We start from the raw sequence: 115343 nt of genomic DNA on the forward strand, positions 1-115343 counted from the left end.
TGAGTGTAATTAATAATATTTGATGTTACCCCCTCTTTTTTAATACCGCTCTTACCGGGCTTCCATCAGCTTCTGCAAGCGGAAGCGGAAGGGCTATCAGTTCATAGTCGCCTGGGGCAACATGATCAAGGACAATACCTTCTAAAATATGGATGCCATGACGAGTCAATTCATGATGGGCAGGTAACTCTTTGCTGTCCAAAGGATCGACGGACGGCAGATCCACGCCAATGAGCCGAATGCCGCGTTCGGAAAGATATGACGCTAATTCTGGTTCGATATGGGGAATGGCTTCTGGGAAGACCGTACGGTTTTTCCAGAAGCCTGTATAAATTAATAGGCGTGTTACTCCTTCTAAATTTACACTTTGCAATTCGTCTACTCCAATCTTTGTCTTGTTTGGCAGATAGATGACCCGGGCTGGGCCAATGTATATATCCAAATCCAGATCAAGCACTCGCTTTCCTTCATTATCAAAATGAAAAGGGGCATCAATATGTGTGCCTGTGTGGGTGCTCATCGTGATTTGACCTACATTGACGGACCCGCTTTCCTCTTTGCTCCAATTTACACGGTAGGAAAAAGGAGTATCCCCTGGCCATACAGCAACTTTTTCATCCAGCCGTTGAGATATATCAATCCATGCGTTCATCATTTTTCCTCCCTCTATAAATGTTGATATATCAAGGTTTCTTGGCATCTTAGGGGTGCCAAAAAAATATTTTTCGACAAAACTCATCACATACTTTTGAATTTTTGTCGATATCTAACAGTCCATGGGTGCGCTTCGCGGCCACTGGGTATTTTTGTATTTTTCACTCCAGTGGTGGATGTGTATGTGATGCACATTGGATCTCTGCACAACTGATGAGGACGAACCCTCCTATGTCTCTGGGCATCCTTGTGCCAACATTCCTTCGTTCAGTCTCTTCACCAGACAGAGGCCGGCTAAGCTCCTTAAGGGACTCTAGGTCGAATGGATGAAATTGTGCCAGCTTCTCCGTGTCATCTGGTTGTTCAGACAGTTCTTTTTGCGAAAGAAGGCGACTCTAGGCTGCCTGTGCTTGGGATTGGGAAAAGATATCTTGAATCATTCGTTCCCCATCAAATGCTTGCTGTTTCACACAAACCGCGTATAGTACTTTCAATAGCTTGCCACATAACACGACGATCGATTGCTTCTTACGCAACAGGTTGATTGGGCGTGTCGTATAGTACTCGTGCAACTGACGGAAAGCCTCATTATGGCGAATCAATGGCATCATCACCCGAAATAGAAGGGCGCGTAGCCGTTTTCGTCCTCGCTTCGAGATTCGTTTTTGCCCCTTGTGTTGCCCTGACGAGTTCCCCTTCAGTGTCAAGCCCGCCAATTTGATTAGTTGCCTCGAATCTTGATACTGGGCAAAGCTTCCGATTTCCGATAACAGTTCAATGATCGTCGCATCTCCTAGCCCTGGGATCGTTTGGAGCCATTCGTATTCGGCGGTTGTTTGAGCGAGTGCCGTCAACTCTTCTGTGAGGGCTGCGATCTCTTGTTCCAATTGGCGATATCGGCGGACAAGCGTGGCGATTTCGATACGGGCCATCTGTTGTCCTTCCGTTATCCCAATCGAATGGCGGGCCACCTCTAACAGCTTTTGCACTTTCGGCTTCTGTGGGCATTTTAGCCTCTCGCTTTGCCGATAACGCTCCATTAGCCCCTCTACCGTCTGATTCGCAATGTCCATCGGAAATGGCGTTTTCTCTAACACCACCAATGCCATTTTGCCAAACGACGGAAACACCTGCACAAACTCAGGAAAATAACGATCGAGCCAACGAATCATTTGATTTCGGACGGCATTCAACTCTTTTGTCAACGACTCTCGAAACGTACTTCCTGCCCGCAATTCCGCCTCCACCTCATGGAGAATACGTGGATAGCTAAAGCGTCCGTCTTTGACCAGTTTCGCAATGACAAGAGCATCTTTGGCATCATGCTTCGTTGGCAAGTTGTCGTCGAGCTCTTTTGACCGTTTGACATGCATCGGGTTGACCATCACCAACGGGATCCCCTTTTTCCTCGAGGAAGTAGGCGAGGTTCAAACAGTAATGTCCGGTCGGCTCGATTCCGACGATGACTTCGGTTTTGCCAAATTCCTTCATCGCTTCTTGTATCGATGCATAGAACTGTTCAAATCCGGATCTCGATTGAATCACAGGAAACGGCTTCTTCAGCACCCGACCTCGTGCGTCAACCATTGATGCATAATGTTTTTGTTTGGCAATGTCCATTCCAATCACTAACGTTTGGTCGGTGACTTGTTCAATTTTGCGATTTTGTGTACAATTCATTGTATAGTCCTCCTTGGTCTGATGTTAGGTGTTTGTTGACACCCCTGCATCATACCAAGAGGGCTTTTTTCTTTCAAGTCCCCGAAAACCTTTCTAACAGGAATGCTCCTTATTCATTTACTCAACATGAAAGGAGGCCTTTTCCCAGCCCCCTGCCATGCATACAATTATTAAAGCTTCGTTCTTAAAGTCCATAATTCAGGGAAGAAATGCTGATCAAGCGTTCTTTTTAAATAAGTAACGCCTGATGAACCGCCCGTTCCTTTTTTATGGCCAATAATTCGTTCAACCGTACTCATATGGTTATAACGCCATAATTGTTGTTGGCTGCCAATGTCCACCAACTTCTCGGCCAGCTCATATAAATCCCAATATTGATCCACGTTCCGGTAAACAGTCAGCCATGCTTCCTCTACACTGGCATTTGGCTGATAGGTTTGAGACCAGTCTCTGTCAAGAACTTCTTGGTCAATTGGCAATCCTCGGGCTGCAAGCGCTTTAATCGCCGCGTCATAGATGCTTGGCTCATGAAGCGCTCTTTTCAGCTTTTCATAAATCTCAGGATCATGTTGGAAGACTAATAAAGTATGAGCATTTTTATTTCCAAACGCAAATTCGATTAAACGGTTTTGGTAGGACTGGAATCCGGATGCATGCCCCAATTTATCGCGAAATTCCATGTATTCAGCAGGAGTCAGCGTGGAAAGGACGCTCCAAGATTGGATTAACTGCTGCTGAATTCTGGATACACGTGAAAGCATTTTAAAAGACGGTTCCAAATCGTTGCGGAGAATACATTGAATCGCTGCGTTCACTTCGTGCAAAATGAGCTTCATCCAAAGTTCGCTTGCCTGATGAATAATAATAAACAGCATTTCATCATGATGATCGGACAATCGTTGTTGGCTGGATAAAATTTTGTCGAGTTGAAGGTAACTTGCGTACGACATTTCTTTTTGGAAATCTGTATGAATCTCTTCCTCTAATCCATACTTGGAATTTGTTTCATTATTATTGACGTTCACCATTGCTGTCATCCTCCTTTTTTTCATTCCCATCCATAGCTGCCTTCTATTAAATTTGCTATGACGCTATTTATCTATGTTAACGTCACTTCCAGAAAGTTGGAGGGCGTCGTTTGTTGTATGATGCATTGCATTTGTTTTTTTCCAAATAAAATAAGCAACCGAAAGAAAGATTAGCCACGGAATTCCAAATTGAAGCATGATTTTAAATTGCGTAAACCATGTCGTAATCATCAAGCTGAGCAATAGAACGCCCCCTAAAATCGTCAAATAAGGAAAACAGATCATTCTTACTGGTAATTTGCGTCCCCCCATTTGCTTCCACTTGCGGCGGAAAAATAAATGAGAAACGAAAACCATCAGCCATGTGAAAATGGCACCGAACATGGAAATCCCCATCATGACCGCATAAGATGTCCCAGGAACCAGCGCCGAAACGACGGCAGCGACGACAATCCCAAGTGTAGAAACCGTAAGAGCGTTTGTCGGAACCCCTTTTTTACTTACCTTTCCAAAGAAAGCAGGCGCATATTTTCCTCGTGATAATGAATATATCATCCGCGTTGATGCATATAACTGGCTATTCATAGCTGATAATGCAGCCGTTAAGACAATAAAGTTTACAATTCCCGAAGCACCAGGGATATTCAAGATTTCCATTACTTTGACAAATGGACTTTTATCGACTCCAGCCGATTTCCAAGGAACGATCATTAACATGATGGCCATTGTCAAAACATAGAAAGTCGACAAACGGAATACGGTTGCTTTTAATGCTTTCGGTACCGCTACATCCGGATCTTTCGCTTCACCTGCTGTAACCGCTATCAATTCTGTCCCTAAAAAGCTGAATAGAGAGATAAAGATGGCTACCCACATTCCCCACCAGCCAAACGGCAGAAAACCGCCATCGTTTACAAGATTTTCGCTTCCTATTCCCGGCTGATCAGATGCTCCAAATAGAACATATGCACCAAGGAGAATGAAAAGCACAATCGCACTAACCTTTATCATGGAGAACCAATACTCAAAAGTAGCAAACGTATTGACACTCGTAGCGTTGACATATATCAGCACACCGCCAAACAACAGGATCCATACGATTCCCGGAACGTTTGGAAACCAGTATTTCATATAGACGGCAATTGCACTTACTTCTACTCCAACAGCAAGTACATTCGCTATCCAGTACGAATAGCGAACAATAAAACCTGCATAAGGATGGATATATTTTTCAGCAATCGTCCCAAAAGATCCTGAAGTAGGATGGGCAACCGTCATTTCCGCTAAACATCCCATTAGAAGCAATACGATCAACGCGCCTATCATATAACTAATCAACACGCTTGGCCCGGCAGTTCCAACAGCAAGCCCGCTTCCAAGGAACAATCCGGTGCCGATTGCACACCCCATCGCAATCATGGTAAGCTGACTGGATTTTAAATCGCGATTTAATCCTCTCTCCCGCTCATGAAGATCATGGAAATGATTATTTTGGTTTTTCACGGTTTCCTCCCCCTTTCTTCTCGTAAAACACGACATCTTTATGCCACTACTTCGCGTTCATTTGTAAACTTTTCATATTGTTTTTCCTTCATAATTTTTTTAAGGATTTGGACGACTTTCCACACTTCTTCATAAGAAGTGTATAATGCGATCGGTGCCAAACGAATGATGTTAGGTGCACGAAAATCCGGAATCACTCCGTTTTCTTTCAATGATTTACAAATCCGAGCAGCTTCATCATGTTCGAGGCTTACATGCCCCCCTCGGCGTGCATCGTCTCTAGGATTGCCAATGGCAAAACCAAAATCTTTCAGCTCATGTTCAATTAAGTACATTAAATATCGAGTGATTTGCAGCGACTTTTGGCGAATATTTTCAATGCCGGCTTCGACAAAAATTTCTAAGGATCCGATTAAAGGCGCAAGGCTTAGCACATGAGGCGTTCCGATTTGATAAGCCCCTGCCGTTTCAGCCGGTGTAAATGTATGCTCCATGTCAAACTGTTTATCTTTTTTGGAACCGAACCATCCGGCCAGTCCAGGAAGCTTCCCGAAATGTTTGCGATTCACATATAGCCCCGCGACACATCCAGGCCCCCCATTTAAATACTTGTAGTTGCACCAAAACGCAAAATCAACCTCCCACTCACTGAATGAATGAGGGATGGCACCGATAGAATGACATGCATCAAATCCAATGAAAATGCCACGAGCGTGCGCTTCCTCTGTTAAACGCTTCATATCCAATATTTGACCGCTTCGATAAAGAACTGTTGGTAAAATAATTAACGCAATATCGTCAGTCATGGCAGCGATAATGTCATCCTCTTCTAAAAAGCGGCCATCGCGGCTTTTTACACAGATAAGATGCGTATCTGGATCATAGCCGCGGATACGGAGCTGGCTTTGCAGTGCGTAAATATCAGAAGGGAATGTCAACTCATCAGCCAAGATTTTTGTACGTGTTCCCTCAGGTTTGTAAAAGGTCGCAACAAGTTGATGCAAGTTCACTGTCGTGGAACCAGTTACAATGACTTCTTCAGGCGAAGCTCCCACTAATGGAGCCATCATTTCCCCAAGCCTCTCCGACATGTAAAACCACGGATGTCTCCCTTGCGTCCACCCGTCAATCCCTAATTCTTTCCAATCATCCAAAGATTCTAATAGCGTTTTTTCAGCTCTCTTAGAAAGAAGCCCTAATGAGTTACCGTCCATATAAATAGAGCCAGGCTTTAAGTAAAACTCATGGCGGAAATGCCATAGTTTATCTTCCCGATCGAGCTTCCTGGCAAATTCTAGTGTGGGTTCAAAAGAATAAGAAAGCATCCTATCCTATTCCTCCTTCACATTGTTTTTTGGGAAAATTGTATCAATGAAGTTGACATGATGTCAATTAAAAATAAAAAATTTTCTAAACTTTGAGTTAAGTATTAAAATTATCATAAATCATCCTTTTGTTTTCATCAGATTCCATTTATGCTATTAAAAAGGAAACGAATGGAGGGAATGTCGTGGATAGTAGCAAAGTGGCCGATAAACGTCATATGCGTTCCATCATGACACGCCAAAAACTATTGCAAGCGGCAAAAGAAGTATTCATTGAGGAAGGGTTTCAAAAAGCAACGATTACTCAAATTATCAAAAAGGCAAATGTGGGATACGGTACAGCCTACGTACATTTTGGAGGAAAAGACGAAATTTTGATTGTGCTAATGGAAGATGTGATGGAACAATTTTATCAAATTGCAGAAATGCCCTTCTTTCCAACGTCAAAAGAAGAAGCCCAACAAATCATCAAAAAACAGGCATATTCATTTTTAAAGATGGCAGAAGCAGAGCGAAGCATGATGCAAGTGTTTGAACAGGCTATCGGAGTTTCACCGGTTGTGTCCGCTAAATGGAAAGAAATCAGGGAAAAATTCATCCAGCGAATTTCACAAGATATCGCCTATTCACAAAAAAAAGGACTAGCCAAAACGCAGTTAAATCCCGAACTTGTTGCCCGCGGCTGGTTTTTCACCAACGAAATGTATCTTTGGGAAATTGTCCGCAATGAACATAAGGCATCCGTAGAAGACATTGCCCAAACCATTACAGCCGTTTACACAACGGGACTTTACCTGTAACGATATGTTTTTGTAAAAGCTCTTTTTTCCATAGGCTCTTTTTTAATAATTTGACTTATGATAATTTTTTATAATAGATGTTTTATATCTTACAAGAAGATAAGAGGTGTTTGTTAAAATGATAGAAGCTTTGGGTGGCTTCTTTAGTGCAATCGCAACGGCCTATTAGGCAAAAAAAGTAGGAAAAATAAAGATGACTTTTCTTTATACACATCTTTCTACATACTTGAACGCCTCCTAAAACGCATATATCAACTATTAATGTAGTCAAGAAAGCAACAATCTATAAAAACCCCCTTGCAGTAGACAGTACTGTCTACTGCAAGGGGGATAATATCAAATTCAAGAACTAGGCGTACTTATAGTGTGCTTTTAGTGTTCTTTTCTTGCAAAAGCGCTCCATTTTGAAGACGAAGAAATTCCGAAGCCTTATTGTTGCCACGCTTGATTGCAAGAGATAATGCGGTTTCCTCACCTTCAATCCTAGCTCCATGTTCGATCAATAAATGATGAAAGGGAGCGTACGTTTGTCTTATTTCAAATTTCAAAATACACTGGATTGATAGAAAAAAATGGGTTTCAGACGAATGTCTGTTATAGTAGAGAGGGAAAATTCCCCCTCTCTACGAACATCTTGAAAAAGAAAGCATGTTTAGTGCGTATTCCTTAATACCGTAATAAACCCATCCAGTATTTGATGACTGATTTTAAACCCTTTTCGGAGATAAAATTTTAACGCATCATCATTTCCGTTTGATACAAAAATAAATATGTCCTTGATTGAAATGAACTTAACCATTCCATCGATTTTTCGAATAAAACGCTGCCAATTCCACGGTTGCGATATTTTTCTTTTATATAAAACTGCGAAAGGCAGCCAACATCATCGGTTGGAACAGAATCAAAATCAAAAAATGCGTCACACGGCAAAGTCGCGAAATTATTGGAATAGATTGTTTTTGGAGAAATATTGCTATATGCATACCCAACAATTTCATCGTCATCTTTCGCTACGATGATGTAGTTCACTTTCGCCTTTTCGATCGATGGAATCATTCTCGTTTCAAAACACATCCCGTCAAACCACTCGGGATGGATCGTTGCTTTAGATTTTTGATAGGCCATTAATTCATTGCATAAATCTTTAATACAAATAATCTCGTCTTCGGAAATCACTTCATAACGAATCCCCATGTTCCAACTTCCTTTCGAAGGGATCAAGTAAAAAATAAGGAGAAGGGCATCATCATCTTTAACAAACAGTCTTGTCTAAGCGACAGCCTCATCTTTGTTCTCCGGAATATCCCCCTAAAGGAATGTTGTCTTTCCGCGCCACGCCGGTGCGATATGCCGCTTCAATAACGGCTTGTCTTACTCGTTCCACCACTTTGTTATTAAACACGCTCGGAATGATATACGTTTCGTTTAACTCGTCGTCGGTTACGACGGAAGCGATCGCTTTCGCTGCGGCGAGTTTCATTTCTTCGTTAATTTCTTTTGCACGGCAATCGAGCGCGCCGCGGAAAATGCCAGGGAAGCAAAGAACGTTGTTAATTTGGTTCGGATAATCGGAACGTCCTGTCGCCATCACGCGGACGTACGGCTCCGCGATTTCCGGATCGATTTCCGGCACTGGGTTGGCCATCGCAAAGACGATTGGATCGCGCGCCATTTTTTTCACACCATCGACTTTTAAAATGCCTGGAGCGGAAACGCCGATAAATACGTCTGCGCCCGCGATAACGTCGGATAGGCTTCCTTTTTCGTTATCTGGATTGGTGATTTGCGCATATTCTTGCCAATAAGGATTATCGTACTTCTCATCGCGATGAATCGCGCCCTGGCGGTCGACACCGATAATATTGCGCACACCGGCCGCCAGCAAAATTTTCGTGCAGGCAATTCCAGCGGCGCCGATTCCCGTTAACACGACTTTAATGTCCTCGAGTTTTTTGTCGACAATTTTTAACGCGTTTAATAGACCTGCAAGCAATACTACCGCCGTTCCGTGCTGGTCATCGTGAAATACAGGGATGTCTAATTCTTCTTTGAGCCGTTTTTCAATTTCAAAGCAACGCGGCGCCGAAATATCTTCCAAGTTAATGCCGCCAAACGCCGGCGCAATCGCTTTCACAATTTGAATAATTTCTTCTGTATCTTTTGTATCCAAGCAAATTGGGAAGGCGTCGACGCCAGCGAACTGCTTGAACAACATCGCTTTCCCTTCCATCACCGGCATCGCGGCGTACGGTCCGATATCGCCAAGCCCAAGCACCGCCGTGCCATCGGAAACAACCGCCACCGTATTGCGTTTAATCGTTAAGGAATACGCTTTTCTCGGATCTTCCGCAATGGCCGTGCATACACGCGCTACCCCTGGCGTATAAACCCGCGATAAGTCATCGCGCGTTTTTACCGGGATTTTTGATTTCGTTTCAATTTTTCCACCGATATGCATTAAAAACGTACGGTCTGATACGTTAATAATTTTAACACCCTGAATTTTTTTCAGTGCTCCAATAATTAAATCGCATTGTTTTGTATCTAACGCACTGACAGTGATATCACGCACAGTATGTACTTTGCTCGACGAAATCACGTCAATCCCGACGATATCTCCCCCTGCTTTGCCAATCGCAGCGGCGATATCGCTGAATGAGACACGATCTTTTTCAAATTGAAGACGAATCGTAATGTTCATCGTTGCGCCACTTGGTAATGCCATTACACTCTACCTTTCTTTTACATTTTTATCCATATAAAAAACTCCCACGGTTCACATGTTATATCAATATAGGGAAAAAGACAACCCTTATCTTATCGAAAAAAAACGATACACATCCATCATTGACATTAACATCCGTCTATTCCACAAGCCATTCCTTCCCCAAAATCACGAAATGATTGTTTTTTCATTTCTTCTTCAATAATCTTTTCTAACGTTTCTTTCGAACGGACACCGGTAAGAACTGTATCTCCAATCACAAATGTCGGAACAGCGGTGATGTTCGCTTCTTCATACGCATGCTTGAGAGCGCGCTGGTGCGCTTCTTTATATTTGCGGGTCACAAGCGCCTCGCGAAACTCTTTCTCGTCGAGTCCTACTTCCCCTGCCAGCTTTGTTAACACATCGATATCGCCAATGTCCTGCTCTTCTTGGAAAAAGGCAGTAAACATACGGTGATTGTATTCATTTCCTTTTCCTTTTTCTTTTTCTTTTGCATACTGATATCCTTCAAAAGCAAGGTGAGTGTACGGCTGCGGAGAAACTCTCGGCAGTACGATCGGAATTCCCATCTGTTTCGCCATAGGATATACATACTGTTCCCATGTTTTTTGTAGATAGTCTCCTTCCGGACGAAGCGTTTCATTTGGGTATGGACGCAATTCGAACGGCATCCACTCAATTTGCACGTCTTTTCCCGCAGCTGCTTCTTGTAGCGGTTTTTCCGCTAAAAAACAGAATGGACATACATAATCTGAATATACTTTTATCGTTAATGTCACCGTTATCACTTCCTTTACTAATACTAAGGTGCTAATGGTATTTATCATATTATCACAATTCATAAAAAATCTCATATTACACACATCATACCGAGAAAACTCCCATTCACTAAATGCAGAAAAGATAAAACAACATTCAAAAAAGAAGCAACATGCAGGATATCAAACACGTCATGAAGTAAATGTAGTAAAATAAGGAATATCAAAAGACGAGACAGGAGAGAAATGAATGAGAGAGAAAATCTTTTTAGTGTTAGCCAACTTATTTTGGGCAGGTAATTATCTATTTGGAAAATATGTCATCGCAGAAATTAGCCCTCTATGGCTTACATTCATCCGCTGGAGCGTTGCGTTTTTATTTCTTCTTCCCATCTCCTATTTTTTGGAACGGCCGCGCTACGGAGAAATCATGAAGCAATTTTGGCTGCCATTAAGCATTACCGGTATTCTTGGCATTATTGGCTATAACCTGCTTCTTTACGGAGCATTGGAATATACATCACCGATGAACGCGGCGATTGTGAACGCGTTGAACCCGGCCGTTATCGTGATCTTGTCGTATTTTCTGTTAAAAGAACGCATGACGTTTGTCAATGTGATCGGTTTTATCCTTTCGCTCGTCGGCGTATTGTTTATTTTAACCAACGGACATCTGCAGTGGATTTTCCAAACGAGCTATAACCGCGGCGATTTGATGATGTTAATCGCCGGTGTAGTGTGGGCGCTTTATTCGATTATCGGGAAAAAATTAGCCGTTCCTCCGATTACTGCGACTACTTGTTCCGTGTTTTTCAGCATTATTTTGCTGCTTCCGTTTCTTTTATTGCAGCCGTTTCCGCTCGCCGGGTTAAGCGGAAAAGAGTGGATTGGCATCAGCTACATTTGTCTGTTTCCGTCCGTTTTTTCGTTTTTGTTTTGGAATCTGTCTGTAAAAAAGGTTGGACCGAGCTACGCAGGCATTTATTTAAACTTAATCGCTGTATTTACCGCGATAATCACGTTTTTGTTAGGAGGAAAAATTTCCGCGCCACAACTGATTGGCGGTGCATTCGTGTTGATTGGGGTTTATTTGGCAACCAATGTTCGAAAAACGGAAGCATCGCCGGCAAAAGATGCGAGCATGTAAATAAAAATCCCCTCAAGTTGCCTTGAGGGGATTTGATCATTATTTTTGAAGCAAGCGAATGAATTCGCGCATGAAACCAGGCAAGTCCGGCCAAGCATGTGCAGAAACGAGGTTTTGGTCGACATGTACTGTGCTGTCAGACACATACGTTGCCCCTAGTGCTTCCACGCCTGGCTTGCAAGCGATGTAAGCAGTCAAGCTGCGGCCTTTCAACAAATCTGGCATCGTTTCGAAAATGAGGGACGCATGGCAAATCGCAGCGATCGGTTTATTCGCTTCAAAGAAATGTCTAACAATGCGTTGAAGATCGGCGTCAAGACGAATGTATTCTGGTGCGCGTCCACCTGGAATAACGATTCCGTCATATTGCGTTGGGTCGATATCGGCAAATGCCGCGTGCGCCTCAATCAGGTATGCTTGTTTTTCTTCATATGTATCCCAGCCAGTAAAGTCATGCACAACCGTCTGTAATTTCTTTTTCTTCGGCGCGGCAATCGTTACATCATATCCTTCTTCTAGTAAACGATAATATGGGTAATATACTTCTAGCGCTTCTACCGCATCTCCCGTTACAATCAATACTTTTTTGCTCATGATCATGCCTCCTTATCTATTTTTACTTACACTTTTATCATACCGAAAGATGGAAAAAATTAAAAGAAAAATGCTTGTCAAATTAGGATAATAGGGAAAATCGGCCTCATCATGTAAAATAGAAATAACGAGTTTTCTGTAAAGGAGAGGAATAACATGATTGCTTCATGGTTATCGTCATCCCGTTACGCCGTAGTCTTGACAGGAGCGGGCATGTCTACGGAAAGCGGACTCCCTGACTTCCGTTCGGCTAAGACGGGTTTATGGAATCGCTTTAATCCGCAACAATTAGCAAGCACCTACGCTCTTGAACATCATCGCGAAGCATTTATCGAATTTTATCAATACCGCATCCGCACCCTCCGATCGTGTAAACCGCACGAAGGGCACGCCATTTTAGCCGACTGGGAACGGAGTGGGCTGATTAAACAAATCATTACGCAAAATGTAGATGGCTTTCACCAGCAAGCAGGAAGCCAGCGCGTCATTGAACTGCACGGCTCGCTTCGGACGGTCCACTGTCAGCGATGTGGAAACACATTAGACAGCGAAGTATATTTGCATAACCAATTCGAGTGCGACTGCGGCGGTTTTTTGCGTCCTTCTGTTGTCCTATTTGGAGAAATGCTTCCAGAAGACGCCATTGAACAAGCATGGCAGGCAGCGCAAAAAGCCGATTTATTGATCGTCCTCGGTTCTTCACTTCAAGTATCGCCCGCTAATCAGCTACCGCTTGTTGCCAAACGAAACGGTGCGAAAGTCGTTATTGTAAACTGGGAGCCGACGGAATTCGATGATATTGCGGATATCGTCATTCATGAGCGGAAAATCGGCGACGTCCTTCGCGACATTGAGCGTGAGTGGAAAGTGGGGAATGATTCATGAAAACGGAAACGATCATCGCAGAAGCGCTTCAACACATCGGCGATTCATCGGCCATCTTGCAATACAAACGGGTATACGGCGGAGATATTAACGAGGCGTTTTTCGTCCAAAGCGAGCGGCAGCCGTACTTTGTGAAAATCCGCCATTCCCTTCCGCCTCGCTTTTTCCAATGCGAAGCGACGGGGCTTGAGACGCTTCGCAAGGCGAATGCCATCAACGTTCCTTCTGTTTATGGAGTCAAAGAAACAAATGACTATGGCTTTCTTATTCTTGAATGGGTTGAAGGAGAAGAAACAAGCAAGACCGCGGAACAACTCGGCTATGCCATCGCACGTCTTCATCAATGTTACGGTCCTTCGTTTGGGTTTGTGGAAGACAACTATATTGGACTATTGCCCCAAAAAAACGGATGGTATGAAAACTGGGTCGACTATTACCGGGAATGCCGCCTGCTTCCGCAAATCGAACTTGCCGAACAAAAGGGGCGAATGCCAGCGCGCAGAAGAAACAAGCTGGAGAAGCTCCTTGCTTCTCTTGAACGATGGCTTCCTGAAACGTGCTCCCCATCTTTACTGCACGGCGATCTTTGGGGCGGAAACTGGATCGTTGGCGCAAACGGCGTTCCGTATTTGATTGATCCCGCTGTATTTTACGGACACTATGAATTTGAAATCGCCTTTACCGAACTATTCGGCGGATTCCCTAGCCGCTTTTATGAGGCATATAACGAACTCATGCCGCTTTCTTCCGATTATCACGAACGAAAACAATTATATCAGCTTTTCTATTTGCTTGTGCATTTGAACTTATTCAGGGAAACATACGGGAGTGCGGTCGACCGCGTTTTGCGGCGGTATGTTGGCGACAACTAGCTGCTCTTTCTGGTAAACACAAACATCCTTTCCCTGTTCAATTGGGAAAGGATGTAAATACGAAATAGATCATTTCACTTCGATAACCACATAATCCAAAAACGCATCTCCCAGATAGACAAGCAATGCCCACTTGCCTGGTTCGCTCAGCCTCATATTGGATGGCAAATGGGCGTCCGCTCCGTTATTTGGACCTCCCGGAACGTTCGTTGTCCAAACGCTGATCCCATCTTGCATTAACGCAGGAGCGATGTCTTTACTTCCTTCTTTTACGGCAACTATTGTCAACTCTCCTTTTGGAATGGATTCTCCCCAGAAATGCCACATGTATTTATCGATTTTATTGGCGATAAACGGCGCATCGATAAAGCCGACTTTATTAGGCACTCCCCTCATTCGATAGCCCCCTGATCGAAAAACAGGGCTTACTTTCCAATCAATATTGTTTATGATCGTTTCCTTTACTTTCACTGGGGCTTCTTTCCACCTGCTTATCCCTTTTTCTTCCTCTTTTTTAGATTCATATCCTTGTATCTGTTCGTTTTCTTCTTTGCTGCATGCGGATAAAGAAAAAAGGATGGCTGCGATGATGAAATAGTGGATGAATCTCATTGAACCACTTCCTTTTAACTGGACCTTATTTTTTCGGTTTTAAAAGCAGCGTATCCCTGCTTTCCACTTTCCCTAACGTTGTCACATGATAGGTTCCATTCACCCAATCATCGATTTGGTCGTGGTACCAGCGGCTGCGAAAATGGCCAGCCTGGCCAGGACCGACAATATGATAACCATGTTCGATATCACTGATGTCGATGACAAACCGCCATGAAGCGCCATGGTTGACAATGCCATCATTCGTAAAGGATGCCGCTTGCACCGTTACTTGGCTTCCGTCGACAGGAATCGGCTTTTCCCGATTCAAGAAAAATTTCAATAGCGGGGATGAATTGGACATTGGATGCGCAAAGTAGAGTTGGTGATAATCCCCCCATTTCCACTTAGATGGATCGTCGCCGTATTGCTTCTGCAGCCGTTCGGTGACATGATGCAATGAGGTCGATAATACACGGGCAAACCCGCCGTTTTCCGTAAACCACGGTGAGTCGTCTCCGTTTGCCGCCTTGCGAATTAATTCATCGACAACCGCCTGTTTTCCTTCAAACAACTTCTCGATTTCGGAAGGAATATCTTTCTTGAATAACACATTAGGAATTTCTTTCATCCAAAGATGGAAAATAAGCGGCGCGGCATCGTCTTTACGGTCGACATAATCCCATTGCCGCAGCTGTTCAATCGCCTTTTTATCGATTCCTTTTAATGATTCATTGGCTAATGCCTGCAAGAAAACCGGCACAAACTCTTCCGCCCATAAATTTTTTTGATCCATTTGCAGCGCTTTCATATCTTCGATCGTGAGATCATTTTTGCTTTCCAGCACTTGTGCGATTCGCATGTAACGGTACGGCTGCGCCCAATGATGGCTGATATGGTGCGGATAGTCGTCACCAATCACTTTATTATTTGCCGTGGCGATAAACCCTTTCTCTGGATTCACAGCGCGTGGCAGCTCGTCAAAAGGAATAAACCCTTCCCATTCATATTCATCCGTCCAGCCTGGAACTGGAAGAAGGCCGTCTCCTTTTTTGCGAATCGGTATTTTCCCATTCGCTTTATAGGCGATCGTTCCGTCTTTCGCGGCAAACACAAAGTTTTGCGTCGGGGCGTGGAAATGTTCGAGCGCTTCTTCAAACTCGTTCCAATTTGTTGCTTTGTTTATTTCTAAAATTGCTTGAAGTTCGGTTGATGGGTCTAACGTGGTCCAACGGAGGGAGAAAACGGTGTTTTCTTTTGATTCATATGCAAAATCAGAAATAACTGGACCGTGGCGAGTGATCGTCACTTCATATGGAATCGTTTTGCCACCCTTTACTTTAATCGGTTCTTTGACAACCGTCGCGTCTTCCCACTTTCCGTTATACAAAAACTGATGTTTGTTGTTTGGATTTCTTTTTTCGATATACAAATCTTGCACATCCGGCCCTGTATTCGTCACTCCCCATGCTACGTGTTCGTTATGTCCTAAAATGATGCCGGGAATTCCTGCGAAAATAACGCCGCTAACGTTAACCGTCGGGGCTTGTAAGTGCATTTGATACCAGATCGATGGCGTGCTTAGCGATAAGTGCGGGTCATCCGCCAAAAGAGGTTTTCCGCTTTTTGTTTTCTTGCCGCTGATTACCCAGTTGTTGCTGCCGTTAAACGCCGGCGGGATGACAGCGGATGCAAACGCTTTTTCAACGGACAGTTGTACATCTTTATATGCTTGCAAAATCATTGGGGCATCTTTCGGGTAGGAAGGAAATAAGTCATACGCTTTTTCTTTCGGAAGGTTTGCAAGCGCCCAATAGCGAAACGCCTGCCCTTGCCAGTGGCCGCCTAAGTCAAAGGCCATATACTTTCCAATCGTTAGTGAATCAATCGGAGTCCATTTTTCCGGTTCATAGCCGAGCAGCCGAAATTCAATCGGCAGCTTTCCTTCTTTTTTCGCAAACGCTATATACGCGTTCACTCCGTCCGCAAACGCTCGCAGCACACTTTTCATCTCTTCGCTATACGCAGCATAAGACGCTTCTGCGGCGCGGCGCAGCCCGAGCGTACGGAAAAATTTATCGCGTTTGACCGTTGCCTCGCCAATGACTTCGCTCAATTGACCGGAGGCCTGCCGTCTGCTTAAATCCATTTGAAACAGACGGTCCTGCGCCTGAATAAAACCTTGCGCAAAATATAAGTCATGCTCATTTTTTGCGGAAATGTGCGGAACACCGTTTTCATCCCGAACGATTTTCACTTCTGCCATTAATCCCGGTGCAGAAAGCTCTCCCTTTGTTTGCGGAAGCGAGTGATTGATGTAACCGTTTGCAAACATCACGCCTCCTGCCGCAATCATGAAAATAGCGGCTAACGCACTCCATAATACCGTTTTCCACCGTTTCCGCTTCGCCTTCGTGCGGACGACCGTTTCCATCTAATTCCTCCTTTCCCTTGTACTAAAAATATATTACCGCACAAAATAAAAAAACCTCTTTTTGCCACGAAAAATATTTTTCAGAATAACAAGACATTCAACATGATAAACATAATTGCTAAAAGTTAATAAACAAATAAAGAACCTATAAAGTTTTTTCAATATTCTAACTTACGCACATTTTAACACAGGATGCACTAAAATTTTTACGAGAACGAGAGATTGTGCATTCTCAAAGATTTAGAGAGGCTTTGGTACTATCTAGTCCATTAATCACTGTTACGTCTTTTTATGTAAAATAAAAATCTTGATAGTAACGACAAATGTATAAGATTTATTTTTTAGTTAGCATAATTTACATTGTGTTGCACTTAAAACTATATAAGCTAATTTGAAAATTCTACTTCTTGTGATCCATTTTTCGACTACACTTATGCATGACGAGAACAAGTCCGTTGATTTGCCCTCGTTACATTATTTTATTCGCTGGTTTTGAAGTCTTCTCACATAAAAAAAGAGAGGGTCCCCCTCTCATTAGTAAAGCAAGTATTGCTTTCTGATCTTCATAAATGCTTCTACATCTTTCTCCCATTTTTGTTTCATTTCATCCACTGACATCCCGTCTTCTATTGCCTGACGCACCCACCCATTGCCAATGAGCTGATCGAAAAATGAAATGCCTTGGCTGTTCTCTTTGCTGAAAGCAAATTGATCTGGATATAAATCATGGATGGTTTTCACAATCGACAAACCTGTTTCTACCGGTTTAAACGCATCACGGTTTGTGACATGAATTTGGATGCCGTGTGTTAATTTTCCGCTATGTTTCGAAAAGGTCGGCGTGAAACTTGCTGGACGGAAAACAACCCCTGGCAGATGTAGAGCGTTTAGTTTCTCCGCTAATTCGATGCTGTCGATAAACGGAGCACCAATAAGTTCAAACGGCTTTGTCGTTCCTCTGCCTTCCGATACATTCGTTCCTTCGATCAAAGCCGCTCCCGGGTACACAAGCGCGGTATCTAATGTTGGCATATTTGGAGACGGCAATACCCATTGAAGCCGTGTATCGTCGTAATACATGGAACGCTTCCAGCCTTTCATTTTCACGACCGTTACATCGGCTCCGATGCCAAACTCTTCGTTAAATAATAAGGCTAATTCGCCAACTGTCATCCCATGGCGCAATGGAATCGGATACATGCCGACAAAAGAGGAATACTTCGGATCGAGTACAGGCCCCTCTACTTTCGTGCCGCCTAACGGATTTGGCCTATCTAACACGATAAATGGGATATTGTTTTCTTTTGCCGCTTGCATCGCGTACGCCATCGTATAAATGTACGTATAGAACCGTGTTCCGACATCCTGAATATCAAAAAGAAGCACATCGACTCCTTTCAACATCTCCGGCGTCGGTTTTTTCGTCGGTCCATATAAACTGTATACAGGAAGACCGGTTTTTTCATCGATATAAAACGGAACATATTCCCCAGCTTGAGCGCTGCCGCGCACGCCATGTTCCGGACCGTATAAAGCGACAAGCTCGACGTCAGGGTCATTGTACAGGAGATCCACCACACTGTTTAGGCGTTGGTCGACGCCAGTTGGATTGGTAATGAGCCCAACCCGTTTTCCTTTGATTAAATGCTTTTGCTCCTTTAGCAGCACTTCCACACCAAGCTCTAATTTTTTGTTCTTTTTCTCTTCTGATGGCCCTTTTGCCAATACGCCGCTAAACAGCGACAAACTCAAGATCACTGCCGAAACAACCATCCACCATCGCTTTCGCATAAAATCGCCCCCCTTTTTAGTAAGTGAGACCATGGCCGTATTCGTACAGCACGCCGCCATCGTAACTCGGAATGGTTACTGGAAGTTTGCCAGTCGGTGTATTTACTCCGAAAATCGTATCCACTGCCGCTTGGAAACTTGCCTGCTGAAAACCATACTGCGCAAGATAGGCATCCACATGCGGATAGGCCATCACATCATACGGATTGCGAATCCCGATTGCGATGACAGGAGCATCCGTATTTGCGAAAATTTGCTGCACCATTTTCATTTGCGGGCTAGAAGGCAATCTTCCTGATACGTTCGATGTATACGTGCCGACAATGACCGCATCTGCTTCTTTCACTTTTTGCAGCTGCGCCTCATTTAAAGGAGCAGACGCTTGGATCACAGCCGCGTTTGGAACATAGGTTCGCACTGCTTTCTCTAATGATGCAATCATCGTATTTCCTACAACGACGAGATTGTTCACTTTGCTTGTTTGAAGCGGCAATACATGGTCGTTTTTCACTAGTGTAATCGATTTAGCCGCTGCCTCGGCTTCCACTTGTTTATGCTCTTGCGAACCGACAACACGCAATGCTTGGTCGATGATTTGCTGCATATCAGGCGGTGTTTCTTGTTTAAAAATGCCGCGTTTCACTTTTAACGTTAAAATTCGCTTTACAGAGGCGTTGATGCGTTCTTGCGAAATGCCACCGTTTTGCACGGCTTTCTTTAATCCGTTTGCCACTTCTTCCAGCCCCACCGGCATGAGTACAATATCAGCACCAGCTTGAACCGCTCTTACCGCCGCATCCACCGGTCCAAAGTGGTCGCTAATCGCTTTCATATTCATCGCATCGGTAATAATGACACCGTCAAAGCCCATTTCTTCACGCATTAACTCGGTTAGCACTTTATACGACAAAGTAGCAGGAAGCGAAATTGCCGTGCCGTCTTTTTGCGAAATCACCTTTGTATCATCGACTTTCGGGAATGTGACATGAGCGGTCATAACCGCGTCAATTCCCGCTTCCATTGCTTTTTGAAACGGATACAGTTCGACTTTTTGAAGCCGGTCGCGATCGTGCGATACTTCCGGCAACCCAAGATGGGAATCGACAGCGGTATCTCCATGTCCTGGGAAATGTTTGGCTGTAGCGGCAACTCCGCTGTCTTGCAATCCTTTGATATAAGATACCCCTAGTTCCGCGACAAGCTCTGGATTTTCTCCAAACGAACGAACGCCGATCACCGGATTATCCGGATTATTGTTTACGTCCAATACAGGTGCCAAGTTCATGTTAATTCCCAGCGCATGTAATTCTTCTCCAATCGCATGCCCTACTTTCCAGGCAAGCTCTTTCGATCGTGTCGCCCCTAATGCCATATTTCCCGGCATATTTGTCCCTGACTGCAGCCGCGTCACAATGCCGCCTTCCTGGTCTATCGATATAAGCAAACCGAACTTTTCAGCTGCCTGCTGATAGTCCGCGACGAGCTTTGCCGTCTGCTCCGTTGTCACCACATTTTCACGGAATAAAATGATGCCGCCAAGATGATACTTCTGTATGAGTTCCTTAATTTCCGGAAGCATATCAGTGACAGGCTTCCCATTGAAATTGCGAAAATCCGGCATCAGCATTTGGCCGATTTTTTCTTCCAACGTTAAGCCATCTATCGCTTTTTGAATGATGTTATAGCGGCTTCCCTTTTCTTTGACAACGGTCACTTTCATGTTCTGTTTGCTGTTTTTTTGCGATGCAGGAGCGGTTTTGACCTTAAAAGCGATGCGGTCTTTCCGTTTTCCGTCTGTCACCGTAATAAACGTTCTTCCGTTTTTTCCGAAGAAAGTAACAACACCATGATCATCAACGGCAGCTACCGTTTTATTGGATGATTTCCATCTTATCCCTTCTGTTGCTTCGGTGAAATATCCTTCCTGATGAACATGAAGGGCCCGCAATGAAAGCTGATTTCCGTTTATCTTCACGTCTACTTCAGGAATGTTTTGGTAAATGATTAAATCGGCCGTTGTTTCCTCCGCGTTCGCTGATGGCGAAGCCCACGGGACAAAAAGCATCATCACCGCTATCACTGCTGCCGTTATTTTTTTGTAAAATGACAACATTTTTTCTCCTCCCCCTAAGTTAGTTAGAACGTTGTTCCCATTCGCTGCTTTCCCATGCTACCGGTATTTTTTTGCCACTGTCATCGGTAAGACGAATATTCGATACATACCAACCACGTCCGTTGACAGAAGCATCGGTATGATAGCGAAAACGAATGGAGGTGGTATGCGCCGGAATCGTAACAGTTTTAGTCACCCAATCTCCGCTGCTACCCGTCAACAACTCTCCGACTTGCGTCCAGTGAGTGCCGTCTGATGATACTTCCACCACTCCGAAATCAACGTTCGGTTCCATTCGATGCCACGTATCAAACGTTAATGTTGCTTGTTCGTTTAATGTTACATTTGTCGATAGTGCTGCGTTCAAGCCGTCACCGTACCCCGCGAACCAGGCTCGTTCTTTCCCCGGTATTGCAACCGGAATGGCATCGGCCGTTAAACGGGCGATTTTCCTGCGAAGCGGGTTCGTTGACACGGTATTCCGCGTAGGATGAACGCGATTCGTCAGTAAAATAGCAATCACGTTGTTATTCGGGCTTACGACCATCGATGTGCCGGTATATCCCGTATGCCCTAGCGTCGTACTTTCCGAAAGCGCATCCATGTACCATCCTTGGGCAAGTTCCCATCCCAATCCATGGTCATCGCCAGGAAATTGCGGAATTTGATTTTCCATTAATAAGCGGACGGTCTCTGGCTGTAGGATTCGCTTTCCACCGTATGTTCCGTTTTGCAAAAACATCGAAGCAAAAATTGCTAAATCATGAGCGGTGGAAAACACTCCCGCATGGCCAGCCACTCCATCCAACGCCCACGCGTTTTCATCGTGGACTTCTCCCCAGACAAGCCCTCGCCCAGTCCATGGCTGATATTCCGTAGCGGCAATTCGCGTCTTTAATGGTGGAGGAGGATTATACATCGTATCGTTCATACCGAGCGGTTTCGTAATGTATTTGTACACAAACTGATCAAGGCGCAAACCGGACAGCCGCTCCACCAGCGCACCTAGTGTAATCATGTTCAAATCGCTGTATGTATACGTGGTGCCTGGCGGATTTTTAAGCGGCTGCGCAAACACGATTTGCAAGCGGTCATTCCGATTGGTTCCCATTTGATACAACGGAATCCACGGAGCAAAACCTGAGGTATGGGTCATTAACTGACGAATGGTTACTTTTTCTTTCCCATTTTGCGCAAATTCCGGGATGTATTTAGCGACAGGATCATCTAAAGAAAACTTTCCTTGCTCATATAGTTTCATCGCTGCGGTAGTCGTAAACAGTTTACTGATGGAAGCTAAATCGAAAATAGTATCTTCCCTCATCGATATCGGCTGTTCCGGTTCGGTAAACGAATCGTCCTCATATCGCTTCGCGTATCCATACGCCTCATGTTTGACAATGATTCCTCTCCGAACGACATAAACAACCGCTCCCGGTATGACACGGTCACGCATCGCCTGTTCTATTACTTGATCGATTTCCCGCAAAGGTTCTTTCCTCATCCCAGCTGCTTTAGGCGATCCTGGGTGAATAACCGCAGAAATCGGGCCGGGATGGTCCCAGGAAAAAGGTGTTTGTATTTTTATTTTTGATTGAGCTGTTTTGTACACTTTCTTTTCCGTTTGCTCCATCGTGGGAGATGAATGTTTATAGGATGCTGCTAAAACGGGTGGAGATGCAGAAAATATAACCGAGCCTAATAATACGGACGACAAAATGTGCGAAACAGACTGTTTGTTCATCAGCAACCTCCTTTTCCTTGAAATAACTAGTAAACGAAAAAAGCGCATTTCTCCTGGTGCATTGTCTTGAGGCGAAAAAAGCAGGAGCCAATGTTGAAGCAGAGATGTTGGAAGGGTTTTCATTTTTTGATAATAGAATATCAGTTTATGGTATAGTTGTATATACCACCTTGCACCCAATTTTATATAGGAAAATTTTCATAATTTTCCTTTTAATCATTCATGATAAAAAAGAAAAAGACCGATCCCAAAGCAATTTATGCTTTTGAATCAGCCCATCAAAATACATAAAAAAACTTTGTGAAAAGGAGAATAATAATTCTGTTTGTGATTCCCCTATCACCTAAATTATTAGCCTATACAGAAAAAAAGATCTCTAACTATAAACTTTTTTGCCTACAAAAAACAGGAGCTGAATCACTCCTGTCTTATTGGCCGCGAACCTCCTCCAACAACGCATCACCTGTTTCGCTAACTCGCACGTACGCAAAGCGCGTCCGTTCTTGCAAATTCATTCCCTCACCCTCTGGTACAAAGTAAGATTCGATGCCGTAAACAATCGTATTGCCATAAAGCGTTCCGTTTACTAACACATCTCCTTCTTGCCGAACGTATCCTTCTTGTTTTTTCCCGTTCATCGAATATACGTGTACAAACCGATGCACGCCATCGTTATCCTTCCGCAAGACGACCTGCACTTTGCCGCGTCCGTCTATATGCGGAATCGTCGAAATATCATAGCGAAGACGGACATAGTCCCCTTGCAATAAGGAACGCGGATCAATTGGTTCTAGTTCGAGCTTTACCACTTCTCCATTGCGCAAATGTTGTTCCTTATCCCATACAACATAACCGGCAAATATCGTTTGCGCCGCGATGGCAACCAATAAAGGCGCCCATTTGCGATACAACTTGCGAGTGTCACTAGGACGAAGCAGCCCTTTTCGTTTTTCCTGCACCGCTGTTCCGATGAAAAACAAAAGTCCCGCAAGTAGCAGACTCATCGATTTATCCAACAAATCCCAAGCGAATTCATAATACTTGAAAAAAAGAAACAGCCAAAAATAACCCCAAACGATCAAATGCTCGTAACGTTCTTTTTGAATAGGCGGCGCAAAAAGGAGAGCGATGATCGTTACTGCAAAAAATGCATTGGCGATCACATACCAAACATCTGCTTCAAAGAAGTCTATGCTTGTTAATAGAAACGCTCCTAGTCCTAACGTGAGCGGCAATAGACGAGATTCTTTTTTTCGTTGGAGAAACAAATAAAGGCATACGTTCAATACAACGACAACAAGCAAGGCAAGACGTGCTTCATCCGTCCAATGATCCATGATCATCGCTGTATATAATGATAAAGCCATATTCGTAAGCGATCGAATTCCCGCTTCAGCGGATAATAGATAGCATACAAGAAGAACGATGCTGTAGGCGGTAAGCAAAACCGTCGATATTTCCGATGCCGTTATCGCCCCTAAACCGTAACCGGTCGCAAGCAACGTATATCGTACTGCCGGATTCCAGTCCCGCCCCCACATCGCAGGCATAACAAACCCGATGACCGATGCCGCAAATAACAAATTCATCGAAGGCGATTCCGTCCATATCGCGAGAAGCCCCATAATGCTTGCAATCGCAATCAATGAAGCAACAAACGTGACAATGACTTGAAAGACAATAAGAAAAATACGGCCTTTTTCCCCTTCACTGGAAATGTTTTTCACTCGTCTCAACAAATATACGCTTGCGTACACAATCGCTGCTGAAAGAACTAACCCGCCAAGCAAAAATCCCGTTTCAAAATGCTCACCAACAAAACGAAAATATTCTACAACAAGAAATGCCCCCGCAAATAAACTCGTTAACAATACATAAATGCGCCTTTTCGCCACCGCGAAAAAGTAGTAAAAGAAACCGATCAATAAAAGCACATAAACATACGGCCACCATTCAACATAATGATAAGCAAGCTTATGAAAGTAAATGACAAACAGCCAGCCATGCATCGCAGCGTACGCAAGATACGATACGATGGCAGATCGATGAAAGACGAACACGACTCCATTTACAATCGCAAACAGCAGCAGTATCAAAAAAGATTCCCATTCTCCTCTTACAATTCCATAAGAAGACGGAAAATAATAAAACCAGAACGTCAGCTCCATCAGTACAACACTAAGGACAGAAAGCAATTCGTACTTTGTCAGCCACGCCAATACGACGGTTGGAACGAGCCAAATGAAAAATAACCAGTAGCTGTCCGCGTGCGAATTATAAATTTGCCCGATGAGCGCCATCGTAATTCCAAACGCCACCGCCCCAGCGACAAAGAACCACCTTCCCAAAAAATCATGACGCTTCATGCCATACGCGAAAATCGCGCTTGTTCCGTAAAACAGCCACATGAGCCCGATGCTTAACCCTACCTTTTCTAAACGATCCATTCCTTGCCAATTGGAAGCAAAAAAATAAATAACAGCGGATAGGATCAATGCCACACCTAATAAGTATCCCGTCTTTACAACCCGTTCCGTCACGACTTTCCCCCCAAATCTTTTTCGAAAGCGTTTATCATAATCATTTTATGAGAACGCATCGATATGTTGTGTTCATAAACAGCCTAAATCTCTATACGGAATAATCTAAATAGCCAAGCATCCGTAAAGTCAGATTTGCATAATCTCCATCATAAAGCAACTATCCAGCTCATTCAGTCAGAAATAATAAGAATAGTCTGTTTTTTCATTCTACCATACCGAAACGACAAGAAACATAAAAAACAGAAGCAAACGCTTCTGTTTTTTCCTGAGGACCACAGCCTTTTCTCGCTTTTACTCGGTCATGAGTCATGTTTCGGTTTCATTCCAACCATTGAAACACGAGGAAAATTCCTTTTCAAACGTTGATAAACAGCAACACAAATCGAAAGATACGCACAAGCCAACAAAAACCCTGCCAAAACGTCAGACGGATAGTGAACTTGAAGGCTTAGACGGCTAAGCCCTGTCAATAGCGCAAGAAGGCCGAAAATGAAAAAAATCACCCACCGTTGGGATGCTTTCTTTACTTCTTTGCTTAGAAAGTACGCGATCAACAATAAATAAATGCTGCCGACCATCGCGTGGCCGCTTGGAAAGCTAAACCCGTGCACCCCTTGCGCAAATGGCGGCCGCGCCCGCCCGACAAGATCCTTAATGAACGTGTTCAGCCCGTAACCGCCGCCGACAGCGACCAACACAAGCACCATGCCGTAATAATCGCGCTTGCGAAGCCATAAAAACAACACTAGCAGGATGCTCGCAATGCCGATGAAATAGCCATAGCCTAATATCGTAAAGCCATCCAACCAGTCCCATGAATCAAACATTTGCAGCAGCCGCTCATCCATCGCATTGGTTGCTTCCGATTCCACCGCGGCCCATATGGCAAGAAACAGAAGAAAACTAAGTGCAGATACAGATAGAAGACATTTGTTCATATTCGTGCTCCTTGCTTTTATTTTTTATCTAAATTATAACCCAACTTTAGTCATTTGTTAGATAAAATCTTGTAATCATATAAGACAGCTTAAAAACCTTTTATGATACAACATTAGCAATTGTCCTTAGGATGCTCCTGGCCGTCTCACACCACCGTACGTATCGTTTAGTATACGTCTGCTTGATTTACTCGGCATCACCTTCGATAAAAAGAGCTTTGTTTTGTTGAATAATACCTGGCCTCCTATGAAGTTCATATTCCTCAGTTTCCTCAGTCCGAAAGTTTGCCGCCCGCTCCCTTCCGATTCCGCGTTGCCACGGACACCCTTGCGCTAGATTAGCAGCTGATTCTGCCTTCACGGCTCGGGACCATCCTCCTATAGAATATCTCCCCCGTACCGGACACACAAAATCTCCCCACCCAAGCGCGTTTCTTTTATAAATACAGGCTGATTGAACAGATTTTTCAAAATTCAAATAAGTATTTTTTATCATATTTTTACGAATAAAATGATTCCAAATCCTTAATTTTCCTGTTTCATATTTCTTGGAAAACAAACGCTGTGTAAAATATATAATGAATTCCATATTTTCTATAAACAGTAGTTATTTTGAAGGAAGATGAATGAATATGGAGATTCCACTTTTGTGGGCGCCGTCGCTGACTGGCTGGATTCCCTTGGCAAATTCAACGGCGGGCTTACTGTTGCAAAAGGATTACTTGCAGTTCACGTTCTCGGTACCGGTTTATTAACTTTAGCGAAAGATGCGAAAGGAAATTTTATTATCAAAACATCGCCAGCGTGGGTAAAAGGAGCAAATAAAAAATACGAATCAAAGCTTGCAGAAAGAATCTATCAATTATTGGAAAAAGGAGATAAAAACTCTAGCAATATCATTAAAAGAGCTTTAGCAAAATATCACAATACTCCAAGCGGTGTTTTACGTGAGCTTATCGGTTTGCATGGGAAAACAAATAGAATCAGTTTTGGGAAAATCGTAGAACAACATCATAAAATACTGGCCTTTGATAAAAATTTAATAAAGCAATATAAAGTTCAAATAGACGTTAGCAAAACAGCCACACAATTTAAAATTCCGTATATAGCTGTCTTTTTCTCAGTTATTACAAACAGTGGCGAATTTTTTAGTGACACGAATCAAAACAAGTCTATGTTCGAAAAGACTGAAAGGTTTATAGCAGGATTAGGGCTTGACGCAGGTGTCGCAGCATTAACGTCTACTGGGGCACTGATAGGATCAATGGTCGCTCCTGGTGTAGGAACTTTTATCGACGGTGCTATCGGCGCAACGGTCGGCTTTGTTGGCTCGTTGTTTGTTGAAGATACTGTAAAAGACTGGGGAGAAACAGCTGGTCGATGGGTTGAAGAGCGTGTTGAAGATACTGAAGAGTTTTGGGATAGTGCAAACGAAGCAATATCTAATTCATTTTCAAATGCAAAAAAATTTATTGTAGACTTTTTCAATTAAGGACAGAAAGCTAGTCATAACTGTCAAATAGATGATAATTGATAACAAAAAGGAGATATATACCATGAGAAATGGACTTCCACATTCTCAAGCCAAACAACAATCAAACTCACCAGTAAATAAAGAAACGGAAATATTTTCGTTGAAAAGAGGCATTCGCTTCTTTTTGCAAAGTCACCTTTTTCTCTTATTCATTATATTTCTATTTCTAATCAACAAAAATCAGTGGACAAATAATGCATTTGTAACCTTTTCCACGTTTTTCTCTGGTTTTGAACTTTTCTTTATTTTACTGTTTCTTCCCTCTTGCTTTGTCCCTAACCTACCAACACTGAGCATACATCGCATCATTCAGGCTATAACAAAAAAACGGGAAAGAAATGAATGGGTGGGGATGGCTATTGCATTTATCATTTTTACCCTAGTTTCTTTAATTTTCTCCCAGCCAACATTCCTTACCCTAGTACTTATGTACAATTTTGGCTAGCATCTAATATAATGTTCGCATTAATATCTGTCCTTTTCCAACGTCTTGTCTTTTTTTATTATGATGCAGCTGTCAAAGCTAAACCAAAAAGTGTATTAGATTATTTTTATAAGTATTATGGATTATTTATGCTTGGTTTTTGTTATTATATTCAACAAATTTTATCCCGTATGCCATTATTGCTGGACAAACTGTTTGCTATTTTATTTCTTCTCATCGTAGTATGGCAATTTTTTATGGTTGTTGGTATCTTTAACTGAAATATATCCAATTAGTTTTACCCCATAATCGTTGTATTTTGACAATGAGCCTCTTTAGGAAAGGAAAAACGAACACAAAAGAAACGATCCGCTTATCTACGAATGAATTTCATTTAGCGCTTTATTATAAAACTCGAGTTGTTCGCCGATTTTCATGCCTTGCAACGGTACCCGGCATCTTATTCCTTGACTTTCAAGCATTGGAATGAGATAATGCCGATATTTTTTGCCGGCGAAAAAATCGACTTCTGTTGGATGGATCGCTTTTAGTTGTTGAAATACTTTCTCTGACCACGCTATTATTTCTGGCGCTTTCATTTGATTGAGCGTCACATCATACGGATCAATGACCATGTCCTTTGGAAGCAATCCATATTTAGCGGAAAGAATAAACCAATCGTCATATCCTTTTTTCTCGACAAATGCTACCGCTTTGGTAAATAAAGAAGATGATTCATACATTTCCTTTGCCGCACAAGAATAACTTCTCTTTTTTTTCGTACAACTAATTAGTGCGATTTTCATCTTTACTTCATCCCCCTTCTCTTTTTAATACATGGATAACCGCATTACTGCGGACTTTCTTTCCATATTGCTCAAGCAATTTTTCCAGCTCTCTCATCAATTCTTGGCTGCGAATAGATTCTTTTGGAAGCTTCACAAACCATTGCTTCAACACTTTTTCCGTATCTATTCCTGTTTTTCCTTTTCCTCTTGCATATTTGACGGTATTCATATCTTTATATCCTATATATTTGCTTGGACCGAAAGCTTGCAAATCAGAAATGTAATACCAATGTTTGAATTGTGTTAGTTGTTGAACAATATCTGTTTCATTTTGCAAATCTTTATTAAACTGTTTTACATTTTCTAGTACCTCTTCTAATGATGAAACTAATACGGCTTCCATAGATTTCAATCCTTTCTTCATGTATTATTCTATCAGCATTTTCTATTTAAATATTGTCGAATCATGTCACAAAGAAGAAAAATTCCATATTTGGATTTCTTTCGGACTGTTAATCGCTTCATCAAATCCACGCTAAAGAACGCGCGAGTAGAACTAGCAATTCAATAAAAAACTATACTGGATCAGTCTCTCTACAGACCAATAAAAAAAGAGACATGAACCCGATCTCTTGGTTAGCCACCATACCATTCCACAAGGAGGTTCATGCCTCACGAATAGACTACCACTTCACCAAAAATTACAGTTGCGAAATGTAAGATTTATATAATTATTTTAGCTAATTTTGAAAGAAAATACTACCAAATAGCGTATGAAAAACAGTAGAAAAGAAAATACTTCTGCCTTGTTTTTCTCCACCTTTGTACAATGGCCGCGGCAAACTGATAACCAACCGATAACCCAGTATAACGGACTTTGGTTGGAAACAGCTCAGAGAATAATGTCCCTTGTGTGGAAAAAACAGCCGCCCAGATGATTCCGAGCATGACCGCCTGCATGAAATACAGCCAGCCTGTCCCTTTTCCGACCAGTGCAAAATAAAGAGAAGACTTGTTTTGCACTTGCGCTTGCAGTTTCGGCAATAGCGCCTTCAAACGGTCCAAACGATGCTCTTCCTCTTCGTAAATATGGTGCCAATAAAGACGTTCATGGGCATCTTTTGCTTGTTCAATAGTAGGTTCTAAAATGTTCTTAAACTTAATGAGCGCATCCTTTGATCGAAGTAAATTTCTAGAATCTCCTTTAAATTTTCAATCAACAAAATCCCTCCGAGCTTTCGTATTTAAAGGTAAACGTGAATATGGTATTTAGTTTTCATTAGGCGAAAACCATTTGCACCCAATAGAATAGTAAAAACAATGTGACAACGGTTGTGAATGGTATGACAATCAACGAGACGCTTAAATAATCTTTCCATGTTACTTTTATCTTATTTTGTTTTAGGATGTGCATCCAAATCAGGGAGGCAAGCGTTCCAATCGGCAATAACAACGATCCCATGTCACTGCCAATAATGTTGGCGAGATAGATCGTCTTTAATGTAATAGGATCCAATCCCATTTCCGTCAAGGTGATGGTTCCGATCATTAAAGCGGGGTGATTATTAAAGAAGTTGGATAGAACGGACACTAATCCCCCCATGATAAAGCTCGCGTAGAACAATCCCTGGTTTACAATCGGTTCACATATTTTCACCAGCATCGCTGTCAGCCCCGCGTTATGGAGCCCGTAAATAATGACATACATAGAGAAGGCAAAAATAAGAATGTGCCAAGGAGTCTTTTTCAAGATGTCAACGGAATTGGTGCGCAAATGATACCATCTCCACACCAGCAGGATGAATGATCCAAGCACCGCAACGATTTCAATGGGAATAGAGAAATAAGAAGCGACAAAGAGCAGGCAACGAACCACAAAGACAAACAGCAAGACCTTCAACATAAATTGGGTGCGTTTGCGTTTCGTTTCCACGGAAATGGTGTTCTTCAATGGATGAAAATGTTTAGTAAAAAAGATTCCCTCTATATCATCGGAGAAATTTGGCAATGTTTTTGGCAATTTATTCTTTACTACTACGTACATCAGACAAGACATAAACAACAACCCTAACGTTGCCGGCACAAACATCATGGCCGTGTGCATATAAAGCGTCATATCCACAATTTTCAATGCGATTAGATTAACGATATTGCTTACTCCAATCGGCGCGCTGGAAGCTGTTGCGATCAATGCTCCACTTAAGAGATAGGGAATCTGCTCGTGTGGTTTTAGCCGGAGGTTTTTTAGGAGTAAAATTAAAATCGGGGTCGTAATCAGGATGCTGCCATCGTTATTGAATAAAAGGGTCATCAAAAAACATAACAGCTGAATGTACCAATATAGACGATAGCCCGAACCCTTGGCCAAACTGGCAAGCCGTGCCGCTGCCCAGTGGAAAAAACCGAAACTTTCCAAGATGACGGCCATGACAATCGTTGCGATAATGGTAATCGAGGCGCCGGCGATTTTATGGATAATATCCAAAATATCACTGCGGGATACAATGCCTGTTAGTAGAATAATCCCCGCGCCAATCGACGCCGGCCATGCTTCGTTTAAGCCTCTTGGCCTCCAAAAGATGACGAGCATCGTCATGATGAACACGAAAATTGTCATTTTAATTTCAAAACTCATAATTCTTCCTCCCTGTTTTTTAAGGGTCTGAGCCATTTAACCCTATCAATCGGATTTACCACATTTATATTCATCCCTATCAGAAAGGGCTTGGATAATAGACCTAATTTCGCTAATATGTACTCTTGTCTCTCTAGTAAAAATGTACGGTAGAGATTAATGACTATAGATAAATGTATAGTAGAGACTAATGACTATAAATGATTTGTTATGTTTAGGAATTGGGATGGCAGAGGATCAGAAAACTTACTTGCTGGAGAATTGGCTAAACGTAGACGAATGCAACATAATAAGAATTATCTTTTGTTTTTTATGGAATTTCATAAAAAACAGAAGATAATTCGGAGCGTGGTAAGATTTTTCTCACTTACTTTTAAAGGAAAGAGAGCCTGATGAAAAAACATCCTTAAAGGAGCAGAACCAATGAAATACAAAGTTATTGAAAGAGATAGTTTTCAAGTAGTAGGAATCAAGCGAGAATTTTCATTAGTTAATGGGGAGAATCTTGTAGATATTCCAAAACTGTGGGATGAAGTTAATGAGGATGGAACAGTCGATTTATTATGGAAGTTGAACAATGGTCAAATTAAAGGTGTGCTGGGGGTATGTGTCACTAATAGCGGTACACAGTCGAAGCAAGTAATGGATTATTGGGTAGCCACAGAATATGATGGTGACACCCCCAACGGATTATTGAAATTTGAAGTGCCCGCATCTAAATGGGTTGTATTTGAAGTTCATGGGCCAATGCCAGATGCTATGCAGAAGGCATGGAACCAAATTTTTTCAGAATGGCTTCCATCCAGTAGTTATGAGCATGCAGGCACACCAGCATTAGAAGTATATACAGACGAAAATCCCTTGAGCCCTGATTTTTATTCCGAAATCTGGATACCAGTAAAATAAACAGGAACATATGAAAAGTTATAAGTCATCAGGATTCCATAATCTGTCAGCTAATCACTTGATACTTCGTATGCTCCACTTCATGCCGCGCCCTTCTACACGTCTTTTCATAAAAATTCCTTCCTTTTCAAACAAAGGAAGGAGTTTTAATAAGTTTTAATAAAATGAAAGAAGTTGTTTTCATCACTTTCATCTTACTTGCATCAGCTGTTATAAGGTTATAAAAACCGCATGACTCACCTTCCTTTTGCGAATTGGCGATCAATGATACGAAGATCTTCTTCTCAGTTTCACTTCTTTTTCTCCTTAAGGAACTGAACGGCGCGAAAATCAACATTTATTTTTAACAGGGTCATTAAAGAGTGACGAACTGAAACAGCCAAGATGGTGCGGATTTCAGTGATAATGTTGCATCCATATAATAACTTCGATTTTTTACACTAGTTTTGCAACATCATCATGGGTTACAATGTGAGTAACGTCGTAACATTATCTCTTATTTTCTATAGCAAACAGGAAAATGTCATAGTTTTGTTGAAAGAGATTTTTAACCGATTGAATTTTGGTTATCGAGGTTTCATGCGTCGATCATATTGCATTTTCCCTCAGCTTGACGAATTCGGCGCTACATTGATGTTTGCGGGAAATATTCCAGGAAAGACACAAACGATTTCGACAGCCATTATGTGTCAATAGAATTGAGAGAAATGAATTTAGCGCAGGCATGGGTGACCATGATGATGATGTCGTTGTTTTTCTTATATGTGCGAGAATCTTTAAGTCCAATTGAATGAAAGGAGGAGGCGGTATGGGAAAAGGTCAATCGGTGATTGCCGACCAGTGGAACCGTCCGCTTCGCGATTTGCGCATTTCAGTAATAGACCAGTGCAATTTCCGATGCGTATATTGCATGCCTGCAGAAATATTCGGACCGAATTTCCGTTTTTTGCGTGAAGACGAATTATTAACGATCGAGGAAATGGTGCTGCTTGCGGAAAGTTTTGCGGAACTTGGGGTGGAAAAAATTCGCATCACCGGGGGAGAACCGCTGTTAAGACGCGACTTAGACTTATTAGTAGAACGGCTGGCGCACATTTCCGGCATTCGCGATATCGCTCTTACTACGAATGGGATTCATTTAGTGAAATGGGCAAAACGTTTGAAAGAAGCGGGGCTCAAGCGCGTCAATGTCAGCCTGGACGCGTTAGATGACGAAGTATTTAAAAAGATGAACGGGGTTGGCGTCGGGGTCAAGCCGGTGTTAAAAGGGATTGAAGCAGCGCGGGAAGCGGGGCTTGGCGTCAAAGTGAACATGGTCGTCAAAAAGGGAATGAACGACTCGCAAATCATTCCGATGGCGAACTATTTTAAAGAACGAGGCATTGCCCTCCGCTTTATTGAATATATGGACGTCGGCACGACAAACGGCTGGGATTTTTCCCATGTGGTAACGAAAAAAGAAATGTATGAACGCCTGCAGCAAATGCATCCGCTTGAGCCGGTGGAAAAAGCCTACTTCGGCGAGGTGGCAAGCCGCTACCGCTATGTTGGCACGAACGTGGAAGTCGGTTTTATTGCCTCTGTGACAGAATCGTTTTGCCAAAGCTGCACCCGGGCGCGCATTTCCGCCGGTGGCACGCTATATACGTGCTTGTTTGCTGCAAGCGGCGTTTCGTTAAAAGAAAAACTGCGTTCCGGGGCCGATAAAGAAGAAATAAAGAAAATGATTGCATCGACATGGAACATGCGGACAGACCGCTACTCGGATGAACGGACGGAGCAAACAGCAAAAACGCGAAAAAAAATTGAAATGTCTTATATTGGCGGATAAACAAACTAGACTTTCTCGTTGGTGGAGCAGTCCGGTTGTTGTTTATTGGGATGCTTCTGTTTCATAAAGAACACGCGAAATAAAATATATTAGGAGAATTAGTTGAAAAATTGACAGAAAAATTTGATAATATCATATAGTTGGAACAAGCATGCAATAAACAAAAAAAACAGCAGCCAATATTAATATGAACTTTTGCCGCTTGATTTCGTGTTTGTCGAGGGCTGCAAACATGAATCATGCTGCGAAACTAAGACAGATTGGGGTTCGCTGGCACAGTTATCTCATATTATTACGTAGGAATCTTCTTTGCAGCTATCTTTTATTCCATATCCTTTTATTTTCATTAATGATGAAGAAAATGACTTACATTGGTTAATGAGGTGAGAAAAACAATGAATGAACGTCTTTTTATGATTACGGACAAGCCGATTTCCATTGAGAATGTGGTAAAAAAGTGATGCGTCCCGAAGCCGGAGCGGTGACAACGTTCATGGGAACGGTGCGCGAATGGACAAACGGAAAGCGGACCTTATTTTTACAATACGAAGCGTACGTATCGATGGCGGAAAAAATGCTAGAGCAAATTGGGGCAGAAATTCGCGAAAAATGGCCGGAAACGAAAGTGGCGATTACGCACCGAATCGGCAGGCTGGATATCGGCGATATCGCTGTCGCCATCGCCGTTTCATCGCCGCATCGCAACGACGCGTATGAGGCAAACCGATACGCGATTGAGCGCATTAAACAAATCGTTCCGATTTGGAAAAAAGAACATTGGGAAGATGGAACGGAATGGGTTGGCAATCAATTAGGGACGAAAGCGTATCCAACAGGAAAGCCGGAAGGAGAGGATTTACAATGATCACACTGCTCTTTTTTGCGCATTTACAGGAAGCAATTGGAGAGGAGCGCGTTGTGCTGCCTAACGTTCCTCAAACGGTAAATGCATTAAAGCAGGAAGTAGAAAAGCGTTATCACATTGATCTGAAACAAGTGATGGTCGCGGTGAATGAGGAATATGCCCGCGATGATCAAACACTTCAGCCTGGCGATATCGTTGCCTTTATCCCACCGGTAAGCGGAGGGTGAGAGATTGTTCCAAAATCCTTGGAAGCACTTTTTATGTAAAAACAATGGATAAGCGGTTATCATGGAATAATAATGATCGCGCTCGTTGCCATTGGATGCCCGATATTTGTTGTAACGAGCGGCGCTATTTAAATGAAGTTAAAACTACTTAAGAAAGGCAATCAGAAAAAAAGAAAGCAATCCGAATTGGATTGCTTTCTTTCCCGAACGCCGTGATAAAAACATTTCCAGCTAAATAATACATGCTACAATAACATTTTATATGGCTTTTCCAGATAATTTTTAATGGTAGTAAGAAATTGACTAGCCGGTGCACCGTCTATCACTTGATGATCAAACGTTAAACTCAATGGTAAAATCTTTCTCTTCTGAATAGCATCTCCTACAAAAACCGGAGTATCTGTGACTGTTCCTACCCCAAGAATTCCTACCTCCGGCGGATTTAATACTGGTGTAAAAAATTCAACACCATATGCACCGAGACTTGTAATCGTAAAAGTAGAACCTTTCATTTCCTCACTGCTTAATTTTCCTTCCCTTGCCCGTACGCTCAATTCCTTAATTTTTTTCGAAATTTCTTTTAAAGAAAGTTTCTCTGCATAAGGGATGACCGGAACGACTAGACCGTTCTCCAATGCGACTGCAATTCCTAAATGCACGGAATCATACGTATGAATATTCCCATTTTGATAAAGACTGTTCATTTGTTTATGGGCACATAATGCTAAAACTGTTGCCCGTGCGATAAAATCGGTGATTGTAAGTTTTATATCCGGTTCGTCTTGCAGCTCTTCCCTTAGTTTTTTCTGTAATTCAAGCAATTCTGTCACATCTACTTTCATATGAATCGTTAGCTGAGCCGTTTGCTGCAGGCTTGCAAACATTCTTGTGGCAATTACTTTTCGCATGCCGGTTACCGGTTTTACGGTGACGCCTTTTTGTTCCGTTGTGATCTGGCTTGTTTCTGCGATCGTTATCTGGCCTGTTTCTTCGATCATTTGCTTCTCGCTCACTGGCTGTAAGGATGCTTGTTTTAGTTGAATGGCTTTTTCTACATCTGCTTTTGTTATTCGTCCCTTTGGACCCGAACCTTTAATATTGCTTAAATCGATTCCCGCTTCGCGAGCTAATTTTCTAGCGGCAGGAGAAACGCGCAACATATGTCTAGATGTTTGTCTTAATATTGCTTTTGGTTCGATGGTTCCAACAGACACGGCTACTTCTTGCATTGCTTGTTGTGGTGTTTCTTGCGGTGCTTCATTGGACTGATCACCCGCTTCTTCTCCTTCCTGGCCAATGTAGCCAATTACTTTCCCTACTTCCACCGTTTCATCTTGTTCGACAAGGATCTCTAATAACACCCCATCTTGCGGTGCTTCAATATCTGTCTCAATCTTATCAGAGCTAATAACAACGACCGATTCCCCTTTTTTCACCTTATCTCCTTTTTTCTTTAACCACTCTACCACCGTGCCTTCTTTCATGCTCATTCCTAGCTTTGGCATGAAGATTTCAACCGCCATTCCTATCTCTCCCCTTTTTCGATTGATACAAGGAATGCGTGTTGCTCAAAATTGCTTTTAGCAACACGCTTGAATTTATTAAACTGCTACAATCGTTTCATCTCCTATCATTTCAGCTACTGCCTGAAGCACTTTTTCTGGAGTTGGCAAGTAAAGATCTTCTAATGTTGGTGAAAACGGAACAGGACAATGCGGAGCAGTAATCATCTTAATCGGAGCATCTAAATAATCAAACCCTTTATCTGCTACAAGAGCAGAAATATCTGTCGCTGCACTGCATCTCGGATTTGCTTCATCAATGATAATCAATCGTCCTGTCTTAGCTACAGAAGATAAAATTGTTTCCTCATCCAGCGGGGACAACGTTCTTGGATCAATGACTTCTGTTTCCAGTCCTCTTGTTTTCAACATATCCGCTGCCTTTAAGGCCGTATGCACTTGTTTTCCGATCGCCACAATGGTCAAATCACTGCCTTCTCTTTTAATATCTGCTTTTCCAAGAGGAATGGTATAAAATCCTTCTTCCACTTCTCCTTTCATGTTATAAAGTGTTTTATCTTCAAAAAAGATGACCGGATCATCATCAAAAATAGAGGCAAGTAAAAGGCCTTTTGCATCAGACGGGGTAGAAGGAACAACGACTTTTAACCCTGGTATATGGGTAAAAAGCGCATATAAGCTTTGTGAATGTTGTGCGGCCGCGCGAAATCCAGCACCGTGCATCGTTCGTATGGTTAAAGGCACTTTCGCTTTTCCGCCAAACATATAACGAAGTTTTGCTGCTTGGTTCATTACTTCATCTAAACAACTTCCGATAAAATCATTAAACATCAATTCTGCAATCGGTCTTAACCCCGTTGCCGCCGCTGTAACAGCTGCACCAATATACCCAGCTTCCGCAATCGGCGTATCTAATACTCTTTCTCTTCCAAACTCTTGAACGAGACCTTTTGTTACACCCATTACTCCTCCCCAAGCTTCATCATCTTGCAAGTGATCTACAGCCGCACCGCCAGCAACATCTTCTCCCATCAAAATAACATTTTCATCTTTGCGCATCGCAAGCTTCATCGCTTCATTAATTGCTTGTGAGAAAGAAATTGTTCTTGTCATAATGGTTTTTACCTCCTAACTTTTATGATTAATAGGATACATAGACATCTTTTAAAAGATCTTCTTCCGATGGGAATGGGCTTTTTTCCGCAAAATCTACCGCTCTCTCAATCGCTTCTGCTACATTCTGTTCTATTTCCAATAGTTCTTGTTCTGATAACAGCTGATTGGAAAGAATATAGTTGCGAAATCTTACGATGGCATCTAACTCTTTTAAATGTTTTTCTTTTTCTTCCGATGGTTTATACGTTTGTGCATCCCCTTCAAAATGGCCATAATTTCGATATGTTTTACATTCAATTAAAGTTGGTCCTTCCCCATTGCGAGCTCGTGTTATTGCTCTTTCTGCCGCTTCATATACGGCAATGACATCTTTGCCGTCAACAATCTCTCCCGGAATGTTATAAGCGGCCGCCCGGTCTGCAATGTTTTTGCAGCTCGATGCGTATTCAAAAGGAGTTGCTTCAGCATAACCATTGTTTTCCGCGACAAAAACAACCGGCAGTTTCCAAATAGCCGCAAGATTGATTCCTTCATGAAATGTGCCATGGTTATTCGCTCCATCGCCAAAGAAACAAATGGTCACAGCACCTGTTTTCTTCAATTTCGCCGTCAAACCAGCTCCGACCGCCAGAGGAAACCCGCCACCGACTATTCCGTTAGCACCAAGCATTCCTTTTTCCACATCGGCAATATGCATGGATCCCCCTTTTCCTTTGCATAATCCTGTTGCTTTTCCGTAAATCTCCGCCATCATTCCATTCAAGTCGCAACCTTTTGCAATACAGTGGCCGTGCCCGCGGTGTGTACTCGTAATATAGTCTTTTTCATTCAAATGAGCACAAACTCCTACAGCTACTGCTTCCTCGCCGGCATATAAATGAACAAATCCTGGCAAAATACCTTTGCTGAAGATTTCGTGAACTTTGTCCTCAAACTGACGAATTTCACACATTTTCTGATACATCCACTTTGCTCTTTCTTTCGTAATACTCTTGGATTCTGGCTTTGTCACTGTCATGCTTCCATCCTCCTTAATTAAAGTGAATTCTTCTCATTTTCTAACCATGCAAGTAATGTGCCAACAAAAAAAACGCTTACAACAATATTGTTGTAAGCGTTTTTAAAAAATTAAATTTTAACTAATCTCATTTTTTCTCATTCTTTCTCATTTTGTCTCATATCAAATGATACTTCTTTAATTTTCGGTAAAATGTACTGCGAGGAATATTCAACTCAGCTGCCGCTCTAGCAATATCGCCTTTTGTTTTTTGAAGCATATCCATAATATGATTTTTTTCAATCTGTTCCCGATAGGACAAAGTTTCTTGATCTGACTTCATATTTTCTCCCTGACTTTCCCATCCAATGAACATCGATTTGAGCTCCGGAATAGATGGAATATGATCTCCATATTCAATTCGAACTCGCTCTAACACGTTAAATAATTCTCGAATATTTCCTGGCCAATGATAGGTCATAAATAGTTGCATCACTTCATCAGGAAAGGAAACAGACCAATTGTTTTTTTGGCAATAGTACTGAATCAAAAACGGTATATCCTCTTTTCGTTCTCTTAACGCCGGAACTTTAATCGGATATACATAAATGCGATAAAATAAATCTTCCCTTAACTTTCCTTCTCTTACTAATTGATATAAATCGCAGTGTGTCGCTGTTATTACTCTCACGTCAATAGGAATTGGTTTCGTTCCGCCAATAGGAATGACTTCCCTTTCCTGCAAAACCCTTAAAAGCGCAATTTGCATTTCCAAAGGTATTTCGCCAATTTCATCGAGAAAAATGGTTCCACCGTTTGCTTGGACAAATTTTCCTTTATGTCCCGTACGTTTCGCTCCCGTAAATGCCCCCTCTACATAACCAAACAGTTCGCTGCCAATTAGTTCCTTTGGTATCGCACCGCAATTAATCGCAACAAACGGGCCGTTTTTTCTGGCACTGTTTTGGTGAATAGCGCGAGCAATCAATTCTTTCCCTGTTCCCGTTTCTCCGGTGATATAAACAGTGGCATCTGTTTTCGCTACCTTTTCACAACTTTTTATTACATTTGCAAATGATTTGCTCCTACCGGTTACTCCTTCAAAATGAAATGTCGTAGAAACAAATTTAAAATCATTATTTTTTGTCTTTTGAATCGTAACTTGATAACCAATAATATCATGATGAATAGAAGAATAAATGGGAGTTTGGGATTTGATAATCCAATGATCGCCACAAACATCTTCCAGCGATCGATCAAGCATGTTTGAAAAGGAAGAGCGCAAACAATGATTCACCCAGACAATACGCCCTTTATGATTGCATATCACCACAGGGGAATTTGTATTTTCCATATTACGACTATACTTAAACAACTCCAATTCATCTTCTTTTGCTTGAATGTGGAATCGTTGCTCGATGGTATATGCCGCGGCAACCACAGTGGCTAAAACATGGTCGTGAAACGGATAATGATTGATGGGGTAAGAAACATCGATAATTCCGACAAGTTCTCTCTTTTCGTCATAAATAGGTGTTGCGGAACAAACCCATTGATGGGAAGCAACGGAATAATGTTCTAAGCCAACAATCGCAATAGGCTCATGGATTCGCAAAGATGTGCCAATGGCATTTGTCCCGACTTCATCTTCTGTCCACTTTACACCTTCCACAAATTTTATTCCTTCAGCCATTTTCATTGTTTGTTTATGTCCCTTTGCATATAAAACATATCCTTCTCGATCGACAAGAAGAAAAATAGACTTGGTTTCTTGAAAATATTTTTGCAGCTTTTCTAAAATAGGTACGGCAATATGAAGCAATCGTTGATTCCGCTTTTTTCTTTCTGCCAGCAAATGCGGCTCTAAAATCATCTTTCCTTTTCCGTCATAGGGGTTCACATTTTTCTGGCGGCAGAGATGCCATGATTCTGCAATTCTTTTATTCATCCTTGCATGGTCCAAAATTCCTTCACGAACAAAGCGCTGCCAAATTTCGCGTCTAGATGGATCTATGATATTCATATCCATCCCCTCCAACACTGAATATCAGATAATGTTTACATTCGTTTTTTACATGAAAAAATCCTCTCGAAAACCAGTTGTTTTCAAGAGGATTTTCCACATCACGGCAAATTCGTTGTTCCCATTAAGAAACGATCGACTTCTCTTGCCGCTTCCCGGCCTTCGTGAATCGCCCAAACGATTAAGCTTTGGCCTCTGCGGGCGTCTCCGGCCGCAAATACTCCTTCGACATTGGTTGTGTATTTACCGTACGGCGCTTTAACTTTATTGTTGACAGTCTCGACGCCGAATTGCTGCAAAATCGGCTGCTCCGGACCTTCAAAGCCGATGGCGATAAATACTAAATCACATGGCCAAACTTGTTCGGTGCCCGGAATCTCTTTAAATATCGCTTTGCCGTTTTCATCGATGATTTTTTCCATTTGAATCGTATGAAGCTCTTTGACTCGCCCGTGCTCATCGCCAACAATTTTTTTCGTCTGAATGCAATATTGCCGCGGGTCAGCACCGAATTTCGCTTTCGCTTCTTCATAGGCGTAATCCAGTGTAAATACAAGCGGATATTGCGGCCATGGATTATTTTCCGATCGTTGTTCCGGCAATGCCGGGTGCTTGCCAAACTGCACAACGCTTTTGCACCCTTGCCTTAATGCAGTGGCAACACAGTCCGCGCCCGTATCGCCTCCGCCGATCACAATGACATGCTTGTCTTTCGCATCGATGAAGCCGCCGTCTGCAAAATTCGAGTCAAGCAAGCTTTTTGTCACACCTGTTAAATAATCCATGGCAAAATGAACACCCTCAAGCTCTCTTCCTTCAATCGCAAGGTCACGATGTTTTTGCGCGCCGATGCATAATACGACGGCGTCATATTGAGAACGCAGCTCTTCGGCGGTGATGTCTTTTCCAACTTCCGTATTGGTTATGAACGTAATCCCTTCTTGTTCTAAAAGCCGAACTCTCCGCTCAACAATTTCTTTTTCTAGTTTCATATTTGGAATGCCATACATTAATAACCCGCCGACTCGGTCAGCCCGCTCGTACACCGTTACCGAATGGCCCGCTTGATTGAGTTGGTCGGCGCAAGCAAGACCGGCAGGCCCAGAACCGACAATCGCCACTTTTTTTCCTGTTCGTTTTTGCGGAATCCGTGGCTGAATCCATCCTTCGGCAAACCCTTTATCAATAATCGCCCTCTCGATTCCTTTGATGGCGACAGCCGGGTCGGAAATCGCTACCGTACAGGAACCTTCACAAGGCGCCGGACAAACCCTTCCGGTAAATTCTGGGAAGTTGTTCGTTTTCAGCAACCGCTCGAGCGCCTCTTTCCATCTGCCTCGGTAGACTAAATCGTTCCACTCCGGGATCAAATTATGAATCGGGCAGCCCGATGTCAGCCCGTTCAATTCCAGTCCCATATGACAAAACGGAGTCCCGCAATCCATACAGCGGGCGCCTTGTCTTGCGAGCGTTTCATCGGAAAACGGAAACGCATATTCTTTCCAATCGTCGAGACGGGAAAGCGGGTCACGTTTTGTTTCTTCCTCGCGTGCATATTCCATAAAGCCGGTTGCTTTTCCCATGATCGTTTTCCCCTCCATTTCCGTACCATTCCATTGAACCTCTATACGATAGAAATCGGCAGATTCTAAAAAAGTTTTTTCTACACCTTCGCAACGCTTGTTCTGCTCGACTTCCTGGACGTTTTCACATCGTGTCGGATTGGTTCTCCCCGTAATTGAAATCACATGCTGTTGTGATCAGTAACGATGGCGAAGCGATCGCTTATTTAGCGACCGCTTGTAATGCGAGTGGTTCGTTTACCGCAACTTTTTTTTGTTTGGCCACCGCTTCAAAAGCAGCCATCATCGCCTCATCTTGAGAAAGCCCGGATTGTTCCATCGCTTTAATGGTTTCGATCATCAATTTGTAGTTTCTCGGAATGACTTTCACAAATTTTCCGACATACTCATTCCAATGCGCCAAAATGTGAGAAGCTTTTATGCTTCCGGTATATTGGTAATGTTTTTCAATCATTTGACGCACTTCATTGATCTCTTCTTCCTCTTCGAGACGTTCGAACAACACTAATTCTTTATTCGCGGTTCTTTGCCATTCGTTTTCATCATCGGATAGCACATAAGCGATTCCTCCGGACATTCCTGCCGCAAAGTTTTTCCCGACAGAACCAAGGATCACCACACGTCCTCCTGTCATATACTCACAGCCGTGATCGCCGACGCCTTCAACGACAGCGTTCACGCCGCTGTTTCGCACGCAGAACCGTTCGCCGGCGCGTCCGCGAATATATGCTTCTCCGCTCGTCGCCCCATAGAAAGCGACGTTGCCGATAATGACGTTATCCGCAGAAGCAAACGATGCTTCTTCTGGCGGACGGACGATCACTTTTCCGCCGGAAAGGCCTTTTCCGACATAGTCGTTCGCATCGCCAACAAGCGTCATCGTCATTCCTTTTGGAACGAAAGCCGCAAAGCTTTGTCCGGCAGAGCCTGTGAAATGCAGTCGAATCGTATCTTCCGGAAGCCCTTCTTCTCCATATCGTTTCGATATTTCGCTTCCCGTAATCGCTCCGACGGTGCGATGAACATTTCGAATAGGAAGATGAAGCTCGACTTGTTCTTTTTTCTCTAACGCAGGTACTGCCGCCGGCAAAATTTCGTTATAATCCATCGTTTGTTCGATTTTATGCTGCTGCGGACGAGCAAATGTCCGTGGACCGTCTACTTGATAAAGTAAACGCGACAAATCCAAATGCTTCGCTTTCCAATGTTTTTTCGCACGCTCGCTCACTTTTAAGACATCGACTCTTCCGACCATTTCGTCGATGGTGCGGAAACCGAGCTGTGCCATTATTTCACGCACTTCTTGGGCAACGAAATACATGAAGTTGATCACGTGTTCCGGTTTTCCCATAAACTTTTTGCGAAGCTCTGGATTTTGCGTTGCCACCCCAACCGGACATGTATCAAGATGGCATGCCCGCATCATCACACACCCTAAAACAACAAGCGGGGCTGTCGCAAAACCAAATTCTTCAGCGCCGAACAATGCGGCCATCACAACATCGCGTCCAGTCATTAATTTTCCGTCTGTTTCAAGCACAACACGGTCACGCAAGCCATTTAACATTAACGTTTGGTGCGTTTCCGCAAGACCGAGCTCCCACGGAAGCCCAGCATGCTTAATGCTCGTTTTTGGCGACGCTCCTGTACCGCCGTCGTAACCGCTGATGACAATAACATCCGCATTTCCTTTCGCAACGCCGGCCGCAATCGTACCGACGCCTGCTTTGGAAACAAGTTTCACGCTGATCCGCGCATCTCTATTGGCATTTTTCAAATCGTAAATAAGCTGCGCCAAATCTTCAATCGAATAAATATCATGGTGCGGAGGAGGAGAAATCAATTCTACTCCAGGCGTAGAGCCGCGCACTTTTCCGATCCACGGATACACTTTATTGGCAGGCAGCTGTCCGCCTTCGCCAGGTTTTGCCCCTTGCGCCATTTTGATTTGCAATTCATCGGCGTTGACTAAATAATGGCTTTTGACGCCAAAGCGGCCGGAAGCGATTTGCTTAATCGCGCTTCTGCGCAAATCCCCATTTTCATCTGGCACATAACGGCTCGGATCTTCTCCACCCTCGCCGCTATTGCTTTTTCCTCCGATGCGGTTCATTGCGATAGCGAGCGCTTCATGTGCTTCTTTGCTTAATGAACCATAAGACATCGCACCTGTTTTAAAGCGGCGCACGATCGATTCAACCGGCTCGACTTCCTCAATCGGAACCGGCGTTCTCGTTTCATCAAATTCAAACAAATTTCGCAAAAAGGTCATGCGCTCTTCATTTGCCAATTTGGAATACTCTTTATAAAGCTGATAATCATTTTTTCGGCACGCCCATTGAAGCAGATGAATCGTCTTTGGATTGAATGCGTGATGTTCTCCGTTTCGTCTCCATTGCAGCTCGCTGCCTGGGTCTAATGTATCGTCTTTGTATGTCGTTTGGAATGCGGCTTCATGGCGCATTTTCGCTTCTTTAGCAATTTCCGCTAAACCGATGCCGCCGATTTGGGATGCCGTGCCTGTGAAATATTGTTCGATCACTTCTTCACCGATGCCGACCGCTTCAAAAATTTGCGCACCGCGGTAGCTTTGCACCGTCGAAATTCCCATTTTCGACATGACTTTGACAACGCCATCGGTAACCGCCTTTTTATATTTGTTCACCGCTTCATGATAGGAAAGCGAAATGACTCCGTTTTCCACAGCGCTGCGAATCGTCTCCAGCGCCAAATACGGATTAACCGCATCCGCGCCGTATCCGATTAAAGCGGCAAAATGATGCACTTCCCGCGCTTCGCCGCATTCGACAATAATGCTTACATTCGTGCGCGTTCCTTTTCGTACAAGATATTGATGAAGCGCACTTGCGGCAAGAAGCGTCGGAATGGCGACATGACGTTCGTCAACGCCTCGGTCAGACAATACAAGAAGCACCGCGCCGTTTTCCATCGCCTTTTCCGCTTTTTCAAACATTTCATCAAGCGCTTTTTGCAAGTCGTCGGTAAATAATGTCGGAATCGTCACACATTTAAACTCAGGATACGGGTTTGACTTTAACGCAGCAAGTTCTTCGTTCGAAAGAATCGGTGTATCCAAGCGAATACGGCGGGCGGCCGATGCATCCGGATGAAGAATATTTCCTTCTTTTCCAAGAAGCGTCATCGTCGATGTCACAATATATTCGCGAATCGCATCAATCGGCGGGTTGGTGACTTGCGCAAACAGCTGTTTAAAATAGTTAAACAAGCTTTGCGGACGGTCTGACAACACCGCAAGCGGCGCATCCATTCCCATCGCGCCTGTCGGGTCTTTTCCTTCTTTCACCATCGCGATGATCGTTTTTTCTACATCTTCATACGTATAGCCGAACGCTTTTTGCAATGTGACAAGATTTTTGACCGGCTCCGTATATTCTGGAATATCGAGATCGTTTAACGTCATCATTTTTTCGTTCAACCATTTGCGGTACGGCTTTTCTTTAGCGATTTCTTCTTTAATTTCCTCATCAGAAATAATCCGGCCTTGCTCTAAATCGACTAAAAGCATTTTCCCTGGGCTTAAGCGATCTTTATATAGCACGTTATTTGGATCTACATCAATGACACCGACTTCCGATGAGAAAATAATATAGTCATCTTTTGTCACATAATAACGCGCTGGCCTTAAACCGTTACGGTCTAAAATCGCGCCGATTTGTCTGCCATCCGTAAACGAAATCGCCGTTGGGCCGTCCCACGGTTCCATTAAGCAGCTATGGTATTCGTAAAACGCCTTTTTGTCATCATCCATTTCGTTGTCCCAGAACCATGGTTCCGGAATGAGCATCATCGCCGCATGAGCCAATTTTTTCCCGGCTAAGACGAAAAATTCAAACGCATTATCTAAAATGGATGAGTCACTGCCGTTCATATCTAAAATCGGCGTAATTTTTTGCAAATCCTCACCGAAAAGTTCAGATACAAATTGCTTTTCCCGCGCCATCATCCAATTGACGTTTCCTCTTAGCGTATTGATTTCGCCGTTATGAATTAAATAGCGGTTTGGATGCGCTCTTTCCCAGCTAGGGAATGTGTTTGTACTAAAGCGGGAGTGAACGAGGGCAAACGCCGATTGAAACCGTTCGTCCTGCAAATCGACATAAAATTCATCCAATTGTTCCGGTGTAAGCAATCCTTTATATACAATCGTCCGGCTTGAGAGGCTGGCGAAATAACATTCATTATTTTGAACAAGCTTTTCCGCTTGTTTGCGGATGACATACAATTTTCGTTCAAATGCAAGCTCATCTTGAATATCGTCGCTTGCTGCGATGAAAACTTGACGGATAAACGGTTTGCTTTGTTTTGCGAGTTTTCCGAGTTTTTCGATATTTACAGGCACAGTGCGCCAGCCTAACAGCGTCTGTCCTTCTTTTTTGATGATTTTATTGATTTCTCTTTCATAATACAATCGTTTTTCCTCATCTTCCGGCAAAAAGACCATGCCGACGCCATAACGCCCTTTTGGCGGAAGCTTCATTTTTCCACACGCCACTTGGAAATATTCGTGCGGAATTTGTACCATAATACCCGCGCCATCGCCTGTTTCTGGATCGCTTCCTTGCCCGCCGCGATGTTCAAGCTGACGAAGCATATGAAGACCTTTTTTTATAATATCGTGGGACGGCTTTCCTTTTAAATGGGCGTAAAAGCCGATACCGCACGCATCATGCTCAAATTCAGGACGATAAAGCCCCTGCGCTTTCGGTAGCCCGTAATGTTTCATCTTGCTTCCCTCCCGTTCCATTTGCTCTGTGTATATAATTGTAGTTTTCAAAAATAATATAAACAATATATAATTTAGATTAAATTAATCTCATTTTGAGATTAATAGCAGGGAGGTGGGGAAAATGGAGCTAAGACAACTTCAATATTTTTTAGAAGTGGCCAAACGGGAGCACGTTTCCGAAGCGGCGGAAGCTCTTCATGTCGCACAATCCGCCATCAGCCGGCAAATTGCTAATTTAGAGGCCGAACTTGGCGTACAGTTATTTGAACGGGAAGGACGAAACGTGAAACTCACCCCAGTCGGCCGCCACTTTTTACCTCATGTGGAGACAGCGCTAAAGGCCATTGAATACGCCAAGCAGCAAATCGAAGAATATTTAGACCCGGAACGCGGGACGATCAAAATCGGCTTCCCAACGAGTTTAGCAAGCCATACGATGCCGATGGTCATCTCCGCTTTTAAAGAAGAGCATCCAAATGTGTCGTTTCATTTGCGGCAAGGAGCTTACAAATATTTAATCGAAGCGGTGAAAAAAAGAGAAATCGATTTGGCGTTTCTCGGGCCTGTTCCAACTGGTGAACCAGGCATTAAAGGGGAGATTTTGTTTTCGGAAATGTTTGCCGCCCTTCTTCCAAGCAACCATCCGCTTGCCAAACGAGACAGCTTAGTACTAAATGAACTGCGCAACGAACCGTTTGTGACATTTCCTGAAGGGTACATTTTGCATCAAATTGTTCTCGATGCCTGCCAGCAAGCAGGATTTTCCCCGATCATCTCATCGGAAGGCGAAGATTTAGACGCAATTAAAGGTCTCGTCTCCGCGGGGATTGGCGTCACTCTTCTTCCGGAAAGCGCCTTTTATGAAACGGTGCCCCGCTTCGCGGTAAAAGTGCCAATCGAAATACCGCAAGTCAAACGAAACGTTGGCATTATCATCTCTGACCATCACGAACTGGCGCCGTCGGTCAAAGTGTTTTATCGGTTTGTGAAAGACTTTTTCGCCCAGTTGGAGCGGTATCGGTAAAAAAGTCGGTACCCAAAACTATAATATTGGGTACCGACTCATTCATTGTTCGTTATTGTATTTCTGGATAGAACAGTACTTTCCCAAAAAATTCGTTTTTATTTGTTATTCTTTCAAAAATCTCTGGTCCCTGTGAAAGAGGAACACGGTGAGTTATTAATGGCTTTACATTAATTAGTCCCTTGCTCATGCATTCGATTGTTGTGCTCCACTCTCTTCCAGGGAATGGAGCTGAAATAGCATTCCAAGATCCTAGTACAGTTAATTCATTTCTTACAATTTTTTCAAAATAAAATCGTTCGATGTTTACATCCGAGTATGGGATACCTAAAAACAAAACTCCTCCTCCTTTTTTGGCTAACGCAAACACTTGGGCAGATGTAATAGGAGAACCGGCTGATTCAATAACTAAATCAACCCCATTTCCATCAGTTAATTCCATTAACTGTTCATAAGCTGTTTTTTCAACTGCATGAATAACAACATCCGCACCGACTTCTTTTGCAATATCTAATTTCTTACTATCAATATCGATGGCATAAACCTTACTAGCACCGAAAATTTTTGCCCACTGAACAGCTAATAACCCAATACTACCGCAACCCACTACTGCAACATCTGCACCGGGCTGGATTCTAGTTCGGTAAAATCCATGTGCCACTACAGCTGAAGGTTCTATAAATGTCGCCGTATCAAAGTCAATTGTTTCAGGTATAGAAAGTACATTTTCTCCAGGAAGCTTTACATATTCTGCAAATGCTCCAGGATGTCTAGCCCCAATCACTGTTAATTTTTTACATTGCGATAACAATCCTTTTTTACAGCTTTCACACTTTCCACAATAAAGTGTGGGGCATGCTGCCACACGGTCCCCGATTTTAACATGATGAACGTCAGATCCGATTGCAACTACTTCACCGCTAAACTCATGCCCCCATATCATCCCTTCAATATATGGACCTAGCTTAGCATATCTTGATAAGTCAGAGCCACAAATGCCTGCCGCCTTTACTTTTATAATGACCTCATCATTTTTTTCAATAAACGGTTCCTCGGCTTCCTCGTATCGCAAATCTCTTTTTCCATATAACTTTAATGCCCTCATTCATTTTTACTTCCTTCCTACTCTGCTTATCTTTCATTAAGTTCCGCAGCCTCAACAGAAAGATTTGATTGGGTAGATGGCTTTCTTTGTTTTAAATAAAATTTAGAGGCTAATGCTGTACCGACAACAATGGTGTTAATTAACAACTGATGCTCAATATAAAAATCTCCAACCATTCTCCCATATGGTCCAAGCACAAAATCAAGAATCTTTTCAATCATAAATCTCGATCACCTTTTATTTTTAATTTAGCTTCCGAGCATCCATAGAAAGCGTTTTCTTGTTTTTGTATAGCTCTTTGGATTTTATAAGTTATGATTATCTAGGGAAACTGCTTCTTTATTTAATCAATAGGTGTTAACAGTACTTTGATGGCTTCTCCATTTTTAATTACTCTGTACGCTTCGTCCCATTGATCAATCGTAAATTGATGCGTAACAAGTGCTTTGGCATTTACTTTCTTTTCATTCATCAAAGCTAATGCTGGCTCCCAATCAGCAGGTTTTTGACTTCTAGATCCAATCATCGTAATTTCTTTTTGAATAATCTTTTCTGAATTAATAGGAATCTCAGATTTTGCAAAAATCCCTACCTGTATAAACTGCCCCTTCTTTTTCAATAAGTCTAGCCCCATATTCACCGCTGAAACAGCTCCTGCACATTCAAAAACAACATCAGCACCGTATCCATCTGTTAAACTTTTTACGACATGGTTTATATCTTCTTGTTGAATATTAACAGCATAATCAATCCCCAATTCTTTGGCTTTTTCTAGACGAAGTTTATCAGTAGACAAACCAGTAACAATAACGGTCGCTCCATAAGTTTTTACTACTTGAGCAACAAGTAAACCAATTGGGCCAGGTCCTAAAACAACAACAACATCTCCTTCCTTAATTGTTGCTTTAGTCACCGCATGATGCGCACAAGCAAGCGGCTCAGTCATAGCAGCAGATACATAATCTACCTGTTCAGGAAGCTTATGAACGCTTTCTTTTCTAGCAATTACATACTTAGCAAAGCTGCCATTTTGCTGCGTTCCTAACCCTTTTCTACTGCTACATAAATTGTAGTCACCTGTTTGACAATAAATGCATTCTCCACAAATATAGAAAGTTGTTTCTGACGTTACTCTGTCCCCTGGTTTAAATTCTGTTACGTTTTCACCGACCTCTACTATTTCCCCTGAAAATTCATGCCCCAAAATAACAGGTGCCTTTACTTTATAATGACCTTCGTATGTGTGAATGTCGGTACCACATATCCCACTATATTTCACTAATATTTTAACTTGATCTTTACCTACTTCTGGTTCTTCAACATCTACAATTTCTAGGTTACCAAAACCTAATTCTTTTTTGACTAACGCTTTCATTTTTTTGTCCTCCTTATACTCTATAATAAGGAAACAGAAGGAGCCTAAAAATCTATTCAGTTTCATTAGTTTATGAGAGCAAAGAGTTTATAAATTATATAGTTAATTAAGTTACCACCTTGGTCGATACTAGATATTTTGCTTGCACCTTCAGGCATATGGAATTTAGCATCAATAGCCATTTGTGTATGAAGTGTTGCAAGATCTGTTGCCATGTAAAGTGATAAAGCAATCATAACAGTACCGACAATCACGGAATGAACAATATTCCCTCGCGAAGCACCAACGATAAATGCGACAATAAAAGGAATCGTTGCTAAGTCACCGAAAGGAAGCACATTATTGCCCGGCAAGATTACAGCTAATGCCACTGTTATTGGAACAAGAATTAACGCTGTTGAAATGACTGCCGGATGACCAATCGCGACAGCGGCATCTAGCCCAATATAAATATTTTGAGCACCAAATTTCTTTTGAAGTAATTCACGTGCTGATTCTGAAATAGGCATGAGACCTTCCATTAAAATTTTCACCATTCTAGGCATAAGCACCATAACCGCTGCCATCGACATACCAATTTTAATCGTTTCGCCAACAGAATAACCGGCAAGTAAACCTAAAGCTAAACCAAGAATTAGCCCCATGAAAATCGGTTCTCCAAATATTCCGAATTTTTTTTGGATTGTTTCAGGATCTGCATTCAATTTCTTAACACCAGGAATTTTTTGCATTAATTTCACCATCGGAATCCCTAATACTGCATAAGAAACTGTGCTTCCAGTAGCGACAGAAATTCCCGGTAGCCCAAAGTAATTTTCCAACATTGGTGCTGTCCAATCGGCAATTTTTAAACATACAATTTGGAATAAAAGTGCAGCGATTAGCGCTTGGATTATGCTGTCTGTTAAAGCATATACAATAGCTCCCATAAATGTATAATGCCAAAAGTTCCAAATATCCACGTTCATCGTTTTAGTTGTTTTGGTAATAAGCATTAAGACATTTAATAATAGACCAAGTGGTATAATAAATGCTGCAATCGGAGAAGCCCATGAAATAGAAGCTGCCGCTGGCCAACCGACATCAATAACATTCAATTTAATTCCAAATCTTTCAACCATTCCTTGGGCAGCTGGACCCAAATTACTTACAAGTAAATCTACTACTAAGAAAATTCCAACGAATGCCACTCCTATCGTTAGACCTGCTCTAAAAGCTTTTCCAGGTTTTTGACCAAATAACAAACCAAGCAGGAAAATAACAACTGGCAAGATAACAGTTGCGCCCAAATCTAAAAACGCCTTCAATGCATCAACAAATTCCTTCATAATTTAAGCCCCCATTTTAATACCTTTGAATATTCACTTTTGGATTCCATGCAGAAATCATGGAATCCAAATTTGTTATCAATTACTTTTTCAAATGTTCCAAAATTTCTTTTTTCACTTCTTCTAATCCAATCCCCGTTAAAAACGCTCGTGCATTGATTACAGGGAATGGGTATTCATTTTGAACAATAGTTGTAGTAACCAACAGATCAGCTGTATCGACATACGAACCTACTTCAGTAATCTTAATTTGAACAATGTCACATTCAATATTGTTTTCTTTGCAAAGATCTTCTATCGCTTTATTCACAATTGTAGATGTCGCAATTCCTGTTCCACATGCTACTAATACTTGTTTTTTCTTCATGTTAATCTCTCCTTTTATAGTATTTGTAAATTATTAGCTAAGCGATTTTTTATATTTGTCCTGTTTTCTTCTGACATTAGAAACTGCAATTCCTCTTCATTTTGAAATATTCCCATTAGTTTTTGAAGAAGAACGAGATGAGAATCTTCCTTATTCATTGCAAGCATAAATACTATTTGAACAGGAGTTTCTGCGCTTCTTTCTCCCATAACCCCAAATTTCACCGGTTCCTTTAATATCGCCACACTTATGGCATTTTTATTTACATGCTCTGAATCTGTATGAGGAATAGCAACAGAAACTCCATTGGTAGGAAGACCAGTAGCAGAGTTTCTTTCTCTCTCAATAACAGCTTCAATAAAGCTTTCTTTTACTAATCCTTTTTCAAACAGATTTATGGCCATGATCTTTAATAATTCTTCTCTATTATTCACATTTACATCCTTCAAGATTAATGACTCATCAAAATATATTTCACACACTTATTTATCACCTCGATATTTCTAAACATACATTATTGATCGACTGCATATTTTTTGATGATTTCGTGTACCTCATAAACAGATCTTGCATTTATGATTTGTTGGCGGTCGTGATCATTTCTCACTAGTTTCATCAACTGCATTAGCGCCCGAAGATGGCGGTCTTTGTCCAATGCTGCGATAACAATCACTAGCTGAATTGAATAGTCAGTTGCAAAGGTTACACCCTTTCTTAACCGAAGTAAACTCATAGAAAGTTCATTAACTCCTTCATCTGGCGCTGCATGTGGAATAGCTGTATTCGGACCAATTACAATATATGGATCAGAATGACAGCGCTGAATCATAGATTCTATATATTGCTGTGTAATGCTGTTACTTTTTAGCAAAGGTCGTGAGGCAATCTTAATTGCTTCCTCCCAAGTATTAACAGAATGTCGCAAAGTAATCGTTGATGGTGTTATTAATTCACATAAATCCGGGTTTTTCGTACTAAATCCATAATGTAACTCTGGCGAACGGTCCTGACTAATGTACTCTAGTAACTGTTTTGATAAATTTTTTCTATCCTTAATCACACAATGTTTTTCGATAATTTCCAATATACCATCTACATTTAATTCATTTGGCACATATCCGTATAATTCGTGCATCACTTGTTTGCGTAGTCTTTTTTTCTCTTCGTATCCGAGAAAGGAGTTAACTAGAAAAAATTTTTTTGGTGTTTCCAAAAACACCGGTGCAAATACAATATCGTAGTCTATTGGATATTGTTGGAATTCTCTAATTGATAATGAGTCTAAAAATATAAACTCCGGAAACAATTCTCTTAGCGTGCTGAACATCAATCGAGAAATGGAAACACCTTTAGGGCAGACGACAACTGCTTTCATTCTTTTGCTTATATTTTCTCCTTGGCGTGTAAGCCATCCCCCAATTAACATCGTTAAATAAACCGTTTCGCTTTCTGGAATGTCACATCCAATTAAATCAACTAACGGTTGAATAGACTTTTTCACTAAATGATGAAGCTCTTTAAAATCATGGTTAACAATTTTAACAATTTCATACATATCATTAACTTCTGTTAAATTATACTTTATTCGGTAATACGCTGGCTTCATATGAAGAAGCAACTTTTGAAGCAACTGATCCCTATCTTTTAAAAAAATGCATGTATTTTTTTCAAAAAGTATCAGCATCTCATCCAACGCTTGCACCAAATCAGGAATGGTTTCCTCAGTTAATCCTTCTGACCAATGTACATTGGTTGTGAGTAAATGAAGTGTGATAAAGAGACGCTCCTCTTCTGGAACTTCTTTGAAATCACGGAGAATTTCTTCTGTTGCTAAATATTCTTTTGTATCTGAGATTTCCTTGTAATTTATATAAGGTGAGTCAATTTTCATCCCTTGACTAATCCTTCTTAGAATAAGAAGCAAAATATAAGGCATTACCTCGATTTTCTCATCAGTAAATTTTAAGTTTAACGATTTTTCCACCTTTTCAATTCTATTTCTAAATTCTGCTATTTCTTCATCAGATAACTGAGCAATTTGTCTTACTCTTTCGATTCCACGATCCATTTTCAAAATCTTGTATATTGTGGATATCAATAATTTTCGAATGTTGAACTCTTTTCCTTCTATTAGATAGCCGTATCTTCGTGAATAACGAAGCTCGAGATCAAAGTCGTTAACAAGCTTCTTTACTTGTTTTAAGTCATCTATTACAGTATTTTTGCTTACTCTTAATTCACTAGTAAAATGAACTAATGAAAGTTCTTCCGTTTTGCTTAATAACATAAGCAAAATTATGTTTACTCGTTGCATTTTGGATAATTCGTTTAAATTCTCATAATCAAACTCTTTGTCTAGATTAAGTTCTAAATTAAGTTTAGATTTTAAGGTTTTATCGATAAGAAAGTAGCCGCTTTTCGTTCTTTCAATTTCATTCATATTTTTGCTTCTTAGCCACATATTTATTTTTTCAAAACTATACCCAATCTGCCTGCGGCTTAACCGGTACTTCTTTTCTAATTCTTTGCTGCTAATATTCGGATTCCTAATCACCTCTCTTAAGAGATGGATGCTTCTTCCATCTAGTATCATCATATCCTCCTTTCTCTACGCTTATTGTAGCGCTGGTAAACAAATTTATGGATACGCTTTCATTCCTTTTTTTGAATTTTTGTAATACAAAATTGTGATTTGCTATTAAAAAAGAAATATTCTAATAATTATCTTGTTAATCACTAATATCCTGCAAAATAAGGCGTTTCTGACAGAGATAGTTAATCAATTTATACCAATAATTTCTTCTAAAAGAAGGAACACCTCGTCAAACATTGCAATTCGATAACCAAATTGAAAATTATGATCGTATCCCTCGTAATTTGTATCGGTTAATTCAAGAAATCTGTGTAAAGAATCATTATCGTTACGGTCATCGTAAGGTAAGAGAAGTTCTACGGCTTCAATATGGAACCAAAATCGATTGAAAAACCGTACAAAAAATCATGCAAAAACGGAATCTTCAATGCCGTATGAAAAAAACGTCAAAACTGGATCAATGGAGAAAGTAAAATCATCGTACCGATTCGTTTAAACCGTGATTTTACCGCTTCTCAGCCAAATGAAAAGTGGGTAACAGATATCATGCCGTTTGACACTTCGATACTTTAGTTGTCAACTATCATTATGAATTTATATAAAACCCGTGGTGCTAGATAAACTTGATCAAGCATAAAAATAGCCCTTGCTGGCGGATCTCCAGTAGAATGAAAGTGTCACCCAACATTCGAAAGGAGAGATCCCCCATGCAAGAGCACTTTCATTTTACTACAGATCCAGCCAAACTTCAAAAACAATATGCCGCTATTTTCTGTTTTGTTTCTGCCCAACTGTCGTTGATTCAAATGTATCTTCATCGCCGCAACCGTCACTTGGTCAAGCAAGAAGACGAAGTGGTCATGGCGGTTCACCTTTTGGGGAAGCTGCTGGGCTTTTCTTCCGAACGAGCCTGGCATCGTTTTGTCACGGGAAATTTGTTCACAAACGGCTCGTTTCTTGAACGCTCCCGATACAACCGCCGCTGCCGGGCGCTTGGTTTCGCCATCAAATGGATCCGTCATGAGCTGGCGAAACGTGGCCAACACCATGCTTATGCGGTCGTCGACAGCTTGCCTCTTCCGTTGTGCCATCCCGCAAGAATGCAGCGCGTCAAGCGGTTTCGAGGGATCGCGGATATGGGGTATTGTGCTTCCAAAAAGCAATGGTACTACGGTTTCAAGCTGCATCTTCAAGTGACCAATCAAGGGCTGGCCATGGGCTATGTCGTGACGGAAGCGTCCTGCCACGACGTCAAAGCCGCTGAAACGGTGATGACTCAAATCCCTCATCCCTACAACTTTGGGGACAAAGGGTACATCAGCCACGCTCTTCGAGAAAAGCTGTACGAAGAACACCAAGCCGCGTTCTGGACACCGTCTCGACACAATCAAAAGCACGGCCCATCCAAGGCATGGGAAGAATGGATCAGGAAAAAACGCAAAGTCATCGAGACGGTGTTTTCGATTCTCGTAGACCAATACCGGATCACCGACATTCGAGCGAATTCCATGGCCGGGTTTGAAGTGGCACTCGATGGCATCTTGTTGGCTTATTCCTTGGTCACACTAGGGCTGGTTGAGCGCTGACACTCAACTAGCACCACGGGTTATATAAAAATAATGAGATTATTGCCGCTTAAATCAGTGACCGACAAGATGTTTAGTTAGTGTTAAAGACACTAGAAATGGCCGTAAAAGAGCGACAACCGAAACACGTGCTACTCCATAGCGATCAAGGGGGCGGTGTATACGTCTTATGGCTTTTCAACATTTAGCCAAAGAAAAAGGCATTACCACAAGCATGTCCCGCAAAGGAAACTGCCATGATAATGCCGCAATAGAATCGTTTCATTCCTCATTACTATTCACAAGAAAAACAAAATCTCACTAACTCTAGTGTAAAACAAATGGTCCAGAATTGCATCCAATATTATAATCAAATTCGAATTCAGACCAAATGAAACTACCTGTCTCCTGTTGAGTTCAGAAAACAGGCAGCATAGGTGTTTTTTCTTTGTCTCAAATAAGTGAGGCAGTCCATTCGATTCCGGTGCTTTTCTATCAATATTTCCTCATGTTTTCGCTTTCCATTATTGCCATAGTTTGCTCATTCCGCCTATGAACGCGCCACTTTCACCATCTGTTTCGCCTGTTCGCACGCCCGGACGATTTCATCGAGCGATTTTCCCAATCCCGCTTCCACCGCGGCGATATACGCTCCTTCCACCAACGGAGCATCAGCAATGGCGATATGATCTGTTTTCTCGAGCATCTCGATCGCCAATTCCGCGTTCATCAAAGCGCTGCCAAGGTCAAACAGAATGACAACCCCTTTTTCCGAATAGACGGATTCAATCGCTTCTTTGATGCGGAAAGCGTTCGTCCCGATCTCCCCATCGTTTCCACCGGCAACTGCGATGTTGACATCAGGCTGGACTTGATTTAATAGTTTCTTTAAACCGCTTACAATTTCCTCGCTGTGCGAAATTAATACAAGGCTGACATATTTCATGAATGATCTCTCCTTTATCCCTCGAGCACTTCCGCTAAAGCGGCAAACAATAAATACGAAGAAGCAGAACCTGGATCGATGTGGCCAACCGATCGCTTTCCTAAATAAGCGGCACGCCCTTTTTTCGCCTCAAGTTCTTTTGTATGTTCCATTTTTTCTTTCGCGAGAAGTGCTGCTTCTTTCGCTTGCATGCTTCCTTTCTCCCGCAAAAATTCCATGACCGGCTCCCATACGTCCACCATCGTTTTCTCTCCAACGTTTGCTTTTCCGCGCGCTTTGATCCCGTCTAACGCCACTTCTAACGCTACGATCAGCTCATTATCATCCGCTTCCTTTTTTCCCGCAAGCGCAAGCGACATTTTCAAAAAAGCAGTGCCGTATAGCGGTCCTGAAGCTCCGCCTACTTTCGCGATTAGCGTCATGCTTACGTCTTTGAAAAGCGAACCGAGGTCTTCGTAATTGACAGAAGCAATTTTTTCGACTACTTCTTGAAATCCCCGCGCCATATTTAACCCATGGTCGCCATCGCCGATCGCTTGATCGAGCTCCGTTAAATATTGTTTTTGTTGTTGAATTTTATCGTTTGCGATGTTCATCCATCGTTTCGCCTGTTCCACGCCAAACGCCATGATGATTTCTCCTCTCCCTTTATTTTTTCAACGCAATTGTATCGGCAGGCGCATCTAACAATTCGATCAAGGAATCATCCAATTTTAATAGTGATATCGAACAGCCGGCCATTTCCAGCGAGGTCATATATTCTCCGACAAATGTTTCATGGACGTGAATTTGTTTTTCCTTCAACATTTCTGATATTTTTTTATTCACAATATATAGCTCCATTAACGGTGTCGCACCAAGTCCGTTAATCATCACTGCGACGCGATCGCCTTTTTCTAGTTTCATGTCATCGAAAATTTTGTTCAGCAACGTTTCCGCAATTTCGTCCGCTGTTTTGATCGTTGTTTTTTCAATTCCCGGTTCGCCGTGAATGCCGATGCCAACTTCGATTTCATTTTCTCCAAGTTCAAAGCCAGGTTTTCCCGCTGCCGGCACGGTGCACGGAGTAAGTGCCATTCCCATGGATCGGACGTTTTGCACCACCTTCTTCGCCGCCGCCTCGACTTCTTCAAGCGGTGCGCCGCGTTCTGATAGTGCCCCTGCGATTTTATGAACGAACACCGTTCCCGCGATGCCGCGCCGTCCTGTTGTAAACGTGCTATCTTCCACCGCTACGTCGTCATTTACAATGACTTTCGCAACACGAATTCCTTCTGCTTCGGCCAACTCCGCGGCCATTTCAAAATTCATCACGTCCCCCGTATAATTTTTGATAATAAGCAATACGCCTTTTCCGCTATCGACCGCTTTGATGGCCTCTAGCACTTGGTCAGGCGTCGGAGAGGTAAACACTTCCCCGCATACTGCCGCATCTAACATTCCTTTTCCGACATAGCCCGCATGCGCCGGCTCATGTCCGCTGCCGCCGCCGCTTACGACACCAACTTTTCCTTCTACTGGAGCGTCATTTCTTACAATGACGTTCGTACCTGGCAGTCGTCTCACCCGATTTGGATAAGCCGCAACCATTCCTTCTAACATATCATTGACGACTTGGTTCGGATCGTTAATTAGTTTTTTCATTACTCTCTCCCCCTCATAAGTCTGGGTATTATCAAAAGTTTATATAGAATGATAATTCTAGTTTTCTAAAATAAAAAAACTTGTCACCCCACCGATCTTTAATGGAGGTAACTCCAAAGGGATGACAAACTTGTTACCTCTATTAATAGCTTATTTCCTTATAAATATCAAGAATATTCCGATTCATCCACCTACTGGTTCATCACAAAAGATGTACTTGATTTTTACATTAAAATGGGATAGATGTCTCGAATAATGTTGGATATTTCTGTATCCATATCCTCGACGTTTAATCAGTTTGATTTTGTTTTCCCTCCATCATCCCATTCGAGTAAGAAAAAATGATGCAAGAAGGCAACGCGTCTCTTTGAGTGATGAGCGCCTTGGCATACTTTGTGCGGCGGTGCAGTCACTAAAAAGGTACCGATCAAACCATTGGTTCAAACGAGCTTCGGCTTGTTTTGTTTTTTATTTGGCTTTTGGATACGTAACGGAAATGTTCAGATACTTGATAGCCATCCGCAAATAAGAGTTTTCTTGGTTACATGTTTTTTGTTACGGTCAAGCATATTTTACCTAAAAATCCATTGACATCCTTTTTTTGCTCCAGTAAGTTAAAAATAAATTAAATATGCAGGATGGGGATGTTGTGAAACTATTTATCTTTCGCTCGCTTATGTTTGCGGTTTTATGGACAGGGTACTTATATGAACATAGCCAACATTCAAATCAACCTGCTCTTCTATGGTTGATTAGCTCACTTGCGATTTTAAGTTATTTTTTACTTTCTATTGTGAAAGAGCCGCTTGTCTTATATATAATCATTCATTTTTTGATTGTAGCAGCTGAATTTCGTTATCCGCTTCCTAAAAATATGTATAGTCTTTTGTTATTTTTATACATTTATTTAGAAGCGATTTTTCAACTATCGATAAAAAAATTCCGCTTATTGACCATCATTACGTTTCTGTGTTCAGCAGTGATCGTTATTGGCTTAAAAAGCGGAGAAATGGAATGGCTCATCGCTTTCATTCTTTTTTCTATCATCTCTGCTCTGTTAAATGAATATGTGTTGGAAAGAAAAGAGCAACGAGAGATTTATGAACAGCTATTAGGAGAATACCGGCGTTTAAAGCGTTTGCATTATGAAACAGAACGGTCTGCAAGACTCGAGGAACGAACAAGAATTGCCCGCGAAATTCACGATTCTGTAGGACATAAATTAACCGCCCTTCTTATGCAGCTAGAAATGTTGTCCATCAAAGAACCGAAACAAGAATATGAGCAATTAAAACGTTTAGTTCGCGATAGTTTAGAGGAAACAAGACAAGCCGTAAAAGCGTTAAAAACAGAAGAAAATGAAGGGATTGCCTCTGTGCTTCAATTGATTCGAAAATTAGAATCGGAAAGCCATATTATGGTTCACTTTACGACGAAACAAGGTGTACTATCTACGAAGATTTCCAATCAACTTAGTGTTGTGTTATATCGCGTCATTCAAGAAGCATTGACAAATGCAATGAGGCATGCCCATTCAAGAAAAGTATTTGTCGTGTTAGGAAAATCAGCAGTGGGCGATATTCATTTTTCTATTAAAAACCGTATTTTTGAGCCGAAACCTTTTCAAATGGGATTTGGTTTAACGAGCATGAAAGAACGTGTAGAGGAAGTCGGAGGAACTTTGCACATTTTTCAAACTAATGATGAATTTATTGTTCAAGGAACGATTCCAGTAAAGGGGGATCATCGTGTTTAACATTTTACTTGTAGAAGATCAAGCGCTTGTCAGACAAGGATTAAAAATGATGATTGAACAGGATCCTCAACTAAAAGTCGTCGCAGAAGCGGAAAACGGATTAGAAGCATTGCACGAAATGGAACAACATATTATCGATATCGTTATTATGGACATCCGCATGCCTGTGATGAACGGCTTGGAAGCGACAAGGAAAATGAAAAAGCGATGGCCGGATGTCAAAATTTTAATTTTAACCACTTTCAATGATGATGAATATGCCGTGCAGGCATTGAAAGATGGGGCCAACGGATTTTTATTGAAAACGGCTGAACAACAAAAACTGATTCAAGCGATATATAGCTGTATGAAAGGTGGATTGACCATTCATGAAGATGTCGCGGCAAAAATGATGCCAAAGCTATTACAAAAATCGAAACAACCCCATGTTGACATCCCTTTATCCCCTCGTGAACTCATGATTGCAAAATTAGTAGGAGAAGGAAAAACAAACAAAGAAATTGCGGCAGAGCTTCATTTATCCGTTGGAACGGTAAAAAATCATATTACACAAATCCTCCAAAAACTCCAGCTACGCGATCGCACCCAGCTTGCCATTTATGCCATTAAACATGATATTACCTCGTAAATATCGACCGAAACATACGGTCATTTTTTTATGCGAACGAAAAATGACTAAAGTCATGTTTTTTATTTTAAGTAATGACTCGCGATAGAGTGATTTTTCAAAGCAATAGCGTAACATGAAAATCAGAAAAGAAGGAGGAGAGAGTAAATGATATTAGAAGCGGTAGAATTAACGAAACAGTTTAAACAAACAAAAGCGGTGAATGGCGTTAATTTATTTTTAGAAAAAGGAGAAATTGTAGGATTACTAGGTCCAAACGGAGCTGGGAAATCCACAACGATTTCCATGATCTCTACTTTAATTCCACCCACAAGCGGAGATGTCCGCTTTAACAACGAGAGCGTCCTTAAAAACCCAACAAAATTAAGAAAGGTATTAGGAGTGGTTCCGCAAGAAATTGCTTTATACAATGATTTGTCAGCAAAAGAAAATTTATATTTTTTCGGAAGAATGTATCGTTTATCCGGAGCGAGCTTACGAAAGAAAGTCGATGAAATATTGGAACAAATCGGTTTAACTGAACGGCAAAACGATTTAGTGAAACATTTTTCTGGCGGAATGAAAAGAAGATTAAATATCGGAGTCGCTCTTTTACATGAACCGGAATTTATTATTATGGACGAACCAACTGTCGGTATTGACCCTCAGTCAAGAAATTATATTTTGGAAACGGTCAAACGATTAAATCAAGAGAAACAAATGACCGTTTTATATACGAGCCATTACATGGAAGAAGTCGAATTCTTATGTGACCGAATTTACATTATGGATAAAGGCAGCATTATCGCATCTGGTACGAAAGAAGAAATCAAAAATATTTTATCATCGGAAAATACCGTTCAAATAAAAGTAGAAAGGGTTCACGAGCCATTTATTGACGCGTTGCGCGCGGAACCAATCATTAACCATGTAACCGTCCAAGATCGATTGATTACCATTTTGACTCCTAAAGAAGTAAATGTATTCAATATGTTATTTAAGTTAGCAGAAAAGACTGACACCGTTTTAACTTCGGTGGAAATCCAAACCCCTACATTGGAAGATGTGTTCTTGCATCTAACCGGCCGAGCACTACGGGATTAATGGAGGAATCGCGATGATTGGACAATTTATAAAGAAGCAGCTCCTATTGTTTATTCGAAACCGGCATGAATTGCTTGTTCTTCTTGGAATGCCGTTTCTTTTAATTACGATATTAGGCTTAGCGCTCGGAAACATTATGAAGAATGACTCTCCTACCATTCGTGCAAAAGTCGCTCTCATTGAGAGAGGAAACGAACAAGCAGATTTACAAAAATTTGTTCATGATTTAGAAAATCTAGGCATACCACCCGAACAGAAGCAAATGATGACGAACGCAGCAAAACAAATGCTTCCCGTTACTGCATTAAAAAACGATGTATTAGGTTCTAAAGAATTAAAACCATATATCACGCTAGTGACAGTAAAGCCATCTGAACTCGAAAAAATTAGGAAAGATAAAAGCTACACAGCGATTATCGAAATTCCTCGACAATTTACGTATTCGGTTCTACAAAGCGTCTTTCTAGGAAAAAAGCAACAACCAACGCTTTCCTTCTACACAAATGAGCAAAAAGAAATCTCAGCGAAAATAGTAGAAGATATAGTCAAAACATTTCAAGAGCGCTACTCCACTTTTTCTGCTCTTGGAAAATCAGGCTTACTAAACAGTTCATTTAGCATGCCCACCGTCCATGTCCAAGGTAAAGTTGAAACGGTCACAAAAAGAGAACCCATTAATGCCGTTACTTATTATATGGTGGGAATGAGTGTCATGTTTGTCTTATATATCGCATCAAATATCGGTTCTTATGCTTTTCACGAAAAACAACTTCATGTGTTTAATCGAATATTGCTTGCCAATGTATCGAAATGGTCTTACATGATAGGGATTTTTATCTCCTCTGTACTTCTTGCGTTTTTACAGCTAAGTTTGCTGTATGGGGTCACTTCGATCATTTATCACATTAGATGGCCTCATGTTACTGCCTTTTTTGCAGTCACTCTTGCCCTATGTTTTGCCGTTGGAGGATTATCCGTTTTGTTAACATCCTTAAATTACCGATTAAATTCAGAACATATGTCGAACTTTTTTGCAAGCATTGTTGTTACCATTTTTTCGCTTCTCGGAGGAAGTTTTTTTCCTTCTAACCAACTATCAGGCTGGATTCATACACTTGGAAATCTTACCCCTAACGGTTCAGGCATGACGGCATATTTAAAAATACTTCAGGGGTATGGTTTGGCGGAAGTTACGGGTTCGATTTTGTATTTATGCTTATTTAGCATGGCGATGGTAATAGCAGCCATATTTATATTCCCAAAAAAGGGGGAATTATCATGAGTAGCATTTTAATAGCGAAACTTCGCCTTTTTCTTCGAAAACCATGGATTTTTCTTGCCATGACCGCCATTTGCGTTTTAATGGCTTTTATCATAGGCACAGCAAATCAAAGCAAAGTAAAAGTTCCTGTCTACAGCCATCTTCCTAAAAAGGAAACAAACGAAATACTTCGTTTTCTCCAACATTCTGATTTGTTTGACTTTGAACTGACGGATCAAAACGAAGTTCGCAAGCTTGTGAGTGAAGGAAAAGTCGAAGCGGGAGTAGAGTTAGAAAAAAATGATTTTCGTTTAATCATTTCATCAGAGACGGCAAATGTAAACTTTATTCGTCAATATATTCAAAAAGTATACGTAGATCATATACAAACGAAAGCCATCAGCGAACATGTCTCTACACATTCGAACACGCATGCGGAAGAAGTCAAAAAGATACTAATCGAAGCAAAGGAACAGCCCCTTTTTACTTTTGAAAAGAAAAGTTTTCACGGCGAACAACCGATTATGATTGATAATCAATTACAGTCAATATTTGGATTTTCCTTGTTTTTTGTCATTTACACGGTTTCTTTTAACGTTCTCCAAATCCTCGTCGAAAAAAGGGAACGAATATGGGACCGCATGATTCTTTCGCCGTTAAAAAAATGGGAAATATATACAAGTAATTTATTATATAGTTTTGTAGTCGGCTATATTCAAGTGGCGCTTATATTCGCTATCTTTCACTTTGGAATCGGTGTCGATTTTCACGGAAAATTCGCAGAAATGCTTTTGTTATTAATTCCTTATGTTTTCGCGCTTGTTGCGCTATCCATTTTTATAACAGGACTTGTGAACAACGAGCAACAGTTTAGAGCGATTATTTCGATTGTATCAGTTAGCATGGCGATGATCGGCGGAGCGTACTGGCCTTTGGAAATCGTCTCCTCTAAAATTTTATTGGCTCTCTCTAAATTCGTCCCTGTTACTTACGGCATGGAACTTTTAAAAGGAGCAGCGGTTTATGGAAATTCCATCGGCGATTTATTATATCCAATCAGCATTTTATTTTTTATGGGAGTCGTATTGATGGGGCTTGGCATTAATTTGGTAGAAAGAAGAAATGCGTAATTTACGCTTGAAAATTTAATAAAAACGAAAGAAGAGTGGTACAATGGCCGATTAAGTCCCGGAAATTGTGTAAAAAGAAAACAGCAAAAAGCGATTTTATTTTCCGGTGACCCAAGTTCACTAAACTGGGATGCGACAAAACCAAATGCTTTTATTTATTTGGCTTATGTCGGAGCGGTGTTACTTGCGATCGGTTTAGTTGCACTGGGGGTTGGACTGTTAAAAAAGAAAAAATGATGCCTTTTTTCCATGCTTATTACTGTAAGTGAGGATCACTTTTCAGGGGGAGCGTGTATCAGATGCAATGGATAAAGAAAGGGATACAACAACCGGTTGTTACACTCCTTTTGTTTATCGCTTTGAGTCTTGCCGGGGTCTTTTCTTATTTTGAAATGGATAAGCAGGAAGATCCTGAGTTTTTGGTGAATGGCATAGCCATTGTGACTACTTATCCTGGAGCGGGAAGCGAAAAGGTAGAGCAATTGGTTACAAATGTGTTGGAGAAGAAAATCAAGACGGTTTCCGAAGTACAAAACATTGAGTCTTTTTCGCTTCCGAATGTATCCACCTTGTTTGTGACTTTTAAAGAAGGAAATAATTTGGAAAAAGCGCAGCAAAAAGTAAAGGAACAGGTGGACCAAGCGAAAAGGCTTTTACCTGAAGATGCAACGGAACCGGAAATCAAGACGGATCTATCTGAGATGGCTTTTATGATTGTACACCTTTCTCAAGATGGTCAAATAAATCAGGAGGAATTGAAAGAGAAAGCGAATGATCTGCAGAAACGCTTTGATCGAGTAACAGGGGTCAAGCGTACAGAAATATTGGGATTAGCGGATAAGCGGGTCGAAATCAATGTCGATATTCCTAAACTGAAAAGCTTGGGACTTTCTTGGATGCAAGTAATGCAGGCTTTACAAAAAAATTATGTTCAAATTCCAGAAGGCACTTTAAAAGGAAATGAAAAAAAGAATGTCCTGACCGTCGGAGGGCTTGGTAACCCGGATCAGATCGCAAATCTCCCAATATTTCAAAATCCCAAGTCAGGCAAGCAATTGTATGTCAAGGACTTTGCCAAAGTTGAATGGGGATATGAAAAGGAAAACACGAAAATTTTAACAGGTGAAAAGCAAAGCGTAGCGTTAATTGCCTATGTGGACTATCATGTAGATGCCAGAAAAGTAGGAGAAGAATTAAGAAAGGTTTATCAATCCTGGCAGAAAGAATTACCGAAAAAATATACGGGGAAGGTTGTTTTTGATCAAAGTGAAAGTGTAAATAAAAAGTTTAATGAGCTGTATCGTGAATTAAGTGTCGGTATACTGGTTGTAGTAGCGATCTGTCTGTTAGGATTAGCCGTCCGTTCCGCGTTCATTACCAGTCTTAGCGTGCCGATTACCGTGTGTATTTCATTATTTTTCTTAAATTTATGGGGAGTGAGTTTACATCAAATCTCCATTGCTTCGATTATCTTGGTTTTAGGTATTTTAGTGGACGATTCGATTGTCTCTAATGAGAATATTGAGAGACATTTAACCGAAAACGGGAATAACATAGGGAATATTATTAAAGCTGTATATGAAGTAACGCCTTCAATTATTGTGGCAACATTGACTATTGTTGTCGGATTTGCTCCCCTTTATTTCTTAGAAGGGGATACGGGTCGTTTTATCCATTCGATCCCGCAAGTAATCATTGTGACTTTGCTCGTTTCACTACTTGTCTCACTGTTCTTTATTCCAGCATTGCGGGCAAGATTCGGATTAAAGGGACAAACAAAAGAGAGTAAGTGGTTACTGAGAGGATGGTCTGTTCTACAGTCTAAATATGAGCAGTTAGCGACGAAAACATTAAAAAGAGCTCCATTATGGATTGCTATCTTTTTTGGGGTAAGTACAGCCTTATTGGCTTTGCTGCCATTATTACAAGTACAGTTTTTCCCTAAAGCGGATGGACGATCCCAGTTAGTGGTCGATATTCGTTTACCACAAGGGTCCGGTCTCGAACAGACAGAGAGCATAGTGAAAAAAGTAAGAGAAATAGTCAAGCGTGATAAAGCGATCGATTTTGATATCACCTACTTGGGACAATTGATGCCGAGAATTTACTATAATGAGAAGCCTATGGATCGTGGGGAATCTGTAGCACAGATGATGCTACATCTCAATGAGACAGGGGTTAAGGAAACGGAAAAGGTCGTTGATCGACTGAATGAGCAGTTAAAAGGAAAATTTCCAAAAGATACGCATGTGTTAGTACGACAGTTTGAGCAAGGACCACCCATTGAAGCACCTATCCAAATTCGGATTAAAGGAGAAAATTTGGTACAACTACAAAAAATTTCGGAAGATGTCAAAAGAGAGTTGGATGGGATCCCCCATATTACCCAGACCCAGTCATCGCTTGGAAGAAAAACTTCCGAAGTATCTGTCACTCCTGATAAGGAAAAGAGCCTGAAATATGGAATCCTTCCACAAGATATCGCTTTAAACCATCGATTTGCACTAGAGGGGATCGAAGTTGGTAAAGTATTTGTCGAAAATGAATCTTTTCCCGTTTTACTGAAGGCAAATCAATCACCCAGAAATATGAAAGAATTGGGAGACTTTTGGGTTTCCACCGTCTTACCTAACGGTCAAAGTCAATATGCGCCTCTCAATCAGATTGCTAAAATATCAACTGTTCAAACTGTCCCACAGATTACTCATTATAACGGAGAGCGATCGGCCATGGTGACAGCTTATGTGGATCATAACCAAATGGTTCCACAAATGACTGAAAAAGCGAAGGAGCGTCTGAAAGCCCTGGAGAAAAAATGGCCGAGTGGATATCAATGGACAATGGAAGGACAAGAGGAACAGCGTACACAAGCATTTGAATCGATGTACAAGTTCTATGTGCTATCCATACTATTGATTTTTGTATTGGTGTTTATCCAATTCCGTTCATTCTGGAAGCAAATTGTGATTATGACAGCGATTTATATGGCGATGAGTGGAGCCATTTTATCCCTCTATCTTACCAATCAACCATTAGGATTTATGGCATTACTAGGCATGATTGGATTGGGAGGCGTTGTCGTTCGAAATGGAATTATGCTCGTGGAATTCGCTGATAGTGCATTGGATCAAGGGCAAAAGTTGAAAGATGCTTTGATTCAGGCTGGAAGGTTGCGTTTGCGTCCGATTTTATTGACATCCTTATCCGCAGTGGGTGGGTTAACGCCCCTAGCCATAATAGGAGGCAATTTATTTCGCCCCTTAGCTATTACGATTATAGGAGGGTTACTGTATAGTACTGCTTTAACTCTATTTGTAGTGCCAGCTCTTTATTATGTGATAGCACAGAAAAAGGAAAAAAGAAAAATGTCTAAAAGTGAGTAGATGGTATTTCCCCCATTCCAACAGGTTGATCCCGCGTTTAACATGTCCACTGAGAAGTCTCTCACCTCTAAACAGAGTGTAGGTGGGAGAGGTTCATTCCAATAAAAAACCCCCATGTCCGAATCCTCGGAATGGGGGTATATGTATTCGATGGTTAACCATTTTATGATAGCTTTACCACCGTTCTGCCACGTAATTTACCTTTTAAAATATTTGCTAGTGCCTCAGGAAGCTGTTCGAGAGTAACTTCCTGCGCAATCGATTCTAATAGTTTATCAGGTTTTAAATCGCTGGCCATTCGTTCCCAAATTTGCTTTCTTAACTCCATTGGGCAATAGACCGAATCAATGCCTAATAAACTTACGCCGCGAAGAATAAATGGGAAAACGGTTGTTGGAACGTCCGTGCCGCCTGTCAACCCGCTGACTGCCACGGCGCCATTATATTGGATGCGGCTTAAAACAGTCGCAAGTGTTCTCCCGCCGACAGGGTCCACTGCCGCTGCCCATTGTTGTTTATCTAACGGGCGGATCTTCTCGACACATACATCTTCTCGGGAAAGAATTTCTTTCGCGCCAAGCTCGCGCAAATATTCATGCTCTGTTTCTTTGCCTGTGCTTGCGACCACTTCATAGCCCCGTTTTGCCAGCATCGAAACCGCCAAACTGCCGACACCGCCGGTTGCCCCAGTGACAAGCACTTTCCCTTTTTCCGGGGACAGGCCGTTTTCCTCCAAGCGGTGAATCGATAGTGCCGCCGTAAAGCCAGCTGTTCCTAAAGCCATTGCCTCTTTTAATGTCAATCCTTTTGGAAGCGGGACGAGCCAATCTCCAGGAATACGGGCGTATTCACTGTACCCTCCGTAATGCGTCACACCAATTTCATAGCCAGTTGCGATGACTTCGTCTCCTTCTTTAAAACGCGGATCATCCGAAGAAACAACAATACCAGCTAAATCAATCCCCGGGATAAACGGATATGTTTTTACAATTTTGCCATCAGGAATGGACGCCAATCCGTCTTTATAATTGACGCTGGAATATTGGACCTTTATGAGGACATCCCCTTTTGGAAGGTCATCCATGGAAACAGTTTGTACATTGACGGTAAAATCTGTTTCGGTTTTATTTACTACTAACGCTTTGAATTCGCTCACAAGACATCCCCCTCAAAATTTTTCCATGTTCTTGTCTTAACGATAACAAAATTATTCCTGCTGGTCAAAATATTTTTGTTGTCCAAGTCGTGTTGCATTACCCCTGCTTCACGTTATTCGGGGATATCCATCCATATATAAAAACCTCCCCTCTCCCATCGGAAAGGGAAGGCCGTTTTCTTACTGTTTAAGAGCAATCGGGTTTTGTTTTAACTCTGGATGCAACTTTTCAAACACGTCGGCAATGTTTAATATTTTTCCTTCTTGGAAGGCCGGACCGACTATTTGCATGCCGATAGGAAGACCTTGCGCAAAACCGCACGGTACCGTTACAGCTGGCAAGCCCGTCAAATTGAACGGACCAGTAAAACGAATAATATGATCAAGAAAATTCACTTCTTTTCCATTTAATAGTACCGTATCTTGGCCGATTTTCGGAGGCAGCAACGGAAGCGTCGAGGTAATGATGACGTCTACCTTATTGAATATCTCCATAAATTCGCGATCCAACTGCAAACGAATTTGCTGCGCCTGCAAGTAGTCCACGGCGGATGGTATTTCTCCAAGCTTCAATAGAAAACGGACATCGTCACCAAAATCCTCTTCTCTTTCTACTAAATTATGATGATGAATGGCGCTAGCTTCCGAGATAATCGTAATCATTTCCGCGTATTGCGCATATTGCAATGTCGGAATTCGTACTGTTTCGACGATGGCGCCTTCACGCTCCAGCGATGAAATGGCATTCTTCACCGCTTTTTCCACTTCTGCATCCACATTGTCAAAGAAATATGGTTCTATACCGATTTTTACACCTTTGACGGACTCCGTTAATTGCGTGGAATATCTAGCTGTAGGGGCATCGATAGAGGTCGGGTCTTTGGGGTCATAGCCTGCAATCGCTTCTAAAACATAAGCAGCATCTTCCACCGTTTTCGTCATCGGACCGATATGATCCAACGACCACGCTAGCGGAAAGCAACCGTATTTGCTCACTAATCCATGGGTAGGTTTTAAGCCGACAATACCGCAAAAGGAGGAAGGAATTCTTATCGATCCGCCCGTATCCGTCCCTAAAGAGGCAATCGTCATATGAGCGGCTGTCGCAACTCCTGATCCTCCGCTCGATCCTCCCGAAATTCGCTCGGTATCCCAAGGATTGCGAACAGGGCCAAAATGAGGATTATTATTCGTCGCTCCCCAAGCATATTCATGCAAATTGAGCTTCCCAGGAAAAACCGCTCCCGCTTCGGAAAGTTTCTCCACCACAGTCGCATGATAGCTAGGTTGAAAATTCCGATGTATTTTTGATCCCATCGTTGCGGTTTCATTGGCGATATAAATATTATCCTTAATCGCCACCGGAATGCCGTGCAGCGGACCACGATAATTTCCCGATAATATTTCCGCTTCCGCCGTCTCCGCCTGTCTGTGCGCTTTATCCGCGGTTACCTCAATATAAGCATTTAACTCACCGTTTAACTTTTCGATTTGTTCGAGTACATCACGGACGATCTCAACTGGGGAAATTTGCTTGCTTTTTACAAGCGGCGCAAGTTCGGAAATCGTTTTCTCATTGAACCGTTTTCCCACAATACACACCTCCTGGATGATGAGTGATGCCAATATCGGCATCGTTTAATTTCAATGTTTCGATTCCATTTTTCAATTGTTGAATCGCCTTCCATTGCTGTTCTAACAGCTCTAGTTCCTCTTCAGATACTTTAATTCCTTTTTCTTCTAACACCTTTTCTATACTGCTTCTCATTCATTTTCCTCCCTTCTAAAATCGAATTATACAATATTATACATAAAATTAGTAATATTCATAATATTATATTTTTTGTGATAATCTCTGATTAGCCAATCTATTAAGTTATTTTTAGAATTATCAAGCTGTTTGTTTGAAATCGTTTTCTATCATCTCTTATAATTTGCATAGAAAATATTTTATCATGAAGGGAATGGGAAGCGATGGAAGCAAAACAAACCGTATTTGTCAACGAGTTCACGAACGGAATTTTAGATCCTAACGGTGAAATGCTAGGTCCTGTGCAAGATGGCGGATATATTGTGGCTAATACGGCCCCTGGCTGCTGGGGACCGATGATCACCCCTTGTATTCGCGGCGGCCACGAAGTCACGAAACCTGTTTTCGTAGAAGGCGCAGAAGTGGGAGACGCGATCGCGATCAAAATTAAATCGATCCGCGTCACTTCCATTGCTACGTCCTCCGGAAATGATAAGCCGATGGAAGGAAGATTTGTAGGAGACCCATTTGTCGCCGTGAAATGTCCTGAATGCGGAACGATGTATCCAGAGACAAAAATAGAAGGAATAGGCCAAGAAGCAATTCGTTGCGCCAATTGCGGCGCGGACGTCACTCCATTTGTGTTTACAAACGGCTATACGATGGCGTTTGATTCCAATAAAAAAGTCGGCATCACGCTGCATAAAGAAGCGGCAGAACATATCGCCCAACAAGGGCGCTATTACATGGCGACCCCTGACAACTCGGTGCAAAACCCGATCGTCACTTTTGCACCTCACGATTTAGTAGGAACAGTCGCTAGACTTCGACCTTTCCTTGGACAACTTGGCACAACGCCGGCACGCCCATTTCCAGACTCGCACAACGCGGGGGACTTCGGGCAGTTTCTCGTTGATGCCCCGCATGAATACGGGATCACCAAAGAGCAGCTCGAAGACCGCACAGACGGACATATGGATATTAATCGCGTGCGGGAAGGTGCCGTCTTAATCTGCCCTGTGAAAGTGCCGGGCGGCGGCGTTTATCTCGGTGACATGCACGCCATGCAAGGAGATGGGGAAATCGCGGGACATACAACAGATGTAGCTGGTATCGTCACGCTTCAAGTAAAAGTGATTAAAGGTTTAACGATTGAAGGTCCGATCCTTCTCCCTGTCGAAGAAGACCTTCCATATCTAGCAAAGCCAATAACGAAAAAAGAAAAAGAAATTGCGCTTGACCTTGCAGAGCAATGGGGCGTGAAAAAGCTAGAAGAATCCCTTCCGATTTCCTTTATCGGAACAGGCGCAAACTTGAACGAAGCAACGGAAAACGGATTACAAAGAGCGGCGAATGTGTTAGGCATTTCCGTCCCTGAAGTGATGAACCGCGCAACGATCACCGGCGCGATCGAAATCGGCAGACACCCAGGAGTCGTCACCGTCACATTCCTATGTCCTGTCCGTTATTTAGACAATATTGGCCTTACGACATTAATCCGAGATCAATATCGCGATAGTTTGGAATAACAATTTAAAACACGCACCCCCTATCAATCTCACATAAAAAGAGAGCCGCTCCATTCCAATTGCATCGACGGCTCTCTATTGATTGGAAAAAGACGGACAGTGCCTATCACTGTCCGTCAACCAACTAAGCAATCTTTTCTATTCTTGAAGCAAACTCCATTTTCAACTCAAATACTGCCCCGCCTCTTTTGGGAACACCCGTGACACATAGATGAATTTCCAACGGCCAGAGTTTGCCGTTTTGACAATGTTTCCGCGAATGATCATCCCTATTTTCGCATAAGAACGAACAAATGAAGTGACGGATATCGTATATTGCTTTCCGCTTTCTGTATGTTTACATTTCATCGTCGCAGCGGAAATATCGATGATTTGAAACAGGCCGCTTACTTGATAGTTCGCTAGTGTGTTTTCAACTACATCTCTTTCTATTTCCTGTAACCAATAATGGTATTTTCTCGTTGTATACGGAACATATAAATCAAGCAAACGAATCGCGTCATATATCTCTTCTTCCACCGTCTGGATGATGGATCGAACCGTTTTATCATGATTCGTTCCATATCGCGCGTCAATCCACTTTGCCAACGCTTTTACCGTGCTGAAAAACGACTTCGCTTGATTGATGCTCGCATCACCGTTCATTTCTAAATAATGATAAACGATGCATTGCTGCCAATGGTCTTTTGTGATGCTTGTCCAAGACGAAAGACGAGACTGTAACAAATATTGGGCGATAATGGATAGCCCTGTCCGATATTTCGATACCGTTGCTTCTGATTTTCCTCTCGTTTTTTCGATAAAAAACTCCGCTATATCTTTACCAAAGAAAGAATCCATCCATTCAAGCGGCATGTCATATTGCTCGTATTGTTCCATTTCGTCTGTTCGCTGCTTCTCCAGCAATCGCGTTTGTCGTTTTTTCCCTAACGTGACAAATGGAGATAAAGGAAGACCAAACTTCCGGCGAATCGTATTAAAATCAACCGTAACCGGACATTCCAGCCGCTCGGCGTTCATAAAACTAATATACTCGCGTTCTTGCAGCCATCGCTCGACTTCTTCTTTTTTCCCTTGTTCTACCATTTGCATCACGGTTTTCCCGTCCCATTCCTCTTGCGGAGTGTGCAATGACTGATAAATATCTAGCGTCTGATTCGCCAGTGCGCCAAAATAAAGCGGTACATTTTCTCCTAACTGCATCGCATAAGAGCGAAATTCGACGTTTTTCGGCGCGTCCAATTTGCGTACCGTTTTTTTGATAAAACGGGCAACAGATCCCGCTTTCTCCATCACTTTTATAAACGATTCCACCGCATCTGGCAAAAAAGTCACAAACTTTAGGTGGTGTTTATTGATTTCTATAAATCCTAACACTTCGCGCATATACACCGGACTTGAAGCTAGATTGTCCTCATATATATACTGTTTGCCGGCAAAACTTAACTTTGTTATTTTTCCTTTCTGTTCATCCACGATAACGACGTCTTGTTTTTCTAAAGAATGAACCAGCTTTTTTCCATCATCCACTTCATAATGCAATGTCACTTCATCAATTTTTGTCATTTCGCGATGCCGAAAATCATACGGATCCATTAATTCATTCACAATTTCTAAAAAGCAGGTCATCGCGATTTGTTCATACGATTGTTTCGTTTCTGACATCAACTGGTTGATCTTTGCATATGCGCGTTTGATTCCCCGCGGTCCTTCAAAAATCGCCGCTCCATGAACATAATAGCCTTCGCCGAACGGCTCAAGCAGACAAAACGTTCCTCCCCACGGAATAGGCTTACTCATCGTTTCACAAAACGGCATATGAAACCGTTCGTGCGTAAACGCATCTTCCACCGTTATTCCATTGTCATCCATATCTACAATTTGAATAAGGCGTGGGACAAGTGATACCCATGTTTCAAGCAATCGCGCTTTCTCCGCCTTTAAACCAGTTTTTTTCTCTTGATAAAACCATTCGACTCCGCGCAATCCGTTGTCAAATCGATGGAAAAATAAATACCAAAGCCAAAACAAAGGTCCGAGCGCGTCTCCATTTTTTATGGGGGTTATTTTTTGATCAAACACTGTTTCCGCGCGCAGTTTTTCCGAAAAAGGCAACGACCGCTCTAAAAATTGGTAAATTTCTTCCGATAACTCATTTTTTAATTGAAAAAAGCGCTCCTCCCTCACTTTTCGGATTTCTACAACAGCATCCTTTTTCATACAACACTTTTTATACTTTTTCCCGCTTCCACAAGGGCAAGGATCGTTTCTTCCAACTTTCATTTCTTTTCTCCTTATCATCATTTTTAAAAAATAAGAAGCATCCATTAAATAAGCAATAATCATATTATAACTGTTGAGACGTGTCTTTTAGACAAATAAAAAAATTTGATCTTTTCTTCTCCATAAAAGCAGACGCTCAAGAACATCATATCCAATGTCTTTTTTGCTGTCTACTTATAGGGGATAGTAACAAAAAGACAGATGCATTAGGCTTCTGCCCTACACCTTTTTGTCTTTTCTTGTCTATATGATCGAGTTATACTGTTTAGTGAGGAGGTGAATGACGTGGAACAACAAACGATGTTAAAAGAAATTTTAAAGGCGCTCGATCTGCATGCATCTGACTTTCGCTCGCAAATCGCTGCATTAGACAAAAAAGTCGAAGCATTAGACAAAAAAATCGAAGCAATAGATAAAAAAGTCGAAGCAATGAATGATGAATTTAAAAGCAAGTTTGCGGAAATGAACGAACGATTTAATCGATTAGAAACAAAAATCGACAACTTGCGCATCGAACTTATCGAAACACAAGAAACCGTCGATTTCCACTCAGCCAAAATTGCCCAACATGACCGAAAAATCCGCAAGCTCTCCCAGCAACAATAGCCTCTCCATCCGTAACGTTTCTCTCCACGATGAACTTGCCCCCATCGCCAAATAGATGGGGGGTTGTTTTCACAGCCATTCTAAACATGTGCGCATATATGTGTTTATTATAACCGTTGAAACACATCTTTTAGGCAAATCTTTAAGTCTGGATGCAGAAAAGAAACTAGCACATCTTGTTCTCCAAATACTTCCCTTTTTTCATATACTCCGTTATGCCATCCGTACACCTCGATAGTTCGATGCAGCGGGTCAACCATCCAGTATTCTTTTACTTCAAACCGTTGATATAATTTGTATTTTTCATTTCGGTCTTTTAACGCCGTACTCGGAGACAACACCTCTACGATTAAGTCAGGTGCGCCTACGCATCCCTTTTCTGTGATTTTCTCTCGATCACAAATAACGGAAATATCGGGCTGCACCACATTTTTCACAGATTTGTCATCAAGATTTGAAGCGAATATGACATCAAACGGTGCCATGACCACTATGCATCCTTGTTGTTGAAAATAATCCCGCAACGCCGCATAAAGCTCACCGATGATATATTGATGGGTAAACGAAGGAGAAGGAGCCATACTATATGGCACGCCGTCAATCAATTCCCATTGTCCGTCCCATTTCAGATAATCTTCATACGTGTAGTTGTGATTTGGAAACTCTGGAGTTTTCACCGCGCCTTCACTCCATTTGCTTTTTGTTTCCATTATATCATGGTGCCAAATATTATTCTTTGGCCGTGGATTGAAGCCGTGTTAGCGAATTTGTTCCTTGTTATATTACGTTATTTGTTTTTAACCACTCTTCCAATAGCTTGCTTCCGACTTCATAAGATAAATCATCTGCATCAATAGTAAAAATCTTGTAACCATATTTTTCATGGTAATCATATTGATCTAATATTTTTTGAACTAATGTAGTATCTTGTTCATGATCTAAAAAAACCACCCACTTATTTTCGTTCTGAATTTTATATGCAACTGCTTCTAAGTCAACATTGTTCTCATAATATCCTAAATGAAGATGCTGATTGGGATCAAATTTCACGTTGATCCACTCCCGTCTCTTAATGCACCAACCAAATTTTTCAATTCTGCATCCCTAAACTCCTTGATCATGTCCAAATAATCGTTAATATTTTCAACCGTTGCATCCCTTCCTTCGAATTCCAAAATAAAAGCCGCTATATAGCGCCAAACATTAGGGCCTGTCCATGATGATAACGATATATTGTACAAATCTTCCCAAACATGCCGAAAATCCATTTGAAGATGAAACTTTGAGCGAATCTCTAAACTTTGTTCAAGCGTTTTCGTACGGTGTCTCCATATTTCTGCCCCACCTTCTTCAACTCCAAGAAACCAAATCGGGGCATTGACATTTCCATAGCCAATCCAATTATACAAACATGAACGAACCAGTCTTTCAAAAGAAGTCGAAGTTTCCATCCCTATTTCTTGCTACTTCATTTTGTTACTATCATGGTTCAAATTTGCGCCAGTTTGTATCATTTCAGCACTTTTCCCTGACATAGACATCATGGCAATCTCAATAACTTCCCTTAACTGTTCTTCAGAGAAATGGGCAATTCTTATCCATCCTCGTGGATCAACGTTATATCCTTTTTTCTTTATGATTTCACTATCCATATACTTGCCATTTACATATCCATTTCCACTAAGGGATAACTCCCTAGTTAATACTTTCCCTCTTTGCCGGCTTTCTGGATAAACATAATTTACTCGATCGTAACTTATAGGCTTTTCTTGTAGCTGCTTATATGACCGAAAAATCGCTTTCTTATGCTCAAAGCTCAGCATGTTCATTCCTCTCCCCCTATATCTTTAATACGATGCTCTTTGCGATTCACGGTAAAAAACAGGGCTCGCCACATCTTCGCCGAAAGCAATGTGAAATGGTAATGATGCTCTACCGGCTTGTTTTAAAACTCCCAAATAACCAAATCCTTTCGTACCAGGCAGTTTTCTGCAATAAAAATCTTTACCGTTTTCTCTTTCCCCGTTTCTCCATTTCTCTAGCTCCTGCGCTTGGAATCTTGCCACCCGAACAGGAATTTTTCTATTTTGATCCCCATGCACTGCCTCTCCCTGAGTCCATAAATTGCTTTCGTTTCCCCAATTCGAGTTTATCCGTCACAAACACTTCAACTCACGAAATACCATATCCCTAATGTTCGTTGATGTAATGGATAATAAGTCAATTTCCTTCCAAATAACCTCTTGAATTTTACCGAATTTTTCCGAAGTTTTTTCGTCATTCGGAACGGTTCTAAACACTCCATTTTCAAGTTCATGGTCAGTAAAATTATCGCCATCATATAAAGGCCAGTAGAAAAACCAATGCTCAGAAACGCTCGGCGGTTTATCCCAATGTTCAAGGGTTGAATACACGTATTTACACAACGTCATCCTTGGTTCTTCTTCAAATGAAATTTCAACCGCATATATTGGGTCATTTTTCAACCCATTCCCTGACCGGCAAGGAGTGGCAAAATCTCTCTGATATAGCTTGATAAAAGATTGAATGAACCAGCCTTGATACTCTCGGTCAGATTTCCAACGCAAAAATTGCGGGATCACCGGAACAAATCCACATTCGACCGATTGGCGATCCAATTCCGCCAACAGTTTATCGACACTCTCGTACGTTTTTCGCACAACCTCAAAAGCATTTTTTATGTTCTCTCGTATACTAACGGAATTCATAATACCACTCCTTTTCAATACGATTGGCACTTAAATGAAAAAATTGTTCATCTGTATAAAAATGAAAGTAGGAGCAGTGGTCAACTAAAGGACAAGCAAGGCTTTGAAAGTTTTGAAAACGATCAAATCCCTTTTTTCTCAATAAAGCAGTCAAATCTTTCAGCATTAACCTTTCAAACTCATTCAATGTTTCATTTTTTTGCACGTACACCAATTGATGGAACACTTCTTGCCACGATAAATATCCGAAATGAACACCGCTTGGCAGTTTTCTGTCTTCCATCACCTTTTTAGCCATCATATTCACTTCTGGTTCCGTTCCTAATAAGAGCAAAAACTTTGGCGTCTGTCCTTTACCCTTTAATAAATCACTTGCTTCTCGCTCCAATTGATCGTCTGATGATAAAGAACTATGGTATTTCACTTCGATTCCTATGATCAAATGATCCAATTCCAGCAAAACATCGATTTCACTTCTTTCTCCCTTGACCCAAAACTTAACCTTATCCCCTATAAATTCGTCTTTTTGCATCTCCAAACCATTTATGAACACCGTTTGATCAGTTTGAGAAAAAAATACGGCCTTGCTGAAAATCGGCTGAATCCCTTTGTGAAAAGGGAGATAACGCGACGTGCCAAATACGTTTGCTGTCAACTGATCCTCAAGCCGCTCGCTTAAATTCGAACCGTCCGATGATATTTTTCCATGTATTTCCGCCAACAAACTTTCTCCCCCCCTGTCTGTGCCCATACATCCGACAAGTGACAGGATCCGCATGCAACGAAGCTTCTCCTGTCGCGCTCTAATTTTTTTTAATTGCTTCTCATAACACTTCTTCATCACAACAGATAAATCCGGGTTAATCAAGTCTTGCTCGAGACGTTTTTGTTCCTGACACAGCTTTTCTTCGACAGGTGACAACAGACACTAAAACTATTTCTCTCAACTATATACGTCCCCAACATGAACAGCTACATATCGGAACTCGCCATGTTTGTCTTGGTTGATGGTAGAATAATGATGCCATTTCAATTGATATCTCCCTTTAATAAAGATCGGCGCATCACGGTTTTCTTTCGTCCCTGCTGATGCACGTTCCTGCCATTTTAACTCCCCGGTGATGATCCGGTTTTCATGAATGCGAAACTCGCAGTCCACCGTATTTGGTCGCATCGGCTCGGTCCAATACAAATGGTCATTCGTTAGCAGCACAACGATCCCGTATACATTCCTTCTCCCCATTGTTATTCGTTCTAACTTTTCCACTTGCGCCAAAAAATCATAACGACCCTGATCCTGAGCACCGTGGTGCTTCAATTCAATCGTTTGCCCGTTTTGCTTTATCGTGACCCGAGCGAGCTTGTTCATTAAACAAATCGCGTATTGGCGCCCACTTTCCGGTTCTTCCACCCACAAATCGATCAGATAATCATGAAAGCGTTTGTTCTCCTCGACGCGGAATTTTTCTTGAAGCTGAAATTTTAATGACTGTTTAAACGCTTCTTTTGAAGCAAAAAATCGATACTTTTGCGATAGGCGTTCCAATTCCTCGTGAATAGAAAACATCATTTTCCTCCTTCCCTTATCTATAGTTGCTACCCGATCGCCATGTTGCAAGTTCAGCCAATCGACTGCGTAAACTTGCATTTCGGATAATTATTGCAACCTTTAAATGTTCCGTATTTCCCTTTCCGAACGATTAGAACACCGCCACATTTTGGACAACGGTTTTGCTGTATATGTTGTTCCGTCTGCTTTTGCTTCGTTTGAATCGTTTGCACGTGCCGCTTTTTCATTTCTTTTTCTTGTGTCTTATCTTTGGCAAGCACTGTTTCTAATTTTTGAGCTAAACGTTGCTTTGTTTCCCTATCGATCACTTTTGTTTGGTGTTGCTCGAGCACTTGTTTCAATTGTTTCGGATAAACCACATAATCATGGGCAAAATGAGCATTTGATTTAAACTTTGCCCGCGGCAAAAACACGACAACCGAGTGCATCGGAATATGCGCAAACTCCTCCCCAAGCCAGTCTCTTAACGCCTTGATATGCCCTTTGTTCTGCAAAATAGGATTAAGAAATTTTTCTTTTCGTTTATAAATGACTTGCGTCCAATATTTTGACGTTTCATCTCCGAAAATCCAGCCGCTGTAATTTTTCGTTTCGATGACAAACAGTCCTTGATCGGAAAGGATAACATGATCAATTTGCGAAGTTGAACCGTCTTGTTTTGGAATATACAGGTTATGAAAAGCTTTGTATTTTCCGGATGATGTTGCTTCTATATTTTTAATTGCTTTACGGACTTTATATTCTCCATACGATCCAATCCATTCCGCTTCTTTTGACTTGATCCATCTTGCCAGCAAAACAAGCAAGAGCAAAAGAAGCAATGTATAGAAAAGACCCATATTCACAATTCCCCTCCCCGCCCCCAAATGTTATTGTTACAAACTGCTCAATCGACTTCTTTCAATTCTTATCGTATTGTCTTTTCCGTCTAGCATATCGGCACGCTTGCTGCCGTAAATGCGAAGCCACGGGGAACTTTTGACCGCTTTCACTGACAGCCGTGCTGTTCCACGAATCTGTTCTTTTTCGATATCCACGCACTCGAGAAATTCGTCCCAGTAGACGATGGCAATGACTTGATTGTAGTCGCTTAATTGCTTCTGGCTACAAATAAAGGCAAAGATTAATGTTTTTTCTTTATTTCCTTGATGAATCTTGGCAATTTCCTCGATCTCATTGTCGCTAAATGAAAAAGACCAGGTAAAATCTTTGGAGCCTGATGGAGTGGTATTGTACTTCGTATAAATGATATAACTCGCTTTATTCGTCGTGACTTCGTATATTTGCCGATTGTCGTTTTCTTTTTCAAACAAAGCCGGTGCAAGTCCCCCGTTGACCAACGCAGAAAGCAACGCTCCGTAATAGTAGTCAGCTTTGCAAATCGTTGTCATTGTATTCCCCTTCCTTATTCCTAAATCCAAAAAAGCTCATTTAACTCGATTGTACTAATATTTGCAGAAAAATGCTGTCGAATATTGTCAAATTATTTACAAATTTCCTATACGTAATCAACTAATATGCCGACTGAAAAATCGGGCGATCACAACAAAAAACTACCCCATCAGCTTAGGGTAGCTTTCCTCTTTAGCGGGTAACAGCAGGTACCAGGCCAATACAAGAATAAAACCATTAAAAAACGCTGTGCCATCTTTTTATTTAAACAAGCGGTCGTGGTCAATCGTTAACCCTTTTATGAACTTCTTCTTCCGTTAGGTCAAATATATGTGCAATATCGGCAATGCTCATTCCTTTTGCAATCATTTTTCGCATCATTTCTCGCTCTTTTTGCTTAGCTCCTTCACGTTTTCCTTTTTGTTCATACGAAATCAACAATTCCAACACTTGCTCTTTTTCTTTCGTTTCCATTTGATTCACCTCGTTTCGTAATTGTTGTTCTTCTTCATCCGACAATTTCACATATGTTTCAAAAAAGCCATTAACAGCCGCTGCTTTGCTTCATCCAGCTCTAAACGAACTAACATGCGTAAAAACTGTTTTTTCAATTCGATTCGTTCACTTTCAGTATAACCCATTTTGCTTAACAGCGCAGCGGCGATCGGGTTGTCAATGCGAATGTAGTTGCGCCAATTTTGTTTGCGTAGTTCGACGGTGAAAAAGCGGAAGTGAAGGATGTTGCCAAACGGAAGTGGAAGCGTAAACGAAGAGGGTTCGTCGCGGATTGTATCGTAGCTGAAAACGGCAATCGGAACGACATTCGTGCGGTATTTCTCAAACAAGCGGCTGAAGTAAATGAACATCCGTTCCGGAAACGACGATTGCACGTAGCTTTGATTTTCAATATGGACGATGATCAACCCATCTTCCCCTTTTAATTTCGTTTCGACTAACAAATCGACGCGATACTTCTCCCCTGCCGTTACATCGGTGAACAGTTCTTCGGATAAAAAAGACAAATGCTGAAAATCAATATACTCGTACATTTCAGGGAAAAAGAGAAGGATAAACTCTTCAAAAAATGTTTGGATCAACTCCTTAAATAAGCGGTCATGGTCAACAACCATACATTCACCTCACATGTGAAAATTCACATACGTTATTCGACAACATGTGCGAAATTCCTACATGGGATAAAACAAAAACAGAGAGCCAAGCAATGACTCTCTGCTTCTACAAATCCCAGTAATCCTTAGAGAGTGGCGGGCAAGCAACCCTTTCATATCACACAAACGGCAATGCCCTTTCATGCTGTGAACGAGGGTGAATCAACCCGCGGTTATGGAAAGTAGAACTCAAATCGGCGTAATGGATCGTAATCGGCAAGCGTGTCTTCAGCATGGAATGAATATGCATAAACGATAGCTTATATACATCAGAAACAATCTCATGAACAGACAGACCATTCGTTTTTTGCACAATTTTTACAAGTTGTGCCATACCTACAGACTCTCTCGGATCTGTCGCACATAAATACGCCGTGTTTCCTTTTGAATAGTATATTCCTTGCTTCGTCACCCATTTTTGATTTGAATAAATAGCCATTCTTCTTCGCGGTTTTTTTATGATTTCTACAAAATCAAAAGGAATTTGAAATGATCGCAAATAAGCTTGCAAAAAATCTAGATCCTCCCGACAAATACCATCGCGGTGAAAAGTAATATGCCGTGGCTTTGCTCCATAGGTTTGTTCATAGCTGTATATGCTTTCATTCACAATCTCTTCCATTGTGGAATTAGCGATTATTTCCCCTGATTCCGCCTTGGCAACTGATTTTTGTTTAATGATTTTTCCATCGCGTCCAATCACCTGAATGATCCCAGAGGCGTGCTTTCCGTACTCATGGCTGACATCCAAGCCAATGAAGCAATCTGAATGCATCGGGCTGGCCAAGATCCAAGGCTGAACTCCTGCCTTGGCATAAATCCCCAGCAAAATATTATAGTAGTGAAAGATATTATTTTCCGTAACTAAAGAAGAAGTGAACCCAACAAATTGCGTCATCAAGTCTTCTTTTCCGCCAAATTCTTTTTTAATCGTAACGTAGGCGCGATCAATATTTTCTTCTGTTCCAATGACCACTACTACTGTTCCGCGGAACTGGTCAGTAATGGATTTCAAATGATACGACAGGTTATCTTGCTTAAAAAAGTCTTTTGGCAATTGACCGTATAGTTGGCGAGGCTGATCGGAAATATTAAGCTTTACACCAAGCGCTTCAGACATTGATTCTAGCTTTTTTACAAAACATCCTACTTCTTTTCGCTTTTGTGGGTCATAGTTCAGCTCTGGATCGACGAAAAAACTGACGGCTACACTGCTCGGTTCATACACTCCCGACTGCTTAAGCCCTCTATAAATCTCATTTGTTTTATATCCTTGTCCAAACTCCATTATCGGGGAATCCAACTCATTAACATCATAGCCTAGGTTAACCGCCCGCACATTTTCTTTTTGGAACGTCAACACTTGTTGTTGCCTAAGCAAGCGGAACGTTTCTGTATAAAGCTTAAACATTTTTTCATTTGGTGACAGCTTAATCAGGCGATTCACTTCCTTCGTCATCGATGGCAGCAATTGCTCATATGAACAAGTTAATTTTAGCAAATGGGGCAAATATGGAAGAAGATGGCCGTCTCTGTTTTTTACATGTACGACCGGTGTTTTTTCATGAACCCCTTTTAGCTTCCACAGTTCATTTTTTTCTAAGTAATAATCAATGACACTTTGTTGTAAAAACGGACTTTTTTGCCCGGCTGTATAGTCAGCCATCCCCACAAAAGTGTAATAGTATGCTCGTCTATTAAATGGATCGACAACCTCCATTCCTTCTTTGAGAAGCGATGGATCATTATTGATCACATCTTGCAATGTTTTTCGATATTCAAAACGGTGCTGATAATCAAAACCGACGAAAATATCTCCATTTTCTTCGACTGAAAAGGAAATATAGATCGCCGGATGAATGCTAATTTCACCGACATGCATCGACTGTTCATTGGCTAAATGGAATAAGTCGTTATCCATCTTATAGCTGCTTTTACAACGATTCTCTAATTCTTTCTTTAATAATCTTTCCAAAATTGTTCTTTCCATAGGCAAAGAACATTGAATGGGCCGATATTCGTGCTGAATATAACGATGATCTCCCCAATGACAAATCTCTTCAAACGACGCTATATACTGTCCGTGCGCCGCCACCGTTATGTACGAATTTAGCTTTCTCAGTTCATAAGCGATCGAATGGGCATAAGAATATTTTTCGTGCGGATTAGATAAAGGAACCGTATAAAGATGAATGGGAATATCCGATGCTTTTTCATTCGCCTTACATTCAGAAAAATAATAGTGGTTCACAATCTCACCGCCTTTCCAAATCGATCCACCGTATATTATATCATCATCTTTCGGAATTATAGTAAGAATAGAACGATTTGAAATAAAAATCTGAATTAAGTATCATGCATGAAGCCAAAAGGAACCCGACAAAACGTGTTATATGCGATTATATAGCCATAATGACTGATTATTATGCTAAGCAACTTTATAATCCGTATTTTAGAGAGTTGAATTTACACATTGAAGCTGTCCCGGAAGGCCGGTAAAACGGCTGTTTGGGACAGCTTCGTTCGATTTTCATCCAAATGGATGATCTAAGATCATGTGCAAATACTGAGGAACCATTGGAACATAACCTGAAGGCTTGCAGCCGATTAAAGTTCTACTTTTGTTCAAGAATGACTTCTTTACATAATATCTTTACCCAAGGATGTGTATAATCAAAAGTATAGATGTTAATGTGATGCAAGCCCATATTAGTCTGTCGGCTGTTGTACACCCTTTCAAATAATACGATCGTAAACCAACTATTCACGTTAATCTCGTCTTTTGACAGTTAGGTAAACTTACTTGGCATACTAAATTCTGCTTTTAGGCAGTCCTTAAAAACAGTGTCAATTCCCTAGTTTTACTCTTACCGTCTTGTATATCCCAATAATAATCTAAGCTGATTGATAAATCTGTTAAATGATTAGCCCATTTAACACCCGTTATTATACTGTCGGTAAAATCAAAAGCGTTCTCAATTTCTTCAATGTTACTTGCAATAATCAATGAAACCTCCCGCTTTCAGAAATAAAAACTTTGTGCATTTGAGAAGTATTCATTCTGAAGATGAATTGGATGATTGATAAGGAAGACCATGGTAGAAGCGCATTCTTAGAAGAAATGATCATGAACCATGTTAATGTAGTCAATTTTTTGTTTTTTAATGCCCTTTTAGCACATTGTGGAGATACCGACCATCAATAAACAAAGCAATTCGTGAATACAAAAAAGATCTTTGTTTAAGTAAAAATAAAAGGAGCGGGCATAATATCTCTCCTCTTGGCTTATCATACATATGAATGACAGTGTTTATTTGTAATTTGAAAAAGGATTCTAAAATAATGTGCTAATTTACACCAATCACTCATGTTTTCTTTTACCCAATTCTTCTTTCAATTCAATAGGCCGTTCACTGCAAATGTTAAAAGACTAGTACTACAGAGAATGACAGACATAGGCTCAAAACTTTATACTTAACCGGCGCAACATGTCAAATGTATCGACATAGGGCACATTGAATGCATGGCAAACATTAGGAATAAAAATTCTGCTTTTGGAATTAGGATGAAATTGTTCATGTGTTACTACAATAAAATTGTATGTCTTTGCAAACGCTATTAACCAACTATCTGCTGCACTAGCAAACTCTCTTTTTGCCGCCTCAAAATATTGTCCCTGCTGAACAGCCCAGGTAATAATTTCTTGATATGTTCTAAGAACTTCAATCTTATCGGTTGGCTCGAACCATTGGGCAAAATAATGATTGGCCCACTCGCTTAATTCATCATTTTTATGAAAGCTATTAATTTCCTGTTTAACACGGTCAATGCTTATGATGTTGCCGTTTTCGGCATGTTGAAGCAGGGCATCCCAAAAGGAAGGAGCGATATCAAAAGAATAATACCTTTTATAGGCTTCAATAAAAATGTTCGTATCAATCACAAATTTATGGCTAGAACTCATACATATCTCCCCGTATCAACATATTCGGCAAACTTAGCAAAAGTGTCACCAGAAAGCCCCGTCAATTGATAGGCTTCACGATAAAGAATCGTTCCTTCCTTTGCCGCCCTTATGACCGCTTCCGCAAAATGACGGCCGATACGCATCGTTTGAGTTGCGTAAAAATTGCCTCCGTTTGTTTTCGTTTGTTCCGTTTGTTGCCGAAGCCGTTTCATATAATCTTCATAAAATGAAAAAAACTCCTCTTTTGTCACAAGGTTTAAGTCTAGAGCTCTACGTGCCGCCACAATTTCACTAACCTTAAAATGGCGAGCCACTTGTTCAAAACGATCTTCCGATTGACCAACCTGTTTCCATATAATAATTAATTCATCTTCAGGGACAAGAAACTCAGCAGCTGCTTTGTTGCACACGTTTTCAATTTCAGCATCAGCAGGCTGAAGACTTTTTAAATCGAATGCGGCACTCGCCCCGTACCAAATATGAGCAAGTTCGTGGACCAATGTAAACATTTGCGCAGCTTTTCCGTCTCTTCCATTTATAAATATTAAAGGGGCATAGTCATCAATAAGAACAAAACCGCGAAATTCCGCAACATCCAGTTTTCGATGTGTATTATTGCCGACTACTCCATTAATGACGACAATAATGCCGATATCTTCAGTTTTTCTAATAAGATTGCGTAAAGCTTCCTGCCAAGTTGATTGTTTTGATGCCCATCCATCTTCCAAACTTAACGTTCTTCGCATATCTTGTGCAACGAGTTTTGGATCCATTGACAAGTTCGCACGCCCCACATAATTTAAAGGCGGATTGCCTAGCTGAATTAAATAATCGCGCATCCACTGTTGCCGTCTTTCCATCGTTTGAACCGTTTCCAAAAGATTGGGACTCGGACGGACAGCCCCTTCATCTCTCACCGTGCGATAATAAGGAATACTCAACTTCTCCTCTGGTGGATTAGGGAGAAAAAAATAACCAAGAGGTACAGCTGTCATTTTTGCAAGTTTTTCTAACTGCTTAAGCGTCGGCTGGCTTTCTTGATTGATCCATTTATCAATATTAGGAAACTGATCCTTCAGTCGATCAAAATTATCCATGCGTTTGATCACCCATTGTAGAACATTGGGTTTAACCTCAACCTTAACCATCATATTGCCCCTCCTCTTTGACTATAGTATGCCACAAATGCTGGAAAGGAAAAAGAGAGGAGAGAGAGCATTCAATAAAAAAAGCTGGCCACAAAAGGTCGTTTTACCACCTTTTGGGACAGCCTCCTGTAATGCATCATTAACGGCTAACCGCCTGCAGCATAAACGCCTCCACATCATTCTCCGGACCGACAAATTTAATATTCGTGCCGATTGCTTCAAAGTGCTTACAGGCAAATCTATTTTTTAAGCTTCAGAAAAGAAGCATATGTTTTTTAATCTTGACTAGTGAAAAAAGAGAGGTAAAAGTTACACAAATAGTTGCCAAACCATTCAACAATATGAACTTGTCAGTATTCTCCCCGCTTCTCTGCTACCATTGAATTTGAATTAGGTTGAGTTGCATATTGAACCTCATTTAATCGTTTTCTTAAATAATTTTCTAACTCTTTATTCGTGCAATAGACAAAGCATCCTTTCTGGCCTCGTGTCAATAAAGTTCTGTATGTATTTCGAATAATCTCATCTGCAAGTTTCAAAGCCTCTTCTGGTTTTTCTTTCAACATTTTTCTTAAACCTTTCAGTGATTGGTCCGTTTTAGCGCGCTTCGTATAATCTGTTTGAACTTGTCCGTCTTTATAGATTAAATCATCCCCAATAATCACACCTACATAGTCAAACTCTAGTCCCTGGCACGTATGGATGCAGCCCGCTTGATGAACAGAATCTTCATCAATTGCCCATGTTTCGGAATTGGCAAGATTCCAACTCATACTAAAGTTATATTCGGGAATAACAATATCATGAATATTTGGATTGTTTTTTCCTTCTTTGATCCAATCCCAACAATATCCAGCTACTATGCGGGATTTATTGTTTACTTTATTTAACCTCTCAATTTCTTTACGCATTTCATTCGGATTAGAGTAAATGCGAAAATCATAATTGCTGTCGAAGTAATTGTAGTTTGCTGTTTTACGAATTTGCAACACATCATCAATCCAAGCTAAATAACCATCGGAACCGTTGCAGCGAAACTGAGACTCGAGTTTCATTTTAGTTATGCTTGCTTTATATTCGTTCGCAAATTTTTGAATCATCTCTATACTTCCAATATCCTTTAATGTAACACGCTGCCGTTCATCGATGAAAAAAATGGCTAGTTTTGATGCATGGATGATTTCTTTTATTTGGTTTTCTCCAAGATTCTGAAACATACCTGATTTCTCATTAAGACGGTGTGCTTCATCAACAATAAGAACGTCAAATTCATTCGGAAGGGCATTAACATAGCTCCCAGAACTAGTAAACAAATTATCAATATGACTCTTTCGAAAATCACCTTTTAACTTTTGAGCATATACTTTTCTTGGTGCAGCGTTTTTGGTAACGTATTGGCAAACTAGATTGCGGTTGGTTAATTCCACAAGTAGATTAATTGCCAATACGGATTTTCCTGTTCCCGGACCACCTTCGACAATTAATACTTGTTTTTGATTTGTACTAACTGCTTTCGCTGCTAATTGAAGAGCTTCTTCGTACACAACCTTTTGGTCATCAATCATAATAAACTCTTGATTACCTTTTAGCATACTATTCAAAGAATCTTGAAGAGATTTTGATGGACGAATGCGTCCATTTTCAATTTTATAAAGATTCTTCTTGTTATCTCCGTATTTTATATGTCGTTTTATAAAGGAACGTAACTTCGCGGCATCTCCTTTTAAAAATAAAGGTGCTTTATTAATATAATATTGATAGATCTCATCGGTCACGGGATCGCTTTGTCCTAAACGGATATAATTATGTAAATACGCACACGGATAAAGCTGAATATCATCATTTTGGACATTTTCGTTGTAATCTTTGATCAAAGATGCATAAGACCATGCTTGATAGGATGGATGAGTTGTCTCTACAAGATGACGATTAATCACCGTTTTTACTATTGCTTCTTTACCATTAACCTTTTCTACGCTTTCCCATTGTTTTAATTCCACAATGACGACAGAATGGTTATTACGTTCATCGATCCCAGAAATAAGAAAGTCCACTCTTTTAGAAGTATGAGGAATTTTAAATTCAATCGCTATTCCTGTATTACTTGGAATTTCATGATCGCTCAACACGCGATACATATACTGCATCGAATTATCCCATGCTCGAATCTCACGTTCGTTTATTCCGCCAATTTTTGCTTTAAAATTTTCGCAAATATTTTGTACAAGTTTATCCTCAAATACATCATTTAAAAATTCATCTTTCGTTGCTTCATACACAATCATCTCTATCACCTTTTTGTGACATAATTCACGTTTTTTCTACATCTAACAAATCAATTAATACTATTTCAACTTTATAATTCAGTATATTTCTTTTTCGACCCAAACGATTTCTCAATCGGATACTTCTGTTCATTTTTCTTTATTTTATCCATAACAGCTTTTTCCATGTCAATCCCTAATTCATGCGATAGCAGGAGCGCATAAATGACTACATCGGCAATTTCGTCTTTTATATTTTCCAAGTTTGTTTTTACAGCTTCTTCGCTGCTTTTCCATTGAAAATTTTCCAGCAACTCTCCTGCTTCTAGAGATAATGAAATCGCTAAGTCTTTTGGGGTGTGAAACTGTTTCCAATTGCGCGCATCGCGAAATTCAATGATTTTTTGCTGCAAATGTTTCACCCTTGTCACCTCTGTTTGAATAATGAATTTTCTCCAACATACTTAATTACAAAATAAACATTTCCTTCTTCATAGCCCTTTCTTCAACAATTTGACCATCTTGAACAACATAAATGTATACGTTGGACAAAATGTCGGATAAATCTTCCAGATGCTGTTCAGACGGCATATAGTTATGGTCATTCGTTAAAATAATATAGCGTTCTTCTCCATTAAACCGTTCGCTATAAAAATCTACCAATCCAAGGCAATCAAACATTTTAACATTCATTCTACCATTTGCCTTTTCATACGTTTCTACAACTTCTTTATAATCTACCGCCATGACTCTCTTACTGCGCCCCGATGGGACAAGCTGTAAGGAAAGCATTTTTTTCGGCGGTTTCATACTAATGTTTTTTTGGCGCCGGATGAGGGTTAAACGCTCTTCCTTTTTCATCTCCAAGTCAATAATGCGAGCATTCATTTGGTTAATCAGAGCACTATTGCGGTTATCGATATTTTCCTTTTGATATTGATCTATTTTTTCCAACAGATCTTGGTATTGCTGATGGAATGATTTTTCCAAAAATGACAGTATTTTATCCAGCTGTTTCTGGCGCTTCGCTTGTATTTGATCGCGAATGAAGGAAGAATGCTTAATGACATGGATAGTATGATCATTGGATGTATAATCATTTAATACTAGAACTTGATCAGAAAAATTACCTACAAATAGCCAATACGGATGCAGAACCACAATTTCGCCATTTTCCCGCTTTGCTAGATGGATAAAATGATTTTCTAACTCTTTTCCAGTCCCATCTACAATGCGAACCTGATATACTTCTACCATCAACGGTTCAGGGACATCATAGGTAACTAAATATCTTTCCCAATCATGTTTTTCTATTTCCTTTTTCATCAAATCCATGCTTAATCGAAAAATTGGATGGTCACCCGTTAACAGCGCCACTTCCTCTGTTTCATATTCACGAAACCCAGTAAAACGAAAACTTTCCCCTTGGTACCGGGACAATTCAGGAAGATGATCACGAATAAATTTCGGCAAACGCTCCACTCGTTTTACTTTCCCATCATTTGATTCGTAAACACGTACTTTTTTCTTTTTTAAAATGTATGTTGCCAAATCGGCATATGCCCGAATAGGAATACGATTTACGATTAAATCATTTTGTTCACGTTTTAATCCAGATAAATCAATTGGATCTTCGGCCAGCCGCTCTTCTTGTAGCAGTTGAAGCAATTTCTTATGTTCTTCCGACAATACTTTTTCCATATTGGCAATCACGTCATCCAGACGTTCACGGTTTAAAATCGCTTCCTGCATCAAATTTGCTAAACTGTTCCATTTATCTTCCATTACTTCGCCGATAAAATTGTAAACTAGATCTGCCCCTAAATCTTCTTTCATGCGCTCCATTTTTTCAAGCAAACGGATTAGAACATGACCTTCCCGGGTATTTTGAGCAACTAAGTTGAATACAAACACTTCGTTCTTCTGTCCAACCCGATGAATACGCCCCATTCGCTGCTCTAATTTATTTGGATTCCACGGTATATCATAGTTGATCATTTGATTGCAAAATTGTAAATTAATCGATTCGCCGCCCGCATCTGTTGCTAGCATAATCGAACATTCATTTCGAAACAGCTCTACTTGTCTTCGGCGTTCTTCGATCGAAAAGCTCCCGACTATTTTCGCTACTTTCGGCACACGTTCAAGCAGTTTCTTCTCTAAATAATTCAATGTATCCGCATACTCCGTAAAAATGAGAATTTTTTCGTTTCGCTGAAGCAGACCGTTTGTACCAAACAATGTTTTTTCTAATTCTTGATACTTTTTCTCCACCGCATACAGACGCAAATTTTCCGCTTGTTCGATTAATTTCTTTAATACGATGATTTCTTTTTTTAATTCCACTGGATCAACCGAGTCCACTGCCTGCACTAGCTGTTTTTCCAATTGCTCCTGCTGTTCGCTGTCTTCTTCTAAATAATTATCCCACTCTATTTGATTTATTTTGTTTACATACTTCCGTCTTTCTTGCTCTGTCTGTTTGTATAAATGAACTAATCGTTTATATCTTCTTTTTAAAGATAATAAAATGGCTTCCAGGGAAGAGCTTAACCGGCGTTGCAGCAGCATCATGGCGAACGCTGTGCTATGGCTTCCATTTCGAATCGCACGGTTAAAATGTTCCCTAACATAATCTGTAACTGCGTCGTATAAAGCTAGCTCCTCTTCGGTCAATGTATATTGAATCGTTTTTGTCGTCCGCTTCGGAAACAGCGGTGTTCCATCAAAATTTTTCATACTTTCTTTTAAACGACGAATCATAAACGGGTTGGTTTTTTCACGCAAGCTCTCATTTCCTTTTATGTTCGCAAAAACATCCTCATCAATTAACCTCATTAAATGGCGAAAATTCTCCATATCGCCTTTATGCGGAGTAGCAGTAAGCAATAAACAATGCGGCGCTTTCCGTAAAATCGATTCGCCCAATTGATACAGCTTCGTTCTTGTTGTCCGTTTTTTTACTGTTCCTTCGGTATACGCTGCCATTTTATGGGCTTCATCGACGATAATTAAATCGAAATCGGCCTCTTGAATAAGCGGCTTCACATCCTCCCGCGCCGCCCAATACATCGATGCTAAACATTGACGATGATCAACAAATGGGTTTTTCCCGCTGTACTCTTTGACTACATGACGGTTCATAATCGAGAAATGTTCGTGAAACTTCTCCATCATTTCTTCTTGCCACTGCTTGACAACTAACGGGGGAGTCAAAATAAGAATGCGCTCAATGCTATATCTTGCTTTTAATTCCTTGATTAGCATTCCTGCCATAATCGTCTTCCCCGCGCCAGGATCATCCGCCAATAAAAAGCGGATTTGCGGAACTTGAAGCATTCTTCCATACACCGCCTCAATTTGATGCGGCAATGGGAGAAGCTTCTTGTTCCCTAATGCCCGTATACGGGAATACATCATCTCATGGCGGAACATCAAATATTGTAAATATCGCTGAATGTCCTCTCCTTGTACAGGCTGCTGGCTTGCATCTTCCTTTAATCTTTTCAACTCCGCTATTTTTTCCTTTTCCAGCATTAATTCATAAAACCGATGCGTTTCCCGCCCAATTGCTTCAATAATATAGAAATCCTCCAATAGTTCGCAACGTTTTACTTCGACGTTTTCAGGAAAATACGGACCATAAACGACCTCACCAGCATGAAACATCTTCATTACCCCCACGCCATCACGATTCACATAATTCGACAATCAATTGATCTATACCTTGGCGGTGCACGCTAAACTGGTGCGCATTCCGCAATGACTCTGTACTGATCGTAAACGAAAACGGAAAAAATAGAGGATGATGATAAAGAAAATCTACAGGGATCGCAGTCACATTCATTGCCCGCAAAATGACTTCCGTAATAAATGGATGAAGTTCCCTTGAGGTAATGGCGACCTTCGGCAGCGGCGTATACGCCCGGCTTTTTAACCACCCAACCGCTTCCCATGTTTTTATGCTCGTTAATACCGCGCTCGTTGCCACTTCGACGCGTCTTCGGTCGCCATACAATTCCTTCATCTTTCTTCCGATGACAGCGCTTGGTATTTCATCCTGCAAACGAAACAGCTTCCCCATTTCATAGACAACATCTTTAAAAAACGGATACGCAAGGATGGTCATTCCCCAATGCAAAAGCAGCCTCTCTTCTTTTGTCAAATGCGGAAATAATTCCAACACGCTGTCACGTAATCGAATCACATTCTCGTCCACTAAATACCATATTTTCATTAACATCGTAATCGCATTTTTCCTAGATTTTGCCCCTTGAATATCGCTTCGCAAAAAATAATCTAGAGCTTCATACATCTCTTTTCTTGACAATTTCCTTGCTTCATTCGCTGTAAAATCTAAATGATGCAACATGATTTTTTGATCAAATCCTACTGGTTTTACCATGTATGATCCTCCTAATGCGCAATCACTCTGATGAATGGAACGATCACTTCCTCGATGCTAATACTTCCGTGGCTGACAATTCGTTCATTTTTATGAACGAAAGCTTGTCCATATGGGGCTAATAAAGCGTAATAATCTTTTGGAAGCCCTGCTCCTTGCCAAGGAATTCCGTTTATTTTTTTCGATGCTTCTTTCCATAAAACAGCGTCGTCATAAATGCGGACACGCTCTCCTTTTTGTTCCGCTAATACCCCTTCAGAGATCCTTCCGATTCCGACACTTTCCGTATTTCCATGGTCAGAAGTGATATAAATCGTAAATTTCGCATCATGCAAATCGGCTAATAACTGCGCTAAGTAGTCCGTATGCAGCCATAATTGCAATTCGGACATTAAACTTTTTTCCCCTTGTACAGCTCCATGAATGAATCGGTCAATACTGTCAATCACCGCGCCATATATTTTGATACTCGGACGCCGAAATGCTGCGATTTCTTCCTTTTTGTAACGGTCTTTTCCTAATCCTTTTTGATAGGAAACATATTGCTTCAGCACCCCGTTATTTTCCCAAAATGTTTTCCAATAATTCTCTTCCTTAGCCGTTGTATGAATCGATTGTGAAAATACCGATGGAAAATGACCGGAGAAAATAGCCTGACGAGAAACCGATGTCAATGTCGGCACCCACGCAAATACACCATGTTCTTCAAAAGTAAAACCTTTATTTTCTAAATCATGTTTTATTCTCTTCCATTGAACATAGCTCATGCCGTCCATCACAAGCAACGCAATTTTTTCGTTTTGTGCACGTTTGGCAGCGAGAAACTGCACAATATGATGAACCATTTTCGGCTTCGGGATGGGTGGCAGGCTTGTTAAGGAGCGATAATTCGTCATCATCCATTGCTCGAACGCTCCGTTTACTTGCTGAAAAAGAGTATAGGCTTCTTCTTCATATTCCCGTTTATTTGCCTCTAGAATGGTACATTTATATTCCGCCATCCATTCCATCATATGTAGCCAATCTTTATAACGGCTTGCCGCTGGAATTTGCTTAACTATTTTATCATAAAGGTGACGAAGTTTTTCCTCCATCGAATCCTCTTTCTCTATTTCTATACCAGATTTCATCCATGACGGAAAAGAACGGGTTACGTCTATTTTTGCTTTTCGTATATATCCTTCTGTAAACAAATCATTCATTAATCTTCTTACATCTGGATTGGAAAAAGGATGGGCTAAATAAAAAGTGCTTTCTTCTAATATGAGGTCCTTTTCTAGCGCCGACAACTGCTGAACAAATTCCACCCATCGTTTTTCGATATATTGAAAAAAATAACTAGTCGACATCAACAAACGCTTCACTGGCATCCCTTTTAATTCATTTCGTTCCGCTAGCTTTTCGATTAAAAACTCTTGCACTTTTTGCGGCAATTGTTTTTTCTCATAATGGATGGAAAGAAGCATTTTATATAGCTCCACTTCACTGTCAATCAATTCGTAAGGGATTTTATAAACATGTTTCACGATATACTCTAATGTTTCCTTGTCACTGTTAGACCCTTGATACGATTTATGAGCAGCATATAATCCATCAAAGTCGTCTTTATCTAACTGTCGGACTACGGTTGCTGAAAATTTTGGAAACAAGTCACGAATATGCAGTCGTATATGATAACCTTGTTGTAAAAAGTCGTATGGAAAACATGTTTCCTCCGTTTCATTGCTATAAATAAGCAGCCTTAACTCGTCTTGTTCCACTCTTTCACGAAATTGAGTTTCATACAAGTAGCGGGTGAAAATGCTGTCGTGAAAGTGCACTACTTCGTATCCAGTACTTCTTAATTGTTGAAGAATTTGTTCGTCATTCAATAAGAAATCTGGATCATTTACCAACAGCAGCGAATACGGGATATGAATAAATTTTTCCAGTACTTCCTCACGCCACGTTTTCATGTTATCACCTAAAATTACTAATTTCTTTGAATCCATTATACCAGCAGAAATGAGAAAAAGCCTGATTTTTCCGCAAAAACCAGGCTTTTTCTCCTATTACATTCCTAAACGGATTTGCGCATTATCGTAATACATTAACAGTTTATCATCCTCTTGAATAACGTTTTCCGGAAGACGTTCACCGACTTTCACGATTGTTTCGTAATCTTTTTCGCTCCATGCCTTCTTAAATCCTGCGCGGATCGCTTCCGTACGGAACTGTTTCAACTTTTTCTTGCTCTTGCTCAATTCTTCTACATATCCTTCAAACTCCCGCAATAACGCTTTTTCGCGCAGTTTCTCTAAATCTGCTTGTTTGTTTGGATCCGGCACATACCATCGGTTCATCGCTTTTTCTTTCAGCTGCGGATCATCGTTTTCCAATCCACGCAAATCTTTATAATTTCGACGGAGATAGCTGGCGATTTGATCTGGCACCGGCCCGTCGCCTTCGTATTTTAGGAAGTTTTGCTCGAGCAAATCGTCAAGTTCTGGCAGTTTCTCATGTTTGGCAATATGCTGGATTTCTTTCATAAAGTTTGGATGCAAATCTTGGCGCGTTTGCGGTTTCTTTAATAACTGCTGACGTAGCCATTCGATCGCGCTCGTTTCATCCGTTACGAACAAGCTCATTTGCACAAATTCTTTTACTAACGTCCGTTTCTTGTCATATTCTGCGACTTGGCTTTCTAAAAATACCATCCCGTCACGCATTGGGAACCGCTGTGCCACTTTTGCCTGGAACTCTGCCGATGAAATCGGAACAGGCAACCCATTTTGAACATGATACGCCACCATACGGTCGAATAAAATGCGCGGTGTGCGCTCTGCGATAATTTGCGCTTCTCCTTTGTTTCCAATGAATACTGGCAGCTGTTCTAAATGCTGACGAACAAACGTCCAAGCGGATTCTTCCGTGTTTTGCTCCCGACGCATCTTCTCAATATGTTCGGTTTTAGGTTTATAGGCAGAAATGACCAGGTCTTGTTTGACGGCAGTGGTGGTGGTTACTGCTTTGAAACTGCCTTGTTTTTTGTCTAAAGCAGAAACATTCGCAATCACGAACCCGGCCTTTTGGATAGCTTCTTGGATAGCGTTCCATACAGATGCTTGCGAGTTACTAAATTCAACGGTCATCCAGCGTCCTGGCTTAAGAATCCTATAATATTCCTGAAAACATAATTCCATTAGTATTTGATATTCCTCTAGTTGTTTCCCCTGAAACTGATTTACTATGGCTTCATTTTTATAATTGGTTTTTACTTTTAACCACGACTCTAAATTAAAATTCAATTCAGAGTACATCAAATTACCACCAAACGGAGGATCAGTAAAAATGTAATCTATGGTATTATTTGGTATATTACACATAGTCTGCGTAGCTTGAGTACTTATTAGCACATTTTTATTGTTTTTATTGTTTATCATTTTTTCTAATCGATTTTTAAAAGTGAATGTTGGAATAACTTCAATATTTAATGAAGGGACGAATAATGTACCAGAAAGGCTTGTTCCTACCCATCCTCCCCCTCCATGAAAATAGTTTTTTGCTAAAAATCTTGCCTGCTTTGAACTTCTTGTTAACATACCCGTAAACAAAAACTTTAATTCATGTGTTTTACAATGTGAATATATTGCTGACAAAATAATTAAATTTCTCTTTGTGTAAAAATTGTGAACATGGGTTAAACCATGACTTTTAATTGGTTGAGAAGTATTATATCCTTCCGGAATTTTATCTTTCGGAAACCAATCAGTAACCTCTGTTGCTTCTATTTTTTTTATTAACTCTAAATCATACTTATCAGGTTTTTTATTAAACCTTTGAGTCCCTACAGCGTAGTTTATCAGTACAGGAACTTGTTTTGCTCTATTAGTAATAGATTGGATTGATTTATCCCAAACAGTTTCCCATGCTTTTTCAAGATTCTTTTTAAAAAGAATAGATGAACAATATGGACACGCAAATGTGTCAGTTAACTTTCCTTCCTTCAAATTTAATGCTACATCCCAATATACTAGTTCTTGAGTGCAATTTGGGCAAACATACACGTCACTCCAAACAACATACCTAATAACACCTTTTACCATATTTCCTTCAATGTCTCTTTGTTCTTCTCCATCAACTACATGATATGTTTCATACATCCAACGATATTTTCTCTCTACTGTATCCAAAATATTTAATCCTTCTTCATAGATATCTGAGGAAAAATAATTATAATTCCTAGAAATAAACGTTGCGGCTGGTGATAAATCATTTAATATAACATTTCTTTTTCCAACTTTAGAAACGATAGTACCATCAATTAAGATATCGTTTCCGTCTATTTCATAACCTAATTCCTTAATAATTTCCGAGTTTCCAGAAAAAGCACCTGCAACACCAGTCATCCCCGAACCTGAAAAACCATCAAATACAATATCACCTGGTTCTGTATAATGAAGTATATATCTCATAATTGCTTTATATGGAACCTTCGTATGATAACTATGCGCATTGTAAATCGGGTCATTCTTCCCCTCACTCACATCCGCCGCAAACGGTTCGCGATGATAGTCTTCATTCTCATCTCTACCATACTTTTCTTTCTTTTCCCGTTCCCATTCTTCAATAAAATCGTTAATCCACGGATTCGGGCATGCGGTGTAGTACGGCGGATCGGATAGTGCAATAATATCTTCATCATCCGCTATTGGGAAGCCTTCGATTTTCTTTAGCTCCGGCAGCTTTTTGCGCAGTTCATTGCGAAAGTATTCCCGCCGTTCTTCATCATTTTTAAATGTCATGCCTAAGCAGACAACGGGACCGTTATCTGCTTGTTCATGATCATCAAGAAGCGATAGTTGTTTTTCTGGTTGTTTTTCGTTCAATGCTGTCTCCTCCTTTTATTTCTTCACAATAATGCGCACGCGCTCCGGCTGGTTGTTGCCGACAATCGCTTTCATTAACATTTCAAAGTTTTTTCGTGCTTCACTGATCGTTAACGGATTGCCGTCGCCCATCATTTTGATAAGCTGTTCTACATCAATTTCTTCTTTATGAATTCCTTTCAGCAAATCATTAATGATTTCCAACAAGCCAATGTTAATCGGTAAATCAAATTGCTTTTTGTTGATGAATTCTTGGACGAGTTGTCGTTGCTCTTCGCTTAACAATGAAATTCCTTCCTGCACCATCGAATCGTTAAAGTTTGTTAACAGCGTCTCGGTCCAAGTATTCAACAAATCATCCAGCCGTTCCTCTAATTGTTCTAATGAATATCGCTGTACCATCAATTCGTCGTTCGGATTGAACTTGCAATGCGGGCAAATTTGCTGATGCTCTAGCTGTTCGCGAGTTAACTGATAGCAAGCCTTCAGCGCTTGAATGTTTTTTACCCACTCATCTAATGCCTGACGCGGCAATAAGTCGATTCTTGATGCTAACTCTTTTAATGCCAAATAACGTTTATCATTTAACAGCGCTTTTTTCTTATTTTCCTCTGTCGCGTTTAGCCGCGCTTGATGATGCAACTGCAAATAATGATCAATATATTCTTCTTTCAATTTTTCTAACTCACGAATTTCATCTATGCAATCACCGTTTTCTTTTAGCGCTCCCGCGAGATTGGTTAGCGCGATATCGACATTTTCGGCCCAATTTTTATTTGCTTTCATTATGTGGAGCGCGGTTGATAAGTAATTCACTATTTTCATACATTCATTGATTTTTTGCTCCAACTGCTCCAATTGTTCAACGACCGCTAAGTTTTCTTTTTGCTGCTCGATTTCTAGAACGCCATATTTTAAGTTAGTAAGCTTCGCGCGCGTATTGTATACTTGAAGGCCTTCTAAAAACGATTTTAGGCTTTCTAGCTTCGCGATATACTGTGCCCGCTCATCGTTTGAGAATAACGGACCGTCCCAAATTTGAAATTGATGGCGTACATCGTTTATCATTCTTACGGTTTTGTCCAACGCTTGTTTAGCGCCGCTAATTATTTGCCTAATGGCAAAATCAAGCCAATTTTGATCGGTCACATTTCCTTTTGGAACGTCAAACATGTCCACTAATGCATGAATCGCCGCGACCGGAAGACCGCTTGGCTTTTTAATATGGCTAAAATTCGTCAATTTACTTAAAGGAAGTTTAATAAATTCCGCAAAGTTCATTGCTTCGTATGTTTTATTGTCTACCGTTACAACGATTTCCCCCTGCTGGATAAGAGCACCTAGTACAACAACGAGCAGTTCCGGCTCCATGCGGAATTCTTTTGTTAGTCTTATATCTTCCGTGCCTTGCGCCGTATAAATGGTTTCAATCAGTTCATTATGATTCAATACTTGCCCGTGTCCTTTTTCTTCAAGTTTTTCTATCACCCAGCGGGCATAGCCAGAGTTGCGGACGTTAATTTCTCCTTTTTGGTCCAATAGCACCAATCCGTTTAAAATGGCTTCCCCTTGGCTTGTTTTTCTTCCGTTCAAATAAGAAAGAGCATCGCTGACGTATGTCGCTAAATTGTCTTTCGTTAAATACGTTCTTTCTAGTTTTCGGAATGACGGATAATCGCTGTACTTTTCTTCAAACCATTGGCTTAGCAGCCCTTCCGCCACCGTGTCTACCAATTCAATCAATGTCGCGTTACCAGGAAGAAACATGCCGAATTCAAAAACAGACCCTTTTTTGCCACGGTATTGAATTTCAAACGCATCGACAAAATGATCTTTTAACCAAGCAGTAAGGCGTTTTAAATAATATGAAACCTTGTTTAAATAAAGATGCTTTGTCGTTGACGCATCATTGCTCATTTCTTTTGCACCGCCGTATAGCCGCAATAAACGGACGAACTCATCATCTTTTTTCGTCATCCGGAAAAATACTTCATCCGGCTTTTCTTCATCATGGAATTTCGGCGGTTCAAACGGCTGCAGCATATAAATGTAGAAATCACGTTCCGGCTGGGCAGTGGAACGTTCATTTGGCGCCCCGAAAAAGATATATCCTTGTCGTTTGACGCGGCGAGCCTCCCACGGAATTTCATGCAGCCAAATTTTATAGCCTGTCACATATGGATGGTCAAGCACTTCCATTGCCTGTTTTAGTACGTCAAAATAGTAGCTGTCCAATTGATTATCGGTTAACTCTTCGCCGCGTTTTTCAATCAGTTCATCCACAGCAATATCTTTTTTGATATCTAGATAATATTGTCCGTTTTCCTGGTTGGCGGAAATATATTGGAAGCTGACAGCTGTCATAATTTGTTTTAAAACAGACTCAATCGTTGTTCGCAAAAAGTCAGCTGGATTTTCTTCATCCATATCTAATAGCGTACTAATGTTTAAAAATAGCTTATCCCTTAGCTCTTCTGATGTTAACCCGATCGGTGCATTTAGATCATCGGTAGTCAAACGATAGACGGCAAGCGCGTCGATAATGCGCAACGCAGCTGGTTTATATGCAGGTCGTGTCAAGCCGCTTTGCACTTTATCTTTCAACGTCTGAACTTTGCCCATGACCTCTCTAACATTCGGATTGCTTCTTAACGACGAGTCTTCTTCAATATATTGCCAGTAGCTATCAAACGAAATGATCCCTGTTTCATTTTCCGGCACTTCTTTTGTCATCAGCTTGCGGATTTCTCTGCTAATCGTTTGCAATACAACACGTTTTTCAGCAATATTTACTTTTTCAAACGTTTCTAAGTATGCCGGATGAATTGGGAATAAATTGACGTACGTCTCCATATTTTCACTAAGACCATGGTAAAGTGGCGTAAACTTGCTTAGGTGCTCGCGAATTAACGCTTTTTGTTTTTCATCTTTTTTCAATAAGCGTTCTGACACCACGTAAGCGATGTCTTCGCGGACAATACGCACTTCTTGGAAACGTTCTTTAACGCGACGTAAGGAATCAGCAACAAATTGGAATTTCGGATTATCAAACAGCATTTCTTGAATGCCGGCAATAAAGCGTAGACGGGTTTTGCTGCAAACTTCTCCAAATTCGCGTAAAAAGCCTAAGTCTAAAGTAAGTTCTTGCTCTTTCCGCCCCCGCAAATAGTCTAACAGCTCGTCTACGACAAGCATCAGGCCGTGTTCAGGATATTGTTCATGGAATAATTCCATCATTTCGTAAAGCATATCTTTGTTATTTGTCACTTCGTTAGCTTTTGGAAATGTATAATCAATTCCTAAATTAGCCAGCCCTTGCTGCAATGCCTGGCAAATAATGTCGCGCAACGACATCGAGACAGCACCAATTTCTGTTCGGATGACTTTAAATTTCCCTTCAATTTCCTTTGCTTTCTTTGCCACCTGCTCGTTTTTAATATGTTCGCTTGCACCCGGCTGCTCGGCAATGGTAGAGATGACACTCATTAAGTGCGATTTCCCTGTACCATAGTTTCCAACAATCAACAACCCTTTGTTATCGACCATACGATCAAACTGAATGTGCTCAAGGATGATTTCGTCCAACTGTTCTGCCATACGGTCTGAAATAACGTATGTATCAAGCAAATGGAACGCGCGCTCTTTATCATCCGCATCACGCAGCTGTACAACAGATTCAATCGGTTCGAATTGGATTAAATCACTATATCTCAGCATATAGAATGTTCCCCCTTTTATACAGTGATGACGATCCCTTCAAAATCGCTACAGGTAAAATATTCTGGATGTGCAGGTATGGCGTATGTTAATGATTTTCCATCATATTGCCCAGGCCAGCATACGATTAGTTTGAAACGTTTGCTTAAATTCTCTAACAATCTTATCGGATGTTGTTGCAATTGTTTATCGAATAAAATTTCCATATCCCCGAGACAAAATGCGGTTTCTTCATATTCTTCCATCCACTTGTTTAATATTTCTCCGACTTGCAAAGGGTAGCTCGCCTTAGGAATGTTTTGCAGTTTTTCGCTTAAGTGACGATTCAAGTTCAAATAAGGAACATTAAGCATTTTTGATAGCGATTGACCTTCTTCGTTTCGTAAACCGACGAGAAAAAGCAACTTATACCATCGGGATTCTAACGCTGCCCATTCTGCTTTAATTTTATGCATGTCCATAATGATTACCTCTTCACACATATTCCCTAAAATATTTTCGTAAAAAACAAAACATCCGTATTCTATCAAACTTTATTATACTTTACATTTTTATGCGATAACAGGGTGATTCTATTTTAATATAAAAAGAGTCATTAAACAGCCCGCAAAACTTCATTAGCACAGAAAAAAATCTCCCTTCTGCAGCATAACAAAATGCGCGGGATGGTGTTATCCTTCATTTATTGTTTGATTGGAAAGTGGAGAAACCAACTCACCTTCTAATTTTCTTCTTTTCGTTTCCTACGCAATCCAAAGCAAAATGAGCAAGCCTAAAAAGCCAGCGGCCGCGAAAAGCCATTTAAAAAGAAACTGGCTCCTTTCTCGCGTTTCAGCGATAGCAATAAGGAAGCCAGTTTTTCTTATGATAAGATAAACAGTATGAAACAAGCTAAGGCTAAATAGACGCCTCATTCCTTACTCCTCTTTTCCACTCATCCAAAAACGCGGGCAGCCGGCTTTGGTACGGAACGATGACGCGCTGGTAGTAGGTTTCCCATTCTTTTGGCTGCTTAAGAATATTTATATAAACATGGCGGATTTCTTTTATATATTCCATCGCATGACGGTACGCTTTGCGGTTTTTTTGCGCAATAAACGCTTCTGCTTTTTGCTTGTAGTAAGCAATCATCTCAAGCGGATGACGCTCGTGTAAGTAGCGTTCATAGACGATGCGGCGAGAGTACACAGCATAAGACGCGTCTCTTGTCACATAGCGAAGGAGTTCTTGGCTATTCCCTTCTTGATAGTCAATTTCCGCTTTTATAGAGGAGTAACGTGGATCGCTAACAAATGAATACAATTCTTTCCTCACTGCTTCTTTTTCGCTTTTCTCTGCATAAGAGATGGTTTTCTTATACAACTCATAAGAAGGACGGTGTTGAAAATATCGTTTTAATAGTTGAAGCGCCTTTCCTTTTTCCCCTATTTGATCGTAGTGCCGAAATACGTATTCATATAATGTATCTAAAGCTCCTTGCCCTTTTTCCAGTCCTTGTTCCGCGATATCGAGCGCTTTTTTCACTTCTCCTTTGCGGTGCAAAAATTGGACATAATCCCAATAGTCGCTTCCGTAAGTTAATTGCTGCATCCGCATTAGTTCATATGTATCTTCATCCCCAAGCTTGTGCTGATAAATTTTTAGCATGAGCGATTGATCATATTTGCTGTTTGACCGCTCCAAGTACGATAAAATAAGGTGCCAATGCGCTTCTTCACAGGCGATTTGTTCAATCCAGCCCCATATATCGTCGTCAAATCCTGAATTTCCCTCGAGGTATTGTTCCATCAATTCGTGAATCATTTCTTCCCTGCATTCATCCGGCAGTTTCCCGTCTTCAAGCAATGAAAGAACATGTTCCATATTCTCATACGCACGATATTCCTCCTCTTGCGGACCGCCGCCATACATATTAAACTTGGAAATAATGTCTATCGTTTCTGCAAATTTGTCACGGTACTCGTGATAATATTTCTGTGCTAACTGTTTATCATTGAGATACCCTTTTTCCTCCAAAAACTGGAGCGCTCGCTCCTTTGCTTTTTTGTCAAGCGCAATTAGGCTCATCGCGAGCTCAATCATATCTCGATGGGAAACACGCTTCAAAATCGCGCGAATATCCATAATTTCAACTCCTTGCTTGTTTTTTCATAGTACACTTTAGTACCAATACCATCGACAATGGCTTATGACAAAAACGAGCATGGTTCTAAAACAAGCAAATTCGCAAAAAAGAGGTTGAACAGTAGTTCCACGCACCTGCTTTGCTGCGCAGGAAAACAGTAAACCCTCATTCTACAGAAAACAAGGATGGACGGTAAAAAGAAACCGGCTTCCTCCTTGCACACTACCGAGGAGGAAGTCAGTTTTTTCGATGATAAACAGCACAAGACGATCGGCAGTTCTCTCCCTATACTATTTCTAACTGCAAATCATGGAGCACATCTAAGTCAACTACCCAACGGCTAAAGCCGTGGGCTTGCAACTAGCCTAATTGGCTGCCGCGTTCGGCTGGTTGACAGCAGCCCTGCGGATGTTTTCCGCAGCCACGTTGTCGGCAGGGGCAGCGTACCCACAAGCTCGACAACAAAACTGATCCCTTGACGGTCTGTTTTCTTTGGCCACATGTCCGCAAACCGGACAGGTGCGGGAAGTATTTTTGGGATGAACCAATACCACCGGCACGCCAGCGATCGCCGCTTTATACTCATGATAAAAAGACCAAGAAGAGTGTTGACGACGCTGTTGCTTTTTAACCGTTTTCTCGGTGCGTTGGCGGATGCCCTTTAAATCTTCAAGGGCAATGCCGCATCCGAGTGCCTTTGCCTTTTCAACAATCTTCTTGCTAATGCAGTGGTTCACATCACGGGCAAATAGTTTTTCCTTCTTGGAACGCCATACACGATGGCACCGGTTTCTTTAAAGTTATGCAAGGTTTTTTTATCCAAACGATAGCTTTCCGACACTTTGCCGATGGCACGAACGGTCATTTGGGCAGAGAGGCCAAATTTTTCCCTGACGTCATAGTAGCAAAGCCGCTGGATTTTCGTTTTGGAAAAGGTTCTGGAGCGAAAAGCAATCTCGCTAATATAGTTGCATGCTTGGTTAAACCGTTTCATTGTTTCCAGCAGCGCATGAAACTGTTCAAGAGTTGGCATTAATTTAATCTTGAGAGTGCAGAGCATTCTTGATTCACCTACCTTTCTAAATCCAGTGTACTTATATTGAACGAAAAATTCAATATATACTAAAAATATAAACCCCGCCTTCCTCCACAGCTAAAGCAGTGGGCTTCCGGCGGATGTTCTCGTGAACATGCTCTTAATGCATTGCAAAAGCAGTCTAGCTACTTTTCATTCTTAAAAGATAGTGTCCATCCGTTTCTTTATTGATATAGTATTTTGCCATCCATTCTCCTTTGATAGGTTTCACCTTCAGCGTTTTAGCAAAAGGAGTCCCCGCCTTCACTTCCCCTTTTTCAACCAGTTTGCCGTTAGGGTTATATAATGCATACTTCAAGCTTCCTTCCCGCAAGTCAATACGATGTTCGATGAGCAGTTGATCAAATTTGTTTTTGTTGACATTAATGGTCGCTTCAAACACATGGTATTGTGGTTCGTACTCCTCTGGGAGAAATGTTCCCTCGGCTGATGATTCAAAATTTTGCTTATTGTAAAAAGCATAATACCATCCACTAAGTATAATCGCTGTCATAATGACCGCAATGACAGACCAAATTCCTTTTTTATTCATTGTCTTTCCCCCTTCGTGTCTGATTGGATTTGTCCATCGACAATTCGAACGATTCGTTTCGTATAAGAAGCAACTTTTTCATCATGTGTGATGACAATAATGCATTTCCCTTCTTCGTTCATTTGGCAAAGAAGTTCCATCAGCCTCGCTCCGTTTTCTTGATCCAATGCACCTGTTGGTTCATCTGCAAGCACGATATCGGTTTCTGCCGCCATTGCGCGTGCAATGGCCACTCGCTGCTTTTGCCCTCCTGACAACTTCGAGACATTCTTTTTTCTTAAATCGGCAATACCAAGTTTCTCTAAATAATAATCCACTTTTTCTTTTATCTCCTTTTTACTTATATCCCGCTTAAACAGCGGAAGAGCGACATTCTCAAAAACGGTGAAGTTATGCATGAGAGCAAAATGCTGAAAGACAAAACTGATCGTTCTGTTTCGAATTTGGCTGAGTTCTTTATCACGCAATGTTGTTACATTAATCCCATTAAGACGATAAATGCCTTCCGTTGGCACATCCATACAGCCAATAATATTTAATAACGTAGATTTTCCTGATCCGGAAGGACCCATAATAGAAACGAATTCACCATTATGCACCTTTAGATCAATGCCTTTTAACGCAACGGTTGTGTACTCATCTTTCCCGTACTTTTTCGAAATCTTCTCCAACTCAATGAGAGCCATCGTTACTCTCTCCCTTCCACCAACTCCCGTAATTCCAACTTTTTAATGTTCCATAATGGAATAATGGCTGAAAATAGTATAATGAATATAGCGATGATCGCTACTTTCCCATACAACCACCATGTAAAGGCCTCTAACCGGATGTTATAGCCTAAAAAATCATTATTGACTTCGGTCAGATAGCTGACGATGACACCGATGACGGCGGAAATTCCTATAAGGAAAAACAGTTCCATGATCAGCATGAACGAAATATCTCGTTTGCTCGCCCCTGTCACCATCATCACACCGAATTCATATTTTCGTGCACGAATCGATGAAATTGTTACAGAAATCACACCGATCAAGGTCACTACGAGAAAAAATGTTCCGATAGCTAAAGCATAATGATTGCTTTTACGGGTATTCTCTTGATAAGCATCAACATCTTTTCGAACAGTTTGCAAAACAGGAGAAATCCCTAATTCTTTCCCCTTTTTCATAATAGCTGCTTTAACGTCCTTAAATTGTTTTTCAGAATGAAGCTGGATGAACGTATTATGTAATCGCACGGCAACACTGATCGGTCGGCCCTCTCTTTGCTCTGGAAAAAAAGGAGCGACAAAAAAATGATCCAAGTTGTCAGCGGGACTGACAAAATAGTCATTTCCTGACAGCCATCTACTTCCCTTTTCAAGTATCCCGACTACTTCATACGTCACTTTAATGGTTTTTTCTCCTGCACCGGCTTCAGCTTTAAAACGGTCCCCGATGCGAAAAACATCACGATAATCGTATCCCACTAAAACAGGGATCACATCGTTGTTTTCTTTTTGGAAATCTGCTTCTTCTAACATTCTTCCCTTTATAACGACAAACTTTGTGAACAGGCGATATATATCATAATCGAAATAAATAATGCCTGAACTCTCAATATCATCTTCTCTTCTTGTCCCCGCATACAATTGCTTATTCCGCTGTTGATATTTTTGCCATTTGGGAAAATCTTGAGGTACGATGCTAGTTGTGTTAAATGATCCGTATCCTTGGATTTCTGGTAAACTTTTTATGTATGTTTCTAATTGCCGAAACCGCTCCGCAAACCACTGAGTATCATCCCCATCCGGCATCGTCAACTTCACTGTCTTATACTCATCCATCTTAGAGATGGAAAAAAGCTGTTTTTCTTGATAGTTGAGCGTATCTATGGTAATTAACGCATGGTTAATCATCCAAAATGAGACGACAAGCTGGAGTGCCATCAACAAGATTGATAGTTTTCTTTTTACAATGGATGAAAAAGCAATCCTCGCATATTTCATCGTTCTACCGCCTTTATCTTCTATTCATCACATCAACAGGTTGTATTTTAATCGCTTTTATCGCCGGAATAATAATAGTTAGCACGGCTGAAAGCACAACAAATAGAACCGCTGTAGATAGATGGGTAATGGAAATATCGATAGGATAATCAATCCATTGTTCAATAACACGGTTGAATACCAGCTGTATCGTATATCCAATAATAACGGATGTACTGGAAATCAAACACATCTCCCAGAAAAGCATGGAAACAATATCATAATTACTATAACCAAACGCCTTTTTGATACCAATTTCATACGTTCTTTCTTGAATCCAATAAGAAGTAAGATTAATGGCATTCACAATGGCTAACAAATAAATCATTACCATCAACGAGAGTCGTTCACTTAGCTCAACATGGAACATTGTATTACTCATGTAAGGCGAAACGTCCATTTGTGCTTCAGGAAACAACTGTTCCATATTGTTTCGAATAATTTTTTCATCCGGATACGTATCCTTAACCGGGTTATGAATGGTCAAATGTAGCTGTTTCGTACTTGTTAATTTATTAATTGTATCAGCAGGAAGAGACGTCATTGGAATAACCACTTGATAATCAATCGCCCTTGTCTTTTTTCCTTTAACACCAATGATTCCAATTACTTTGTATTTGTCACGCCCTGCCATGAGATATTGCTCGCTACCTTCGATAATAACATCTTCCATTCTTTCTTTCCCAACAAGCGCTACTTTTTCTCCTCTTCTTACCTCTTTGATCGTAAAATACCGCCCTTGCATTAAAGGAAAACGTTCTACCACTTCTTTTGTCCAATATTCCGGCGTAACCGCCATCATAGCATCACGATGGGGCAATGTGACATCTTCCAAAATAACCCCTGTTTGTGGATCGATACTTTCAAATAGTTCCAAGATATGCTGCCAATTCGGTTCTTTGGCAAAGGTAATGTCTACGCTTACGGCATGCCGCGGTTGGTAACGCGCCTGTTCTTGCTCAAGAAGCTGAGAATAGTTAATACTGGAAATTCCTACTGAAATCATCAACACCGACAACGACAAACCTAACACAATAAAAAAAGTGGTAATGGGATGTGCTTTTAATTGATTTTTGATAGAATAGAAAATCACAGATACACCTTCTCTTTTAGATTTTTATTCAATTTCATCACTCCCCCTAAACTTTAAAATGAACGGCCGGCCGACTCACCCTTACTGTATCAAAATGAACAAGAAAAAACATCCGTATTTACCGCAAATTTGATTGCGGAAAATACCTATTTTTTCAGAAAACAATGACATAAATTGTAATATAGTGTAAAATTTTGATAAAAATATTGGTTGGAGGTAGATATTATGAACCAAAACTTATGGAATGTTCTGCAAACACTACTAGAAAAAGATTCCATTGGAACAACGGAACTTGCGTTAGCAAGGAGAAGTTAAACCCAGAAGTCTTCTCAGCATTAGTGGAGTCTCTGCAAGATGGATGGAGATCAACAGGTATCAGATAAATATTGTCGGAAGAAGCGAAATAAAGACTTTTTGCAAAATCATTTGTCCACTAACTGCATGTTTCACCCATGAGTGGCAAAACGCTTGTAATGGACAATGGAGAGACTTGCATTGGTCATAGAGTATTATTTGTCCCTTGTAAGACTATATAAATTCGGTTTGAAATTCCGACACTTTTAATCAACCTGTATTCTTGTCTATACTGCTCCTAAACGAGTAAAAAAGGAGCGGATTAATCAATGAAGAAAAAAGGATTACAAATTACGAACGATCACGGTTGGACGATCGAACGTCTTCAGGAACAGGAAAGAGCCATGAAAAAAGCAAACATGGCAAAACGAATTGCAGTCATTCGTCTGATTATGCAAGGCTATTTGGGGATCCAAGCCGCTGAGCTCTTGAATCTCCACCGTGAGACCGTTTCGATTTACGTGCAAAAGTTTAATCAAGGTGGGATGGAGGCGTTATTAGAACATCGATACGCCCCCGGGCAGAAAGCCGTATCTGTCTCCGGACGAAGAACGCGAATGAAGAAAGATGCTGGAAGAAAGCACTCCTGCCGATGAAGGATACGGCATTGAAACGGGCTGGAATACCCGGATTATTCAACATGTGTTAGAAGAGAAATTTTCTGTCACCATGTCCCGTGGCGGTATGATATGCTTCATCGATGGGAATTTCGCTATACACGCCCTGCGTATACCCTCAAACGGGCCAATCCACAAAAACAAAAAGAGTTTCAACAGGAGATGGAACTCATAAAAAAAACTTGTCCGACAACATGGTCATCATCTATGAAGATGAAAGCCATATTCGGGATTACCAAACTCTACGGGCCACATGGAGTGTGAAAGGGCGCCAAAAACAAATCCCTGCGTATGGACATCACGCAACAGTCAGCTTATTAGGCGGTGTGAATATCAAAACGGGGGAATTTCACTGTATGGAAACCAATCCATGCAATGCACAGGCTTTTCTGCAATTTCTCCAATACACCTTGGACCAGTATCCGGACAAACATGCCGTGATGGTCTTGGATAACGCAAGAATTCATCGCGCCAAAATTCTTCAGCCTTTTCTACATGAGCACGAAGAACGGTTGACTTTGATATTCTTACCTCCGTATTCACCGAATTTAAATTTGGTCGAACGGATTTGGGGATGGCTGAAAGAGAGCGTGATTGCCAATCGGTTTCATGCCAATCGAAAAGAGTTGCGGGAATCGATTGTTTCGTTCTTGGAGCATCTCACTCAATTTCCAGAAAAAGTGTTCCCACGCATTGGACAGATAGTTATGTCGGAAAATTAATCTGAAACTATAAAGATCGCGCATCGCCATTTGGAATGCTCCTTTAAAAGCTGTTTCTGCTATTATGATAAACTAGTAATTTTTACCTTATATTTTACAAAAATAACGACGAAACGTCTAATAATTCTTAAAAAAGAGTGATGCAAAAAGCCTATTGGATACATCCATAAAAAACACCACCTCTGCAGCACAACAACATGCATGGGATGGTGGACGTAATCGCTTCCCTTTTCTGTTTAATAATCGAATAACAAAAAAATTTGCTTTTCCCTCCCTCGTTGTCCATCAATATGTATCTGCCTTAATAATAAAGTCTATTTGTGAACGCAGGCTTGCACTGAGGGTGATTTGTGAAAATGTTCATATTTTATTTAGGCGAAATGACAACGGAAGGAATCGATAGAGGAAAACAGGATTTTTCTTTTTATGATCTTCGTCTCCTTGGCACTCTTGTTGGTTTTGCTGGTTCATATGCTTTTAGCCCTTCGTCGCCGGTAAGAATTTCGACTTCCCATCCATTCACTCTTGCGTAGTATTCAGCGACTGTTTTAATCGTTGCATCCCCAATCGATAAACGCTCAGACGCTTGCTTTGGCCATTCGGAAATGAGTTTATGCAATTCATCAGCTGTCCATAACTCTGCTTGCTCGGAAAATTGCGCCCAAGGAGACTCTTTGTCTAACGCCTTTTGTATAATGTGAACAAGCTTTTTCGCGCATTCATATCGTTCTTTTGCTGCTTGGGCAATATGGTTGCCTGTTTCAATGATCGTTGCCAGCGGAAGGACAAACGTTGCCCCACGTTTCTCTTCTTCCGTCAAAAGCTCGTTCACACGCCTGTAGTCCCAAATGTTCCCTTGCGCGCCGCATGTTTCTTTGCCGGGAACTTGCAACCAGCAGCATAAAATCGACGTATCAATGACAAGGATTTTTCGCTTCACCGCTCCTCACTTCCTTGCCACGACAGCGTTTCTTCGATTTCTCCTTCTGCTACTAGCTTGCCAATCGATCCACCTGCAAGAAGCTTCGGCAACGATTGAATATCTTCTAATGGTGTCAATTCACTTGCCCCGTCCTCCATCGAACGATGAGCAACAATAATAAACGGGATCATTTCTGGCCCTAACTCATCGAGTAACGCTGGATTGTGTGTTGTCATTAAAATATCAATTTGTCGATCGGTGCCAATTTCATTTAACATATCAATTAAAATTCCCGCACGGGAAGGGTGTAGGCCATTATCAATTTCTTCGATCACAATAAGACTTCCTTTCGGACGGGTCAATAATGCCGTCAAAATTCCGATAAAACGTAGCGTGCCATCCGACATGCCGCGCGCATCGACAATCAACTTTTTGTCGCTTCCCGGCCATTGCTCTTCACAGTACAGCATCGCATCTGTTTTAAAACGGCCGACCGGCTCCGCCCAAACTCGCTGGACATCTCCTTCCGGAAGGCGGGAGACGTATTTTGAAAGCAATTTTTCCATTTGTTTCTTTTCTTCTTTCGGCAATGCCGCCAGCACTCCTGCTACATTAGAGGCATTGCTCGCAAGGCGGTTGGAAAACGGTTTATAATCACGCATCAAAGCAGGAGCGGGATCTAATATAAAAACATTTTCCAATGTATGCACAACAAGTTGTATAGCTTCATCCACTTCAGGATGTGTTTCTTGGTTTTTTAATTGGCTAATAACCGATACAGAACGTTTGAACGGTTTCTTTTTTGGGCGTCTTCCATTATAAACTGAAGCAGCAACCGTTGGGCTGTCTTCCTCTGCTGTAGCAGTGAATAATTTTGTCCGTTTGTTCATTTTTCTGTCTATTTTCACTAATGACTCTGAAACAAGCTCCACATCGGATTTTGTACTCACTTCAATGCTATAATGATAGTCTGTTTCTTCATCGCCTTCGATGACCGCTTCTAATGTAAAAGAAGAATGTGGATGCTTAGCAGCCCATTCAACACCACCGCGTATCGCTTGAATATTCGCTTCTAAAAGAAGAGCAGAATCTCCCGATAAAATCGTCTGTAGCTCTTTTCCTTGTACCACTCGGCTCAAAAAAGCGATACCGTCCAACGCATTCGATTTTCCGCTTGCATTCGTTCCAATCAAAACTGTTAACGGATCAATGTATAATGTTGCATTAGAAAAACTTTTCCAATTTTTGTAATGAACTTCTTTCAACATTCGATCACTTCCTAATCAAACTTCCATTTATCAAGTAGGTAATCCAGAAAAATCATTGTCTAATAAAAAACACTTATAATTAGGAACGATCCATACTTACAACCTAATTACAAGAAAGGTTTTATTGAAAATTATACCATATTTCGAGTATTATTAAAAGAGATAGGTTGTCTCCTGCTCCTTTCCTATTTCCTATCCTGAAAACACCATTTAAGACAAAAAAACGGACCCCACCTAGCCTTCGGAATCGGATTCCAAAGGAAGGTATTTCAGTATATATATGGTTAATAAGTGCTATGCACTCGTTTTTTCCAGTTTCACTTCGTACCCTAACCCCTCTAATCGTTTCACCGTTTGACGCACGATGCGCGCTTCTCGCTGCCGATCCCAGTAGTCGGCTCCCAACTCTCTATACGGTTCCTTTCGAGTTAAGATATAATAGATCATTTCTAAAATCGTTCTCCCGACCGCGACACTCGCTCGATTCGCTCCTCTTCGTTTGGCGATCCGATGATACTTGGCCGATAGGTACGTGTTCTTCGTTCGGGCGGCGGCACGGGCGCATTCCACGAGGCACGACCTCAGCTTCTTGTTCCCTTTCCTCGTTCGACCTGACAACCGTTTCCCTGCACTCTCATGATTCCCGGGAGCCATTCCGGCCCATGAGGCCAAGTGCGCGGCGGTAGGGAACCGGCTCATGTCCGTCCCGATTTCCGCTACAATTTGTTCCGCGCTTTGCCGCCCCACTCCCGGGATCGTATCGATGAGCTCCAGCGCTTCATGAAAAGGGCTCGTTCGTTCCTCGATTTCCCGATCCAACCGGGCAATCGCTTCATCTAAATACTCCACATGACGCCATTGCTCGGCCAGCATCATGCGTTGATGCGGCCCCATCACTCCTTTCAATGCGCGCCGGAGCTCTTCCGTTTTTTGTTTCAGCCGCCCTTTGGCGAGCTGGGCGAGGGCCGCCGGATCGTCCTTTCCTTCGATAAGGGCGCGAATGATGAGCCGGGCCGACATCCCGTTGATGTCGGATACGACCGAAGAAAGCTTGATATTGGCTCCTTCCAGCACTTTTTGGATGCGGTTGAGCTCCCGTACCCGTTCCTCGATCAAACTGCGCCGATAACGGACCAGTTCCCGGAGCTCCCGCTGAGCCCGATGAGGGATGTAACTCCCTTTTAGCAATCCATGGCGAAGCAAGTCCGCGATCCATTCGGCATCTTTGACATCGGTCTTTCGCCCGGGAACCGCTTTGATGTGTTGGGCATTGACGACAAGCACTTCGATCGGCTCTGCTTCGAGGAGATTATACACTGGCTTCCAATATACGCCCGTCGACTCCATGGCAACGTGCGTCACCTTTTTTTCTTTCAGCCAATCCACCAACTCCTCGAGATCGTCGGTCAGCGTACCAAACGTGCGAATCTCTTTTCCTTCAGGGGTAAGGGCGCAAGCCGTAATCGATTGCTTATGCACGTCCAATCCGCAACAGCGTT

93 protein-coding genes and 6 pseudogenes (1 of these 99 running past the window's edge) are annotated in these 115343 nt (G+C 41.2%); 26 read left to right on the forward strand and 73 right to left on the reverse strand.

From position 1 onward, the window contains the following. Positions 1 to 25: 25 nt before the first annotated feature. The 5 genes and pseudogenes from kynB to kynU form a co-directional block, all read right to left on the reverse strand. On the reverse strand, positions 26 to 652 hold the full coding sequence (gene kynB, locus FNL97_RS10425) for an arylformamidase (RefSeq protein ID WP_143416316.1): 627 nt from the start codon (positions 650 to 652) through the stop codon (positions 26 to 28). Positions 653 to 1049: 397 nt separating this feature from the next. Then, a pseudogene (locus FNL97_RS10430) lies at positions 1050 to 2334 on the reverse strand (IS110 family RNA-guided transposase). 170 nt (positions 2335 to 2504) lie between these two features. Beyond that, positions 2505 to 3362, reverse strand: a complete 858-nt coding sequence (kynA, locus tag FNL97_RS10435) for a tryptophan 2,3-dioxygenase (protein ID WP_143415737.1) — start codon at positions 3360 to 3362, stop codon at positions 2505 to 2507. Positions 3363 to 3425: 63 nt separating this feature from the next. Beyond that, on the reverse strand, positions 3426 to 4781 hold the full coding sequence (locus FNL97_RS10440; protein ID WP_286173563.1) for an amino acid permease: 1356 nt from the start codon (positions 4779 to 4781) through the stop codon (positions 3426 to 3428). Positions 4782 to 4903: 122 nt separating this feature from the next. Then, the gene (gene kynU, locus FNL97_RS10445; RefSeq protein ID WP_143415739.1) at positions 4904 to 6190 is read right to left on the reverse strand and encodes a kynureninase; all 1287 of its coding nucleotides are present in this window, start codon (positions 6188 to 6190) and stop codon (positions 4904 to 4906) included. A 185-nt stretch (positions 6191 to 6375) separates the two neighbouring features. Here kynU and FNL97_RS10450 point away from each other — a divergent pair, with 185 nt between their 5' ends. Continuing rightward, positions 6376 to 6990, forward strand: a complete 615-nt coding sequence (locus FNL97_RS10450; protein WP_089097405.1) for a TetR/AcrR family transcriptional regulator — start codon at positions 6376 to 6378, stop codon at positions 6988 to 6990. 732 nt (positions 6991 to 7722) lie between these two features. On the opposite strand, the gene FNL97_RS10460 is transcribed toward FNL97_RS10450, so the two are convergent. The 3 genes from FNL97_RS10460 to FNL97_RS10470 all read right to left on the reverse strand — a co-directional run bounded on the left by FNL97_RS10460 (position 7723) and on the right by FNL97_RS10470 (position 10497). Beyond that, positions 7723 to 8184 carry a GNAT family N-acetyltransferase gene (locus FNL97_RS10460; protein ID WP_286173353.1) on the reverse strand — a complete coding sequence of 154 codons (462 nt, stop codon included), beginning with the start codon at positions 8182 to 8184 and terminating at the stop codon, positions 7723 to 7725. 88 nt (positions 8185 to 8272) lie between these two features. After that, positions 8273 to 9715: an NAD-dependent malic enzyme gene (locus FNL97_RS10465; protein WP_143415741.1), complete on the reverse strand. Its 1443-nt coding sequence runs from the start codon at positions 9713 to 9715 to the stop codon at positions 8273 to 8275. Between the two features lie 128 nt (positions 9716 to 9843). Continuing rightward, entirely contained in the window at positions 9844 to 10497 is a 654-nt protein-coding gene (locus FNL97_RS10470; protein WP_143416317.1) for a DsbA family oxidoreductase, read from the reverse strand. Between the two features lie 229 nt (positions 10498 to 10726). On the opposite strand from FNL97_RS10470, the gene FNL97_RS10475 reads away from it, so the two are divergent. After that, positions 10727 to 11623, forward strand: coding sequence for a DMT family transporter (locus FNL97_RS10475; RefSeq protein WP_143415742.1), 897 nt, complete (start codon positions 10727 to 10729; stop codon positions 11621 to 11623). Between the two features lie 39 nt (positions 11624 to 11662). Here the strand turns inward: FNL97_RS10475 and FNL97_RS10480 are convergent, their stop codons facing one another. Further along, positions 11663 to 12217 carry a DJ-1/PfpI family protein gene (locus FNL97_RS10480; protein ID WP_143415743.1) on the reverse strand — a complete coding sequence of 185 codons (555 nt, stop codon included), beginning with the start codon at positions 12215 to 12217 and terminating at the stop codon, positions 11663 to 11665. Between the two features lie 156 nt (positions 12218 to 12373). Between FNL97_RS10480 and FNL97_RS10485 the strand changes: the two genes are divergently transcribed. Both FNL97_RS10485 and FNL97_RS10490 read left to right on the forward strand, forming a co-directional pair. Then, positions 12374 to 13102 carry an NAD-dependent deacylase gene (locus FNL97_RS10485; RefSeq protein WP_062677288.1) on the forward strand — a complete coding sequence of 243 codons (729 nt, stop codon included), beginning with the start codon at positions 12374 to 12376 and terminating at the stop codon, positions 13100 to 13102. Next, positions 13099 to 13974 (forward strand): fructosamine kinase family protein, encoded by an 876-nt coding sequence (locus FNL97_RS10490; protein WP_143415744.1) that lies wholly within the window; start codon positions 13099 to 13101, stop codon positions 13972 to 13974. The genes FNL97_RS10485 and FNL97_RS10490 overlap by 4 nt, the downstream gene beginning before the upstream one ends. A gap of 69 nt (positions 13975 to 14043) precedes the next feature. Here FNL97_RS10490 and FNL97_RS10495 read toward each other — a convergent pair whose 3' ends face one another. The 7 genes from FNL97_RS10495 to FNL97_RS10525 form a co-directional block, all read right to left on the reverse strand. Further along, positions 14044 to 14586, reverse strand: a complete 543-nt coding sequence (locus FNL97_RS10495) for a DUF4871 domain-containing protein (protein WP_097354423.1) — start codon at positions 14584 to 14586, stop codon at positions 14044 to 14046. 25 nt (positions 14587 to 14611) lie between these two features. Continuing rightward, positions 14612 to 16999: a penicillin acylase family protein gene (locus FNL97_RS10500; RefSeq protein WP_143415745.1), complete on the reverse strand. Its 2388-nt coding sequence runs from the start codon at positions 16997 to 16999 to the stop codon at positions 14612 to 14614. Between the two features lie 534 nt (positions 17000 to 17533). After that, positions 17534 to 18790 carry an exo-beta-N-acetylmuramidase NamZ family protein gene (locus FNL97_RS10505; protein ID WP_143415746.1) on the reverse strand — a complete coding sequence of 419 codons (1257 nt, stop codon included), beginning with the start codon at positions 18788 to 18790 and terminating at the stop codon, positions 17534 to 17536. Positions 18791 to 18806: 16 nt separating this feature from the next. Beyond that, positions 18807 to 20903: a beta-N-acetylhexosaminidase gene (gene nagZ, locus FNL97_RS10510; protein WP_143415747.1), complete on the reverse strand. Its 2097-nt coding sequence runs from the start codon at positions 20901 to 20903 to the stop codon at positions 18807 to 18809. Positions 20904 to 20922: 19 nt separating this feature from the next. Then, positions 20923 to 22647, reverse strand: coding sequence for a serine hydrolase domain-containing protein (locus FNL97_RS10515; protein ID WP_143415748.1), 1725 nt, complete (start codon positions 22645 to 22647; stop codon positions 20923 to 20925). Between the two features lie 428 nt (positions 22648 to 23075). Further along, positions 23076 to 25187, reverse strand: a complete 2112-nt coding sequence (locus FNL97_RS10520; protein ID WP_143415749.1) for a GDYXXLXY domain-containing protein — start codon at positions 25185 to 25187, stop codon at positions 23076 to 23078. 302 nt (positions 25188 to 25489) lie between these two features. Beyond that, the gene (locus tag FNL97_RS10525) at positions 25490 to 26128 is read right to left on the reverse strand and encodes a phosphatase PAP2 family protein (protein WP_143415750.1); all 639 of its coding nucleotides are present in this window, start codon (positions 26126 to 26128) and stop codon (positions 25490 to 25492) included. 622 nt (positions 26129 to 26750) lie between these two features. Here FNL97_RS10525 and FNL97_RS10530 point away from each other — a divergent pair. Together FNL97_RS10530 and FNL97_RS18485 are read left to right on the forward strand one after the other, a co-directional pair. Continuing rightward, positions 26751 to 27620, forward strand: a complete 870-nt coding sequence (locus FNL97_RS10530) for a hypothetical protein (RefSeq protein WP_286173354.1) — start codon at positions 26751 to 26753, stop codon at positions 27618 to 27620. A gap of 64 nt (positions 27621 to 27684) precedes the next feature. Next, positions 27685 to 28107, forward strand: coding sequence for a hypothetical protein (locus tag FNL97_RS18485; protein WP_235603580.1), 423 nt, complete (start codon positions 27685 to 27687; stop codon positions 28105 to 28107). A gap of 356 nt (positions 28108 to 28463) precedes the next feature. Here the strand turns inward: FNL97_RS18485 and FNL97_RS10540 are convergent, their stop codons facing one another. From FNL97_RS10540 to FNL97_RS10555, 5 genes and pseudogenes are all read right to left on the reverse strand, one after another. Then, positions 28464 to 28892 (reverse strand): DUF6884 domain-containing protein, encoded by a 429-nt coding sequence (locus FNL97_RS10540; RefSeq protein WP_143415751.1) that lies wholly within the window; start codon positions 28890 to 28892, stop codon positions 28464 to 28466. A gap of 7 nt (positions 28893 to 28899) precedes the next feature. Then, on the reverse strand, positions 28900 to 29277 hold the full coding sequence (locus tag FNL97_RS10545; protein ID WP_143415752.1) for a hypothetical protein: 378 nt from the start codon (positions 29275 to 29277) through the stop codon (positions 28900 to 28902). A gap of 356 nt (positions 29278 to 29633) precedes the next feature. Then, positions 29634 to 29939 carry a hypothetical protein gene (locus tag FNL97_RS18150; protein WP_041269632.1) on the reverse strand — a complete coding sequence of 102 codons (306 nt, stop codon included), beginning with the start codon at positions 29937 to 29939 and terminating at the stop codon, positions 29634 to 29636. Next, positions 29940 to 30038, reverse strand: a pseudogene (locus FNL97_RS18890) (IMEF encapsulin system ferritin-like cargo protein); the annotation flags it as partial. It abuts the gene before it with no gap. Between the two features lie 115 nt (positions 30039 to 30153). Further along, positions 30154 to 31509 carry an arsenic transporter gene (locus FNL97_RS10555; RefSeq protein ID WP_062677889.1) on the reverse strand — a complete coding sequence of 452 codons (1356 nt, stop codon included), beginning with the start codon at positions 31507 to 31509 and terminating at the stop codon, positions 30154 to 30156. 423 nt (positions 31510 to 31932) lie between these two features. On the opposite strand from FNL97_RS10555, the gene FNL97_RS10560 reads away from it, so the two are divergent. The 5 genes and pseudogenes from FNL97_RS10560 to moaD all read left to right on the forward strand — a co-directional run bounded on the left by FNL97_RS10560 (position 31933) and on the right by moaD (position 35338). Next, complete coding sequence (locus tag FNL97_RS10560; RefSeq protein WP_015863664.1) at positions 31933 to 32415, forward strand: GyrI-like domain-containing protein; 483 nt, start codon at positions 31933 to 31935, stop codon at positions 32413 to 32415. A 609-nt stretch (positions 32416 to 33024) separates the two neighbouring features. Continuing rightward, positions 33025 to 33105, forward strand: a pseudogene (locus FNL97_RS18895) (molybdate ABC transporter permease subunit); the annotation flags it as partial. A 118-nt stretch (positions 33106 to 33223) separates the two neighbouring features. Next, positions 33224 to 34246: a GTP 3',8-cyclase MoaA gene (moaA, locus tag FNL97_RS10570; RefSeq protein WP_143415753.1), complete on the forward strand. Its 1023-nt coding sequence runs from the start codon at positions 33224 to 33226 to the stop codon at positions 34244 to 34246. Positions 34247 to 34641: 395 nt separating this feature from the next. Beyond that, positions 34642 to 35111 (forward strand): annotated as a pseudogene (locus tag FNL97_RS10580) (molybdenum cofactor biosynthesis protein MoaE). Beyond that, on the forward strand, positions 35108 to 35338 hold the full coding sequence (gene moaD, locus FNL97_RS10585; RefSeq protein WP_015863661.1) for a molybdopterin converting factor subunit 1: 231 nt from the start codon (positions 35108 to 35110) through the stop codon (positions 35336 to 35338). Before FNL97_RS10580 ends, moaD begins: the two are co-directional and overlap by 4 nt. A 245-nt stretch (positions 35339 to 35583) precedes the next feature. On the opposite strand, the gene FNL97_RS10590 is transcribed toward moaD, so the two are convergent. The 6 genes from FNL97_RS10590 to gltB all read right to left on the reverse strand — a co-directional run bounded on the left by FNL97_RS10590 (position 35584) and on the right by gltB (position 47345). Next, complete coding sequence (locus tag FNL97_RS10590; protein WP_062679383.1) at positions 35584 to 36861, reverse strand: dihydrolipoamide acetyltransferase family protein; 1278 nt, start codon at positions 36859 to 36861, stop codon at positions 35584 to 35586. A 78-nt stretch (positions 36862 to 36939) separates the two neighbouring features. Beyond that, a complete protein-coding gene (locus FNL97_RS10595) occupies positions 36940 to 37974 on the reverse strand; it encodes an alpha-ketoacid dehydrogenase subunit beta (protein WP_062679382.1) in 1035 nt (344 codons plus the stop codon). Between the two features lie 28 nt (positions 37975 to 38002). Further along, complete coding sequence (locus FNL97_RS10600) at positions 38003 to 38995, reverse strand: thiamine pyrophosphate-dependent dehydrogenase E1 component subunit alpha (RefSeq protein WP_062679381.1); 993 nt, start codon at positions 38993 to 38995, stop codon at positions 38003 to 38005. A gap of 157 nt (positions 38996 to 39152) precedes the next feature. Continuing rightward, positions 39153 to 40997: a sigma-54-dependent Fis family transcriptional regulator gene (locus FNL97_RS10605; RefSeq protein ID WP_062755407.1), complete on the reverse strand. Its 1845-nt coding sequence runs from the start codon at positions 40995 to 40997 to the stop codon at positions 39153 to 39155. 101 nt (positions 40998 to 41098) lie between these two features. Beyond that, positions 41099 to 42580 (reverse strand): glutamate synthase subunit beta, encoded by a 1482-nt coding sequence (locus FNL97_RS10610; protein ID WP_062679379.1) that lies wholly within the window; start codon positions 42578 to 42580, stop codon positions 41099 to 41101. Between the two features lie 202 nt (positions 42581 to 42782). After that, positions 42783 to 47345 (reverse strand): glutamate synthase large subunit, encoded by a 4563-nt coding sequence (gene gltB, locus FNL97_RS10615; RefSeq protein WP_143415754.1) that lies wholly within the window; start codon positions 47343 to 47345, stop codon positions 42783 to 42785. A gap of 124 nt (positions 47346 to 47469) precedes the next feature. Here gltB and gltC point away from each other — a divergent pair, with 124 nt between their 5' ends. Further along, positions 47470 to 48372 carry a glutamate biosynthesis transcriptional regulator GltC gene (gene gltC / locus FNL97_RS10620; protein ID WP_143415755.1) on the forward strand — a complete coding sequence of 301 codons (903 nt, stop codon included), beginning with the start codon at positions 47470 to 47472 and terminating at the stop codon, positions 48370 to 48372. A gap of 52 nt (positions 48373 to 48424) precedes the next feature. Here the strand turns inward: gltC and FNL97_RS10625 are convergent, their stop codons facing one another. The 7 genes from FNL97_RS10625 to FNL97_RS10655 form a co-directional block, all read right to left on the reverse strand. Beyond that, positions 48425 to 49477 (reverse strand): galactitol-1-phosphate 5-dehydrogenase, encoded by a 1053-nt coding sequence (locus tag FNL97_RS10625; protein WP_143415756.1) that lies wholly within the window; start codon positions 49475 to 49477, stop codon positions 48425 to 48427. Positions 49478 to 49503: 26 nt separating this feature from the next. Continuing rightward, the gene (locus FNL97_RS10630; RefSeq protein ID WP_143415757.1) at positions 49504 to 49698 is read right to left on the reverse strand and encodes a hypothetical protein; all 195 of its coding nucleotides are present in this window, start codon (positions 49696 to 49698) and stop codon (positions 49504 to 49506) included. A 122-nt stretch (positions 49699 to 49820) separates the two neighbouring features. Beyond that, positions 49821 to 50852 carry a zinc-binding dehydrogenase gene (locus FNL97_RS10635; RefSeq protein WP_143415758.1) on the reverse strand — a complete coding sequence of 344 codons (1032 nt, stop codon included), beginning with the start codon at positions 50850 to 50852 and terminating at the stop codon, positions 49821 to 49823. A 65-nt stretch (positions 50853 to 50917) separates the two neighbouring features. Further along, the gene (locus tag FNL97_RS10640) at positions 50918 to 52180 is read right to left on the reverse strand and encodes a PTS galactitol transporter subunit IIC (protein WP_143415759.1); all 1263 of its coding nucleotides are present in this window, start codon (positions 52178 to 52180) and stop codon (positions 50918 to 50920) included. An 82-nt stretch (positions 52181 to 52262) separates the two neighbouring features. Beyond that, positions 52263 to 52547, reverse strand: coding sequence for a PTS sugar transporter subunit IIB (locus FNL97_RS10645; protein WP_143415760.1), 285 nt, complete (start codon positions 52545 to 52547; stop codon positions 52263 to 52265). 14 nt (positions 52548 to 52561) lie between these two features. Beyond that, positions 52562 to 53029 carry a PTS sugar transporter subunit IIA gene (locus FNL97_RS10650; protein WP_143415761.1) on the reverse strand — a complete coding sequence of 156 codons (468 nt, stop codon included), beginning with the start codon at positions 53027 to 53029 and terminating at the stop codon, positions 52562 to 52564. Between the two features lie 32 nt (positions 53030 to 53061). Then, positions 53062 to 55143 (reverse strand): BglG family transcription antiterminator, encoded by a 2082-nt coding sequence (locus tag FNL97_RS10655; RefSeq protein ID WP_502707725.1) that lies wholly within the window; start codon positions 55141 to 55143, stop codon positions 53062 to 53064. A 281-nt stretch (positions 55144 to 55424) separates the two neighbouring features. Here FNL97_RS10655 and FNL97_RS18900 point away from each other — a divergent pair, with 281 nt between their 5' ends. Beyond that, the gene (locus FNL97_RS18900) at positions 55425 to 55529 is read left to right on the forward strand and encodes an IS3 family transposase (RefSeq protein WP_502707813.1); all 105 of its coding nucleotides are present in this window, start codon (positions 55425 to 55427) and stop codon (positions 55527 to 55529) included. 318 nt (positions 55530 to 55847) lie between these two features. Beyond that, positions 55848 to 56726, forward strand: coding sequence for an IS982-like element ISGsp1 family transposase (locus FNL97_RS10660; protein WP_004439648.1), 879 nt, complete (start codon positions 55848 to 55850; stop codon positions 56724 to 56726). A 529-nt stretch (positions 56727 to 57255) separates the two neighbouring features. On the opposite strand, the gene dhaM is transcribed toward FNL97_RS10660, so the two are convergent. Genes dhaM through dhaK form a run of 3 tightly spaced genes read right to left on the reverse strand, consistent with a single transcriptional unit; the run spans position 57256 to position 59295 of the window. Beyond that, entirely contained in the window at positions 57256 to 57651 is a 396-nt protein-coding gene (gene dhaM / locus FNL97_RS10670) for a dihydroxyacetone kinase phosphoryl donor subunit DhaM (RefSeq protein ID WP_143415763.1), read from the reverse strand. 14 nt (positions 57652 to 57665) lie between these two features. Further along, positions 57666 to 58280, reverse strand: a complete 615-nt coding sequence (gene dhaL, locus FNL97_RS10675) for a dihydroxyacetone kinase subunit DhaL (RefSeq protein ID WP_143415764.1) — start codon at positions 58278 to 58280, stop codon at positions 57666 to 57668. Between the two features lie 19 nt (positions 58281 to 58299). After that, positions 58300 to 59295, reverse strand: coding sequence for a dihydroxyacetone kinase subunit DhaK (gene dhaK, locus FNL97_RS10680; RefSeq protein ID WP_143415765.1), 996 nt, complete (start codon positions 59293 to 59295; stop codon positions 58300 to 58302). 649 nt (positions 59296 to 59944) lie between these two features. Between dhaK and FNL97_RS10685 the strand changes: the two genes are divergently transcribed. The 6 genes from FNL97_RS10685 (at position 59945) to FNL97_RS10710 (ending at position 68536) form a co-directional block, all read left to right on the forward strand. Continuing rightward, positions 59945 to 61051, forward strand: a complete 1107-nt coding sequence (locus tag FNL97_RS10685; protein ID WP_143415766.1) for a sensor histidine kinase — start codon at positions 59945 to 59947, stop codon at positions 61049 to 61051. After that, positions 61044 to 61679, forward strand: coding sequence for a response regulator transcription factor (locus FNL97_RS10690; protein WP_143415767.1), 636 nt, complete (start codon positions 61044 to 61046; stop codon positions 61677 to 61679). Before FNL97_RS10685 ends, FNL97_RS10690 begins: the two co-directional genes overlap by 8 nt. Positions 61680 to 61826: 147 nt before the next feature. Then, positions 61827 to 62762, forward strand: a complete 936-nt coding sequence (locus FNL97_RS10695; RefSeq protein ID WP_143415768.1) for an ABC transporter ATP-binding protein — start codon at positions 61827 to 61829, stop codon at positions 62760 to 62762. A 13-nt stretch (positions 62763 to 62775) separates the two neighbouring features. Further along, complete coding sequence (locus FNL97_RS10700) at positions 62776 to 64044, forward strand: ABC transporter permease (RefSeq protein ID WP_143415769.1); 1269 nt, start codon at positions 62776 to 62778, stop codon at positions 64042 to 64044. Beyond that, positions 64041 to 65153, forward strand: a complete 1113-nt coding sequence (locus tag FNL97_RS10705) for an ABC transporter permease (RefSeq protein WP_143415770.1) — start codon at positions 64041 to 64043, stop codon at positions 65151 to 65153. The genes FNL97_RS10700 and FNL97_RS10705 overlap by 4 nt, the downstream gene beginning before the upstream one ends. A gap of 299 nt (positions 65154 to 65452) precedes the next feature. Continuing rightward, the gene (locus FNL97_RS10710; protein WP_143415771.1) at positions 65453 to 68536 is read left to right on the forward strand and encodes an efflux RND transporter permease subunit; all 3084 of its coding nucleotides are present in this window, start codon (positions 65453 to 65455) and stop codon (positions 68534 to 68536) included. A gap of 163 nt (positions 68537 to 68699) precedes the next feature. Here FNL97_RS10710 and FNL97_RS10715 read toward each other — a convergent pair whose 3' ends face one another. The 3 genes from FNL97_RS10715 to FNL97_RS10725 form a co-directional block, all read right to left on the reverse strand. Beyond that, positions 68700 to 69692 (reverse strand): NADPH:quinone oxidoreductase family protein, encoded by a 993-nt coding sequence (locus FNL97_RS10715; protein ID WP_143415772.1) that lies wholly within the window; start codon positions 69690 to 69692, stop codon positions 68700 to 68702. A gap of 180 nt (positions 69693 to 69872) precedes the next feature. After that, complete coding sequence (locus FNL97_RS10720; RefSeq protein WP_143415773.1) at positions 69873 to 71285, reverse strand: amidase; 1413 nt, start codon at positions 71283 to 71285, stop codon at positions 69873 to 69875. Continuing rightward, entirely contained in the window at positions 71266 to 71460 is a 195-nt protein-coding gene (locus FNL97_RS10725) for a hypothetical protein (protein ID WP_143415774.1), read from the reverse strand. The genes FNL97_RS10720 and FNL97_RS10725 overlap by 20 nt, the downstream gene beginning before the upstream one ends. 206 nt (positions 71461 to 71666) lie before the next feature. Between FNL97_RS10725 and FNL97_RS10730 the strand changes: the two genes are divergently transcribed. Next, positions 71667 to 72971 (forward strand): acetamidase/formamidase family protein, encoded by a 1305-nt coding sequence (locus FNL97_RS10730; protein WP_143415775.1) that lies wholly within the window; start codon positions 71667 to 71669, stop codon positions 72969 to 72971. Between the two features lie 162 nt (positions 72972 to 73133). Here FNL97_RS10730 and FNL97_RS10735 read toward each other — a convergent pair whose 3' ends face one another. Then, positions 73134 to 75254, reverse strand: a complete 2121-nt coding sequence (locus tag FNL97_RS10735; protein ID WP_143415776.1) for an SEC-C metal-binding domain-containing protein — start codon at positions 75252 to 75254, stop codon at positions 73134 to 73136. Between the two features lie 285 nt (positions 75255 to 75539). Here FNL97_RS10735 and FNL97_RS10740 point away from each other — a divergent pair, with 285 nt between their 5' ends. Further along, on the forward strand, positions 75540 to 75860 hold the full coding sequence (locus FNL97_RS10740) for a hypothetical protein (protein ID WP_062677894.1): 321 nt from the start codon (positions 75540 to 75542) through the stop codon (positions 75858 to 75860). 107 nt (positions 75861 to 75967) lie between these two features. On the opposite strand, the gene FNL97_RS10745 is transcribed toward FNL97_RS10740, so the two are convergent. The 12 genes and pseudogenes from FNL97_RS10745 to FNL97_RS10800 form a co-directional block, all read right to left on the reverse strand. Further along, the gene (locus FNL97_RS10745) at positions 75968 to 76570 is read right to left on the reverse strand and encodes a Uma2 family endonuclease (RefSeq protein WP_015863648.1); all 603 of its coding nucleotides are present in this window, start codon (positions 76568 to 76570) and stop codon (positions 75968 to 75970) included. 67 nt (positions 76571 to 76637) lie between these two features. Next, the gene (locus FNL97_RS10750) at positions 76638 to 76910 is read right to left on the reverse strand and encodes a DUF3986 family protein (protein WP_143415777.1); all 273 of its coding nucleotides are present in this window, start codon (positions 76908 to 76910) and stop codon (positions 76638 to 76640) included. Beyond that, positions 76907 to 77311 carry a hypothetical protein gene (locus tag FNL97_RS10755; protein WP_205729467.1) on the reverse strand — a complete coding sequence of 135 codons (405 nt, stop codon included), beginning with the start codon at positions 77309 to 77311 and terminating at the stop codon, positions 76907 to 76909. The genes FNL97_RS10750 and FNL97_RS10755 overlap by 4 nt, the downstream gene beginning before the upstream one ends. Positions 77312 to 77323: 12 nt before the next feature. After that, positions 77324 to 77689 (reverse strand): hypothetical protein, encoded by a 366-nt coding sequence (locus FNL97_RS10760; RefSeq protein WP_143415778.1) that lies wholly within the window; start codon positions 77687 to 77689, stop codon positions 77324 to 77326. Positions 77690 to 77707: 18 nt separating this feature from the next. Next, positions 77708 to 77962, reverse strand: a complete 255-nt coding sequence (locus FNL97_RS10765; protein ID WP_062755446.1) for a hypothetical protein — start codon at positions 77960 to 77962, stop codon at positions 77708 to 77710. Between the two features lie 54 nt (positions 77963 to 78016). Continuing rightward, positions 78017 to 78589, reverse strand: coding sequence for a hypothetical protein (locus FNL97_RS10770; protein ID WP_143415779.1), 573 nt, complete (start codon positions 78587 to 78589; stop codon positions 78017 to 78019). Continuing rightward, positions 78576 to 79310, reverse strand: coding sequence for a hypothetical protein (locus FNL97_RS10775; protein ID WP_286173355.1), 735 nt, complete (start codon positions 79308 to 79310; stop codon positions 78576 to 78578). Before FNL97_RS10775 ends, FNL97_RS10770 begins: the two co-directional genes overlap by 14 nt. Before the next feature lie 222 nt (positions 79311 to 79532). Further along, on the reverse strand, positions 79533 to 80159 hold the full coding sequence (locus FNL97_RS18155) for a hypothetical protein (RefSeq protein WP_233252954.1): 627 nt from the start codon (positions 80157 to 80159) through the stop codon (positions 79533 to 79535). 50 nt (positions 80160 to 80209) lie between these two features. Next, entirely contained in the window at positions 80210 to 80998 is a 789-nt protein-coding gene (locus FNL97_RS10785) for an NERD domain-containing protein (protein ID WP_143416319.1), read from the reverse strand. A 36-nt stretch (positions 80999 to 81034) separates the two neighbouring features. After that, entirely contained in the window at positions 81035 to 81550 is a 516-nt protein-coding gene (locus FNL97_RS10790) for a hypothetical protein (RefSeq protein ID WP_143415781.1), read from the reverse strand. 283 nt (positions 81551 to 81833) lie between these two features. Next, positions 81834 to 82681: pseudogene (locus FNL97_RS10795) on the reverse strand (Rpn family recombination-promoting nuclease/putative transposase). 157 nt (positions 82682 to 82838) lie between these two features. Then, positions 82839 to 84971 carry a Piwi domain-containing protein gene (locus FNL97_RS10800; RefSeq protein ID WP_143415782.1) on the reverse strand — a complete coding sequence of 711 codons (2133 nt, stop codon included), beginning with the start codon at positions 84969 to 84971 and terminating at the stop codon, positions 82839 to 82841. 104 nt (positions 84972 to 85075) lie between these two features. On the opposite strand from FNL97_RS10800, the gene FNL97_RS10805 reads away from it, so the two are divergent. Further along, positions 85076 to 85219, forward strand: coding sequence for a hypothetical protein (locus tag FNL97_RS10805; protein ID WP_121678422.1), 144 nt, complete (start codon positions 85076 to 85078; stop codon positions 85217 to 85219). Between the two features lie 325 nt (positions 85220 to 85544). Here FNL97_RS10805 and FNL97_RS10810 read toward each other — a convergent pair whose 3' ends face one another. From FNL97_RS10810 to FNL97_RS10890, 17 genes and pseudogenes are all read right to left on the reverse strand, one after another. Then, a complete protein-coding gene (locus tag FNL97_RS10810; protein ID WP_143415783.1) occupies positions 85545 to 85727 on the reverse strand; it encodes a hypothetical protein in 183 nt (60 codons plus the stop codon). 453 nt (positions 85728 to 86180) lie between these two features. After that, the gene (locus tag FNL97_RS10815; RefSeq protein ID WP_033025174.1) at positions 86181 to 86684 is read right to left on the reverse strand and encodes a DUF4411 family protein; all 504 of its coding nucleotides are present in this window, start codon (positions 86682 to 86684) and stop codon (positions 86181 to 86183) included. After that, positions 86681 to 87838: an ImmA/IrrE family metallo-endopeptidase gene (locus FNL97_RS10820; RefSeq protein ID WP_286173356.1), complete on the reverse strand. Its 1158-nt coding sequence runs from the start codon at positions 87836 to 87838 to the stop codon at positions 86681 to 86683. Before FNL97_RS10820 ends, FNL97_RS10815 begins: the two co-directional genes overlap by 4 nt. Before the next feature lie 347 nt (positions 87839 to 88185). Beyond that, positions 88186 to 90120 carry a DUF2075 domain-containing protein gene (locus FNL97_RS10825; protein WP_062679364.1) on the reverse strand — a complete coding sequence of 645 codons (1935 nt, stop codon included), beginning with the start codon at positions 90118 to 90120 and terminating at the stop codon, positions 88186 to 88188. Between the two features lie 71 nt (positions 90121 to 90191). Further along, complete coding sequence (locus FNL97_RS10830; RefSeq protein WP_062679363.1) at positions 90192 to 90521, reverse strand: nucleotide pyrophosphohydrolase; 330 nt, start codon at positions 90519 to 90521, stop codon at positions 90192 to 90194. Positions 90522 to 90567: 46 nt separating this feature from the next. After that, a complete protein-coding gene (locus FNL97_RS10835; RefSeq protein WP_143415784.1) occupies positions 90568 to 93768 on the reverse strand; it encodes a DEAD/DEAH box helicase in 3201 nt (1066 codons plus the stop codon). Between the two features lie 19 nt (positions 93769 to 93787). Further along, a complete protein-coding gene (locus FNL97_RS10840) occupies positions 93788 to 94504 on the reverse strand; it encodes a hypothetical protein (RefSeq protein WP_143415785.1) in 717 nt (238 codons plus the stop codon). A gap of 11 nt (positions 94505 to 94515) precedes the next feature. After that, the gene (gene pglZ, locus FNL97_RS10845) at positions 94516 to 96459 is read right to left on the reverse strand and encodes a BREX-3 system phosphatase PglZ (RefSeq protein ID WP_143415786.1); all 1944 of its coding nucleotides are present in this window, start codon (positions 96457 to 96459) and stop codon (positions 94516 to 94518) included. Between the two features lie 96 nt (positions 96460 to 96555). Beyond that, positions 96556 to 99288, reverse strand: coding sequence for a DNA methyltransferase (locus tag FNL97_RS10850; RefSeq protein ID WP_143415787.1), 2733 nt, complete (start codon positions 99286 to 99288; stop codon positions 96556 to 96558). 99 nt (positions 99289 to 99387) lie between these two features. Then, positions 99388 to 103089, reverse strand: coding sequence for a DUF6079 family protein (locus tag FNL97_RS10855; RefSeq protein WP_143415788.1), 3702 nt, complete (start codon positions 103087 to 103089; stop codon positions 99388 to 99390). A 17-nt stretch (positions 103090 to 103106) separates the two neighbouring features. Then, a complete protein-coding gene (brxF, locus tag FNL97_RS10860; RefSeq protein ID WP_172713576.1) occupies positions 103107 to 103550 on the reverse strand; it encodes a BREX-3 system P-loop-containing protein BrxF in 444 nt (147 codons plus the stop codon). A gap of 436 nt (positions 103551 to 103986) precedes the next feature. Beyond that, positions 103987 to 105213: a hypothetical protein gene (locus tag FNL97_RS10865; protein ID WP_143415790.1), complete on the reverse strand. Its 1227-nt coding sequence runs from the start codon at positions 105211 to 105213 to the stop codon at positions 103987 to 103989. Positions 105214 to 105579: 366 nt separating this feature from the next. Next, positions 105580 to 106274, reverse strand: a pseudogene (locus FNL97_RS18730) (zinc ribbon domain-containing protein). A 157-nt stretch (positions 106275 to 106431) separates the two neighbouring features. Continuing rightward, positions 106432 to 106842, reverse strand: coding sequence for a hypothetical protein (locus FNL97_RS10875; RefSeq protein ID WP_062679207.1), 411 nt, complete (start codon positions 106840 to 106842; stop codon positions 106432 to 106434). After that, positions 106839 to 107528 (reverse strand): ABC transporter ATP-binding protein, encoded by a 690-nt coding sequence (locus FNL97_RS10880; RefSeq protein ID WP_062679206.1) that lies wholly within the window; start codon positions 107526 to 107528, stop codon positions 106839 to 106841. Before FNL97_RS10880 ends, FNL97_RS10875 begins: the two co-directional genes overlap by 4 nt. 2 nt (positions 107529 to 107530) lie before the next feature. Next, entirely contained in the window at positions 107531 to 108829 is a 1299-nt protein-coding gene (locus tag FNL97_RS10885) for an ABC transporter permease (RefSeq protein ID WP_143415791.1), read from the reverse strand. A 13-nt stretch (positions 108830 to 108842) separates the two neighbouring features. Next, positions 108843 to 109961 carry an ABC transporter permease gene (locus FNL97_RS10890; RefSeq protein WP_143415792.1) on the reverse strand — a complete coding sequence of 373 codons (1119 nt, stop codon included), beginning with the start codon at positions 109959 to 109961 and terminating at the stop codon, positions 108843 to 108845. A 623-nt stretch (positions 109962 to 110584) separates the two neighbouring features. Between FNL97_RS10890 and FNL97_RS18505 the strand changes: the two genes are divergently transcribed. From FNL97_RS18505 to FNL97_RS18515, 3 genes are all read left to right on the forward strand, one after another. Further along, complete coding sequence (locus FNL97_RS18505) at positions 110585 to 110911, forward strand: helix-turn-helix domain-containing protein (protein ID WP_286173359.1); 327 nt, start codon at positions 110585 to 110587, stop codon at positions 110909 to 110911. A 93-nt stretch (positions 110912 to 111004) separates the two neighbouring features. Beyond that, positions 111005 to 111196, forward strand: coding sequence for a winged helix-turn-helix domain-containing protein (locus tag FNL97_RS18510; protein ID WP_286173360.1), 192 nt, complete (start codon positions 111005 to 111007; stop codon positions 111194 to 111196). Beyond that, the gene (locus FNL97_RS18515) at positions 111127 to 111654 is read left to right on the forward strand and encodes an IS630 family transposase (RefSeq protein ID WP_286173361.1); all 528 of its coding nucleotides are present in this window, start codon (positions 111127 to 111129) and stop codon (positions 111652 to 111654) included. Before FNL97_RS18510 ends, FNL97_RS18515 begins: the two co-directional genes overlap by 70 nt. A gap of 424 nt (positions 111655 to 112078) precedes the next feature. Here the strand turns inward: FNL97_RS18515 and FNL97_RS10900 are convergent, their stop codons facing one another. The 3 genes from FNL97_RS10900 to FNL97_RS10910 all read right to left on the reverse strand — a co-directional run. Continuing rightward, a complete protein-coding gene (locus FNL97_RS10900; protein WP_143415793.1) occupies positions 112079 to 112594 on the reverse strand; it encodes a hypothetical protein in 516 nt (171 codons plus the stop codon). Further along, a complete protein-coding gene (locus FNL97_RS10905; RefSeq protein WP_015863610.1) occupies positions 112591 to 113844 on the reverse strand; it encodes an AAA family ATPase in 1254 nt (417 codons plus the stop codon). The genes FNL97_RS10900 and FNL97_RS10905 overlap by 4 nt, the downstream gene beginning before the upstream one ends. A 294-nt stretch (positions 113845 to 114138) precedes the next feature. Then, a protein-coding gene (locus tag FNL97_RS10910) for an IS110 family RNA-guided transposase (protein ID WP_143415794.1) crosses the window boundary here: on the reverse strand, positions 114139 to 115343 show its 3' portion. 16 nt of this gene lie beyond the right edge of the window; only the last 1205 of its 1221 coding nucleotides appear in the window; its start codon lies beyond the right edge, outside the window — the gene reads right to left on this strand; it ends in the stop codon at positions 114139 to 114141.

This window comes from Geobacillus sp. E263 (assembly GCF_007197795.1).
In the GTDB taxonomy this organism is placed as follows: Bacteria; Bacillota; Bacilli; order Bacillales; family Anoxybacillaceae; genus Parageobacillus_B; species Parageobacillus_B toebii.

Excerpts from the sequence above, each read along its gene's own strand:
- kynB (WP_143416316.1), bottom strand. The coding sequence starts at position 652 with ATGAACGCATGGATTGATATATCTCAACGGCTGGATGAAAAAGTTGCT.
- kynA (WP_143415737.1), bottom strand. The coding sequence starts at position 3,362 with ATGGTGAACGTCAATAATAATGAAACAAATTCCAAGTATGGATTAGAG.
- FNL97_RS10440 (WP_286173563.1), bottom strand. The coding sequence starts at position 4,781 with ATGATTGCGATGGGGTGTGCAATCGGCACCGGATTGTTCCTTGGAAGC.
- kynU (WP_143415739.1), bottom strand. The coding sequence starts at position 6,190 with ATGCTTTCTTATTCTTTTGAACCCACACTAGAATTTGCCAGGAAGCTC.
- FNL97_RS10460 (WP_286173353.1), bottom strand. The coding sequence starts at position 8,184 with ATGGGGATTCGTTATGAAGTGATTTCCGAAGACGAGATTATTTGTATT.
- FNL97_RS10465 (WP_143415741.1), bottom strand. The coding sequence starts at position 9,715 with ATGGCATTACCAAGTGGCGCAACGATGAACATTACGATTCGTCTTCAA.
- FNL97_RS10475 (WP_143415742.1), top strand. The coding sequence starts at position 10,727 with ATGAGAGAGAAAATCTTTTTAGTGTTAGCCAACTTATTTTGGGCAGGT.
- FNL97_RS10480 (WP_143415743.1), bottom strand. The coding sequence starts at position 12,217 with ATGAGCAAAAAAGTATTGATTGTAACGGGAGATGCGGTAGAAGCGCTA.
- FNL97_RS10485 (WP_062677288.1), top strand. The coding sequence starts at position 12,374 with ATGATTGCTTCATGGTTATCGTCATCCCGTTACGCCGTAGTCTTGACA.
- FNL97_RS10490 (WP_143415744.1), top strand. The coding sequence starts at position 13,099 with ATGAAAACGGAAACGATCATCGCAGAAGCGCTTCAACACATCGGCGAT.
- FNL97_RS10495 (WP_097354423.1), bottom strand. The coding sequence starts at position 14,586 with ATGAGATTCATCCACTATTTCATCATCGCAGCCATCCTTTTTTCTTTA.
- FNL97_RS10500 (WP_143415745.1), bottom strand. The coding sequence starts at position 16,999 with ATGGAAACGGTCGTCCGCACGAAGGCGAAGCGGAAACGGTGGAAAACG.
- FNL97_RS10505 (WP_143415746.1), bottom strand. The coding sequence starts at position 18,790 with ATGCGAAAGCGATGGTGGATGGTTGTTTCGGCAGTGATCTTGAGTTTG.
- nagZ (WP_143415747.1), bottom strand. The coding sequence starts at position 20,903 with ATGTTGTCATTTTACAAAAAAATAACGGCAGCAGTGATAGCGGTGATG.
- FNL97_RS10515 (WP_143415748.1), bottom strand. The coding sequence starts at position 22,647 with ATGAACAAACAGTCTGTTTCGCACATTTTGTCGTCCGTATTATTAGGC.
- FNL97_RS10525 (WP_143415750.1), bottom strand. The coding sequence starts at position 26,128 with ATGAACAAATGTCTTCTATCTGTATCTGCACTTAGTTTTCTTCTGTTT.
- FNL97_RS10530 (WP_286173354.1), top strand. The coding sequence starts at position 26,751 with ATGAATGAATATGGAGATTCCACTTTTGTGGGCGCCGTCGCTGACTGG.
- FNL97_RS18485 (WP_235603580.1), top strand. The coding sequence starts at position 27,685 with ATGAGAAATGGACTTCCACATTCTCAAGCCAAACAACAATCAAACTCA.
- FNL97_RS10540 (WP_143415751.1), bottom strand. The coding sequence starts at position 28,892 with ATGAAAATCGCACTAATTAGTTGTACGAAAAAAAAGAGAAGTTATTCT.
- FNL97_RS10545 (WP_143415752.1), bottom strand. The coding sequence starts at position 29,277 with ATGGAAGCCGTATTAGTTTCATCATTAGAAGAGGTACTAGAAAATGTA.
- FNL97_RS10555 (WP_062677889.1), bottom strand. The coding sequence starts at position 31,509 with ATGAGTTTTGAAATTAAAATGACAATTTTCGTGTTCATCATGACGATG.
- FNL97_RS10560 (WP_015863664.1), top strand. The coding sequence starts at position 31,933 with ATGAAATACAAAGTTATTGAAAGAGATAGTTTTCAAGTAGTAGGAATC.
- moaA (WP_143415753.1), top strand. The coding sequence starts at position 33,224 with ATGGGAAAAGGTCAATCGGTGATTGCCGACCAGTGGAACCGTCCGCTT.
- moaD (WP_015863661.1), top strand. The coding sequence starts at position 35,108 with ATGATCACACTGCTCTTTTTTGCGCATTTACAGGAAGCAATTGGAGAG.
- FNL97_RS10590 (WP_062679383.1), bottom strand. The coding sequence starts at position 36,861 with ATGGCGGTTGAAATCTTCATGCCAAAGCTAGGAATGAGCATGAAAGAA.
- FNL97_RS10595 (WP_062679382.1), bottom strand. The coding sequence starts at position 37,974 with ATGACAAGAACAATTTCTTTCTCACAAGCAATTAATGAAGCGATGAAG.
- FNL97_RS10600 (WP_062679381.1), bottom strand. The coding sequence starts at position 38,995 with ATGACAGTGACAAAGCCAGAATCCAAGAGTATTACGAAAGAAAGAGCA.
- FNL97_RS10605 (WP_062755407.1), bottom strand. The coding sequence starts at position 40,997 with ATGAATATCATAGATCCATCTAGACGCGAAATTTGGCAGCGCTTTGTT.
- FNL97_RS10610 (WP_062679379.1), bottom strand. The coding sequence starts at position 42,580 with ATGGGAAAAGCAACCGGCTTTATGGAATATGCACGCGAGGAAGAAACA.
- gltB (WP_143415754.1), bottom strand. The coding sequence starts at position 47,345 with ATGAAACATTACGGGCTACCGAAAGCGCAGGGGCTTTATCGTCCTGAA.
- gltC (WP_143415755.1), top strand. The coding sequence starts at position 47,470 with ATGGAGCTAAGACAACTTCAATATTTTTTAGAAGTGGCCAAACGGGAG.
- FNL97_RS10625 (WP_143415756.1), bottom strand. The coding sequence starts at position 49,477 with ATGAGGGCATTAAAGTTATATGGAAAAAGAGATTTGCGATACGAGGAA.
- FNL97_RS10630 (WP_143415757.1), bottom strand. The coding sequence starts at position 49,698 with ATGATTGAAAAGATTCTTGATTTTGTGCTTGGACCATATGGGAGAATG.
- FNL97_RS10635 (WP_143415758.1), bottom strand. The coding sequence starts at position 50,852 with ATGAAAGCGTTAGTCAAAAAAGAATTAGGTTTTGGTAACCTAGAAATT.
- FNL97_RS10640 (WP_143415759.1), bottom strand. The coding sequence starts at position 52,180 with ATGAAGGAATTTGTTGATGCATTGAAGGCGTTTTTAGATTTGGGCGCA.
- FNL97_RS10645 (WP_143415760.1), bottom strand. The coding sequence starts at position 52,547 with ATGAAGAAAAAACAAGTATTAGTAGCATGTGGAACAGGAATTGCGACA.
- FNL97_RS10655 (WP_502707725.1), bottom strand. The coding sequence starts at position 55,143 with ATGATGATACTAGATGGAAGAAGCATCCATCTCTTAAGAGAGGTGATT.
- FNL97_RS10660 (WP_004439648.1), top strand. The coding sequence starts at position 55,848 with ATGCAAGAGCACTTTCATTTTACTACAGATCCAGCCAAACTTCAAAAA.
- dhaM (WP_143415763.1), bottom strand. The coding sequence starts at position 57,651 with ATGAAATATGTCAGCCTTGTATTAATTTCGCACAGCGAGGAAATTGTA.
- dhaL (WP_143415764.1), bottom strand. The coding sequence starts at position 58,280 with ATGGCGTTTGGCGTGGAACAGGCGAAACGATGGATGAACATCGCAAAC.
- dhaK (WP_143415765.1), bottom strand. The coding sequence starts at position 59,295 with ATGAAAAAACTAATTAACGATCCGAACCAAGTCGTCAATGATATGTTA.
- FNL97_RS10695 (WP_143415768.1), top strand. The coding sequence starts at position 61,827 with ATGATATTAGAAGCGGTAGAATTAACGAAACAGTTTAAACAAACAAAA.
- FNL97_RS10700 (WP_143415769.1), top strand. The coding sequence starts at position 62,776 with ATGATTGGACAATTTATAAAGAAGCAGCTCCTATTGTTTATTCGAAAC.
- FNL97_RS10705 (WP_143415770.1), top strand. The coding sequence starts at position 64,041 with ATGAGTAGCATTTTAATAGCGAAACTTCGCCTTTTTCTTCGAAAACCA.
- FNL97_RS10710 (WP_143415771.1), top strand. The coding sequence starts at position 65,453 with ATGCAATGGATAAAGAAAGGGATACAACAACCGGTTGTTACACTCCTT.
- FNL97_RS10725 (WP_143415774.1), bottom strand. The coding sequence starts at position 71,460 with ATGAGAAGCAGTATAGAAAAGGTGTTAGAAGAAAAAGGAATTAAAGTA.
- FNL97_RS10730 (WP_143415775.1), top strand. The coding sequence starts at position 71,667 with ATGGAAGCAAAACAAACCGTATTTGTCAACGAGTTCACGAACGGAATT.
- FNL97_RS10735 (WP_143415776.1), bottom strand. The coding sequence starts at position 75,254 with ATGAAAGTTGGAAGAAACGATCCTTGCCCTTGTGGAAGCGGGAAAAAG.
- FNL97_RS10745 (WP_015863648.1), bottom strand. The coding sequence starts at position 76,570 with ATGGAAACAAAAAGCAAATGGAGTGAAGGCGCGGTGAAAACTCCAGAG.
- FNL97_RS10755 (WP_205729467.1), bottom strand. The coding sequence starts at position 77,311 with ATGGAAACTTCGACTTCTTTTGAAAGACTGGTTCGTTCATGTTTGTAT.
- FNL97_RS10760 (WP_143415778.1), bottom strand. The coding sequence starts at position 77,689 with ATGAACATGCTGAGCTTTGAGCATAAGAAAGCGATTTTTCGGTCATAT.
- FNL97_RS10770 (WP_143415779.1), bottom strand. The coding sequence starts at position 78,589 with ATGAATTCCGTTAGTATACGAGAGAACATAAAAAATGCTTTTGAGGTT.
- FNL97_RS18155 (WP_233252954.1), bottom strand. The coding sequence starts at position 80,159 with ATGATGTTTTCTATTCACGAGGAATTGGAACGCCTATCGCAAAAGTAT.
- FNL97_RS10785 (WP_143416319.1), bottom strand. The coding sequence starts at position 80,998 with ATGGGTCTTTTCTATACATTGCTTCTTTTGCTCTTGCTTGTTTTGCTG.
- FNL97_RS10790 (WP_143415781.1), bottom strand. The coding sequence starts at position 81,550 with ATGACAACGATTTGCAAAGCTGACTACTATTACGGAGCGTTGCTTTCT.
- FNL97_RS10805 (WP_121678422.1), top strand. The coding sequence starts at position 85,076 with ATGCATGAAGCCAAAAGGAACCCGACAAAACGTGTTATATGCGATTAT.
- FNL97_RS10815 (WP_033025174.1), bottom strand. The coding sequence starts at position 86,684 with ATGAGTTCTAGCCATAAATTTGTGATTGATACGAACATTTTTATTGAA.
- FNL97_RS10820 (WP_286173356.1), bottom strand. The coding sequence starts at position 87,838 with ATGATGGTTAAGGTTGAGGTTAAACCCAATGTTCTACAATGGGTGATC.
- FNL97_RS10825 (WP_062679364.1), bottom strand. The coding sequence starts at position 90,120 with ATGATTGTGTATGAAGCAACGAAAGATGAATTTTTAAATGATGTATTT.
- FNL97_RS10835 (WP_143415784.1), bottom strand. The coding sequence starts at position 93,768 with ATGTTTCATGCTGGTGAGGTCGTTTATGGTCCGTATTTTCCTGAAAAC.
- FNL97_RS10840 (WP_143415785.1), bottom strand. The coding sequence starts at position 94,504 with ATGGTAAAACCAGTAGGATTTGATCAAAAAATCATGTTGCATCATTTA.
- pglZ (WP_143415786.1), bottom strand. The coding sequence starts at position 96,459 with ATGAAAACGTGGCGTGAGGAAGTACTGGAAAAATTTATTCATATCCCG.
- FNL97_RS10850 (WP_143415787.1), bottom strand. The coding sequence starts at position 99,288 with ATGACATTTAAAAATGATGAAGAACGGCGGGAATACTTTCGCAATGAA.
- FNL97_RS10855 (WP_143415788.1), bottom strand. The coding sequence starts at position 103,089 with ATGCTGAGATATAGTGATTTAATCCAATTCGAACCGATTGAATCTGTT.
- brxF (WP_172713576.1), bottom strand. The coding sequence starts at position 103,550 with ATGGACATGCATAAAATTAAAGCAGAATGGGCAGCGTTAGAATCCCGA.
- FNL97_RS10865 (WP_143415790.1), bottom strand. The coding sequence starts at position 105,213 with ATGGATATTCGCGCGATTTTGAAGCGTGTTTCCCATCGAGATATGATT.
- FNL97_RS10875 (WP_062679207.1), bottom strand. The coding sequence starts at position 106,842 with ATGAATAAAAAAGGAATTTGGTCTGTCATTGCGGTCATTATGACAGCG.
- FNL97_RS10880 (WP_062679206.1), bottom strand. The coding sequence starts at position 107,528 with ATGGCTCTCATTGAGTTGGAGAAGATTTCGAAAAAGTACGGGAAAGAT.
- FNL97_RS10885 (WP_143415791.1), bottom strand. The coding sequence starts at position 108,829 with ATGAAATATGCGAGGATTGCTTTTTCATCCATTGTAAAAAGAAAACTA.
- FNL97_RS18505 (WP_286173359.1), top strand. The coding sequence starts at position 110,585 with ATGAAGAAAAAAGGATTACAAATTACGAACGATCACGGTTGGACGATC.
- FNL97_RS18510 (WP_286173360.1), top strand. The coding sequence starts at position 111,005 with ATGCTTCATCGATGGGAATTTCGCTATACACGCCCTGCGTATACCCTC.
- FNL97_RS18515 (WP_286173361.1), top strand. The coding sequence starts at position 111,127 with ATGGTCATCATCTATGAAGATGAAAGCCATATTCGGGATTACCAAACT.
- FNL97_RS10905 (WP_015863610.1), bottom strand. The coding sequence starts at position 113,844 with ATGTTGAAAGAAGTTCATTACAAAAATTGGAAAAGTTTTTCTAATGCA.